The sequence below is a fragment of the Caballeronia glathei genome (genome assembly GCF_000698595.1).
In the GTDB taxonomy this organism is placed as follows: domain Bacteria; phylum Pseudomonadota; class Gammaproteobacteria; order Burkholderiales; family Burkholderiaceae; genus Caballeronia; species Caballeronia glathei.
The window spans coordinates 1-111,538 of sequence record NZ_JFHC01000001.1 but is presented as its reverse complement, the minus strand read 5'-3'; the positions used below and the strand labels follow the sequence as shown (position 1 = coordinate 111,538).

At 65.0% G+C, this 111,538-nt stretch carries 108 protein-coding genes, 1 tRNA gene, 2 pseudogenes and 1 riboswitch (1 of these 112 cut by a window edge); of the genes and pseudogenes, 50 read left to right on the top strand and 61 right to left on the bottom strand.

Annotation, left to right across the window (positions count from 1 at the left end; translation table 11 throughout):
• Positions 1-2,986 carry the 5' portion of a YhdP family phospholipid transporter gene (locus tag BG61_RS00540; RefSeq protein WP_035941101.1) on the bottom strand. Its footprint begins 1,220 nt before the window's first position, so only the first 2,986 of its 4,206 coding nucleotides appear in the window; the start codon lies at positions 2,984-2,986; its stop codon lies off the left edge, out of view.
• Between the two features lie 220 nt (positions 2,987-3,206).
• Here BG61_RS00540 and glnE point away from each other — a divergent pair, with 220 nt between their 5' ends.
• Positions 3,207-6,065, top strand: a complete 2,859-nt coding sequence (glnE, locus tag BG61_RS00535) for a bifunctional [glutamate--ammonia ligase]-adenylyl-L-tyrosine phosphorylase/[glutamate--ammonia-ligase] adenylyltransferase (protein ID WP_075584108.1) — start codon at positions 3,207-3,209, stop codon at positions 6,063-6,065.
• Between the two features lie 347 nt (positions 6,066-6,412).
• Here glnE and recN read toward each other — a convergent pair whose 3' ends face one another.
• The gene (recN, locus tag BG61_RS00530; RefSeq protein ID WP_035941097.1) at positions 6,413-8,068 is read right to left on the bottom strand and encodes a DNA repair protein RecN; all 1,656 of its coding nucleotides are present in this window, start codon (positions 8,066-8,068) and stop codon (positions 6,413-6,415) included.
• A gap of 31 nt (positions 8,069-8,099) precedes the next feature.
• Entirely contained in the window at positions 8,100-9,002 is a 903-nt protein-coding gene (locus BG61_RS00525; protein ID WP_035941095.1) for an NAD kinase, read from the bottom strand.
• Positions 9,003-9,157: 155 nt separating this feature from the next.
• Here BG61_RS00525 and hrcA point away from each other — a divergent pair, with 155 nt between their 5' ends.
• From hrcA to BG61_RS00510, 3 genes are all read left to right on the top strand, one after another.
• Positions 9,158-10,174 carry a heat-inducible transcriptional repressor HrcA gene (gene hrcA, locus BG61_RS00520; RefSeq protein WP_035941094.1) on the top strand — a complete coding sequence of 339 codons (1,017 nt, stop codon included), beginning with the start codon at positions 9,158-9,160 and terminating at the stop codon, positions 10,172-10,174.
• A gap of 195 nt (positions 10,175-10,369) precedes the next feature.
• The gene (gene hemH, locus BG61_RS00515; RefSeq protein ID WP_035941093.1) at positions 10,370-11,437 is read left to right on the top strand and encodes a ferrochelatase; all 1,068 of its coding nucleotides are present in this window, start codon (positions 10,370-10,372) and stop codon (positions 11,435-11,437) included.
• A gap of 25 nt (positions 11,438-11,462) precedes the next feature.
• On the top strand, positions 11,463-11,870 hold the full coding sequence (locus BG61_RS00510) for an RNA-binding S4 domain-containing protein (RefSeq protein ID WP_035941091.1): 408 nt from the start codon (positions 11,463-11,465) through the stop codon (positions 11,868-11,870).
• Here BG61_RS00510 and BG61_RS43155 read toward each other — a convergent pair.
• A complete protein-coding gene (locus tag BG61_RS43155; RefSeq protein ID WP_169743286.1) occupies positions 11,842-12,003 on the bottom strand; it encodes a hypothetical protein in 162 nt (53 codons plus the stop codon). The two genes, BG61_RS00510 and BG61_RS43155, sit on opposite strands and share 29 nt — an antisense overlap.
• A gap of 386 nt (positions 12,004-12,389) precedes the next feature.
• On the opposite strand from BG61_RS43155, the gene grpE reads away from it, so the two are divergent.
• The 5 genes from grpE to pabB all read left to right on the top strand — a co-directional run bounded on the left by grpE (position 12,390) and on the right by pabB (position 18,771).
• Positions 12,390-13,010, top strand: a complete 621-nt coding sequence (gene grpE / locus BG61_RS00505; RefSeq protein WP_035941090.1) for a nucleotide exchange factor GrpE — start codon at positions 12,390-12,392, stop codon at positions 13,008-13,010.
• Between the two features lie 25 nt (positions 13,011-13,035).
• On the top strand, positions 13,036-13,431 hold the full coding sequence (locus BG61_RS00500; RefSeq protein ID WP_035941089.1) for a thioredoxin family protein: 396 nt from the start codon (positions 13,036-13,038) through the stop codon (positions 13,429-13,431).
• Positions 13,432-13,613: 182 nt separating this feature from the next.
• Entirely contained in the window at positions 13,614-15,581 is a 1,968-nt protein-coding gene (gene dnaK, locus BG61_RS00495; RefSeq protein ID WP_035941088.1) for a molecular chaperone DnaK, read from the top strand.
• 258 nt (positions 15,582-15,839) lie between these two features.
• Positions 15,840-16,973: a molecular chaperone DnaJ gene (dnaJ, locus tag BG61_RS00490; protein WP_035941086.1), complete on the top strand. Its 1,134-nt coding sequence runs from the start codon at positions 15,840-15,842 to the stop codon at positions 16,971-16,973.
• 13 nt (positions 16,974-16,986) lie between these two features.
• Complete coding sequence (gene pabB, locus BG61_RS00485) at positions 16,987-18,771, top strand: aminodeoxychorismate synthase component I (RefSeq protein ID WP_035941083.1); 1,785 nt, start codon at positions 16,987-16,989, stop codon at positions 18,769-18,771.
• A gap of 54 nt (positions 18,772-18,825) precedes the next feature.
• On the opposite strand, the gene panB is transcribed toward pabB, so the two are convergent.
• The 7 genes from panB to BG61_RS42665 are packed head-to-tail and all read right to left on the bottom strand — an operon-like array spanning position 18,826 to position 24,292.
• The gene (gene panB, locus BG61_RS00480) at positions 18,826-19,641 is read right to left on the bottom strand and encodes a 3-methyl-2-oxobutanoate hydroxymethyltransferase (protein ID WP_035941081.1); all 816 of its coding nucleotides are present in this window, start codon (positions 19,639-19,641) and stop codon (positions 18,826-18,828) included.
• A gap of 46 nt (positions 19,642-19,687) precedes the next feature.
• Positions 19,688-20,371 (bottom strand): deoxynucleoside kinase, encoded by a 684-nt coding sequence (locus BG61_RS00475; RefSeq protein ID WP_035941078.1) that lies wholly within the window; start codon positions 20,369-20,371, stop codon positions 19,688-19,690.
• Complete coding sequence (folK, locus tag BG61_RS00470) at positions 20,368-20,928, bottom strand: 2-amino-4-hydroxy-6-hydroxymethyldihydropteridine diphosphokinase (RefSeq protein ID WP_035941076.1); 561 nt, start codon at positions 20,926-20,928, stop codon at positions 20,368-20,370. The genes BG61_RS00475 and folK overlap by 4 nt, the downstream gene beginning before the upstream one ends.
• Before the next feature lie 57 nt (positions 20,929-20,985).
• The gene (gene pcnB, locus BG61_RS00465; RefSeq protein ID WP_035941074.1) at positions 20,986-22,587 is read right to left on the bottom strand and encodes a polynucleotide adenylyltransferase PcnB; all 1,602 of its coding nucleotides are present in this window, start codon (positions 22,585-22,587) and stop codon (positions 20,986-20,988) included.
• Complete coding sequence (locus BG61_RS00460) at positions 22,580-23,266, bottom strand: histidinol-phosphatase (protein ID WP_035941071.1); 687 nt, start codon at positions 23,264-23,266, stop codon at positions 22,580-22,582. The genes pcnB and BG61_RS00460 overlap by 8 nt, the downstream gene beginning before the upstream one ends.
• Positions 23,267-23,277: 11 nt before the next feature.
• Positions 23,278-24,093, bottom strand: coding sequence for a DnaA regulatory inactivator Hda (hda, locus tag BG61_RS00455; RefSeq protein ID WP_035941069.1), 816 nt, complete (start codon positions 24,091-24,093; stop codon positions 23,278-23,280).
• Positions 24,094-24,139: 46 nt separating this feature from the next.
• Positions 24,140-24,292, bottom strand: a complete 153-nt coding sequence (locus tag BG61_RS42665) for a hypothetical protein (protein ID WP_161783652.1) — start codon at positions 24,290-24,292, stop codon at positions 24,140-24,142.
• Positions 24,293-24,297: 5 nt separating this feature from the next.
• Here BG61_RS42665 and purM point away from each other — a divergent pair, with 5 nt between their 5' ends.
• A complete protein-coding gene (gene purM / locus BG61_RS00450; RefSeq protein WP_035941065.1) occupies positions 24,298-25,353 on the top strand; it encodes a phosphoribosylformylglycinamidine cyclo-ligase in 1,056 nt (351 codons plus the stop codon).
• A gap of 44 nt (positions 25,354-25,397) precedes the next feature.
• Here the strand turns inward: purM and miaA are convergent, their stop codons facing one another.
• Positions 25,398-26,366, bottom strand: coding sequence for a tRNA (adenosine(37)-N6)-dimethylallyltransferase MiaA (miaA, locus tag BG61_RS00445; RefSeq protein ID WP_035941501.1), 969 nt, complete (start codon positions 26,364-26,366; stop codon positions 25,398-25,400).
• Between the two features lie 31 nt (positions 26,367-26,397).
• Complete coding sequence (gene mutL / locus BG61_RS00440) at positions 26,398-28,377, bottom strand: DNA mismatch repair endonuclease MutL (RefSeq protein ID WP_035941063.1); 1,980 nt, start codon at positions 28,375-28,377, stop codon at positions 26,398-26,400.
• A 198-nt stretch (positions 28,378-28,575) separates the two neighbouring features.
• On the opposite strand from mutL, the gene BG61_RS00435 reads away from it, so the two are divergent.
• A complete protein-coding gene (locus tag BG61_RS00435) occupies positions 28,576-29,238 on the top strand; it encodes a VTT domain-containing protein (protein ID WP_035941061.1) in 663 nt (220 codons plus the stop codon).
• 139 nt (positions 29,239-29,377) lie between these two features.
• Here BG61_RS00435 and BG61_RS00430 read toward each other — a convergent pair whose 3' ends face one another.
• Positions 29,378-29,638: a GlsB/YeaQ/YmgE family stress response membrane protein gene (locus tag BG61_RS00430; RefSeq protein ID WP_129572361.1), complete on the bottom strand. Its 261-nt coding sequence runs from the start codon at positions 29,636-29,638 to the stop codon at positions 29,378-29,380.
• 534 nt (positions 29,639-30,172) lie between these two features.
• On the opposite strand from BG61_RS00430, the gene BG61_RS00425 reads away from it, so the two are divergent.
• The 3 genes from BG61_RS00425 (at position 30,173) to BG61_RS00415 (ending at position 32,182) form a co-directional block, all read left to right on the top strand.
• The gene (locus BG61_RS00425) at positions 30,173-31,078 is read left to right on the top strand and encodes a peptidoglycan DD-metalloendopeptidase family protein (RefSeq protein WP_035941498.1); all 906 of its coding nucleotides are present in this window, start codon (positions 30,173-30,175) and stop codon (positions 31,076-31,078) included.
• Positions 31,079-31,181: 103 nt separating this feature from the next.
• Positions 31,182-31,709 (top strand): outer membrane protein assembly factor BamE domain-containing protein, encoded by a 528-nt coding sequence (gene bamE, locus BG61_RS00420; RefSeq protein ID WP_051672207.1) that lies wholly within the window; start codon positions 31,182-31,184, stop codon positions 31,707-31,709.
• Between the two features lie 14 nt (positions 31,710-31,723).
• A complete protein-coding gene (locus BG61_RS00415; RefSeq protein WP_063740947.1) occupies positions 31,724-32,182 on the top strand; it encodes a hypothetical protein in 459 nt (152 codons plus the stop codon).
• 131 nt (positions 32,183-32,313) lie between these two features.
• Here the strand turns inward: BG61_RS00415 and BG61_RS00410 are convergent.
• The 9 genes from BG61_RS00410 to ydfG form a co-directional block, all read right to left on the bottom strand.
• Positions 32,314-32,389: transfer RNA gene (locus tag BG61_RS00410), tRNA-Lys, on the bottom strand.
• Positions 32,390-32,536: 147 nt separating this feature from the next.
• Positions 32,537-33,286 carry a tol-pal system protein YbgF gene (gene ybgF / locus BG61_RS00405; RefSeq protein WP_035941056.1) on the bottom strand — a complete coding sequence of 250 codons (750 nt, stop codon included), beginning with the start codon at positions 33,284-33,286 and terminating at the stop codon, positions 32,537-32,539.
• Between the two features lie 26 nt (positions 33,287-33,312).
• Positions 33,313-33,825: a peptidoglycan-associated lipoprotein Pal gene (pal, locus tag BG61_RS00400; protein ID WP_035941054.1), complete on the bottom strand. Its 513-nt coding sequence runs from the start codon at positions 33,823-33,825 to the stop codon at positions 33,313-33,315.
• Positions 33,826-33,876: 51 nt separating this feature from the next.
• A complete protein-coding gene (gene tolB, locus BG61_RS00395) occupies positions 33,877-35,169 on the bottom strand; it encodes a Tol-Pal system beta propeller repeat protein TolB (RefSeq protein WP_035941052.1) in 1,293 nt (430 codons plus the stop codon).
• 107 nt (positions 35,170-35,276) lie between these two features.
• Entirely contained in the window at positions 35,277-36,329 is a 1,053-nt protein-coding gene (gene tolA / locus BG61_RS00390; protein ID WP_035941051.1) for a cell envelope integrity protein TolA, read from the bottom strand.
• On the bottom strand, positions 36,326-36,772 hold the full coding sequence (tolR, locus tag BG61_RS00385) for a protein TolR (RefSeq protein ID WP_035941050.1): 447 nt from the start codon (positions 36,770-36,772) through the stop codon (positions 36,326-36,328). The genes tolA and tolR overlap by 4 nt, the downstream gene beginning before the upstream one ends.
• Positions 36,773-36,782: 10 nt before the next feature.
• Entirely contained in the window at positions 36,783-37,460 is a 678-nt protein-coding gene (gene tolQ / locus BG61_RS00380) for a protein TolQ (protein ID WP_035941045.1), read from the bottom strand.
• A 158-nt stretch (positions 37,461-37,618) separates the two neighbouring features.
• The gene (gene ybgC, locus BG61_RS00375) at positions 37,619-38,101 is read right to left on the bottom strand and encodes a tol-pal system-associated acyl-CoA thioesterase (RefSeq protein ID WP_051672206.1); all 483 of its coding nucleotides are present in this window, start codon (positions 38,099-38,101) and stop codon (positions 37,619-37,621) included.
• A gap of 52 nt (positions 38,102-38,153) precedes the next feature.
• Entirely contained in the window at positions 38,154-38,900 is a 747-nt protein-coding gene (ydfG, locus tag BG61_RS00370; protein WP_035941042.1) for a bifunctional NADP-dependent 3-hydroxy acid dehydrogenase/3-hydroxypropionate dehydrogenase YdfG, read from the bottom strand.
• 273 nt (positions 38,901-39,173) lie between these two features.
• A riboswitch (ZMP/ZTP riboswitch) is annotated at positions 39,174-39,272 on the top strand.
• 175 nt (positions 39,273-39,447) lie between these two features.
• On the opposite strand from ydfG, the gene glyA reads away from it, so the two are divergent.
• From glyA to BG61_RS00335, 7 genes are all read left to right on the top strand, one after another.
• Positions 39,448-40,695: a serine hydroxymethyltransferase gene (gene glyA / locus BG61_RS00365; RefSeq protein ID WP_035941040.1), complete on the top strand. Its 1,248-nt coding sequence runs from the start codon at positions 39,448-39,450 to the stop codon at positions 40,693-40,695.
• Between the two features lie 6 nt (positions 40,696-40,701).
• Positions 40,702-41,184, top strand: coding sequence for a transcriptional regulator NrdR (gene nrdR / locus BG61_RS00360; RefSeq protein WP_035941037.1), 483 nt, complete (start codon positions 40,702-40,704; stop codon positions 41,182-41,184).
• Between the two features lie 144 nt (positions 41,185-41,328).
• On the top strand, positions 41,329-41,877 hold the full coding sequence (locus BG61_RS00355) for a GspH/FimT family pseudopilin (RefSeq protein ID WP_035941036.1): 549 nt from the start codon (positions 41,329-41,331) through the stop codon (positions 41,875-41,877).
• Positions 41,874-42,275, top strand: a complete 402-nt coding sequence (locus tag BG61_RS00350) for a type IV pilus modification PilV family protein (protein WP_035941034.1) — start codon at positions 41,874-41,876, stop codon at positions 42,273-42,275. The genes BG61_RS00355 and BG61_RS00350 overlap by 4 nt, the downstream gene beginning before the upstream one ends.
• A complete protein-coding gene (locus tag BG61_RS00345) occupies positions 42,272-43,063 on the top strand; it encodes a PilW family protein (protein WP_035941033.1) in 792 nt (263 codons plus the stop codon). Before BG61_RS00350 ends, BG61_RS00345 begins: the two co-directional genes overlap by 4 nt.
• Positions 43,060-43,563: a pilus assembly PilX family protein gene (locus tag BG61_RS00340; protein ID WP_035941030.1), complete on the top strand. Its 504-nt coding sequence runs from the start codon at positions 43,060-43,062 to the stop codon at positions 43,561-43,563. Before BG61_RS00345 ends, BG61_RS00340 begins: the two co-directional genes overlap by 4 nt.
• Before the next feature lie 11 nt (positions 43,564-43,574).
• Positions 43,575-44,042 (top strand): type IV pilin protein, encoded by a 468-nt coding sequence (locus tag BG61_RS00335; protein ID WP_051672205.1) that lies wholly within the window; start codon positions 43,575-43,577, stop codon positions 44,040-44,042.
• 22 nt (positions 44,043-44,064) lie between these two features.
• Here BG61_RS00335 and BG61_RS00330 read toward each other — a convergent pair whose 3' ends face one another.
• From BG61_RS00330 to BG61_RS00315, 4 genes are all read right to left on the bottom strand, one after another.
• Complete coding sequence (locus tag BG61_RS00330) at positions 44,065-44,562, bottom strand: DUF3318 domain-containing protein (protein WP_035941029.1); 498 nt, start codon at positions 44,560-44,562, stop codon at positions 44,065-44,067.
• 118 nt (positions 44,563-44,680) lie between these two features.
• Positions 44,681-45,061 (bottom strand): phage holin family protein, encoded by a 381-nt coding sequence (locus BG61_RS00325; protein WP_035941028.1) that lies wholly within the window; start codon positions 45,059-45,061, stop codon positions 44,681-44,683.
• Between the two features lie 202 nt (positions 45,062-45,263).
• Entirely contained in the window at positions 45,264-45,566 is a 303-nt protein-coding gene (locus BG61_RS00320) for an ElaB/YgaM/YqjD family protein (RefSeq protein ID WP_035941027.1), read from the bottom strand.
• A gap of 320 nt (positions 45,567-45,886) precedes the next feature.
• Positions 45,887-47,077 (bottom strand): acyl-CoA dehydrogenase, encoded by a 1,191-nt coding sequence (locus tag BG61_RS00315; protein ID WP_035941025.1) that lies wholly within the window; start codon positions 47,075-47,077, stop codon positions 45,887-45,889.
• A 120-nt stretch (positions 47,078-47,197) separates the two neighbouring features.
• Between BG61_RS00315 and BG61_RS00310 the strand changes: the two genes are divergently transcribed.
• Positions 47,198-47,995, top strand: a complete 798-nt coding sequence (locus BG61_RS00310) for an IclR family transcriptional regulator (RefSeq protein ID WP_035941024.1) — start codon at positions 47,198-47,200, stop codon at positions 47,993-47,995.
• A 19-nt stretch (positions 47,996-48,014) separates the two neighbouring features.
• Here BG61_RS00310 and kynA read toward each other — a convergent pair whose 3' ends face one another.
• From kynA to kynB, 3 genes are read right to left on the bottom strand one after another with little or no spacing between them, the layout of a single operon-like run.
• Complete coding sequence (gene kynA, locus BG61_RS00305; protein ID WP_081867951.1) at positions 48,015-48,932, bottom strand: tryptophan 2,3-dioxygenase; 918 nt, start codon at positions 48,930-48,932, stop codon at positions 48,015-48,017.
• Positions 48,933-48,943: 11 nt separating this feature from the next.
• Positions 48,944-50,194 carry a kynureninase gene (gene kynU / locus BG61_RS00300; protein ID WP_035941023.1) on the bottom strand — a complete coding sequence of 417 codons (1,251 nt, stop codon included), beginning with the start codon at positions 50,192-50,194 and terminating at the stop codon, positions 48,944-48,946.
• Between the two features lie 27 nt (positions 50,195-50,221).
• Positions 50,222-50,851 carry an arylformamidase gene (kynB, locus tag BG61_RS00295; protein ID WP_035941022.1) on the bottom strand — a complete coding sequence of 210 codons (630 nt, stop codon included), beginning with the start codon at positions 50,849-50,851 and terminating at the stop codon, positions 50,222-50,224.
• Between the two features lie 135 nt (positions 50,852-50,986).
• On the opposite strand from kynB, the gene BG61_RS00290 reads away from it, so the two are divergent.
• A complete protein-coding gene (locus BG61_RS00290) occupies positions 50,987-51,493 on the top strand; it encodes an Lrp/AsnC family transcriptional regulator (RefSeq protein WP_035941019.1) in 507 nt (168 codons plus the stop codon).
• Between the two features lie 6 nt (positions 51,494-51,499).
• Here BG61_RS00290 and BG61_RS00285 read toward each other — a convergent pair whose 3' ends face one another.
• Positions 51,500-52,012 carry a flavin reductase family protein gene (locus BG61_RS00285; RefSeq protein WP_035941017.1) on the bottom strand — a complete coding sequence of 171 codons (513 nt, stop codon included), beginning with the start codon at positions 52,010-52,012 and terminating at the stop codon, positions 51,500-51,502.
• Between the two features lie 257 nt (positions 52,013-52,269).
• On the opposite strand from BG61_RS00285, the gene msrA reads away from it, so the two are divergent.
• Positions 52,270-52,830, top strand: a complete 561-nt coding sequence (gene msrA / locus BG61_RS00280; RefSeq protein WP_035941015.1) for a peptide-methionine (S)-S-oxide reductase MsrA — start codon at positions 52,270-52,272, stop codon at positions 52,828-52,830.
• A gap of 33 nt (positions 52,831-52,863) precedes the next feature.
• Here msrA and BG61_RS00275 read toward each other — a convergent pair whose 3' ends face one another.
• The 3 genes from BG61_RS00275 to pdxH all read right to left on the bottom strand — a co-directional run bounded on the left by BG61_RS00275 (position 52,864) and on the right by pdxH (position 56,002).
• On the bottom strand, positions 52,864-54,039 hold the full coding sequence (locus tag BG61_RS00275) for a DUF72 domain-containing protein (RefSeq protein ID WP_370818114.1): 1,176 nt from the start codon (positions 54,037-54,039) through the stop codon (positions 52,864-52,866).
• Positions 53,967-55,181: an SAM-dependent methyltransferase gene (locus tag BG61_RS00270; protein WP_035941013.1), complete on the bottom strand. Its 1,215-nt coding sequence runs from the start codon at positions 55,179-55,181 to the stop codon at positions 53,967-53,969. Before BG61_RS00270 ends, BG61_RS00275 begins: the two co-directional genes overlap by 73 nt.
• Positions 55,182-55,360: 179 nt before the next feature.
• A complete protein-coding gene (pdxH, locus tag BG61_RS00265) occupies positions 55,361-56,002 on the bottom strand; it encodes a pyridoxamine 5'-phosphate oxidase (RefSeq protein WP_035941011.1) in 642 nt (213 codons plus the stop codon).
• Between the two features lie 294 nt (positions 56,003-56,296).
• On the opposite strand from pdxH, the gene BG61_RS00260 reads away from it, so the two are divergent.
• Positions 56,297-57,151: a tRNA threonylcarbamoyladenosine dehydratase gene (locus BG61_RS00260; RefSeq protein ID WP_035941009.1), complete on the top strand. Its 855-nt coding sequence runs from the start codon at positions 56,297-56,299 to the stop codon at positions 57,149-57,151.
• A gap of 147 nt (positions 57,152-57,298) precedes the next feature.
• Here the strand turns inward: BG61_RS00260 and trxA are convergent, their stop codons facing one another.
• Both trxA and BG61_RS00250 read right to left on the bottom strand, forming a co-directional pair.
• Positions 57,299-58,147: a thioredoxin gene (gene trxA / locus BG61_RS00255; protein WP_035941007.1), complete on the bottom strand. Its 849-nt coding sequence runs from the start codon at positions 58,145-58,147 to the stop codon at positions 57,299-57,301.
• A gap of 86 nt (positions 58,148-58,233) precedes the next feature.
• On the bottom strand, positions 58,234-59,133 hold the full coding sequence (locus BG61_RS00250; RefSeq protein ID WP_035941005.1) for a pirin family protein: 900 nt from the start codon (positions 59,131-59,133) through the stop codon (positions 58,234-58,236).
• Positions 59,134-59,332: 199 nt separating this feature from the next.
• On the opposite strand from BG61_RS00250, the gene BG61_RS00245 reads away from it, so the two are divergent.
• Positions 59,333-59,593: a hypothetical protein gene (locus tag BG61_RS00245; RefSeq protein WP_035941003.1), complete on the top strand. Its 261-nt coding sequence runs from the start codon at positions 59,333-59,335 to the stop codon at positions 59,591-59,593.
• A 153-nt stretch (positions 59,594-59,746) separates the two neighbouring features.
• A complete protein-coding gene (locus tag BG61_RS00240) occupies positions 59,747-60,628 on the top strand; it encodes an EamA family transporter (RefSeq protein ID WP_035941493.1) in 882 nt (293 codons plus the stop codon).
• Between the two features lie 45 nt (positions 60,629-60,673).
• Here BG61_RS00240 and BG61_RS00235 read toward each other — a convergent pair whose 3' ends face one another.
• Positions 60,674-62,191 (bottom strand): N-acetylmuramoyl-L-alanine amidase, encoded by a 1,518-nt coding sequence (locus BG61_RS00235; RefSeq protein ID WP_035941002.1) that lies wholly within the window; start codon positions 62,189-62,191, stop codon positions 60,674-60,676.
• Positions 62,173-62,727, bottom strand: a complete 555-nt coding sequence (gene tsaE, locus BG61_RS00230) for a tRNA (adenosine(37)-N6)-threonylcarbamoyltransferase complex ATPase subunit type 1 TsaE (RefSeq protein ID WP_035941000.1) — start codon at positions 62,725-62,727, stop codon at positions 62,173-62,175. Before tsaE ends, BG61_RS00235 begins: the two co-directional genes overlap by 19 nt.
• A 96-nt stretch (positions 62,728-62,823) precedes the next feature.
• Between tsaE and queG the strand changes: the two genes are divergently transcribed.
• The 5 genes from queG to plsY all read left to right on the top strand — a co-directional run bounded on the left by queG (position 62,824) and on the right by plsY (position 66,662).
• Complete coding sequence (queG, locus tag BG61_RS00225) at positions 62,824-63,990, top strand: tRNA epoxyqueuosine(34) reductase QueG (protein ID WP_232256458.1); 1,167 nt, start codon at positions 62,824-62,826, stop codon at positions 63,988-63,990.
• A 10-nt stretch (positions 63,991-64,000) separates the two neighbouring features.
• A complete protein-coding gene (locus BG61_RS00220; protein ID WP_035940996.1) occupies positions 64,001-64,471 on the top strand; it encodes a methylated-DNA--[protein]-cysteine S-methyltransferase in 471 nt (156 codons plus the stop codon).
• On the top strand, positions 64,468-65,397 hold the full coding sequence (gene xerD / locus BG61_RS00215; RefSeq protein ID WP_035940994.1) for a site-specific tyrosine recombinase XerD: 930 nt from the start codon (positions 64,468-64,470) through the stop codon (positions 65,395-65,397). The genes BG61_RS00220 and xerD overlap by 4 nt, the downstream gene beginning before the upstream one ends.
• Positions 65,398-65,504: 107 nt before the next feature.
• Positions 65,505-65,996: a Cys-tRNA(Pro) deacylase gene (gene ybaK / locus BG61_RS00210; RefSeq protein WP_035941491.1), complete on the top strand. Its 492-nt coding sequence runs from the start codon at positions 65,505-65,507 to the stop codon at positions 65,994-65,996.
• A gap of 39 nt (positions 65,997-66,035) precedes the next feature.
• On the top strand, positions 66,036-66,662 hold the full coding sequence (gene plsY / locus BG61_RS00205) for a glycerol-3-phosphate 1-O-acyltransferase PlsY (RefSeq protein ID WP_035940993.1): 627 nt from the start codon (positions 66,036-66,038) through the stop codon (positions 66,660-66,662).
• A 49-nt stretch (positions 66,663-66,711) separates the two neighbouring features.
• On the opposite strand, the gene BG61_RS00200 is transcribed toward plsY, so the two are convergent.
• Positions 66,712-67,197 carry a YajQ family cyclic di-GMP-binding protein gene (locus BG61_RS00200; protein WP_035940991.1) on the bottom strand — a complete coding sequence of 162 codons (486 nt, stop codon included), beginning with the start codon at positions 67,195-67,197 and terminating at the stop codon, positions 66,712-66,714.
• Positions 67,198-67,329: 132 nt separating this feature from the next.
• Here BG61_RS00200 and murB point away from each other — a divergent pair, with 132 nt between their 5' ends.
• Complete coding sequence (gene murB / locus BG61_RS00195) at positions 67,330-68,373, top strand: UDP-N-acetylmuramate dehydrogenase (protein WP_035940989.1); 1,044 nt, start codon at positions 67,330-67,332, stop codon at positions 68,371-68,373.
• A gap of 136 nt (positions 68,374-68,509) precedes the next feature.
• Here the strand turns inward: murB and argF are convergent, their stop codons facing one another.
• Positions 68,510-69,439, bottom strand: a complete 930-nt coding sequence (gene argF / locus BG61_RS00190; protein WP_035941489.1) for an ornithine carbamoyltransferase — start codon at positions 69,437-69,439, stop codon at positions 68,510-68,512.
• A 482-nt stretch (positions 69,440-69,921) separates the two neighbouring features.
• Here argF and BG61_RS00185 point away from each other — a divergent pair, with 482 nt between their 5' ends.
• Complete coding sequence (locus BG61_RS00185; RefSeq protein ID WP_035940987.1) at positions 69,922-70,254, top strand: DUF3579 domain-containing protein; 333 nt, start codon at positions 69,922-69,924, stop codon at positions 70,252-70,254.
• Between the two features lie 166 nt (positions 70,255-70,420).
• On the opposite strand, the gene rpsT is transcribed toward BG61_RS00185, so the two are convergent.
• Positions 70,421-70,699, bottom strand: coding sequence for a 30S ribosomal protein S20 (gene rpsT / locus BG61_RS00180; RefSeq protein ID WP_035940985.1), 279 nt, complete (start codon positions 70,697-70,699; stop codon positions 70,421-70,423).
• Positions 70,700-71,120: 421 nt separating this feature from the next.
• On the opposite strand from rpsT, the gene murJ reads away from it, so the two are divergent.
• Both murJ and BG61_RS00170 read left to right on the top strand, forming a co-directional pair.
• A complete protein-coding gene (gene murJ / locus BG61_RS00175; protein WP_035940983.1) occupies positions 71,121-72,671 on the top strand; it encodes a murein biosynthesis integral membrane protein MurJ in 1,551 nt (516 codons plus the stop codon).
• On the top strand, positions 72,671-73,516 hold the full coding sequence (locus BG61_RS00170; protein ID WP_035940982.1) for a SirB1 family protein: 846 nt from the start codon (positions 72,671-72,673) through the stop codon (positions 73,514-73,516). The genes murJ and BG61_RS00170 overlap by 1 nt, the downstream gene beginning before the upstream one ends.
• A gap of 67 nt (positions 73,517-73,583) precedes the next feature.
• Here BG61_RS00170 and BG61_RS00165 read toward each other — a convergent pair whose 3' ends face one another.
• The 5 genes from BG61_RS00165 to lpxK form a co-directional block, all read right to left on the bottom strand.
• Positions 73,584-74,342, bottom strand: coding sequence for a 3-hydroxyacyl-CoA dehydrogenase (locus BG61_RS00165; protein WP_035940979.1), 759 nt, complete (start codon positions 74,340-74,342; stop codon positions 73,584-73,586).
• 223 nt (positions 74,343-74,565) lie between these two features.
• Positions 74,566-75,228, bottom strand: coding sequence for an adenylate kinase (adk, locus tag BG61_RS00160; RefSeq protein WP_035940978.1), 663 nt, complete (start codon positions 75,226-75,228; stop codon positions 74,566-74,568).
• Between the two features lie 337 nt (positions 75,229-75,565).
• Positions 75,566-76,369 (bottom strand): 3-deoxy-manno-octulosonate cytidylyltransferase, encoded by an 804-nt coding sequence (gene kdsB / locus BG61_RS00155; protein ID WP_035940976.1) that lies wholly within the window; start codon positions 76,367-76,369, stop codon positions 75,566-75,568.
• Between the two features lie 86 nt (positions 76,370-76,455).
• A complete protein-coding gene (locus tag BG61_RS00150; RefSeq protein WP_035940973.1) occupies positions 76,456-76,662 on the bottom strand; it encodes a Trm112 family protein in 207 nt (68 codons plus the stop codon).
• On the bottom strand, positions 76,643-77,659 hold the full coding sequence (lpxK, locus tag BG61_RS00145; protein WP_035940971.1) for a tetraacyldisaccharide 4'-kinase: 1,017 nt from the start codon (positions 77,657-77,659) through the stop codon (positions 76,643-76,645). Before lpxK ends, BG61_RS00150 begins: the two co-directional genes overlap by 20 nt.
• Before the next feature lie 452 nt (positions 77,660-78,111).
• On the opposite strand from lpxK, the gene xseA reads away from it, so the two are divergent.
• On the top strand, positions 78,112-79,479 hold the full coding sequence (gene xseA, locus BG61_RS00140) for an exodeoxyribonuclease VII large subunit (RefSeq protein WP_035940970.1): 1,368 nt from the start codon (positions 78,112-78,114) through the stop codon (positions 79,477-79,479).
• A gap of 209 nt (positions 79,480-79,688) precedes the next feature.
• The gene (gene sodB / locus BG61_RS00135; protein WP_035940968.1) at positions 79,689-80,270 is read left to right on the top strand and encodes a superoxide dismutase [Fe]; all 582 of its coding nucleotides are present in this window, start codon (positions 79,689-79,691) and stop codon (positions 80,268-80,270) included.
• 543 nt (positions 80,271-80,813) lie between these two features.
• Here the strand turns inward: sodB and BG61_RS00130 are convergent.
• Complete coding sequence (locus tag BG61_RS00130; RefSeq protein ID WP_035940967.1) at positions 80,814-81,980, bottom strand: alkene reductase; 1,167 nt, start codon at positions 81,978-81,980, stop codon at positions 80,814-80,816.
• A gap of 89 nt (positions 81,981-82,069) precedes the next feature.
• On the opposite strand from BG61_RS00130, the gene BG61_RS00125 reads away from it, so the two are divergent.
• The 3 genes and pseudogenes from BG61_RS00125 to BG61_RS00120 all read left to right on the top strand — a co-directional run bounded on the left by BG61_RS00125 (position 82,070) and on the right by BG61_RS00120 (position 83,877).
• Positions 82,070-82,450: a winged helix-turn-helix transcriptional regulator gene (locus BG61_RS00125; RefSeq protein ID WP_035940966.1), complete on the top strand. Its 381-nt coding sequence runs from the start codon at positions 82,070-82,072 to the stop codon at positions 82,448-82,450.
• Between the two features lie 294 nt (positions 82,451-82,744).
• Positions 82,745-82,870, top strand: a pseudogene (locus BG61_RS43150) (IS6 family transposase); the annotation flags it as partial.
• A gap of 458 nt (positions 82,871-83,328) precedes the next feature.
• Entirely contained in the window at positions 83,329-83,877 is a 549-nt protein-coding gene (locus BG61_RS00120) for an OsmC family protein (RefSeq protein WP_035940964.1), read from the top strand.
• Between the two features lie 186 nt (positions 83,878-84,063).
• Here the strand turns inward: BG61_RS00120 and BG61_RS00115 are convergent, their stop codons facing one another.
• The 4 genes from BG61_RS00115 to argC form a co-directional block, all read right to left on the bottom strand.
• Positions 84,064-84,747, bottom strand: a complete 684-nt coding sequence (locus BG61_RS00115; RefSeq protein ID WP_035940963.1) for an aspartate/glutamate racemase family protein — start codon at positions 84,745-84,747, stop codon at positions 84,064-84,066.
• 406 nt (positions 84,748-85,153) lie between these two features.
• On the bottom strand, positions 85,154-85,687 hold the full coding sequence (locus tag BG61_RS00110; protein ID WP_035940962.1) for a VOC family protein: 534 nt from the start codon (positions 85,685-85,687) through the stop codon (positions 85,154-85,156).
• A 785-nt stretch (positions 85,688-86,472) separates the two neighbouring features.
• Complete coding sequence (locus BG61_RS00100; RefSeq protein ID WP_035940958.1) at positions 86,473-86,781, bottom strand: DUF4148 domain-containing protein; 309 nt, start codon at positions 86,779-86,781, stop codon at positions 86,473-86,475.
• A 552-nt stretch (positions 86,782-87,333) separates the two neighbouring features.
• Positions 87,334-88,263 (bottom strand): N-acetyl-gamma-glutamyl-phosphate reductase, encoded by a 930-nt coding sequence (gene argC, locus BG61_RS00095; RefSeq protein WP_035940957.1) that lies wholly within the window; start codon positions 88,261-88,263, stop codon positions 87,334-87,336.
• 129 nt (positions 88,264-88,392) lie between these two features.
• Here argC and BG61_RS00090 point away from each other — a divergent pair, with 129 nt between their 5' ends.
• The gene (locus tag BG61_RS00090; RefSeq protein ID WP_035940956.1) at positions 88,393-89,277 is read left to right on the top strand and encodes a LysR family transcriptional regulator; all 885 of its coding nucleotides are present in this window, start codon (positions 88,393-88,395) and stop codon (positions 89,275-89,277) included.
• A gap of 264 nt (positions 89,278-89,541) precedes the next feature.
• On the opposite strand, the gene BG61_RS00085 is transcribed toward BG61_RS00090, so the two are convergent.
• Both BG61_RS00085 and BG61_RS39850 read right to left on the bottom strand, forming a co-directional pair.
• Entirely contained in the window at positions 89,542-90,525 is a 984-nt protein-coding gene (locus BG61_RS00085) for a hypothetical protein (protein ID WP_129572359.1), read from the bottom strand.
• A 444-nt stretch (positions 90,526-90,969) separates the two neighbouring features.
• The gene (locus BG61_RS39850; RefSeq protein WP_075584106.1) at positions 90,970-91,665 is read right to left on the bottom strand and encodes a ferredoxin reductase domain-containing protein; all 696 of its coding nucleotides are present in this window, start codon (positions 91,663-91,665) and stop codon (positions 90,970-90,972) included.
• 306 nt (positions 91,666-91,971) lie between these two features.
• Here BG61_RS39850 and BG61_RS44940 point away from each other — a divergent pair.
• A pseudogene (locus tag BG61_RS44940) lies at positions 91,972-92,142 on the top strand (IS5/IS1182 family transposase); the annotation flags it as partial.
• 237 nt (positions 92,143-92,379) lie between these two features.
• Complete coding sequence (locus BG61_RS00075; RefSeq protein WP_035940951.1) at positions 92,380-93,090, top strand: glutathione S-transferase C-terminal domain-containing protein; 711 nt, start codon at positions 92,380-92,382, stop codon at positions 93,088-93,090.
• A gap of 91 nt (positions 93,091-93,181) precedes the next feature.
• Here BG61_RS00075 and BG61_RS00070 read toward each other — a convergent pair whose 3' ends face one another.
• Positions 93,182-94,162 carry an NAD-dependent epimerase/dehydratase family protein gene (locus BG61_RS00070; RefSeq protein ID WP_035940949.1) on the bottom strand — a complete coding sequence of 327 codons (981 nt, stop codon included), beginning with the start codon at positions 94,160-94,162 and terminating at the stop codon, positions 93,182-93,184.
• 19 nt (positions 94,163-94,181) lie between these two features.
• On the bottom strand, positions 94,182-94,634 hold the full coding sequence (locus BG61_RS00065; protein ID WP_442319921.1) for an SMR family transporter: 453 nt from the start codon (positions 94,632-94,634) through the stop codon (positions 94,182-94,184).
• Between the two features lie 1,264 nt (positions 94,635-95,898).
• Here BG61_RS00065 and BG61_RS00060 point away from each other — a divergent pair.
• The 3 genes from BG61_RS00060 to BG61_RS00050 all read left to right on the top strand — a co-directional run bounded on the left by BG61_RS00060 (position 95,899) and on the right by BG61_RS00050 (position 99,060).
• Positions 95,899-96,153, top strand: a complete 255-nt coding sequence (locus BG61_RS00060) for an RNA-binding protein (RefSeq protein WP_035940944.1) — start codon at positions 95,899-95,901, stop codon at positions 96,151-96,153.
• 266 nt (positions 96,154-96,419) lie between these two features.
• Positions 96,420-98,012 carry an aspartate:alanine exchanger family transporter gene (locus tag BG61_RS00055; protein WP_035940942.1) on the top strand — a complete coding sequence of 531 codons (1,593 nt, stop codon included), beginning with the start codon at positions 96,420-96,422 and terminating at the stop codon, positions 98,010-98,012.
• Positions 98,013-98,064: 52 nt separating this feature from the next.
• Entirely contained in the window at positions 98,065-99,060 is a 996-nt protein-coding gene (locus BG61_RS00050; RefSeq protein ID WP_035940940.1) for a 2-hydroxyacid dehydrogenase, read from the top strand.
• A 96-nt stretch (positions 99,061-99,156) separates the two neighbouring features.
• On the opposite strand, the gene BG61_RS00045 is transcribed toward BG61_RS00050, so the two are convergent.
• The gene (locus BG61_RS00045) at positions 99,157-100,260 is read right to left on the bottom strand and encodes a glycosyltransferase family 2 protein (protein WP_051672193.1); all 1,104 of its coding nucleotides are present in this window, start codon (positions 100,258-100,260) and stop codon (positions 99,157-99,159) included.
• 520 nt (positions 100,261-100,780) lie between these two features.
• Here BG61_RS00045 and BG61_RS00040 point away from each other — a divergent pair.
• Together BG61_RS00040 and BG61_RS00035 are read left to right on the top strand one after the other, a co-directional pair.
• Positions 100,781-102,235, top strand: coding sequence for a UbiA family prenyltransferase (locus BG61_RS00040; protein WP_129572358.1), 1,455 nt, complete (start codon positions 100,781-100,783; stop codon positions 102,233-102,235).
• Between the two features lie 150 nt (positions 102,236-102,385).
• Positions 102,386-103,660 (top strand): glycosyltransferase family 87 protein, encoded by a 1,275-nt coding sequence (locus BG61_RS00035; protein WP_035940939.1) that lies wholly within the window; start codon positions 102,386-102,388, stop codon positions 103,658-103,660.
• 145 nt (positions 103,661-103,805) lie between these two features.
• Here the strand turns inward: BG61_RS00035 and BG61_RS00030 are convergent, their stop codons facing one another.
• Both BG61_RS00030 and mdtD read right to left on the bottom strand, forming a co-directional pair.
• Positions 103,806-105,080 (bottom strand): EAL domain-containing protein, encoded by a 1,275-nt coding sequence (locus tag BG61_RS00030; RefSeq protein WP_035940936.1) that lies wholly within the window; start codon positions 105,078-105,080, stop codon positions 103,806-103,808.
• A 290-nt stretch (positions 105,081-105,370) separates the two neighbouring features.
• The gene (mdtD, locus tag BG61_RS00025; protein WP_370818113.1) at positions 105,371-106,759 is read right to left on the bottom strand and encodes a multidrug transporter subunit MdtD; all 1,389 of its coding nucleotides are present in this window, start codon (positions 106,757-106,759) and stop codon (positions 105,371-105,373) included.
• A gap of 175 nt (positions 106,760-106,934) precedes the next feature.
• Between mdtD and BG61_RS00020 the strand changes: the two genes are divergently transcribed.
• Positions 106,935-108,314, top strand: a complete 1,380-nt coding sequence (locus tag BG61_RS00020; RefSeq protein WP_035940931.1) for a CoA transferase — start codon at positions 106,935-106,937, stop codon at positions 108,312-108,314.
• A gap of 34 nt (positions 108,315-108,348) precedes the next feature.
• Here the strand turns inward: BG61_RS00020 and BG61_RS00015 are convergent, their stop codons facing one another.
• The 3 genes from BG61_RS00015 to BG61_RS00005 all read right to left on the bottom strand — a co-directional run.
• Entirely contained in the window at positions 108,349-109,095 is a 747-nt protein-coding gene (locus BG61_RS00015) for a GntR family transcriptional regulator (RefSeq protein ID WP_035940929.1), read from the bottom strand.
• Positions 109,095-110,501, bottom strand: coding sequence for an RNA-guided endonuclease IscB (gene iscB / locus BG61_RS00010; RefSeq protein ID WP_035940928.1), 1,407 nt, complete (start codon positions 110,499-110,501; stop codon positions 109,095-109,097). Before iscB ends, BG61_RS00015 begins: the two co-directional genes overlap by 1 nt.
• Positions 110,502-110,954: 453 nt before the next feature.
• On the bottom strand, positions 110,955-111,538 hold a 584-nt coding region (locus BG61_RS00005), incomplete at its 5' end, for an MFS transporter (protein WP_035940927.1).

The window sequence follows — 111,538 nt, the reverse complement described above, 5'->3', positions numbered from 1 at the left end:
TCAGCCCGGCGATCAGCTTGCGCCATGCGTCGGCGTCGAGTTCGTTCAAATCGACGGCCGCCTCCACGCCCTGCGAAGGAAGATCGGCCGGCTTGTTCACGCCGATCGCGCCGCGCACGACGTTCAGCTGCGTCTTGCCCGCCTGCTGCAGCAGGTAATGCGCCGCCACGGGGCCGAGCGTGAGACGGGCGTCGTGACGCCCGGCGGTGTCGCCCACCACGGGCTCGAAGCTGAAGGCGAACGGCATCGGCGTGCCCTGCGCCTTCGCGAACGGGGCGGGGAAGTCGAGGCCGAGGCCGGTGAGATCCGATTTCGCCTCGATGCGCGGCAGCGCGTTCTTCGCGCCGCTCACGTGCAGTTCATAGGGCGCGGTGCCGCTCACGCGCTTGAGGATCTGCGCCACCTGCGGATTGATGCGGATGTTCATGCCTTGCGCTGCGTCCGCGCCGATGCGGCCGTTGACGTTCACCGCGTAGCTGCCGTCCGGGTTCACGCCGCCATTGCCGCGCACTTCGCCGCCCAGAAAGCGGCCGCTGAGGTTGTCCAGCTTGACGGTCTTTTCCGCGAAGCTCGCCCGCCCGCGCAGGTTCGAGAGCGGGGGCAGGTCGGCGTAGGCGAGCTCGTTGCCGTTGAACGTGAGGGAGCCGTCGTAGTCGACGTGCGGCTTCGGCAGCCGCACGCGCGGAATGCCGAGCTTGAGCGCGAGCGTGGCGTCGCCGCTCGCGCGCACCTTGCGGGCGGCGTGCTTCGAGAGGATGCCGAGCGAGCTGTCGTCGACGTAGCGCAGCATGTCGGAGAGCGGGCCGTGGGCGCGGCCGTCGATCAGGAGCTTCGACTCGCGGTTGCCTGTGTCATCGATGCGCCCGGTCACGTGATCGAGCGCGACGCTGCGGTAGTGCGCGCGGTCGATGTCGAAACGCAGCTTGTTCTGCGCGAGCTGGAACTTGCCGTTGATGCCCTCGAAGCCCGGCCAGATGTTTGGCGTGCCGTTCGCCATCTTGCGCGGCGGAAAGGGCGTCGGGTCGAACTTGCCGCCCGTGAACGGCGCCTCGATGCGGAACACGCCTGCCTCGGGCACCTTCGCGTAGGGGAACCGGGTCAGGTCGCCGTGCACTTCGATCGTGCCGTTGCGCGATATGCCCGCCTGCAGCGCATGGCCGAGATAGATCCGCACGCGCTCGCTCAGGCTCGTCGGCAGGTAGCGCACGAGGCTCGTCACCTTCAGCTCGGCGACTTTCGCCTTCAGGTCGAGCGTGCCGCGCCCGTGGCCCTGGTTCCAGTAGTACGCGGTGACTTCGCCCTTCGCGTCGTCGTTTTTCACGCGCAGCGTTTCCAGATGCACCGTGAACGCCTTGCGCGGTTCGCCGGGCGCGGGGGCGTCGGCAATCGTCCAGCTTGCCCGGCCTTCGAGGGAATCGAAGGTGAGGCGCGGGTTGTCGAAGGCGCCCGGAACCGTGATCGCGGCCTGCTTCGTGTCGATGGTGAGGGTGCCCTGCGACTGGTCGGCGTTGATCCTGCCCCACAGGTTTTCGACGCCCGGAATGCCCACGCGCGGGTGGTTGTTCGCGGTGAGTCCCGGCGGCGGCTCCTGCGCCTGCACGCTGATGCCCTGCAGATCGGCCTTGACCGTGTAGCGCAGAAGCGGCTTCGCCGAGCCTTTGCTGTGCTCCTGCATGACTTCCTGCTCGGTCTTAGGCGGGGCACGCTCGGAGCTGAACGTGTAGTTGGACACGAGCCCGCGCGGATTGAACCTGACGAGATCGATCAGCGCCTTGCGCGGCAGCGGCAGCGCACGGGCGAATTCGGCGAGGATGCCGACATCGACCAGATCGCCCTCCACGCTGAACAGTTGCCCGCGGCCGACCGACGCTTCGCGGTAGCTGCCCGTGAGCGTCCTGAAATCGAGCACGCGGGAAACGGGCGTGCCGTCGTCGAGCGGCGCCTGGCCGAGTTCCGCGTGCAGGTCCGACATGTGCAGCGTGTATTCGCCCTCGCGGCGCTCGAGGCTCCAGCCGAAGTGCGCGCTCGGCAGGTCGAGGCGCGGCTGGGTCGGACGCACGCGCAGCGCGACGTTGACGCCGGTCAGGTCGCCGCTCGCACTCTGCATCTTGCCGCCCGCGAAATTGAGCCAGATGCGGTTGCCGAAGCGGCCGCTGTACATCTCGAACGGGATCTCCACGTAGTGCGCGAGCGTCGGCAGGTCCACCGGACCGGTCGACACGTAGGCGCGCCCGGTCCAGTGCGCGGGCGCCCCGACCGCCGCGAACGGCTGATGCCGGAAGTCGGCGCGAAAATCGAGCGGGCCGTGCAGCACTTCGCCGTCGGCGGGCGCCTGCAGTGCGAGGCGGTGGCGGATGCCGTCGTTGACGACCGCGAGCCGGATGCGCTTCAGCGCGATTTCGGGCACGCCGCGCTCCGCGTCGTGCCAGCGCAGCGTGCCGTCGCGCAGCACGATCAGCTGCTGCTTGAGCAGCCATGTCATGAAGGTGTTGTCGCCGGTGCGCCGCGTCGGCAGCGGCACGCCCGCGACGCTCAGCGACCCGTTCGCCGCCCGCGCGATGATGACGTCGGGCCCGTCGACGACGAGACTCGACAGCGTCGGCGCGAGCCTGAACATCGACTGCCACGAGAGCGTCGCGCTCGCGTGCGGCACGGCGAGGCCGGGGGAGCCGTCGGCGGCGTCGATGCGCAGGTTGTCGATGTCGAGCGACGGCTGCAGTCCCGACCAGCGCGCGGTGAGCCGTCCGATGCGCAACTGCGCGTGGATTTTCGACGAAATGATCTGCTCGATGCGCGGCCGGAAGGCGTCGATCTGTGGCAGAACGATGTAGCGCAGTCCGAGATAGGTGCCCGCCACCACGAAATACAGCACGACGGCGAGGGCGAGGACGATCTTGAAGGCGCGTGAAAGCAAGCGCTCGGCGTTACCGCGGGGCTTGGCTTGTCCAACTTCGGATGGGGTGACGGATTCCTTGGTGTCGGACATGCTGCTGCGGTTCGGCGATATGGTAGTTTTGCGTGTTTGACGTTCAAATGTAACACAGGGCGCTGCGCACAAGACCGCAAACGGTCCTTCGGGTTTAGCCGGAAAGCCAAGCCCACACGGCGTTTGCCGTGTTCCGGCAGGCGTTCGGCGCGCCGGCCTCGCGGCATTTAGCGCGCGAGGTGCCGCGCCGGGTCAAGCGTACGCACTTTCAGTGCCGTACATTAAAAAAGGCACGAAGCAGTTTCAGAAAGACACGAAGCAACCAGCGAGCCCCTCCTTCATGACCGAAGCAACCCTCCTCAGTTCCGCCTACTCCAGCTACGCCGGGCGCGCTTATGCGGCGCGCCCCGAATTGCCCTCGCAGGTCGCGCAATGGGCGCTCGCGCCCGTCACCCGCGCGTGGATCGAGTCGCGCTTCGTCGCGCTGTGCAGCACGTGCGCGACGGGCGGCACGCTCAACGAGCCCGCGCTCAAGGCAGCGCTGCGCCGCCTCAGGACGGAAGTGTTCTGCACCGTGATGGAGCGCGATCTCGCGGGGCGCGCCGACGTGGCCGAGGTGACCGGCGCGATGACCGACCTCGCCGAAGTCACCATCCAGCGGGCGCTCGCGGTGCTCTCGGCGGACCTGGAGACGCTCTTCGGCGAGCCGCGCGGACCGGACGGCGAGCGCCTGACGCTCGGCGTCGTGGGGATGGGCAAGCTCGGCGGGCGGGAGCTCAACGCGTCGTCGGACATCGATCTGATCTTTGTGTACGAGGAAGACGGCGAGACCGCCGGCGGCCAGCGCGCGCCGCTCACCACGCAGGAATTCTTCACGCGGCTCGGGCGCCGGCTGATCGGCGCGATCGCGGAACTCACCGAGGACGGCTATGTGTTTCGCGTCGATATGCGGCTGCGTCCGAACGGCGATTCGGGCCCGCTCGTGTGCAGCCTCGGCATGCTGGAGGAATATTTCTACGTGCAGGGCCGGGAATGGGAGCGCTACGCGTGGATCAAGGGGCGCCTCGTCTCGGAGGGCGGGAGCGATTCGGCGAAGCGTCTCGCGAAGCAACTCGATGCGATCGTCACGCCGTTCGTCTATCGCCGCTATCTCGACTATGGCGTGATCGCGGCGATCCGCTCGCTGCATCTGCAAATCCGGCAGGAGGCGCAGCGCCGCGCCTCGATGCGCCCCGACAAGGCCGACGACATCAAGCTCGGCCGCGGCGGCATCCGCGAGATCGAGTTCAGCGCGCAGGTGTTCCAGCTGATCCGCGGCGGCCAGGCGGCCGAATTCCGCATTCGTCCGACGCTTGCCGTGCTCGCGCGCGCGGCCGCGCACGGGCTGATCGCGCCGCCGGTGCGCGCCGCGCTCTCGGAGGCGTATCTGTTCCTGCGCCAGGTGGAGCACCGGTTGCAATACCGCAACGACGCCCAGACGCACGCGATGCCGGTCGCGCCGGAAGAGCGCGCGCGGCTCGCGAAGTCGCTCGGATTCGCCGACTACGCCGCGCTGATGGCGACGCTCGACGCGCACCGGGAAGCGGCCGAACAGCAGTTCGACGCGATTTTCGCCGACAAGGTGAACGGCCACGGCGGCTGCGGCGTGGCGGAGGATTCGGCGGCGTCGTGGATCTGGAGCAGCGCGCTCGCCGACGACAGCGCCGGGGAAGAGCTCATCGCGCGCCTTGGCGGGCTCGGCTTCACCGACCCCGCGGGCCTGCTCGCGCGCCTGACGAGCGTCTGGAATTCGTCGCGCTACGGCGGCCTGCCCGCGAAAAGCCGCGAGCGCTTCGACATCGTCGCGCAGCGCGCGCTGGAGGCGGCGCAGTCGATCGAGCCGCCCGAGCGCCGCGGCGACACGATCACGCGTCTCTTCGATCTGCTCGAGGCCATCGGCAGGCGCGGCGCCTATCTCGCGCTGCTCACCGAGTACCCGGCGGCGCTCGACCGTGTGCTGTCGGTGCTCGGCGGCTCGCGCTGGGCGGCGGGCTACCTGATCCGTCATCCGCAACTGCTCGACGAACTGCTCGACGACGAAGCGATCGCAAGCCCGTTCGACTGGCCGGAATTCAAGCGCTCGCTGCGCGCGCGGCTCGCCGCAGCCGACGGCGCCGAGCAGCAGATGGATCTGCTGCGGCATGCGCATCAGGCCGAGGTGTTCCGCATCCTGCTGATCGACCTGGCGGGCAGGCTCAGCGTCGAGCACGTGAGCGACCGGCTGTCCGAACTCGCGGACGCCGTGCTCGACGTGACCGTCGAAACCGTCTGGAAGCAGTTTCCGAAGCGGCATCGGGAGGCGCCGCGCTTCGCCGTGATCGCGTACGGAAAGCTCGGCGGAAAGGAACTCGGGTATGCGTCGGACCTCGATCTGATCTTTCTGCACGACGATCCCGACGACGCCGCCTCCGACATCTACGCGATGTTCGCGCGGCGCCTCATCACCTGGCTCACCTCGGCGACCGGCGCGGGCACGCTGTTCGACGTCGATCTGCGGTTGCGTCCGAACGGCGAGTCGGGCCTGCTCGTGACGAGCCTCGACTCGTTTCGCGGCTACCAGATCCGCGAAGGCGATGCGGCGAATACGGCGTGGGTCTGGGAGCACCAGGCGCTGTCGCGGGCGCGCTACTGCGCGGGCGACGCCGCGATCGGCGAACAGTTCGAGGCGATTCGTGCCGAAGTGCTGGTCATGCCGCGCGAACCGGGGCCGCTCGCGCGCGAGATCGTGGCGATGCGCGAGCGCGTCGAAGCCGGGCATCCGAACCGCACGCCGCTCTTCGACCTGAAGCACGACCGCGGCGGCATGGTCGATATCGAGTTCATCGTGCAGTTCTGGGTGCTGCTGCATTCGCGCGAGCACAGCGAGTTCATTCGCAACGCGGGGAACATTTCGCTCTTGCGCATCGCGTCGCAGTGCGGGCTGATCTCGGCCGGGGACGCGGAGACGGTCGGCGCGGCGTACCGGGTGTACCGGAAGCTGCAGCACAAGCTGAGGCTCGACGGGATGGAGAAGGCGCGCGTCGAGCCGGAGCAGGTGGAGGCGGAGCGGAGCGTGGTCACGGCGCTGTGGGAGCGCGTGTTCGGCGGGGTGGGCGAATAGGCTCGCTGCGGTTCTCCGCGGTTCGTAGTGGTTCCCCGCAGGTCGCGCGCCCAAGCCACTGCTTCATGTGCGCACGGCGCGCCGACGTTGGCCTGGGCGCGGCGGCCGCGCCCGGGCCATTCCGGGGCTCGGTCATGGCAAGCGCCACGTCTGCGCTTCGTGCGCGCGGTGCGCCGTCAATGGCTCGAGCGCCCGCGTCATCGGGGCTCCGTCACGGGCAAGCGCCGCATCTCACGGAAAGGAAAAAGCCCGGCGCTTAACTGCGTCCCAAAGGTTGGATGGGCGTCCAACTTTGCGGGACCCGTTCAGCGCGGGCTTTTCTTCGTCCTGCGTGAGCATCGGGCGCCTCACGCCGCCAGCATTTCCTTCGCGTGCTTTCTCGTCGTGGCGGTGATTTCGAGCCCGCCGAGCATGCGCGCGACCTCCTCGATGCGCTTCGCCTTGTCGAGCGGCGTGACGGTGCTGACCGTGCCGCCGCCCGAATCGCCCGACTTCGCCACCTGAAAATGCTGATCGCCGCGCGCGGCGACTTGCGGCAAGTGCGTGACGCAAAGCACCTGCCGGTCGCGCCCGAGCTGGTGCAGAAGCCGCCCGACGACCTCCGCGACACCGCCGCCGATGCCCGTGTCCACTTCGTCGAAGATCAGCGTGGGGGTGGGGCTCGCGGTGCTCGCGATGACGGCGAGCGCGAGGCTGATGCGCGCCAGTTCGCCGCCCGAGGCGACCTTGGCGAGCGGCCGCAGCGCGACGCCCGCATGGCCCGCGACGCGGAATTCGATCTGTTCGAGCCCGCTCGCGCCGCCTTCGGCCAGCGGCACGAGCGCGACTTCGAAGCTGCCGCCCGCCATCGACAATTCCTGCATGCCCGTGGTGACTGCCGCGCCGAGCGCCTTCGCGGCCTTGGCGCGCGCCTTCGAAAGCACCTTCGCCTCCGCCAGATAGGCGTTCTTCGTCTTGTCGACGGCGGCGCGCAGCGCGTCCAGATCGGCTGCGGCATCGAGTTGCGCAAGCTGCCGGCGGCGCGCCTCGTGTTCCTCCGGGAGCGCCTCGGGCTGCAGGCGGAACTTGCGCGCGGTCGAATGGAGCTGGTCCATGCGCCGTTCGACCTGCGCGAGCCGGTCCGGGTCGAGGTCCAGCCGCTGCGCGTAGTGCGTGAGCGAATACGACGCTTCCTGCAACTGGATCTCGGCCGGTTCCAGCGACGCGAGCACGTCGGAGAGCGCCGGATCGATGTCGGCGAGGCCGCGCAGCTTCGAAATGATCGCGGAAAGCTGCGTGATCATCGCCTCGTCGGATTCGGACAGCGCGGCGAGCGCGCCCTGCACGCCGTCGATGAGGCTTGCCGAATGCGAGAGCCGGTGGTGCTCCGCGCTCACTTCCTCCCACTCGCCCGCCTGCGGCGCGAGCTTGTCGAATTCGCTCAGTTGCCACGCGAGCCGCTCGCGCTCCAGTTGCAGCTCGCGGTCGCGGCCTTGCGCCGTTTCGGCGGCCTGCGCCGCGTCGCGCCACACGCGCCAGGCGCGCGCAACCGACGCCGCAGTCTCGGTGAGGCCGGCGTGCGTGTCGAAGAGATCGCGCTGGGCGTCCGGGCGCATCAGCAACTGATGCGCGTGCTGGCCGTGAATGTCGACGAGCATTTCGCCGACTTCCCGCAGTTGCGCGAGCGTCGCGGGCGTGCCGTTGATGAACGCGCGCGAGCGTCCGCCCGAATCGATCACCCGGCGCAGCATCACCGTGTCCGCATCGCCCGCGGCGAGCGCGTGCTCGTCCAGCCAGCGGGTGAGCGCGTCGTGCGTCGCGAATTCGGCCGTGATGTCGGCGCGCGCTTCTCCCGTGCGCACGGCGCTCGCGTCGCCGCGCGCGCCGAGCGCGAGGGCGAGGGCATCGATGAGAATCGACTTGCCCGCGCCGGTTTCACCCGAAAAAACGGTAAAGCCACTGTCGAACTCAAGGTCGAGCGCGGCGACGATGACGAAGTCGCGAATCGAAAGATGACGGAGCATGGATGGGACGCGTGGATGGAATGAGGACGCTTCAGCTGTTCGGGTCGTCTTCCGTCGACGGGTGCTCGTTCCAGTGCAGCTTCTTTCGCAGCGTGGCGAAATGGCTGTAGCCGACCGGATGCAGCACTGGCACGGTATGGCGCGAGCGCCGCACCTCGATGGTGTCGTTCAGCTCGACGGCGGTGAACGACTGCATGTCGAAGTTCACGTTGACGTCGCGCCCGCCGATGATCTGGATGTCCACTTTCGAGTCGTCCGGCAGCACGATCGGCCGGTTCGACAGCGAATGCGGCGCGATCGGCACGAGCACGAACCCCTGCAATTGCGGATGGAGAATGGGCCCAGACGCCGACAGCGCGTAGGCGGTCGAGCCGGTCGGCGTCGCGACGATCAGCCCGTCCGAGCGCTGGTTGTACATGAAATGCCCGTCCACCGAGACGCGCAGCTCCGCCATGCCCGAAAAGCCGCTGCGGTTGACCACGACGTCGTTGAACGCGAGCGCGTGATAGATCGGCTTGCCGTCGCGCATGATGCGCGCCTCGAGCAGGCTGCGCTCCTCGCGCTCGAAGCATCCGGCGAGCATCTGCGGGACGAGCACCGGCATGTCCGCGAGCGAAATGTCCGTGATGAAGCCGAGCCGCCCGTGGTTCACGCCGATGAGCGGCGTCTTGTACGGCGCGAGCTGGCGGCCGAGGCCGAGCATCGTGCCGTCGCCGCCGAGCACCACGGCGACGTCCGCGCGCGCTCCGATCTCGGCCGTGGAGAGCGCCGGATAGCCCGTCACGCCGACGTCCTTCGCGGTCGCAGCTTCGAAGACGACTTCGAAGCCCTGCTTCGCGATCAACGCGGCGAGCGAACTCAGCGGCTCCTCGATGCCGGGCGTATGCGTGCGCCCCACGAGCGCGACGGTATTGAATTGGCTGCCAATTTCCATGCCGGCATTACACCATAGGTAAAGGTCGAAAAGAACCGTGGGTGAACCCGGCGCGCGAGAACGCGCCGGGCACGGAGATTGTTTCCCGATAAAATGGGGCGCATCCTGAGTTCAGGCGCGCGCCGTTACCCGACACGTTGAGCTAAAATTTCCCCATGCTAGACCCACGTGCACAAACCCTCCTGAAAACGTTGATCGAACGGTATATCGCCGAGGGTCAGCCAGTGGGGTCGCGCACGCTGTCGCGTTACTCCGGTCTCGAACTGAGCCCCGCCACGATCCGCAACGTGATGTCGGACCTGGAAGAGCTCGGGCTCGTCGCGAGTCCGCATACGTCGGCGGGGCGGGTCCCGACGCCGCGCGGCTACCGCGTCTTCGTCGACACGATGCTCACTGTAGAAGCGCCCGAAGACGAGGCGATGACCACCGTGGTCAAGACGCGGCTGCAGGGCGAGGAGCCGCAGAAGATCGTCGCGGCGGCGGCGAGCGTGCTCTCGAACCTGTCGTCGTTCGCCGGCGTGGTCCTTACGCCGCGGCGCAGCCACATGTTCAAGCAGATCGAGTTCATGCGTCTGTCCGACAAGCGCATCCTGCTCATCATCGTCACGCCGGAAGGCGACGTCCAGAACCGTATCATGGCCACGCAGCGCGACTATTCCCCGTCGCAGCTCACGGAGGCGTCGAACTACATCAACGCGCATTTCGCCGGTCTTTCCTTCGACGAGGTGCGCCGCCGCCTGCGCGAGGAAATCGACCAGTTGCGCGGCGACATGACCACGCTGATGCACGCGGCCGTCACCGCCAGCACCGACGACACCGATCCCGGCGACACCCTGCTCATTTCCGGGGAGCGCAATCTGCTGGAAGTGGCGGATCTTTCTTCCGACATGGCGCGGCTGCGCAAGCTTTTCGACGTTTTCGACCAAAAGACGAGCCTCCTGCAACTGCTCGACGTGTCGAGCCACGCGCAAGGCGTGCAGATTTTCATCGGCGGCGAGTCGAATCTCGTGCCGATCGAGGAAATGAGCGTTGTGACGGCGCCGTACGAAGTGAACGGCAAGATCGTCGGCACGCTCGGCGTGATCGGGCCGACGCGCATGGCCTACAACCGCGTGATTCCGATCGTCGACATCACCGCGCGGCTGCTTTCCATCTCGCTCAGCCACCAGTAGCGCTCAAAACCGCGCCGCGCGAGTCACCGGTGTACGGCCTGCATCGGCCATACGTGGCCATACGCGGCGCTTCACGGACATCTTGCGCGCGCTTTCGCCTCGCCGCCACCTGGCCGAACGGCCGATGATGTGCCGCGAGGCTCGCCGCTATAATGGCCTTCACTCCACGACGACCCGTCCGGGCCGGCCACTGCCATGCGTTTCGATCTCGAGTTGCCTTCGCAGCCTTCCGCCTCGCATCGCGTGGCGGTGCTGCTGATCAACCTCGGCACGCCCGACGCGCCGACGCCGCGGGCCGTTCGCAAGTATCTCGCGCAGTTCCTGTCCGACCCGCGCGTCGTCGAGATTCCCGCATTCGTGTGGCAAATCATCCTGCGGCTCGCCATCCTGCCGTTTCGCGGCCGCGCGTCGGCGAAGAAGTACGCGCAGGTCTGGATGCCCGAAGGCTCGCCCTTGCGGGTCTACACGGAGCGGCAGGTCGAGCAGTTGCGGCGCTTGTTCGCGGCGAACGACTATCAGGTGATCGTCGACTACGCGATGCGCTACGGCACGCCGGGCATCCCGGCCATGCTGAACCAGCTGAAGCTGGAGGGCGCCGAGCGCGTGCTGCTCGTGCCGATGTACCCGCAATATTCGTCGTCGACCACCGCGACCGCCTTCGACGACGCGTTCGGCGCGCTCAGGCGCGTGCGCAACCAGCCGGAAATCCGCACGATCCGCCACTACGCCGATCATCCGGCGTATATCGGCGCGCTCGCCGCGCAGGTGCGCGAATACTGGCATCACCACGGGCATCCCGATTTCGCGGCCGGCGACAAGCTCGTGCTGAGCTTTCATGGCGTGCCCAAGCGCACGATGGATCTCGGCGACCCCTATCACGACCAGTGCCAGCAGACCGGTTCGCTCCTCGCGGCGGCGCTCGGGCTCACGCCGGTGGAATGCCGGGTGACGTTCCAGTCGCGTTTCGGCCGCGCGGAATGGCTGCAGCCGTACACCGCGCCGACGCTCGCGGAGCTGGGCGCGGGCGGCGTGAAGCGTGTCGACGTGTTCTGTCCGGGTTTCACGGCCGACTGCCTCGAGACGATCGAGGAAATCGGCATCGAAGTGCGCGACGACTTCCTGCGCGCGGGCGGCAAGCACTTTCACCGCATTCCCTGCCTGAATGCCTCGCCGGCGTGGATCAAGGCGCTCGGCGAGATCGTCGCGCAGCATCTGCAGGGCTGGCCCGTGCAGACGGCGCAGCCGCTTACCGCCGTGGCCTGAACACCGGCATGCAACTCCACATCCGATGAACTACAAGATTTCGACTGACCCCGGCGCGCGCCTTCGCGTCGACAAATGGCTCTGGGCGGCGCGCTTCTTCAAGACCCGTTCGCTCGCAAGCGACGCCGTGGAGAAGGGCCGCGTGCGCATCGGCGGGGCGAACGTGAAGCCGTCGAAGGACGTGCGCGTAGGTGATATCGTCGAGATCGACGTCGAGCAGCTTGTCTGGCAGGTGGAAGTGCTGGGCATCTGCGACGTGCGCGGACCGGCGACGGTCGCGCAGACGCTCTACGTGGAGACGCAGGAAGGACGCGAGAAACGGCTGGCGGAAACGGAGCGGCGCAAGACGTACCGCGAACCCGCGGCCGGCCTGCAGGGCCGCCCGACCAAGCGCGACCGCCGCACTATCGACAAACTTTCAGGTTCGGACTGAAGAAATGTTCCATGGTGGCGTGGATGCCGCCATATTCCGTGTTGTTCTCGGTCACGGCGCCGGACATGCAGATGGTCGTGGTGCCCGCAACGAGTACCAGAGCGACCACCGCGATAGCAAAGGTCAGTTTCATGGTACCCCCCTGGATACGGGCGAAACGGGCAAGCGCTGGAGCGGGCTGAAAGCTTTCGTAGAATTAGGGGTTAACCTGTACTCACGGGAGCTTGATCGAAGTGTAGGCGACCAAGTCGATCGGCTCAATCTCAATCTGCACGCAACCGGTAAATCGTTGTAACGGCGCGTTTCGGCGGCTTTCGAAATGTCGGAAAAATCGCGTGCAAGCCCTTGAAAACGTTCGGCGTAGCCCTAAATAGGCGGCTAGTAGGAAAACGCCTCCCGCACCATGCGCCCCGCAGTCGTGTTGCAGTTGTATTTTTGCAACGCGGGCAAGCCGGGTAACATCGGCATCGTCGGGCGGTTTTCGCATCCGATTTCACACTCAGCAAGACATTCAGCGACATGGAAAACACGCAAGAGAATTCAGCGAGCCAGAACCCCACGCCCGCCGACGATAAAGCGCGCCAGGCCGCCGACGCCGGCAACCTCAACGCCGGCAATTCGAACGCGGCGCAGCAGCCGGCTGAAGCGGCAGACGCGTCGGCAGCGCCGGCAACCGCGGACGCGAACGAAGCCGAGGCTGCGCTTGCGGAAGCGCAGGCGAAGATCGCGGCGCTCCAGGAAGAGTTCCTGCGCGCCAAGGCCGAGACCGAGAACGTCCGCCGCCGCGCTCAGGAAGACGTGTCGAAGGCGCACAAGTTCGCAATCGAAAATTTCGCGGAAAACCTGCTGCCGGTGCTCGACAGCCTCGAGGCGGCGCTTGCCGACTCCTCGACCGATCTCGCCAAGGTGCGCGAGGGCGTCGAACTCACGCTGCGCCAGTTGACCGGCGCGCTCGAGAAGGGCCGCGTGGTGCCGGTGAACCCGGTCGGCGAGAAGTTCGATCCGCATCGCCACCAGGCCATTTCGATGGTGCCGGCCGAGCAGGAGGCGAATACGGTCGTCGCCGTGCTGCAAAAGGGCTACGTGATCGCCGACCGCGTGCTGCGCCCGGCGCTCGTCACGGTCGCGGCACCGAAATAACGCGCGCAGCCATCGAGTCGCGAACATGGCGAATATCCCGGTCGACGCCACCGCGTTTTCCGTTTTTGGCATGCAGGAGCTCGACGCCGGGAATTTCGACGCCGGGCTCGCCGCCGCCGGGGACGAACTCGCGGTCGTGTTCTTCTGGGGCGTGGACTGCTTCAACTGCGAAATCGCCAAAAAGGCGATGCTCCAGAAGCCCGACGAAATCCGTGCGCTGGGCATGAAGTGGTTTCACAGCAATGTGTATGAACATCGCGAACTGGGGCGCCGCTTCATGCTGCACGGCGTGCCGACGTGGTTCTTCTTCTACCGCGGCAAGCGCCTCGGGCGGGCGACGGGCTGGCACGGGCTCGGGCAGTTCGAGGCCGCGGTGGCGGCGGCGCGCGAAAAGATCCGCGCGCTCGACGCAAAAGCGTGATTCGCTCCCCGCCCGGGGCGAAAAAAACAAAGACCGCATCGCATTCAGGGTCTTGAAAACGATGCGAACGCACTTATGTTGCGTACAGGTATGAATTTTGGGCGTCCGACCGCTCGAACCGGCTGAAAAAGCCGCGCTTCGAAAGCCGGGCCCGCTGCGATCAAAGTCAGGAGATTACAAAAATGGGCAAAATCATCGGTATCGACCTCGGCACGACCAATTCGTGCGTGGCGATCATGGAAGGCAACCAGGTCCGGGTCATCGAGAATTCGGAAGGCGCGCGCACGACGCCGTCGATCATCGCTTATGTCGACGAAAACGAAATTCTCGTCGGCGCCCCGGCCAAGCGCCAGTCGGTCACGAATCCGCGCAACACGCTGTATGCGGTCAAGCGCCTGATCGGCCGCCGCTTCGAAGAAAAGGAAGTGCAGAAGGACATCGGCCTGATGCCCTACAAGATCGTCAAGGCCGACAACGGCGACGCCTGGGTGGAAGCGCACGGCCAGAAGCTCGCGCCGCCGCAGATTTCTGCCGAAGTGCTGCGCAAGATGAAGAAGACCGCTGAAGACTATCTCGGCGAGCCGGTCACGGAAGCCGTGATCACGGTTCCCGCGTACTTCAACGACAGCCAGCGCCAGGCAACCAAGGACGCGGGCCGCATCGCCGGCCTGGAAGTCAAGCGCATCATCAACGAGCCGACGGCGGCCGCGCTCGCGTTCGGTCTCGACAAGGCCGAAAAGGGCGACCGCAAGATCGCGGTGTATGACCTGGGCGGCGGCACGTTCGACGTCTCGATCATCGAAATCGCGGACGTGGACGGCGAAAAGCAGTTCGAAGTGCTCTCGACGAACGGCGACACGTTCCTCGGCGGCGAGGACTTCGACCAGCGCATCATCGACTACATCATTGCCGAGTTCAAGAAGGAACAGGGCGTCGATCTGTCGAAGGACGTGCTCGCGCTGCAGCGCCTGAAGGAAGCGGCGGAAAAGGCGAAGATCGAGCTGTCGTCGACCGCGCAGACCGACATCAACCTGCCGTACATCACGGCCGACGCGTCGGGTCCGAAGCACTTGAACCTGAAATTTACGCGTGCGAAGCTCGAAGCGCTCGTCGAAGAACTGATCGAGCGCACGATCGAACCGTGCCGCATTGCCATCAAGGATGCGGGCGTGAAGGTCGGTGAAATCGACGACGTGATTCTCGTCGGCGGCATGACGCGTATGCCGAAGGTGCAGGAGAAGGTGAAGGAATTCTTCGGCAAGGAACCGCGCCGTGACGTGAACCCGGACGAAGCCGTGGCCGTGGGCGCGGCGATTCAGGGCCAGGTTCTGTCGGGCGACCGCAAGGACGTGCTGCTGCTCGACGTGACGCCTTTGTCGCTCGGCATCGAGACGCTCGGCGGCGTGATGACGAAGATGATCAACAAGAACACGACGATCCCGACGAAGCACGCGCAAGTGTATTCGACGGCCGACGACAACCAGGGCGCCGTGACGATCAAGGTGTTCCAGGGCGAGCGCGAAATGGCGGCGGGCAACAAGCTGCTCGGCGAGTTCAACCTGGAAGGCATTCCGCCGGCACCGCGCGGCACGCCGCAGATCGAAGTGACCTTCGACATCGATGCGAACGGCATTCTGCACGTCGGCGCGAAGGACAAGGCGACGGGCAAGGAAAACAAGATCACCATCAAGGCGAACTCGGGCCTGTCGGATGCCGAGATCGACAAGATGGTGAAGGACGCCGAAGCCAACGCGGAAGAGGATCACAAGCTCCGCGAACTGGCCGACTCGCGCAACCAGGGCGACGCGCTCGTTCACAGCACGAAGAAAGCGGTGGCCGAGTACGGCGACAAGGTCGACGCGGCCGAGAAGGAGAAGATCGAAGCCGCGCTGAAGGACCTCGAGGACACGCTGAAGAGCGGTTCGAGCGACAAGGCTGCGATCGACGCGAAGATCGAGACGCTTGCCACCGCTTCGCAGAAGCTCGGCGAGAAGATGTACGCCGACATGCAGGCAGCGCAGGGCGCGGCGGCGGGTGCCGCGGCCGGTGCGGCCGGCGGCGGTGCGGGTGCTTCGTCGGCGGCGGGCGGTGCGAGCCAGCAGCAGGACGACGTGGTCGACGCGGAGTTCAAGGAAGTGAAGAAGGACTGAGTCGTTGAGCCGCACGAGCGATTCGTCGCCACGGCCGGATCCGGCTTCGCGTGAGGATGCGCGAAGCCGGTCGATCGAGACGAAGCAGGAATGAAGAACGCGCCTGGCGAGCCAAACGGCTCCCCGGGCACGTTGTTTTTTTAGAGGGCGCCTGGCTGCATCCAGTCAAGCGGGGCGTCGAAGGTTACACACGAGTCGCGAGACTCAAAGCATCTGAGAGGGAGCCGCCCGCGCGTGGCGCGGCGGCATCGAACCGATATGGCGAAACGGGATTACTACGAGGTTCTGGGCGTCGCGAAGAACGCAAGCGACGACGAGATCAAGAAGGCGTATCGCAAGCTCGCGATGAAGTACCACCCCGACCGCAATCCGGACAACAAGAATGCGGAAGAGCATTTCAAGGAGGGGAAGGAAGCCTACGAAATGCTCTCGGATTCGCAAAAGCGCGCGGCCTACGACCAGTACGGCCACGCGGGCGTCGATCCGAACATGGGCGGTGCGGGCGCGCAGGGCTTCGGCGGTTTCGCGGACGCATTCGGGGACATTTTCGGCGACATTTTCGGCCAGACCGCGGGTGGTGCCGGCCGCGGGCGCGCCGGTCCGCAGGTGTATCGCGGAGCCGACCTGCGCTACAGCATGGAAATCACGCTCGAACAGGCGGCACACGGCTACGACACGCAGATCCGCGTGCCGAGCTGGGTGAACTGCGACGTCTGCCACGGCTCGGGCGCGAAGCCCGGTACCAAGCCGGAAACCTGCCCGACCTGTCATGGCAATGGCACGGTGCGCATGTCTCAGGGATTTTTCAGCATCCAGCAAACGTGCCCGAAGTGCCACGGCACCGGCAGCTACATCCCCGAGCCCTGCGCGCACTGCCACGGCGCGGGCAAGGTGAAGGAAACGAAGACGCTGGAAGTGAAGATTCCGGCCGGTATCGACGACGGCATGCGCATCCGCTCCGCCGGCAACGGCGAGCCGGGCATCAACGGCGGTCCGAGCGGCGATCTGTATGTCGAGATTCACATCAAGCAGCACTCGGTGTTCGAGCGCGACGGCGACGACCTGCATTGCCAGATGCCGATCCAGTTCACCACCGCCGCCCTCGGCGGCGAGATCGAGGTGCCGACGCTCGCGGGCCGCGCCAGCTTCACGGTGCCGGAAGGCACGCAGTCGGGCAAGACATTCCGTCTGCGGGGCAAGGGCATCAAGGGCTTGCGCTCGAGCATCGCGGGCGATCTGTACGTGCACGTGCAGGTGGAAACGCCCGTCAAGCTCACCGACCAGCAGCGCGACCTGCTCAAGCAGTTCGAGAAATCGCTCGTCGAAGGAGGCTCGCGTCACAGCCCGCAAAGCAAGAGCTGGTTCGATCGGGTGAAGAGCTTCTTTGACTGATACGGTCCATGCAATGACGGCCGATCCACGCAGCGCGGTGTTCGCGCTGCTCGACGATTGCGAGTCGACCGCCGCAAGGCGGTCGACTCGCTTGTACACAGGGTTCGCGCACGAGCGGTCCTGCACCGACGGCGCGGCGCTCGCCACGGTGTGCGCGCAGGTCGAAGACGATTTGCGGGGCGGTCTGCACGCGGTCGTCGTCGCGGATTACGAGTTCGGCCGCAATCTCCAGTTGGCGCAGCCCGGCGATGCCGCGCTGCGCTTTTTGTTGTTCCGCGATTGCGCACCGCTCTCGCGCGACGAGGCCGATGCGTGGCTCGCGTCGCAGGATGGCGGCGCGGCGACGCCGTCGGCGGCGGGTGTCGCCGGTATGGAGGCGAGCGTCACGCGCGGCGAGTTCGACGCCGCGATCGCCGCCGTGCACGAAGCGCTGCGCGCGGGCGACACGTACCAGGTCAACTACACGTACCGGCTCGCTTTCGACGTGTTCGGCACGCCGCTCGCGCTTTACCGGCGGCTGCGGGCACGGCAGCCGGTGCGCTACGGCGCGTTCATCGCGCTGCCGGAGGGCCGCGCGGTGCTGTCGTGTTCGCCGGAGCTTTTCATCGAGAAGGCCGGCGACCTCCTGCGCGCGAGGCCGATGAAAGGCACGGCCCCGCGCGACACCGACCCGCAGGCGCTGCACGACGATCCGAAGAACCGCGCCGAAAACGTGATGATCGTCGACTTGCTGCGCAACGACATGTCGCGCGTGGCGGCCACCGGCTCGGTGCGCGTGCCCGCGCTCTTCTCGGTCGAGCCGTATGCGTCGGTGTGGCAGATGACCTCGACGGTCGAAGCGCGCGTTCGGCCCGGCACTTCGTTCGCGGACATCCTGCGCGCGCTGTTCCCGTGCGGCTCGATCACCGGTGCGCCGAAATACAGGACGATGCAGTTGATCGATGCAATCGAAAGCACGCCGCGCGGCATCTATACGGGCGCGATCGGCTGGCTGAACCGAAACGCCGACTTCTGCCTTTCGGTCGCGATCCGCACGCTGGTCGTGGGCGACGGACGGGGCACGATGGGCATTGGCGCGGGAATCGTGCTCGACAGCGTCGCCGCCGACGAATACGCGGAGTGTCTCTTGAAAGCACGTTTTCTCACGGGTGCCGATCCCGGTTTCGAGCTGTTCGAAACCGCCTACGCCACGCGCGACGCGGGCGTTCGCCACTTCGGGCGCCATCTCGCGCGGCTCGCGGGCAGCGCGCGCTATCTCGGTTTTTCGCTCGACGAGTTGCAATTGAAGGCGCTCGTCGGCGAACGCTGCATGAGCTTCGATGCAGGCAAGCCGTACCGGCTGCGGATTGCGCTCGACAAGGCCGGGCAGATCACGCTTTCGAGCGCGCCGCTCGCGCCCCTCGCCGCCGATACCGTCGATGTGCTGCTCGCGCCCGATTACGGCTTCGCTCCGCAGGCGTCGGGCGATCCGCTGCTGCGCCACAAGACGACCCGCCGCGAGGACTTCGATCGCGCGTGGCGTGAAGCCGAGGCCCAGGGCGCGTTCGACATGCTGTTCTTCAACGAGCGTGCGGAGTTGACGGAGGGCGGGCGATCGACGGTCTTCGTGAAGCTCGACGGCCGCTGGTGGACGCCGCCGATCGAGGCAGGCGTGCTGCCGGGCGTGATGCGTGGCGTGCTGATCGATGAGCTGGGCGCGGCCGAGCGCACGATCACGCGGGAAGAACTGGAGCGCGCCGAAGCGCTGATGGTGAGCAACGCGCTGCGCGGCGGAGTCGGCGCGCGATTGCGGACATAGGGCGAGCGGCGGCCGCCGAAAGAGGCGCAGTGCGGCGCCTCTTTCGGAAAGCACTCAGAACGTATGTTCCGGACCGGGGAAGCTGCTGTCTTTCACCGCGCGCACGTAGGCCTCGACGGCGGCGAAGATCGTCGGCTGGCCGTGCATGAAATCCTTCACGAAGCGGGGCCGCTTGCCGGGAAAGATCCCGAGCATGTCGTGCAGCACCAGCACCTGTCCCGAACAGTCTATACCCGCGCCGATGCCGATCGTCGGAATGGCGACCTGCTCGGTCACTTCGCGCGCGAGCAGCGTCGGCACGGCTTCGATCACGAGCATCTGGGCGCCGGCGTCCTGCAGGGCGAGCGCGTCGCGGCGCATCTGAGAGGCGGCCGCGTCGGTCTTGCCCTGCACCTTGAAGCCGCCGAACGCATGGACCGACTGCGGCGTGAGGCCAACGTGCCCGCACACCGGAATCGATCGCTCGACGAGAAAGCGCACCGTGTCGGCGAGCCACTCGCCGCCTTCGATCTTCACCATCTGCGCGCCCGCGCGCATCAGCTGCACGGCGTTCGCGTACGCGTCCTCGCGCGAGCCGACCGTGCCGAACGGCATGTCGGCGACGATCAGCGCACCCTTGTTGCCGCGCGCGACCGAGGCCGTGTGATACGCGATGTCGGCGAGGGTGACGGGCAGCGTCGTGCTGTGTCCCTGCAACACGTTGCCGAGCGAGTCGCCGATCAGCATCACGTCGACGCCCGCGCGGTCGAGCAGCGCCGAGAAGCTCGCGTCGTAGCACGTCAGCATCACGATTTTCTCGCCCGCCTCGCGCATCGCCTGGAGCTTCGGGACGGTGATCGCATTGCGGCCGGTTTCCTGCAAGTACGCCATGATCGTTCCAGAGAGTGAGCGCGTCAGACCGAAAGCCCGAGCGGGCTCAGAGAGACGTGCCTTTGACAAAGAATTCCTTGCGTCCGCGCATCGTCTCGATGCGCTCGATCAGGAGCGCCAGATCCGCATCCGAATCGAGCGGATTCAGATGCTCGGCGTTCACCGTGAGCACCGGTGTCGCGTCGTAGTGATAGAAGAACTCGTTATAAGCGTCGCACAGCGCGCGCAGATAGGCATCGGGAATCTGCAGTTCCATCGGCAGTGCACGCTTCTGGATGCGCGCGAACAGCACTTCCGGACTCGCCTGCAGATACACGACGAGATCGGGTGCGGGCGCGCTCGTATCGATGCGCGACGCGATCTCGCGATACAGCTGGAACTCGTCGTCGGGCAGCGTGAGACGCGCGAACAGTTCGCTTTTCTGCGTGATGAAATCGGCCATCAGCGGCGCCTGGCCGCCGAGCGCATCGGCGACTTCGCGCGTCTGCCTGACACGCTGCAGCGCGAAGCTCAATTGCGTCTGCAGCGCGTAGCGCGTGGTGTCGCGATAGAAGCGCTCGAGAAACGGATTGTCCTGCGGACGCTCGAAGAGCGTGCGCATCGACCAGCGTTCGGCGAGCAGCGTGGCGAGCGTCGTCTTGCCGACGCCAATCGGACCCTCGATCGCGATATAGCGATGCGGCGGGCGCAGATGCGGTGCGGTGACGGTAAGAGGGAAAGCGGCGCTCATCGGCAGTTGTTCTTGGTGGATGCGGCGAGAACGTCGCCGCCGTTCGCTGCGCGTTGCGCGCCCTGCATCGGACACTGGCAGGTCGCGACCTTTTCGATGCGCTGCTCGTGCACGGCGGCGAGGAAGGCATCGGCGCGGCCCAGTTGCGGGATGATCACTTCGCCATCGAGCTCGACGAGCGGCACGAGCGCGAACGCGCGCTCGGTCAGGCGCGGATGGGGCACGATGAGATCGGCTTCGTCGATGCTGGAATCGCCGAAGAGCAGGATATCGAGATCGAGCGTGCGCGGCGCGTTGCGATACGGCCGCTCGCGCCCGAACTGTTCCTCGACCGTATGGCAGAGCCGCAGCAGTTGCCGCGCGGGCATCGTGGTCTCGATCTTGACGACGCAATTGAAATAGTCGTCGCCACCGGCGTCGATCGGCGCGGTGCGATAGAGGCTCGATTTCGCGAGCACCGTGATCGTGCGTTGCTGAGCAAGACACACGACCGCGTCTTTCAGGGTCTGACGCGCATCTCCGAGATTCGCGCCGAGGCCCAGATAAGCTACCGTCATGGCATAAATCCTACGACTGTCGTTCGGCGGCGGCTGCCTCGCAACGAAAGTCTGTCGTCAATCGTTGCCGTGGCTGCCGTGGTCATTGGGACTCAGGTCACGCACTTCGCGCGTGTCGCTGCCTTCCCGTTCCTCGGCGCTCTCGCCGCCCTCCATTGCGTCACCCGTCCTGCGGCCTTTGGCATTGCTGCGTCGCCGTCGTTTCTTGGGCGACCGGTCACGCCCGCCCAGCGCGAGCAGTGCTTCGCGCGCGGCGGCGTCCCCGTCGATGAAATCCGTCCACCACTGTCCGATCGCGGGATCCAGTTCGCCTGATTCGCAGCGCAACAGGAGGAAATCATAACCCGCTCTAAACCTTTGGTGTTCCAGCAGCTTCAGCGCGCTTCGTCCCGAACGCTTTTCCAGCCGGTGCTGCAGACCCCAGATCTCGCGCATGTCCGACGAGTAGCGCTTGTGGATCGCGAGCTTCTCGGTCTGCATGTCGAGCACGTCGTCCATCGCGCGATGCAGCGCGGGCACCGGATACTCGCCCGCGGCCGTGAATTGCTGCCAGCGCGTCTGCATGTCGTGCCACAGCAGCGTGGCGAACAGGAAGCCCGGCGACACCGGCTTGCCGGCGCGCACGCGCTCGTCGGTATTGGTGAGCGCGAGCGTCACGAACTTCTCGCCATGCGGCTGCTCGAGCACGACGTCGAGCAGCGGCAGCACGCCGTGATGCAGCCCTTCCGCGCGCAGCCGCGTGAGGCAGGCGAGCGCGTGGCCCGAGAGCAGCAGCTTCAGCATCTCGTCGAAGAGGCGCGCCGCCGGCACGTTGTTCATCAGATCCGCGAGTTCGCGGATCGGCGCGCGCGTCGACTCCTCGATCTCGAAACCGAGCTTTGCCGCGAAGCGCACGACGCGCAGCATGCGCACCGGGTCCTCGCGATAACGCGTCGCCGGATCGCCGATCATGCGCAGGAGACGCGCGCGAATGTCGGCCATTCCGTCGTGGTAGTCCAGCACGGTCTGCGTTGCCGGATCGTAGTACATCGCGTTGATCGTGAAATCGCGGCGCGTGGCGTCCTCGTGCTGCTCGCCCCACACATTGTCGCGCAGCACGCGCCCGCTTGCATCGACCGCATGGGTGCGCGCGTCCAGCTCGCCGCGCTTCAGGCGCCGCGGCGGTTCGGCGGGCGGCGCGTCGGCGGGAATGTCGACGAGCGCGCGGAACGTCGAGGTCTCGATGATGTCCTGGCCGAACTGCACGTGCACGATCTGGAAGCGCCGCCCGATGATGCGTGCGCGGCGAAAGAGCTTCTGCACCTGGTCGGGTGTGGCGTCGGTGGCGACGTCGAAGTCCTTCGGCGCGACGCCGAGCAGCAGGTCGCGCACCGCGCCGCCGACGATGAACGCGCGATGGCCGGCTTCCTGCAGCGCGTCGGTGACGCGCACCGCGTTCTTCGAGATCAGCGAAGGGTCGATGCCGTGAATGTCGGACGACAGGATGACCGGCACGTTCGGGTCGCGCTTCACCGCGACGGGCGTTTTCTTGCGCGTGCTCTTGCGGGCGGCGGGCGCGGTTGCGGCTTCGGTGGGATGAGAGGCAGCGTCGGTTGACGCGCCGGTTTCGGATTCGGCGCTATCCTGCCCGAACAGCTTGCGGATGAGTTTTTTAATCACGTGTATTGAAGAGGTCCAGGATGCGCCAGCCTTTTGCCTGCGCGTGGGCGCGCAGCGTGTCGTCGGGATTGGTCGCGATCGGGTCGGTGACTTTTTCGAGCAGCGGAATGTCGTTGTGCGAGTCGCTGTAGAAATAGCTGTGCCTGAAGTCGGAGAGCTTCTTGTCGAGCGACGCGAGCCATGCCTCGACGCGCACGATCTTGCCTTCCCGATAGCTCGGCGTGCCGGTCGGGCGGCCGGTGAAGGCGCCTTGCGGATGGTTGTCGATGGTTTCGACTTCGCACGCGATCAGCGCGTCGATGCCGAACGCTTCGGCGATCGGCGCGGTGATGAACGCGTTGGTGGCAGTGACGAGGCAGCACAGGTCGCCGTTGTCCTGATGCTCGCGCACGAGGGTCACGGCGGCGGGCACGATGCGCGGGTTGATCACTTCGTGCATGAATTGCGCGTGCCAGTCGGCGAGCTGGTCGCGCGAGTATTTCGCGAGCGGCTTGAGCATCGCGTGCAGGTACGCGTCGATGTCGAGCACGCCCGCCTTGTAGTCGGCGTAGAAGGCGTCGTTCTGACGCGCGAAGCTTTCCGCATCGACGATGCCGAGCTTCACCATGAAGCGGCCCCATTCGTGGTCGCTGTCCGTCGGAATGAGCGTGTGATCGAGATCAAAAAGAGCGAGGTTCATGGGAGCGCATTTTACTTGAAGCGGGTCGGAGCCGTTTCCGGCGGTGCGGGGGGTGCGTCCGGGCCGGGCGGATCGAAGAGCGGGCCGGCCGGTTCTCCGCTGCCGGCGGGGCCGACGAGCGCGAGTCCGGGCGGCTGCGCGCCACCGGTGCTCGCGAGCATCCGGCGCAGGAGCGGCAGCGTCACCGCGCGCTTCTGTTCGAGCGAAAAGCGGTCGAGCTCGTCGAAAAGCGCCATCAGGCTCGGCATGTCACGGCGAAAATGCGTGAGCAGGTAGGCGGGCACGTCGTCGGCGAGCGCGATGCCGCGTTCGCGCGCCGCGTTCCTGAGCACCGCCACCTTGGCCTCGTCGCTCAGCGCGACGAGATGGAACACCAGCCCCCAGCCGAGCCGCGTGCGCAGATCCTCGCGCACCGAAAGCCCCATCGGCGCGGCGCTGCCGGTTGCGACGAGCGCGCTCGTCGGATGGGCGCGCACTTCGTTGAAGAGGTTGAAAAGGGCGATCTGCTGCGCGCCCGAGAGGCCGTCGCAGTCGTCGACGGCGTAAAGCGTCACGCGCGGATCGAAGCTGAACGCGGTGAGCGCGCTTTGCGGGCTCAGGAAGCGCGCGCGCCCGGTCGCCTCATGCACGATGGCCTGCAGCAGATGGCTGCGGCCGCTGCCCGGCTCGCCCCAGACGTAGAACGTGCGGTCCGCGACCGGACCGGCCGCGAGCGCGCCGTCGAGCTCGCGCAGGCGCGTCACGAGTTCGTGGTTGCCGGCGGCGAAGAAATTGTCGAAGGTGGCAGGCGGGGGCGTGCCGAGATCGAGCGTCAATTGGCGTTGCACGGGCAGTCGGTTCCGTCGGGGCGTATCTTTAAAAGCATGGTGCTGGTCATGGCGCGGCATGGCTCGCGCCGGGCACGGCGCGCACGGTCTGCTCCGCGCGAATCCTGAAAAAGATTCGCGCGGGCCGGGCGGAGCGCGTGAATTCCAGCCGGGCGGCCGGCATCGGGTAAAATCGTATTTTACCGACCTTCTCGCTCATCCCCCATGAATCAGCCGAAAACCGCCCCTGACGCCCAAGGTTTGTCGTATCGCGACGCGGGCGTGGACATCGACGCAGGCGACGCGCTCGTCGACCGGATCAAGCCCTTTGCCAAGAAAACGATGCGCGAAGGCGTGCTGGGCGGCATCGGCGGTTTCGGCGCGCTGTTTGAAGTGCCGAAGAAATACAAGGAGCCGGTGCTCGTGTCGGGCACGGACGGCGTCGGCACGAAGCTGCGCCTCGCGTTCCAGCTGAACAAGCACGACACGGTGGGCCAGGATCTCGTCGCGATGAGCGTGAACGACATTCTCGTGCAGGGCGCCGAGCCGCTCTTCTTCCTCGATTATTTCGCGTGCGGCAAGCTGGATGTCGACACGGCCGCGACCGTCGTGGCGGGCATCGCGAAGGGCTGCGAGCTATCGGGCTGCGCGCTGATCGGCGGCGAGACCGCCGAAATGCCGGGCATGTACCCGGACGGCGAGTACGACCTGGCGGGTTTCGCGGTCGGCGCGGTGGAAAAGAGGAAGATCATCGACGGCAGCACGATCAAGGCGGGCGATGTGGTGCTCGGCCTTGCATCGAGCGGAATTCACTCGAATGGCTATTCGCTCGTGCGCAAGATCATCGAGCGCGCGCAGCCGGACCTCGCCGCCGATTTCGACGGCCGGTCGCTCGCCGACGCGCTGATGGCGCCGACGCACATCTACGTGAAGCCGCTCCTTTCGCTGATGCAGAGCGTGACCGTGAAGGGCATGGCGCACATCACGGGCGGCGGGCTGGTGGAAAACATCCCGCGCGTGCTGCGCGAAGGGCTGACCGCCGAGCTCGATCACCGTGCGTGGCCGCTGCCGCCGCTTTTCTCGTGGCTGCAGAAGCATGGCGGCGTCGCGGATGCGGAAATGCATCGCGTGTTCAATTGCGGGATCGGCATGGCGGTGATCGTCGCGGCCGAAGACGTGGAAGCGGCGACGGGCCTCCTGTCGGCGGCGGGCGAGCAGGTCTGGAAGATCGGCACGGTGCGCGAAAGCCGGGAAGGCGAGGCGCAGACGGTCGTGGTCTGACGCTGCCGCGCTCATGAACAAGCCGCTCGGATGAGCGGCTTTTTTTATTGGCTGACGCGCTCGATGGCGTGCGCCGCCTGATCCACGGCATCCTGCGCGCAACAATCGACGACGATCCGCTCCGGCATCGCGCGCAGCCACGTCAGCTGGCGCTTGCACAGCTGGCGCGTGGCGAAGACGCCCTTGTCGCGCATCGTGGCGTAGTCCGTCGCGCCGTCGAGATACTCCCACGCCTGCCGGTAGCCGACGCAGCGCATCGACGGCATGTCGAGACTCAGGTCGCCGCGCGCGCGCAGGCGCTTCACTTCATCGATGAAACCGGCCGCGAGCATCGCGTCGAAGCGCGCGGCGATCCGCGCGTGCAATACGCCGCGGTCGGACGGCTCGAGCGCGATCGGCACGAAGCGGTAGGCCGCCGCCTCGTCCTGCGCGCGCGGCGCGGCGAGCAGCGCCGACATCGGCTCGCCGGTCAGCGTGAACACTTCGAGCGCGCGCTGGATGCGCTGCGAGTCGTTCGGCGCGAGGCGCGCGGCGGTGCGCGGATCGACGGCCGCGAGCCGCGCGTGCAGCGCGGGCCAGCCGTCGCGGGCGGCGTCGGAATCGAGCGCCGCGCGCACTTCCTGATTCGCGGCGGGCAGATCGTTCAGGCCCTCGGTCAGGGCCTTGAAATACAGCATCGTGCCGCCGACGAGCAGCGGCACGTTGCCCCGCGCATCGATTTCACCGACGAGCCGCAGCGCGTCGGCGCGGAAATCGGCGGCGGAATAGGTGTCGGCGGGGTCGATGATGTCGATCAGGTGATGCGGCGCGAGCGCGCGTTCGCTGGCGGACGGCTTCGCGGTGCCGATATCCATGCCGCGATACACCAGCGCCGAATCGACGCTCACGATTTCGACCGGCCGGCGCGCGGCAAAGGCGAGCGCGGCGGCGGTCTTGCCCGACGCCGTCGGCCCGAGCAGGCACGCGACCGGGCGGGCGCGGCGGGGCGCCGCCGGTGCTTGCGAAGCGCTCATCGTCGTGCTCGTTGCCGCGTTCATCGCGTGCTCATTGCCCGCGCAAGAAGAGGCGGTCGAGGTCGCCGAGCGTCAGCTGATACCACGTCGGGCGGCCGTGATTGCACTGATCGGCGCGCTCGGTGGCTTCCATCTGGCGCAACAGCGCATTCATCTCGTCGACCGTGAGGCGGCGGTTCGCGCGCACCGCGTGATGGCAGGCGAGCGTGCCGAGCAGTTCGTGCTGGCGCTCGGTCAGCACGCGCGAACCGCCGTAGGCGTGAAGATCGGCGAGCACCGCGCGCGCGAGCGACTGCAGGTCGGCGTCCTTGAGCAGCGCCGGGACTGCGCGGATCGCGATCGAAGTCGGCGACAGTACAGCCAGGTCGAAGCCGAGCGCATCGAGCGTCGCGCGCTCCTCCTCGACGACGCCGATTTCCACGGGCTCCGCCGTCATCGAAACGGGGATCAGGAGCGGCTGCACGCCGATCGCGCGATCGGCGAGCGCCGTCTTGAACTGCTCGTAGAGGATGCGTTCGTGGGCGGCGTGCATGTCGACGATCACGAGTCCCTGCGCGTTCTGCGCGAGCACGTAGATGCCGTGGATCTGGCCGAGCGCGAAACCGAGCGGCTGTTCGTCGGCGTGGAGCGCTGCGGCGTGATGCGGGTTTGGCGCGCGAATTGCCTCCGGCGCGCTGTCCGACGCCCACGAGACGGCTGGCTGCGCGAGCGCGCCGGCGTCCTTGCGCCCGAAGAGCGCGTCATAGAGCGCGAGCGGCTGGGCGACGGGCAGCGTGCCCTGCGTCATGCGCGATTGCCGCAGCCAGGCGGTGCCGTTTTCGCTTTTCGCGTGGCCGTCCGGCGCGCCGGCGCCCATTGCCGTGCCCATCGCCGCGCTGATTCCCGCGCCTGCGAGCGGCTTCGCGCTGAACGACGCGGGCCCGGTCGGCTGCAATTGCGCCGCGTGGCCGCCCGCCGTCGTTTCCGGCGACGCCCCCGCATGGCGTGCCAACGCCCGCTGCACGGCATGGAACACGAACTGGTGAATCGAGCGTGAATCGCGGAACCGCACCTCGATCTTCGACGGATGCACGTTCACGTCCACCGCCTCGGGCGGCAGGTCGAGAAAGAGCACATACGACGGATAGCGGTTGCCGTGCAGCACGTCCTCGTAGGCGGCGCGAACGGCGTGCGTCAGGAGCTTGTCGCGCACGAAGCGTCCGTTCACGAAGAAATACTGCTGGTCGGCGCGGCCGCGGCTCGCCGTCGGCAGGCCCGCGCAGCCGTACACGGCAAGCGGCCCGGCGCGTTCGTCGAGCGGTAGGTGGGCCGTATCGAACACCTCGCCGAGAATCTTGGCGACCCGCGCCTGCGGATCGCTCGCGTTCCAGTGCTCGACGGCACGGCCGTTGTGAAGCACCGAAATCGCGACATCCGGACGCGCCAGCGCGACGCGCCGGATCACTTCGAGGCAGTGCCCGAGCTCCGTCTGCTCGCTCTTCAGGAATTTCCGGCGCGCCGGTGTGTTGAAGTAAAGCTCGCGCACTTCCATGGTCGTGCCGACCGTGCCGGCCGCCGGCGACATCGCGCCCGTCTGGGCGTCGATGCGCGTCGCGTGCGGGCATTCGTCCGTGCGGCTCGTGATGAAGAGCTCGGCCACCGACGCGATCGACGCCAGCGCCTCGCCGCGGAATCCGAGCGTCGCGACCGCTTCGAGCTCCGCGAGCGAGCGGATCTTGCTCGTGGCGTGGCGCAGCAGCGCGAGCGGCAGTTCGGCGGGCGGCATGCCGCAGCCGTCGTCGGCGATCACGATGCGTTTCACGCCGCCTTCGTCGAGCGTGATGCGCAGGCTGGTTGCGCCGGCGTCGAGCGCGTTCTCGAGCAGTTCCTTCACGACGGACGCCGGGCGTTCCACCACTTCGCCCGCCGCGATCTGGCTGATGAGCTGATCGGGGAGCGGCTGGATCGTGCGCGAACGGCGCGGCGCGCCGGTGGTCGAATCGACGGCGGGGGTTTCGGTGGGATCGGGCATGCCGAAATTATAACGACTCGCCAGCGACTCGCACCGGAGCGCCCCTCACTGCTTTTTTCGCTCTTTGTGCCGGATTCGTGCCTGGATTCGTGCGATCGAATACGTGCGGTCTGATTTTTTGGTCATGGACATTCGGTATCATGACGCGACTGTTTTCGACGCCCGCCGCAGCGTCATATTCTTTTCCGAGGAACGCTTTTGGACACGCTTCTGCAATTTCTGGGTCTCATCATCCACATCGACAAGTCGCTCGGGTTCTTCATTGCGAATTACGGCGGCTGGGTCTACGCGGTGCTGTTCCTGATCGTGTTCTGCGAAACGGGCCTCGTCGTCTTTCCGTTCCTTCCCGGCGATTCGCTGCTGTTCATTGGCGGCGCGTTCGCGGCGACCGGATCGATGCACCTCGGCGTGCTGATCGTGCTGCTGCTCGTGGCGGCGATCGGCGGGAACACGGTCAATTACTGGATCGGCCGCGCGGTCGGCCCGAAGGTGTTCCACTCCAATATTCCGATTCTCGAGCGCTTCCTCGACCGCGAGGCGCTCAAGAAGACGCACGATTTCTACGAGAAGCACGGCGGCAAGACGATCGTCATCGCCCGCTTCGTGCCGGTCGTGCGCACGTTCGCGCCGTTCGTGGCGGGTGCATCCGCGATGGATGCTGCGCGCTTTCAGTTCTTCAACGTGCTCGGCGCGCTGATCTGGGTGCTGCTGCTCGTGCTGCTCGGCTACTTCTTCGGCAATATTCCGTTCATCCGCCAGTATCTGAACGTGATCGTGCTGGTCGGCATCGGCGCGGCGATCATTCCCGTCGCGATCGGCGCGCTCTGGAAAATGACGCGGCGAGGCTCTTCGAAAGCCTGAGCGTGCCGGTTCGAAAGGTGAAAACGAGGCCGCCGGTTGGCGGCCTCGTCGTTGCTGAGTTGCTGAGTTGCTGAAAGTGCAGGGTTTCGGCCAGAAGACGCGACTGCGGCCGTGAAAGCCACAGGCGGCAAGATCAGTCCTAGCCGCGGCGAATCAGCCGGAGCACCAGGAGCAGCACGACTGCGCCGATCACCGCGGTGATCACCGAGCCGATCCAGCCGCCGCCGAGCGAGATGCCGAGCACGCCGAAGAGCCAGCCGCCGATCACCGCGCCGACGATGCCCACCAGCACGTCGACCAGCAGGCCGAAGCCGCCGCCCTTGACGAGCAGGCCCGCGAGCCAGCCGGCCACGGCGCCGATGATCAGCCACGCGACGATCCCGTGTTGCACGAATTCCATGCCTTAACCTCCGTAATTGAGAAATGCAGGATGCAGCCGCATCGAGCGCGCTGAATGTAGCCGATGAAGGCGGCGCGCGGACCGCCTAAAAAGTCAACGATTGTCACGAAACGACCCGGCCGGCTGACCGGCCAGACAGGCGGCTGAGCCCGGCGGCGCGCGGATGGACTATTCGGACAAGCGCAGATGCGCGGCGCAAATGCGCTGTGATAGCGTGAAAGGTTAGAACGCCAAACCGTCGAAGAAATATCGCGCGGCAATCGTGGACGTTCGCTAAATGTTTTATGCTCGCAAAGGTGTGCAATCGTGAAGGTGAAAGTGGAAGGGCTTGAGTGGCGTCGGGTGCGGCTCGCGGTCGTGGCGGTAAGTCTCGCGGCGTTATTGTCGGGATGCGGGATTTTTGGCTGCGGGGGCAGCGCGACGAACGGCGGAGCGTTCGGGGGCTGCGCGGCGGGAACCCGGTTTTGATCGCGGGCGGGGTCCGCCCGGACCGTTGGAATAACAAACAGGCAGGGAATCGGAAGTATGGCGGTGATGCGTTCAAAACTATTCAAATTGACGGCGTGGGCCGTCGTCGTCGGAACGGGGTTGACGGGGTGTTCCACGGCGCTCGTGCCGGCGCCGATCGTCGAGCGGTCGGTAGGCGGCAGCGCGCCGCCGGCCGTTCAGGCACCGGCTGACAATCCGTCACCGGTGGCTGCGGTGCCCGCGGCGGGGCTTGCCCCGCTGCCGCCCGCGGGGCCGGGGTTCTACCGGGTCAGGCCGGGCGACACGCTCTACGGCATTGCGCGTGCGCAAAAGCAGAAGCCCGCCGACCTCGTCAAATGGAACAATCTGCCGGAAAGCAAGCAGGTCAACATCGGACAACTGCTGCGCGTGGCGCCGCCGGATGCAGCATCGGCAACGGCCGCCCCCGCCGACGACTGGAGCAAGTCGGCTGCGGCAAAGTCCGCTCAGCCGCCGCTGATCGGCGTGGCGCAAGGTGCTCCCGCTGCATCGGCTGCATCGGCGCAGAACGGAGGCACGGAGCCCGCGGGCGCCAGCCCATCGACGGTGGCGAGCGGCAAGGGCTTTTCGCTCGCCTGGCCGACGCAAGGCGAAGTCGTGACGAAATTCGGCGTGAGCGGCAGCAAGGGGATCGATATTGCGGGCAAGGAGGGCACACCCGTGAAGGCCGCGGCGCCGGGCAAGGTGGTGTACGCGGGAAGCGGGCTGCGGGCTTACGGCCAGATGATCATCGTCAAGCACGGCGGCGACTACCTGACCGCGTACGCGCACAACAGCAAGCTGCTCGTGCGCGAAGGCGACACGGTGAAGCAGGGCGCGACGATCGCGGATATGGGCACGGGCCCGGGTGGCAAGCCGCTGCTGCATTTCGAGGTGCGCAAGTCCGGTCAGGCAGTCGATCCGTTGCCGTTGTTGAGCAAGGCAGGCGGGTAAGCCGGCGGACAAGCGAAGCGCGGCGGCCGGTGCTTCGCAGCGCAGCGCGCGTTCAACCAGACGTTAGAGGAGGCCGCACGTGAAGAAAATCACGCTCGCCGCGATGTGCGCGGCGCTGCTGCTTACCGCCTGCGACAACCAGCAGGCCGCGGATGCGATGAACAAACTCAAGTCGTTTTTCAACTCGGTGAAGCCGGACAACCTGTTGCTGAAAAATCTGACGCCCGGCGTGACGACCGAAGCCCAGATTCGCGACCAGATGGGCGAACCCGAGACCGAGCGCACCTTTACTGACGGCTCGAAGCGCCTCGAGTATCCGCGCGGACCGGCGGGCACGAATACGTATATGGTCGATCTCGACCCGAACGGCCGGTTCGTCGCGGTGACCCAGGTGCTGACTGCTGAGAACATCGCGAAGGTGAGGCCGGGCATGTCGCAGGACGAAGTGCGGCGGCTCCTCGGCAAGCCGACGACCATCGCCGAGTATCCGCTGAAGAAGGAGCGCGTCTGGAGCTGGCACTGGCTCGAGGACGGCGTGAATCGCGATGCGATGTTCAACGCCCATTTCGGCCCGAGCGGGCTCGTCGTGACGACGTCGCGATCCGAGGCGGAGGGCGGCGGCCGTCATTGAACGGCGTCAGATCGATGGATTACAACAAGTTCAGAGAGAGACAGCGCGCGCATCGCGCCCTTGCGGAGCGGGCCGCACAATTTCGCGAGGCGGCGGCGAAGCGTCCCCGCGCCGAAGGGGAATCGCACTGGGACTGCGGGCGTGGGCATGAATGGGACGACGCCGTCAGCGCGGCCCAGAACGTGCGCTGCATGAACTGCGCGGCGCAGCGTCGCGAGATGCGCACCAGCCGCCTGCACGCGCTGGCGCATGCGCGCGGAGGGAAGATGCTGTTGGCCGGCCATGTCGAGGCGGCTACGCCGTTGCGCTGGCAATGCGCGTTCGGGCATGTATGGGAGGCGCGAGCGGAGGCTATCGAGCGCGAGTGGTGTGCGGAATGCGTGCGGGCAGGGGTCTATGATCTGGACGATCCCTTGCGATGCGACGAGGCCATGTCAGCGGAGGGCGATGGGTTTCGTTCGAAGGGGCGTTGAGGCCAGATTTTTATTCTCGATTCGCAACCGGCGGTTCGCACGCATTTGCACACGGTTTGCAGACAGCACACGGACCACGCACAGCACGTAAACGGAAAAGGGCCCAGCCGAAGCTGAGCCCTTTTTGTCTTTGGTAGGCCGTACGGGATTCGAACCTGTGACCAACGGATTAAAAGTCCGCTGCTCTACCAGCTGAGCTAACGACCCAAAGAGGGAAAATTATAGTCAGCCGGGGAGGGGGTTGTCAACCCGGACATAGGCAAAAAACACCCCGGCAGCACACAAGAAAAAGCCCGCAGCGCAAAGGTCTGCGGGCTTTTTCAATGAGAGGCGCGAAAGCTCGAAAACCTCCGCTTACTTCACCTGCGACATCTTGCTCTGTGCCGACTGCGCGACTTCGGTACCGGCGTACTCCGAGATGATCTGTTCCAGCGTCTTCTTCGCAGCCGCTTTCTGGCCCTGCTCGATCTGGTTGTTCGCGATAGCGAGCAGTGCTTCGGGTGCTCGCGGATGCGTCGGATAGGTTTTCACCAGATTCTGCCAGATTGCAGTCGATCCCTTGTAGTCGCGCTGCGCGTACAGCGCATTGCCGAGCCAATACTGCGCGGTCGGCTGGTACGGGCTCTGCGGGTATTTCGCCACGAACGCCTTGAACGACGCCGCGGCACTCTTGAAGTCGCCGTTACGGAACTGCGTCGACGCAGCGTTGAACGCTTCCGTCTCGCCCGGCTGCACAGCGCCCTGCACGCCATCGACTGTCTGCTGCTGCGGTTCGAACTTCTTCACCCGAGCATCGAGATCGGCGTAGTAGTCCTTCTGCTGCTTTTGCAGCGTAGCGAGCTGATTGGACATGTCCTCGTTCTGGCCTCGAAGCGTCGCGACCTGCTGGTTCAGCTGGTCGATGCGATTCGATTGATCGAGGATCGTGCGCTGGGCTGCGGACAGCTGGTTCGCCAGGCTGTCCGTTTTCGTGCGCAGGTCGAGCACGGCCTTGCGTGCTTCGTTGTCGTCGAAGACGCCCGCATGCGCGGGCGCGCCGACGAAGGCCGATCCGACGACACACGCGGCTGCGACGGCTCGCAGCGAGGGGAAGCGATACAACATAGGGCGACTCACCCGTACTGGTTACGTTACTGTTGATAGACGAGGTCGGCGCGGCGGTTCTGTGCCCACGCGGCTTCGTCGTGACCCGTCGCCACCGGCTTTTCCTTGCCGAGGCTCACGGCTTCCATCTGCGTATCGGCGACGCCCATCAGCGACATCGCGCGACGCACGGCTTCAGCACGCTTCTGGCCGAGCGCCAGGTTGTACTCGCTCGTGCCGCGCTCGTCGGTGTTGCCCTGGATCAGGACACGGCGCTCAGGGTGGCCCTTCAGATACGTCGAGTGCTGCTGCAGGAGCGGCTGGTAGTCGTCCTTTACAGCATAGCTGTCGAAATCGAAATAGATGCTGCGCTTCGCCAGCGGGCTGTTCGGATCGTTCAGCGGATCGACGTTGACCTGCTTCACGTCCGTCGGATTCGGTTGCGTACCAATCGCGCCCTTGTTTGCATTCGCGCCTTCATCGAGCTTCACGCCCGAGTGACATGCGGCCAGCGCGCCGACCATCGCGACTGCAAAGCCGATACGAAGTTTCGACATCATGGTTACTCTCCTTGTGTTATTGCGTAACGAATCCATGAGGATTGCATCAGGTTATTGCATGAACGGACCCCAGGACGGCTCGCGAACGATGCCGCCCTGCACGGACAAGACTTGCCGCGTACGACCGTCGGTCGAAACGGCTGCCAACACGCCACGCCCGTTCACCTGGGTGGCGTAGAGGATGTACTGACCATTCGCCGCGAAGCTGGGCGATTCGTCATGCGTCGTGTCGGTCAGTCCCGTCGCGGTACCGGACCCGAGGTCCTGCAGGTACAGCTTGAAGCCGCCGCCAGTGCGCGAAATGTACGCAAGCTGCTTGCCGTCCGGGCTCACGCGCGGGCTTGTATTGTAGTTGCCCGTGAAGGTTACACGCTGTGCCGCGCCGGCGCTTTCGCCGTTCGCGGACATCTTGTAGATCTGGGGCTGGCCGCCGCGGTCGCTCGTGAAATAGATCGAATTGCCATCAGGAGAGTAGGCCGGCTCCGTATCGATGGAGCTGCCCTGGGTGAGACGGCGCAAACCGCTACCGTCGGCGTTGACTTCGAAAATCTGGGTGTTGCCCGTACGCGACAGCGCGACCGCGAGCTTGCGGCCGTCCGGCGACCACGCCGGCGCGCTGTTGTTGCCCTTTTGATTCGACACGACGACGCGCTTGCCCGTCGGCAGATCGTGAATGTACACGACCGGCTTCTTCTTCTCGAACGAGACGTACGCGACTTTCGTGCCGTCAGGCGACCACGCCGGCGAGATGATCGGCTCCGGGCTGGACAGCGCGATGCGCGCGTCCTGGCCGTCGGAATCGGAAATCTGCAACTGATAGCGGTTGCCCGTCTGGATGACGTAGGAGAGGCGCGTGGCGAACACGCCGCGGGAGCCGAGAAGCTTCGCGTAAATGTAGTCGGCCACCTTGTGCGCGCTCATGCGCAGGCCGCTTTCGGGACTGACGAGCGACAGGCCGCCGAGGCTCTGCTGCTTGACCGTGTCGTAGAGGCGGAAGCGCACTTCGTACTGGCCGTTCGCGAGCCGTGTCACGCTGCCGGACACGAACGCGTCAGCGCCCTTTGCCTTCCAGCTGCCGAGATCGACGGAATCGGTCTCCGAGACCGGCGTGCTGCCCGCTTCGATGTTCGTGAACTTGCCGCTGCGTGCCAGATCCTGGCGGACGATGGCGCTGACCTGCTGCGGCGAATTCGCCTCGTTCGCGAAATTGGCGGTGGCGATCGGAAACTGGGTCGAACCGACGCCGGTCACGAGTACGTTCAACTGCGCATTCGCAGCGGTGCCGGCGGCGATCAGGCACGACGCCACCAGTGTTCTCAGGCCAAGCTTCGTCATCAAACTCATGCTGTATAGGTTCCCAAAAGCAATTTTTAACTATCCGAGACTGCAGAACAGACCGGCGGCTGCACGATTCGTTCCCGCTCGGGCGCGTCCCTTCGATCGGCCCTCCATCAGCCTCCGGCCGGGCGCAGCGTGATCGTGAAGGCCGCGGGCGCCTGACCGTTGATGTCGACCGGCATCGGGTCCGAGCGCTGGACGGCGCGCAGCGCCGCCTGGTCCCACTGCTCGTTGCCGCTCGACTGCCGGATCGTCGCCGACAGCAGCGTGCCCGTCGGCGCACAGCGTACCGCGACCACCGTCTCCAGCCCGGCCGTTTCACCGGCCCACACGATGTTCGGCCGCACGCGCCGCTGCACCTTCTCCGCGTATCCCGCCGACGTCGCATTTCCGCCCGCGCCCTTGCCCGTGCCGCCCTTCGCGAGCCCTTCGCCGCTCTCGCTCGTGCCGCCGCCTGCCTGCCCCTGCAACTGCGCGAGGCGCGCGCGGCGTTCCTGATCGAGCTTGGCTTTCGCCGCGGCATCGGCCTTGGTCTTTTCCTTCGCCTTTGCGTCGGCGTCGGCTTTGGCCTTCGCCTGGGCGTCGGCTTTTTCCTTGGCTTCCTTCTGTTCCTTCAACTGCTCGGCCTTCTCGGCTTCCTTTTCCTGCTGCGCCTTCAGTTGCTGCTGCTGCTTCTGCTGATCGACCTGCTTCTGCTTGTCGGCCTGCTTCTGCTTTTCCTGCGCCGCCTTCTGCGCGGCGAGGGCGGCCGCCTGCTGCGCGGCGAGCTGCTGCTGGCGCTTTTCCTCGGCCTGCTGCTGTGCTTCCTGCTGCTGGCGGCGCTGCTCCGCGAGCTGCGCCTCGCGGGCCGCCGCTTCCTGCTGCTTGCGCTTCTTTTCCTGCAGCGCGATGTCGGCCTCTTCGTCCTTCGCGGGCGGCGGCGCGGGCTGCACCTTGACCGGCGCGGGCGGCGGCGGAGCGGGGCGGGGCGTCGGCGTGCTGAGGTCGGGAATCTCCGTCCACAATTCGGCTTCGGATCCGGCCGGCGTGTTGTTCTGCCAGTTGATGCCGTGATACAGCAGCCAGCCGAGCAGCAGATGCATCAGCGCGGCGAGCGCGAACGCTTTCCACGTGCCGCGCTCGCGCGGCGGTCGAATGGGTCGGGCGCGGTTCTGCCGGTTGCTCATTGCGATTTGACTAGCAATCCGACGCGTTTGACGCCGCGCGCTTTCATGTCGGACATCACGTTCATTACGACTTCATACTTCACGGTCTTGTCGGCTGCGATCACGACGGGCTGGTCCGGATGGGACTCCTGCCGGTTGAGCACGAACGTGTTGAGCTGTTCCTTCGTCATGTTCTGCTGCTGCGCCGCGCCGCCGTCTTCCTTATAGCGCACGTTCATGCTGCCGTCAGCCTTGATGTTGACGACGAGCGGCGGGGTCTGCTCCTGCGGCTGCGCGTTGCCGACGGTCGGCAGGTTGATGATCGACGGCGAGACGAGCGGCGCCGTCACCATGAAGATGACGAGCAGCACGAGCATCACGTCGATATACGGCACGACGTTGATGTCGGACATCGCGCGGCGCGAGCTGCCGCGCATGCTGGAACGGGTGGGGCCTCCGGCCATCGCGGACTCCTTAGTGCGCCTGACGCTGCAGGATGTTCGAGAACTCTTCGATGAAGGTCTCGAAGCGGATCGCCAGGCGGTCGATGTCGTGCGCGTAGCGGTTGTACGCGACGACGGCCGGAATGGCGGCGAAAAGACCGATGGCGGTCGCGACCAGCGCCTCGGCGATGCCGGGCGCCACGTTCGCGAGCGTCGCCTGCTGCACGTTGGCCAGGCCGCGGAACGAGTTCATGATCCCCCAGACCGTGCCGAACAGGCCGATGTACGGGCTCACCGAGCCGACGGACGCGAGAAACGCGAGATTCGCTTCGAGGACGTCCATTTCGCGCTGGAAGGCGGCGCGCATCGCGCGGCGCGAGCCGTCGAGGATCGCGCCCGGGTCGGTGATGCGGCGCTCCTTGCCTTTCAGGAATTCGCGCATGCCGGATTCGAAGATGCGCTCGAGCGCGCCGATGGTGTGACGGTTATTGGCCGCGCTCTGGTACAGCGCCTGGAGATCGCCGCCCGACCAGAAATCGCGCTCGAAACGCTCGGTTTGAGCGCGGGCGCGCCGGATGGCGAACCACTTGCGGAATATGAACGTCCACGAGAGCAGAGACAGTATCAGGAGCAGCGCCATGACGGCCTGGGCCAGCAGGCTCGCATGAATGACGAGAGAAACGATCGACAGGTCTTGTGTAGTGTTCATAAAGGTCCGCTGTAACGTCCCGGAAGGGGCGTCCGGTCAGGGCGTGTCAGGCTTTCGTCAAGCAATGGAAAGTCTCGGCCGCTGCCGGCTCATGCTCGGTGCTGCTTGCGCACCGCAGTCTTAGTGCTGTTCAGATCGATACGAGTTCATTGGCTGTTTCAAACGGTGTTCACGCGCGCGCCGCCGTCCGATGCGCCCGCCGGCGACGGGCCGCGCTTCAGTCCGGCGAGAACCGCAGCGGGAATGCCGGTGAGACGGATCGACGCGTGATCGACCGATGCCACCCGGATGTCGCCGGCCGCGAGCAGCACGCCGTCGCGCCACGCCTCCTGGTGAAAATCGACCGATGCGCGGCCGAGCCGCTCGATCCGGCTGACGATCCGGACCATGTCGTCGAGCCGCGCGGGCGCCGAGTAATCGACTGCCGTGCGCTTGACGACGAACACCACGCCGTCCGACTCGATGAGCTTCTGCTGATCGATGCCGCAGGCGCGCAGCCATTCGGTGCGCGCCCGTTCGAAAAACTTCAGGTAGTTCGCGTAGAAGACGATGCCGCCGGCGTCGGTGTCCTCGTAGTACACGCGGATCGGCCACTCGAAAATCAACGGGTCGTTCGCCGGCTGAGGCTCGCTGCTGGACATATTCATCCGCTTATTTTACCGGAACCCGCGCACGGGTCGCCAAATCCGCCCATCAGCCGCGATGAATCTGCAACGGTGCGAAGGTCTGCGCGATCGGCATGATTTCGATTGCATTGACGTTCACGTGCGCCGGGCGCGTGGCGATCCAGTAGATCGCGTCGGCGATGTCCTGCGGCATCAGCGGCTGCATGTCCTTGTACACATTGGCCGCTTTCTGGTCGTCGCCCTTGAAGCGCACGCTGGAGAATTCGGTGCCGCCGCACAGGCCCGGCTCGATGTCGGTCACGCGCAGCGCGGTGCCCGCCAGGTCCGAGCGCAGGTTCAGACTGAATTGCCGCACGAAGGCCTTGGTCGCGCCGTAGACGTTGCCGCCCGCGTACGGATAGGTGCCCGCGACCGAGCCCAGGTTGAACACGTGGCCGCGATTGCGCTCGACCATGCCGGGCAAGAGCGCGTGCGTCACCGCGACGAGGCCCGTGCAGTTCGTGTCGATCATGTCCTTCCAGTCGTCGAGATTCGCGCGCTGGGCGGGTTCGAGGCCGAGCGCGAGGCCGGCGTTGTTGACGAGCACGTCGATTTGCGAGAACGCCTCCGGCAGCGAGGCGATTGCGGATGCGATGGCGCGCTCGTCGCGGACATCGAGTTCGAGCGGCAGGAGCGCGTCGCCGAGTTCGTTCGACAGGGCTTGCAGCCGGTCCTTGCGGCGGGCCGTGGCGATCACGCGATGGCCGCCCTTTACGAAGGTGCGGGCGATGGCGGCGCCGAAGCCGGCGGACGCGCCAGTGACGAATACGATCATGAGCGGATTCCGGTGTTGGGTGAGGGAAAGAATGCCGGCCCGGCGCGCGGGCGCGCCGGGCAACGGCGCACAGCGTACTTCCAATGGTGCGGCGCGGCAAGCCGCGGGAACGGCGGCGGGCTGGGGCCGATTGTGCACGAACGATCGATTTCGGGCGGTCACGGCGGCCGGTCCGGGGCCGCGGGCGGCCCGTGCCCGGCGCCGGCGGGCGGGGCGCCGGCGCGCGATTGCCTGCATTGCCTATTCGGACGGCCGCCATTAAACTACAACGCTCAAACTCCGCGTGACTGGCGATAGAATCTTCGGATTCAAGGTGGAACGACCCACCGGGAAGCGCGGAGCATCGTTTTGCCGTTCGCCTGGGCAGCTGAGATCCGCGCGCCGTCGCTGCGTTGCCGGTGGCTGTCCGTCTCGCGTGACCGGAGTCTTCCTTCCGCCACGCCAGGACCTCTCCCGCACCCTGCGCCACGTGCCGCCACGTCATGTGATGCAGCCATGCCCGCGCACGCGCGATCCGGTCAACCTGTTGAGATCTAACGGAAAACGTATGTTTGACAAAGCCAGCAGCACCATCGCGAACGTCGATCCCGAACTGTTCAAGGCAATCGAGCAGGAAAACCGCCGCCAGGAAGATCACATCGAGTTGATCGCGTCGGAAAATTACACGAGCCCGGCCGTCATGGCCGCGCAGGGCTCGCAACTCACCAACAAGTACGCGGAAGGCTATCCCGGCAAGCGGTATTACGGCGGGTGCGAATACGTCGACATCGTCGAGCAGCTCGCCATCGACCGCGTGAAGCAGCTCTTCGGCGCCGAGGCCGCGAACGTGCAGCCGAACTCCGGCTCGCAGGCCAACCAGGGCGTGTTCTTCGCGATGCTCAAGCCCGGCGACACGATCATGGGCATGAGCCTCGCCGAAGGCGGCCACCTGACGCACGGCTCGCCCGTGAACATGTCGGGTAAATGGTTCAACGTCGTGAGCTACGGCCTGAACGAAGCCGAAGACATCGACTACGGCCGCACCGAGGAGCTCGCCAAGGAACACAAGCCTAAGCTGATCGTCGCGGGCGCGTCGGCGTTTGCGCTGAAGATCGACTTCGAGCGGCTGTCGCAGATCGCGAAGAGCGTCGGCGCGTATTTCATGGTCGACATGGCGCACTACGCGGGTCTCATCGCCGCGGGCGTCTATCCGAACCCGGTGCCGCACGCCGACTTCGTCACGACCACGACGCACAAGAGCCTGCGCGGCCCGCGCGGCGGCGTCATCCTGATGAAGGCCGAGTTCGAGAAACCGATCAATTCCGCGATCTTCCCGGGCATCCAGGGCGGCCCGCTGATGCATGTGATCGCTGCCAAGGCGGTTGCGTTCAAGGAAGCGCTGTCGCCGGAATTCAAGGAATACCAGCAGCGCGTCGTGGACAACGCGCGCGTGCTGGCTGAAACGCTCGTCAAGCGCGGCCTGCGCATCGTGTCGGGGCGCACCGAAAGCCACGTGATGCTCGTCGACCTGCGGGCGAAGAAGATCACCGGCAAGGCTGCGGAAGCCGCGCTCGGCTCCGCGCACATCACGGTCAACAAGAACGCGATCCCGCACGACCCGGAAAAGCCGTTCGTCACGAGCGGCGTGCGCCTCGGCTCGCCCGCCATGACCACGCGCGGTTTCGGTGTGAAGGAAGCGGAAATCGTCGGCAACCTGATCGCCGATGTGCTGGACAACCCGGAAGACCAGGCGAACCTCGAGCGCGTGCGCACGAAGGTCGCCGAGCTGACCAGGCAGTTCCCGGTCTACGGCTGAGCGACGATGCGCTGCCCTTTCTGCCGGCACGACGACACGCAGGTGGTCGACTCGCGCGTGTCCGAGGACGGCGCGGCGATCCGGCGGCGGCGCCGCTGCCCGGCCTGCGACAAGCGTTTCACGACGTACGAGCGGGTCGAGCTGGCGTTGCCGTCGGTCGTCAAGAAAGATGGCAGTCGCACCGAATTCGATCGCGCGAAGATCGTCGCGAGCATGCAACTGGCGCTGAGAAAGCGTCCGGTGGCGGCGGACGCGATCGACGCTGCGGTGGCGCGAATCGAATACCAGCTGCTCGGCAGCGGCGAGCGCGAGGTTCGCAGCGAGCGGCTCGGCGAACTGGTGATGAACGAGCTTCGCCAACTGGACACGATCGCCTACGTGCGTTTCGCGTCCGTCTACAAGCGCTTCGAAGACGTGTCCGAATTCGAAGACGTACTCGACGAATTCCGGCGCGCCGCGCCAAAGAAACCGAGTTCCCGCAAGCGCTGAGCGTTTGCTCATTTCCCCTCCTGTGCGTGTTGGCTTCGACAGTCTGTCGGGGTTTTTGCGCGTCCGGCAGTCGGCCATTCGGCCGATGGCGGCGGCCGTCCTTTCTCACTAGATTGAGCGCTGGTTTCACTCGATCGATGAGGGATGCAGATGACGCGCCGATTTTCCCCTGGCTTCACGCTTGTCGAGCTGTCCGTCGTGCTTGCCGTCATGGCGATCGTCGCGACGTTCGCGACGCCGTCGTTCGTCGCGTGGCATCTGCGCGATCAGGTCGACGCCCGCGCCCGAGCGCTGATGTCGACGCTCGTTCTCGCGCGCTCGGAGGCCGTGAAACGCGGCGTGCGCGTGACGCTGTGCCGGATCGACGCGTCGCGCCGGTGCCTCGCGCCGGGTAAGTCCTGCGAGGGCGGCACGGCGGACTGGTCGTGTGGCTGGGCCCTATTCGTCGAGCGCGAGGGCGCTCCGATGCTGTTGCGCGCGCAGCCGCCCGCGCCTTCGATCGCCATCGCGGGCGCCACGACCGACCTGTCATTCACGCCGCCGGCGGGGCAGGTGATCGGCGGCTTTCGCAGCTTCGATTTCAGCGCGCGCAACAGCAGGCTCGCGGCGTCCGCGCATTCGAACCGGTGCATCCGGCTTGCCGCCGGGGGACGCCCGCGCCTGACGGCGGGCGCCTGCGGAGCGGGCGCATGAATGCGAACGCAAGCCACCGGGCGGGCGAGCGCGGCGATTCGCTGCTCGAAGTGATGATCGCGCTGTCGCTGACCGCCATTACCGCGCTCGGCCTGATCGCCGCGCAGACCTGGCTCGCGCGTAGCGAGCGCGCGCTGCTCGCCCGCGAGCGCGCGGCGCTAGTCGCGGATTCCGTGGCGGAAGCGATCCGGCGCGACGCGGATCGCGCGCCGGCCGTATCGCAGTGGCGCGCGCGAGCCGCGTCGATGCTGCCCGAAGGCGAAGTCGACGTGCTCGATCGGGCCGACGGCGTGCGCGTCGCGGTCGTGAGCTGGCACGCGGCCGACGGCGCCGATCGATGCGCCGAACCGCCGGTGCGGGCCAATTCGGCCTGCATCGCCGTGGCGTTCGCACGATGAGCGCGCGGATTGCCGCCGCGCGCGGCCACACGCTCCTCGAACTCACGATTTCGATGGCGCTCGCGATGCTCGTCGTCGTCGCGGCGCTTTCGCTCTATCGCGGGCAGCGCGCGTCGCATGAGCGTTCCGCCGACATCGTGCGCATGCACGACGCCGCTACCGCCGCGCTCGATCTCGTCGGCCAGCAGTTGCAAATGGCCGCGTTCGCGCCGCCGGGCGACGACGCCGGCCCGGCGCTCTTCGGCTGCTCGCAAGGGCGCGTGAGCGGCGCGGACGCGTCACCGGCCTGCGAATCGCTTGCGAGCCGCTCGGACGGCGTGCTCGTCCGCTACGCGGCGGACGCCGTCTCCACGTGGCCGTCGGCCTCGGGCGCGCCGACCGACTGTCTCGGACAGGCCACCGGCCCTTACGTCGTCAACGGGTTCTACGCGAAGGCGAGTGCGTCCACCGGCGAGCCCGAGCTGTACTGCGAAGGCGCCGGCAAGCAGGCGCAGCCGGTCGTGGAAGGCGTCGAGCGGCTGCGCATCGGCTTTTGGCTGAAGGACGCGGCCACCGCCGTCGATGCGGCGTCGATCGGGCGTGATCACTGGCCTTCGGTCGTCGCGGCCGATATCTGCGTGCTCGTGCGCGGCGAGGTGCACGTCACATCGCCGCGGGCGAATTTCGTCGATTGCGACGGCCTGCCTGCAGTCGCGGCGGATGCGCGGGCGCGCCAGGCGTTCTGGCGGCGCGTGGCGATACGAAATGCGCACACCTTCGACGATCCCGGCGACGGGAGGGCACGGTGAAACCAGGTGCGAAGTCGCGCGGCACGGTCCTGCCGATCGTGCTGCTGCTCTCCTCGATGATGCTCGTCACGGCCGGCGCGTGGCTCGAATCGGCGATCGTCGTGACCCGCACGGCCGCGAGCCTGGGCGAGCGCATTCAGGCGTTTCACGGCGCGGACAGCGCGCTCATCCGCTGCAGCCGGATCGCGATCGATTCCGCCCAGCCCGGCGAACGCGTGTCGACGGACGAGCCGGGCCGATGGCGCCTCAAGGCCTCCTTCGAGGGACCGGGCGCGGCCGCCATCACGCCTTTCGCCGTCTGGCCGAACGCCGCCCGGCCGCCGCAATGTCTGATCGAAGCGTGGTCCCGGTCCGCGCAAGGCGATGCACGCGCGTACCTGCTGACGGCGCGCGGCTTCGGCTCGACGCCCGGTGCCGAGGCGTGGCTGCAGATGCAAGTGGAAATCACGGGGATCGCCGTCACGCGCCGCTGGCGGCGCGTCGTCGCGCGACCGTTTTGAAGGGGATGGCCATGACTGGATGGGGTACGCGCAAGAAGGGCTTCGTGCACGGCTTCACGCTGCTCGAATTGATGATCGCGCTCGGCGTCGCGGCGATCATCGCGACGTTCGCGATTCCCGCCTATCGCTCGCATGCGGCGAAGGCGCATCGGATGGAAGCGGCTGCGGCGCTGTATCGCGCGGCGCAGTTCGTCGAGTCTGCGCGGATTGGCGAGACGGCGGGAGGCGGCGCACCGGCGGCGCTGCCGTCGGGCGTCGACCAGGCGCCGGGCAGCGGCACGGCCGTCTATCGGCTGCGTCTTCGGGCGGAATCCGCGACGAACGGCGGCTATGCGATCGAAGCCGAGCCCGTGTCGCAAGGTGCGATGCAGGACGACGCGTGCGGCATATTCATCATCGATGCGACCGGGACGCGCGCAAACCGCGCCGGCGCCGAACTCGGGGCAAGCGAGGCGGCCGCCTGCTGGAGCAGCCGATGAAGCGCAGCTACCGATGAAGCGCTCAGAAAACGGTCGGATCGACGGCGTCCGACGACGTTTCGGTAGATGTCGCCTTCATCTGTTTCCAGACGCGATAGGCTTCCCAGGCGAGCAGCCCGAGACCGCCCCATTTGAGCACCGGCTTGGTGCTGCGCAGGAGCTTCGTGCGTACCGGTTTTGTGAGGATGAGGGAAGCAAGCGAACTCAGTACCGGATACTGCTTGAGCAGGCCGGTGAGGTTGCCGCCGCCGAGCAGTCCGCTCAACATGCCGCCAATGCCGCTGCCAGCCGCCGCGCGTTTGCCCCAGCCCTTGCCCGAGCGGCCGGGCACGAGAAACTTGAGAACGCTGAAATTCTTGACGGAGTGACGCAGATCGGCGCTCGCCTGCGCGAGTTCCATGCGCTCGACGTCCGCACGCGCGATCAGCAGTTCCTTCCTCAGGGCGCGCATGTGCGGCGTGCTGAGCTTGTGGGCCTGCGTTCGCTTCTGTGCCTTGAAGGTGTCGTCGTTTTGGCTCATGGTCGGGCGACTCGTTGGATGTCGGCGGTGGTGAGGGAAGGGCGGCTTCCCGGCGCAGTTTCCCGGCTCGGCCCTCGGCCCTTACCCGGGAAACTCGGCGAAACGTGCAGGGAAATGCTTAGCGAAACGTATTGCGATCCTTGCGAAACTCGGAGAGCGTCTCGTCGAACATGTTCGGCGCATCGCGCAGGCCGCTGCGCGCGCGCAATCCGCAAAAGGCCGCGACCAGCGCATAGGCGACGGTAATTCCCGCGAGCGACTGCCAGCGGTACGTATCCCAGAAAAATATGGCGATCAGAACCGTCAGCGTGATGAGCGCCATCATCGACAGCATCATGGCCGCGAGACCCAGGAACAGCACCGCGATCAGGCGGTCCTTCTCTTCCTGCAACTCGATGCCGATCAGCTCCAGCCGCGTCTCGAAGATCGAGAAGGCGGAGCTCAGGATTCGGCGCAACGGTCCGGGGGGCGATTGCTGCGATTGCCGTTCAGTCGTCATGGCTTGGGCTCGGGAGCGCGTTGGTGGCGTTGGGTGGCGGTGGCGCTGCATGGTTCCAGCCGGTCCGAGAGCGGAGCCGGCCGGCGTGAACGATTCGGACGGCGAGCGCGTCACGCGCTCGCCGTCCGGAGCCGTTGGCAGCAACTGGTGACAACAGCGTCTGATAACGGCTCCAGCAATCAGCGGGCCACTGCGGGCCTTGTCAGCGGCGGTTGATCAGCAAGCCGATCAGCACGCCGACGCCCGCCGCGATGCCGATCGACGCCCACGGATGTTCGTGCACGTAGTCGTCGGTTGCGCGCGCTGCTTTCTTGCCCCTTTCCACGACCACCACCTGTGCGTCCGCGGCTTTTTCCTTCGCTTGCTTCAACCGGGTCAGAGCGGTCTCGCGCAGCTCGGATGCACGCTCGCCGGTGGCGCTGGCGGCCTGCTTCAGCAGGTCTTCCGCATCGGAGAGAACGGTTTTGATATCCGACATGAATCGCTCCTTGTTGATTTCTGACATTGATGACTCCAATCGGTAAGGCTACGCGAATCGTAACCAAAGATGCGGTCGCTGACGAGCGCCCATGGACGCCTTCGAAAGGCTCGGTGCGCACGTTTTGTTCCCGCTGCGTCGCCGGTGTGGGGGTTCCGGCGTGCACACGTTGAGAATGGAGACGATCTGGCCCGTAAAAGTTTCAGGTGCGTGTCCGAAAAATTACAACCGGGACGCGGGAATGATCGGAGCACGAGCGCCGCCGCTCACCGGCGCGCAAACCTGCCGCCCAAAGAAAAAGCCAACGCAAACAACGCGTTGGCTTTTTCGAGAGGACGCCGAGACGGTCAGAAAAACGCCTGAATACCGGTCTGCGCGCGGCCCAGAATCAGCGCATGAATGTCGTGCGTGCCTTCGTACGTATTCACCACTTCCAGATTCACCAGATGCCGTGCGACGCCGAATTCGTCGGAAATGCCGTTGCCGCCCAGCATGTCGCGGGCGAGCCGGGCGATATCGAGCGCCTTGCCGCACGAATTGCGCTTCATGATCGAGGTGATCTCGACGGCCGCCGTACCTTCGTCCTTCATGCGGCCGAGCCTCAGCACGCCCTGCAGGCCGAGCGTGATTTCGGTCTGCATGTCGGCGAGTTTCTTCTGAACCAGCTGGTTGGCGGCGAGCGGCCGGCCGAACTGCTTGCGATCGAGCGTGTACTGGCGAGCCGTGTGCCAGCACGCCTCGGCCGCGCCGAGCGCGCCCCACGCGATGCCGTAGCGCGCCGAGTTGAGGCACGTGAACGGGCCTTTCAGGCCGCGCACGTTCGGCATCAGGTTGTCTTCGGGCACGAACACTTCGTCCATCACGATTTCGCCGGTGATCGACGCACGCAAGCCGACCTTGCCGTGAATCGCGGGCGCCGACAGCCCCTTCCAGCCCTTCTCCAGAATGAAGCCGCGGATGTCGTCGCGGCCATCCTCTTCGAGCTTCGCCCAGACGACGAACACGTCCGCGATCGGCGAATTCGAGATCCACATCTTCGATCCCGACAGCGAATAGCCGCCGTTCACCTTCTTCGCGCGCGTGGTCATGCTGGCCGGGTCGGAGCCGGCGTTCGGCTCGGTCAGGCCGAAGCAGCCGATCCATTCGCCCGTCGCGAGCTTTGGCAGATATTTTTCCTTCTGCGCGTCGGTGCCGAAGGCGTTGATCGGCACCATCACGAGCGACGACTGCACCGACATCATCGAGCGGTATCCCGAATCCACCCGCTCCACCTCGCGCGCGATCAGGCCGTAGCTCACGTAGTTGAGACCGGGTCCGCCGTACTGCTCGGGGATCGTCGGGCCGAGCAGCCCGAGTTCGCCCATTTCGCGGAAGATCGCCGGATCGGTCTTTTCCTCGCGGAAGGCGGCGAGCACGCGCGGCGCGAGCTTGTCCTGCGCGTAAGCGCGGGCAGCGTCGCGGATCATGCGTTCTTCGTCGGTCAACTGCTGGTCGAGCAGCAGCGGATCTTCCCAGTTGAATCGGGCGGCGTCGGCCATGTGCTTTCTCCTGATTTCATCGACAAGCGCCGCTTTCCAGACGATCGGCGCAACTCTGCTTGACTTCAGTTCCGCTATGCAGAACAATGTTTTGCAAATCAACGTGGAGTGTAGCACTCGATGTCGACGACTTCCATCCGTAATTTCGCATCGTCGGAGGGGCTCGACGAGCGCAAGTTCGTCGTCGCGCTGGCGCGCGGGCTGGAGCTTTTGCGCGCGTTCCGGCCGGGCGAGGTTCTGCTCGGCAACCGCGATTTCGTCGAGCGCACCGGCCTGCCGAAGGCGACGGTCAACCGCCTCGCCTACACGCTCACCACGCTCGGCTACCTGCGCTTCGACGAAGCCGCGGGCAAGTACGCGCTCGATACCGGCGTGCTGTCGCTCGGATTCGCGCTGCTGGCGGGTGCCGACACGCTGGAGCTTGCGCGGCCGCACATGCGCGAACTCGCGCGCGAGATCGGGGCGGCGGTGTCGCTCGGCTGCCGCGACGGGTTCGACATGATCTATCTGGAAACCATCCGCAGCGAGACGGCGCTGACGCTCGGCCTCGCGCCCGGATCGCGCCTGTCGATGCTGACGAGTTCGATGGGCCGCGCGTACCTCGCGGTTCAGGAGCCGGCGGCGCGCGCAGCGCTCCTGGCGGAACTGGCGAAATTGGCCGAAGCGGCCGGAGAAGACGCCCCCGCGCTGGTGAGGGCGGCCGGGGAGGCGGTGAAGGATTTTGCCCGCGACGGCTGCTGCTATTCGTTTCGCGACTGGCACGACGACGTCAACGCGATCGCCGCGCCGTTCCGGGATGTCCGCAACGGGCGGTGGCTCGTGCTGAGCAGCAGCGGGCCGGCGTCGTCGATGGGGGAGGATTTCTTTCGTCAGGTGATCGGGCCGAAGCTGAGGGCGCTGGCGGCGCGGCTCGCGTAGCGCGCGCCGCGCCTGTTGCTCACAGCACCGTGCGCACGTGCCAAAGCTCGGGGAAGAGCACGACATCGAGCATCTTGCGCAGATACGGCGCGCCGTTCGTCCCGCCGGTTCCCTGCTTGAAGCCGATGATCCGCTCGACGGTCGTCACATGGCGAAACCGCCACTGACGAAATGCGTCTTCCAGATCGACGAGTTCCTCCGCCATCTCGTAAAGCTCCCAGTGCTTCGACGGCTCGCGATACACCGTGAGCCACGCCGCCTCCACCGAGGGATCGTGCTCCGTCGGCTGCGTCCAGTCGCGGTTCAGGCGCGCGGGCGCGATCGGAAAGCCGCGCTTCGCCAGCAGGCGGATCACCTCGTCGTAGAACGAGGGCGCTTCGAGTGTCGCCTGCACTTCGGCGAGAATCGCCGGCCGGTGTGCGTAAGGCTTGAGCATCTGCTCGTTCTTGTTGCCGAGCACGAATTCGATCTGCCGGTACTGATGCGACTGGAAGCCCGACGATGCCCCCAGATAGGGGCGCATTGCCGTGTATTCGGACGGCGTCATCGTCGAGAGGACGTTCCACGCCTGCACCAGCTGCTCGAAAATCCGTGACACCCGCGCGAGCATCTTGAACGCGGGCTGCAGGTCGTCGCGATGCACGGCCGCGAGCGCCGCGCGCAGTTCGTAGAGGGCGAGCTTCATCCAGAGTTCGCTTGTCTGATGCTGGACGATGAAGAGCATCTCGTTGTGGTCGGGCGAAAGCGGATGCTGCGCCGACAGGATCGAGTCGAGCGACAAATAATCGCCGTAGCTCATCGATTCCGAGAAATCGAGCTGTGCGTCGTGCCAGCCTTCCTTGCCCTGCTCGGCAGGGGGCTTGTTCCCGCTTTCGTCCTTGGGCGATCCTGCGGTGGCTGCGTACCCCATCGGGCAGCCGGAAGTGGTTCTTGTCATGTCGTTGTCTCTCAGGTTACGGCACCGCGCTCGGCGAATTCGGGCGCACGCCACGCTTCGCTTTCCAGCACGTCGCGCAGGATTTCCACGGCGTCCCACACATCGGCGAAACGCGTATAGAGCGGTGTGAAGCCGAAGCGCAGCACGTGCGGCTCGCGATAATCGCCGATCACGCCGCGCGCGATCAGCGCCTGCATCACTTCGTAGCCGTTCGGATGGGCGAAACTCGCCTGCGAGCCGCGCTGCGCGTGCTCGCGCGGCGTCACGAGCTGCAGCGGGAACTTGCCGCAGCGCGTTTCAACGAGCTTGATGAAAAGGTCGGAGAGCGCGAGCGACTTGCGCCTGAGCGCCGCCATGTCGGTTTGCAGGAAAACGTCGAGCCCGCATTCGACGAGCGCCATCGAAACGACCGGCTGCGTGCCGCACAGGAATCGCCCGATGCCTTCGTCCGGCTGGTAGGCCGGGTTCATGTCGAAGGGCTTCTTGTGTCCCCACCAGCCGGAAAGCGGCTGCGAAAACGCGTTCTGATGGCGCTTCGGCACCCAGACGAACGCTGGCGAGCCGGGGCCGCCGTTCAGATACTTGTACGTGCAGCCGACCGCGTAGTCCGCGCCGACGCCGTTCAGGTCGACCGGCACAGCGCCCGCCGAATGCGCCAGATCCCAGACGGCGAGCGCGCCCGCGCGGTGGATCAGGTCGGTCACGGCTGCCATGTCGTGCATGTAGCCCGTGCGGTAGTTCACGTGCGTGATCATCGCGACGGCGGTGTTTGCGTCGATCGCGATGGCGAGTTCGGTCGGATCGTCGACGAGGTGCAGCTCGTAGCCGCGATCGAGCTGCTCGATCAGACCCTGCGCGATGTACAGGTCGGTCGGAAAATTCGAGCGCTCGGAGACGATCACGCGGCGTTGCGGGTCGCGCGCGTTCGCCATGCGCAGCGCTGCCGACAGGATCTTGAAAAGATTGGTCGATATGGTGTCGGTGACGACGACTTCGTCCTCGCCCGCGCCGACGAGCGGCGCGAGCTTGTTGCCGAGGCGCTTGGGCAACGCGAACCAACCCGCCGTGTTCCAGCTGCGGATGAGGCCCTCGCCCCATTCGCCGCCGATCACGGCCGCGGCACGCGCCGCGGCGGCTTTGGGCGGCACGCCGAGGGAGTTGCCGTCGAGGTAGATCACGCCGGGCGCGAGCGCGAACTGGTCGCGCAGCGAGCGAAGCGGGTCCTCGCGGTCGAGCGCCAGAGCATCGTCACGATGATTCATCGAAATGTCCGGTTAAGTAGAGAAAAATCAGGAAAGAGGGCGCAATACGGCGCGCACGGGACTGGCGTCGAGCGTCGCGAGCCTGAGCGGCAGCGCGATCAGCTCGTAGTCGCCGGGCGCGATCGCGTCGAGCACGAGTCCTTCGAGAATCGCCATGCGATGCGCGCGGATGCGCTGGTGGGCGTCCATCGTCTTCGATTCCTGCGGGTCGAGCGACGGCGTGTCGATGCCGATCAGCCGCACGCCGCTTTTTGCGAGCAGATCGACAGTTTCCGGCGCCACAGCGCAGAAATGGGGGTCCCATGCATCGAGCGGCGCGCGCGAATAGGTGCGCAGCAGCACGCGCGGCGGGGCGTCGGCGAGATGTCGGGCCACGTGCCCGGGCGTCACGGCCGGAGCCGCGCCGATGCAATCGATCACGCGGCACCGGCCCAGATAGGTGTCGAGCGCCACTTCGCCGATCGGCGCGCCTTCGGCGTCGTAATGCAGCGGGGCGTCGGCGTGCGCGCCGGTATGCGGCGAAAGCGTGATGCGCGCGACGTTCACGGGCGAACCCGCCTCCATGCGCCAGATCCGCTCGATGCCAACGGGCGTGTCGCCGGGCCAGACGGGCGTTTCGGGGTGGACGGGCGGGGAAATGTCCCAGAGAGTGGTCATCGGCGACGCCTAGCAGAGTGCGTGGATATGCGTCAAATCATAGTCGCGACAGCCTGAAAAGTGATTGCGAAATAACCACCCAAAACACCGCGTCTTAGAACATAATTCGATGAAACGGGCCAGGGAGACTAAAAAATGACTGGGTTCACGCTCGATGCAACGGATTGCCGTATTTTGGCGGTACTGCAGGAAGACGGAAGGATCAGCAACCTGGATCTGGCGGAGCGCATTTCGCTGTCGCCTTCGGCTTGTCTGCGCCGGATGCGGCTGCTGGAAGAAGAGGGTGTGATCGCGCGCTATCGCGCGTGTCTCGACCGGGAGCGGCTCGGCATCGAACTGGAGGCGTTCGTGCACGTTTCCATGCGAAACGACCAGGAAAACTGGCACGAAACGTTCGCGGCGGCGGTGCGGGAGTGGCCGGAGGTGGTGGGCGCGTTCGTCGTGACGGGCGACACGCATTACGTGCTGCGGGTGCTCGCGCACAACCTGAAGCACTATTCGGACTTCATCCTGAGCAAGCTGTACAAGGCGCCGGGTGTGATCGACATCCGCTCGAACATCGTTCTTCAGACAATGAAGGACGAAGCCGGCGTGCCCGTCGCGCTGATCGAGCAGCCGTCGCCCCGCGGACCGGCGGCGTAGGCGGGCTTACCCGATCGACAGCAGCGTGTGGAAATCCCCCGCCTGGAAGACGAGCGGGGAAATCCTCGTTGCGTCCTCGTGCACCCCGCAGCGCTCCACTTCGCCCACGAAAATCACGTGGTCGCCTTCCTCGTAGCGGCTGCGGTTGTGGCATTCGAACCACGCGAGCGCGCCGTTCAGCACCGGCATGCCGGTGTCGCCCTCCGCGTGCGAGACGCCGGCGAAGCGGTCGCCCTTCACGGTCGCGAAACGCTTGCAGAGCTCGATCTGCGACGCGGCGAGCACATTCACCACGTAGTGGCTGTTCGACTGGAACACCGGCATCGACGCCGATTTGGTCGCGAGGCTCCACAGCACGAGCGGCGGATCGAGCGAGACGGAATTGAACGAACTCGCGGTGATGCCGATCAGCTGGCCGGACGGAGCGCGCGTCGTGATGACGGTCACGCCCGTGGCGAACTGGCTCAGTGCGCCGCGAAAAGCCACGTGGTCGAAATTCGGGGTCTTGGCGCGTTTCATCGGGCTAGTGTTTCGTGTGCAACCGGCCGCGCGTCGCGCATGAGTCGGAAGGACTGTGCTGAAGTCATTTATAAGATGAGCGAATTGCCTCGATTCTAGCGGAATCGCGCCGGACGCGGCCGGCGAAGCCCGCGATACAGGCGGGGCTTTTCAAAAAACAGTAAGCTCGCCGGGTTGACGGACAGTGTGAGCGCACCCACCTGCGGAGTCCGTGTGCAATCCACCGGGAATCATCCGGAAACCGACAAGGAGCGAGCATGACGCAGCAGACCCAACAGCCCGGGCGCGAGACCGCGACGCTGGGCGGCGGCTGTTTCTGGTGCACCGAGGCCGTGTTTCTGGGTGTCGAAGGCGTGCTGTCGGTGGAATCGGGCTATGCCGGCGGCGAGGTGGCGCATCCGTCCTACGAGCAGGTCTGCGACGGCGACACCGGCCACGCGGAAGTGGTCAGGGTGGAATTCGATCCTTCGGTGATCGGCTATCGCGAGATTCTGGAGATTTTCTTCGCCACGCACGATCCGACGCAGCTCAACCGCCAGGGCAACGATGTCGGCACGCAGTACCGGTCGGCCGTGTTCACGCATTCGGACGAACAGCGCGCGATCGCGCTCGACGTGCTCGACCAGCTTCAGCGCGACGGCATCTACGACGGCAGGATCGTCACCGAAGTGACGTCGCTCAACCGCGACTACTATCCAGCCGAGGGGTATCACCAGAACTATTTCGCGCAGCATCCGGACCAGGGCTACTGCGCGTTCGTGGTGGCGCCGAAGGTGGCGAAGTTCCGCCAGAAGTTCGCGCACCGGCTCAAGCGCTGAGGTTCCGGCAGCGAGCGGCGCTGGCGCCGTCCTTCATTCGCCGCGTTCCTGCGCGCACGCGAGCGCGATCTCGCGCGCCAGTTCGAAGCACGTGAGCGGGGCGGAGCCTTCCGCCTTGTTGTTCACTGCGATCACCACCGGCTGGCCCGCGAAGACGTAGCGCGCCGCGAGTTCCGCGAGCGCCCGGCGCGTGTCGGGGTCTTCGTCGACGAGCTTGTCGAACGGTTCGTACTTCGCCTTCGCCTGTTCGTAGCGGAAGCCGCTGTGCAGGCTCCAGCGCACGACGAGCGGCCCCGCCGCGTTCTCATCCAGCAGCGCGAGCGCTTTCGCCTGCCGCCATGTTTCGGGCATGCGCGCATGGATGCCGACGCAATAGCGCACCTTCGCGTCGCGCAGCGCGCGAATGAAGCGCGGCGTGAGCATCGTCGCGTCCCTCAGTTCGACCGCGTAGCACGCGTCGCCCTCGAGCGGCGGCAGCGCATTCAGGAATGTCGCGAGGCGGTCGATGAAAAGCGCAGGTTCGACGATCATCGCATCGGGCAGCGGCGAAAACTGGAACACGAGCGCGCCGGCCTTCGCGCCGAGCCCGCCGATGCATGGCCGCACGAACTCGTCGATGGCGATCTGCGCGTTCAGGAACGCCGGGTTCTCGCCAGCGGGCGCGCCGCGCTCGCCGCGCAGCACGGCGTCGGTGACGGACGCGGGCGCCTTCACGATAAAGCGGAAGTGATCGGGGACCTGCTGGGCGTAGCGTGCGTATTCGGCGATCGAAAGCGGCGCGTAGAACGACCGGTCGATCGACACGCTGCGCAGGAGCGGATGCGCGCCGTAGGCGGCAAGGCCGTCGCGGGAGAGTTTCGCGCTGGAGTAGTCGTCGCCGTAGACGATGTCGCGCCAGCCGGGAAACGACCACGTCGACGTGCCGAGGTGCACGGCTGCGGGCAGCTTCGCGGCGAGCGCGTCGAGTTCGGGGGTGGCGGGCGCGGGCAGCACGCCGCGCGGCTTGCGCGGCGCCGGTTTCGCCGTTACGGACTTCGGCGGCGCGCCAACCGGCGGCGCGCCAATAGGCGGCGGCGCGCCGAACAGATCGACCTGCCCGGCGTCCTCGCCGGCGCCGGGCGCGTCAGCCGCCCCGCTCAGAGCGCCTTCTCGTACATGTAGCGGCGCGACCACGGCAGGGTCTGCGCGCTGCGTCCCGCCTTGCGGCAGACGATCTGGTAGATCGACACGTCGTCGTTTTCGAACGCGTACGCACAGCCCGCGAGATACACGCGCCAGATGCGGAATTTTTCGTCGTCGACGAGCTTCTTCGCCTCGTCGGCCTTCGCTTCGAAGTTCTCGGCCCAGATGTCGAGCGTGCGCGCGTAGTGGCGGCGCAGGCTCTCGATGTCCACGGCTTCCAGCCCGCCGCGCTGCAGCGACTCGAGCGCGAGGCCGATATGCGGCAGCTCGCCGTCGGGGAACACGTAACGGTCGATGAACTCGCCGCCGCCGAGCGCCGTTTCGCCGCTGTCGGAATCGGTCGACGTGATGCCGTGATTCATCGCGATGCCGTCGTCGGCGAGCAGATCGCGGACCTTGCTGAAATACTCGGGCAGGTTCTTGCGGCCGACGTGCTCGAACATGCCGACGCTCGTGATGCGGTCGAACTGGCCTTTCACGTCGCGGTAATCCTGCAGACGGATCTCGATGCGATCCTCGAGTCCGGCCTCCTTCACGCGCTGCGTGGCAAGGTCGAACTGATTCTGCGACAGCGTCACGCCCACGCACTTCGCGCCGAACTTCTGCGCCGCGCGGATCACGAGCGCGCCCCAGCCGCAGCCGATGTCGAGCAGCCGCTGGCCGGGCTGCAGCTGGATTTTCGTGAGGATGTGGTCGATCTTCTTCAACTGCGCCGTATCGATGTCTTCGTCGCCGTTCTCGAAGTAGGCGCACGAATAGACCATGTTCTTGTCCAGCCAGAGCCGGTAGAACTCGTTCGAGACGTCGTAGTGATACTGGATGGCCTTCCTGTCCGACGACTTCGTATGAGTGAAGTAGCGTCGCACACGGGCGAGCTTGCTCGCGCTGGTGACGGTGCTTTTCGCGAGCGTGTAGCTGATGTTGATGATGTCCGACAGCTTGCCCTCGATGTCTATCTTGCCCTTCACATAGGCTTCACCGAGGTTGTCGAGACTGGGTTCGAGCAGATAGGGCAGGGCCGTCGCGCTCTTCACGTGCAGCGTGACCTGCGGTGCGGCAAAGATGCCGAAGTCGTGCTGCTGACCATCCCACAACACCAGACGCGCCGGAATGTTTGCCCGATTCCGAACGTCCTGCACCCACTGCGTCAGCTTCTTCTCCCAGAACATGCTTGTTTCTCCGCGCTTAGATGAAATTAAGGGAAGGCTCGCATCTCCAAGTTCGTCCTGCGGTACTGCGTGTCAACGCTTCGCGCTCGCCATAGGCGTCACTCGCCCCGGGCAAAGGCATGCCGCCCCGGGCCGATGAGCCGTTCTGGTCCGCGCAAAAAGCGGCGGCGAGTGCGTCGTTACGGCGCGAGCCGGACGATGCGCCACTCGCCGCCCGCGTCTTCGCGCGTGTACACGATGCGGTCGTGCAGCCGTGAAGGCCGGCCTTGCCAGAATTCGATGGTGTCGGGAACCAGCCGGTAGCCGCCCCAGTGCGGCGGGCGCGGCGGGTTGTCGCCGTATTGCGCGATCAGTTCGCGCTCGCGGGCTTCGAGCACCGCGCGGCTTTCCAGCACCTGGCTTTGCTCCGACGCCCACGCGCCGATGCGCGATTCGAGCGGCCGCGACGCGTAGTAGGCGTCGCTTTCATCGGCGCTCGTCGTGACGACGGAGCCCTCGATGCGCACCTGGCGCTCGAGTTCAATCCAGTAGAACAGCAGGCTCGCGGCCGGATTGCCTGCGAGTTCGCGACCCTTGCGGCTTTCGTAGTTCGTGAAGAACACGAAGCCTCGTTCGTCGACGCCCTTGATCAGAACGATGCGCGCCGAGGGGCGGCCCCGTTCGTCGACCGTCGCAAGCGTCATTGCATTCGGTTCGGGCAGTTTTGCATCGAGCGCTTGCGCAAACCACGTCTGAAACTGGCGAACCGGATCGGGGTCGACATCGGCTTGATCGAGCGATCCGAGGGAATAGCTTCTACGAAGGTTGGCAAGTGTCGTCATTTTTATGCAAACGCTACAGTCGCGCCAGTATAGCCAAGCTCTGCATTTCGTGCGCCGACGCAATACAACGAATCAAGCGCAGTTCGTGTGCCTGCGTGCCGCGTGTTATCCCGCTGTAAGCCTTACTTGTTCTGTTAAGGCAGAATACGCAATTCAGCGAAATCTTGCAGACAATGCTGTCCATCGTCGCGATTGGTCAACACCGATCAACGCCGATCGACAGGCTGCGACCGATTGCGGCCTGCCCTCGATTGCGTTCGTACGACGCGTGAACAGCCTGCTCCCCGACCCGACATGACCGCCACATCCAGTAATGATTTTAACCCCGCCCAAAGCGCGCCGGAGCATGAAGCCGCCGATCGCGCACGACGCTTCGGAGGCATCGCGCGCCTGTACGGCGCGCCCGCGCTCGCGGCGTTCGAGCGGGCGCACGTTGCGGTGATCGGCATCGGCGGGGTCGGCTCGTGGGCCGCGGAGGCGCTCGCGCGCAGCGCGGTCGGGCATATCACGCTGATCGATCTCGACAACGTCGCGGAAAGCAACACCAACCGCCAGATCCACGCGCTCGACGGCAACTACGGCAAGGCCAAGGTCGGCGCGATGGCGGAGCGCATCCGCCTGATCGATCCCGCGTGCGACGTGCGCGAGATCGAGGATTTCGTCGAGCCCGGCAACTTCGAGGCCGTGCTCGGCGGCGGGTTCGATTTCGTCATCGACGCAATCGACAGCGTGCGCACCAAGACGGCGCTGATCGCGTGGTGCGTGGAGCGCCGCCAGGCGCTCATCACGGTGGGCGGCGCGGGCGGGCAGCTCGACCCGACGCGCATTCGCATCGACGATCTCGCGCAGACCATCCAGGACCCGCTGCTCTCGAAGGTGCGCGGCCAGTTGCGCAAGATGCACGGCTTTCCGCGCGGGCCGAAGTCGAAGTTCAGGGTGAGCGCGGTCTATTCCGACGAGCCGCTGATCTACCCGGAGGCGCCCGCCTGCGACATCGAAGAGGCCGCCGAGCACCTGGAAACGGCACCGGGCCATACGGGACCGGTGGGACTGAATTGCGCGGGATTCGGCTCGAGCGTGTGCGTGACGGCGAGTTTCGGATTCGCCGCCGCCGCGTACGTGCTGCGCGATCTGGCAAAGCGCGCGTGAAACGCGTTTGAAGGCGTTTGAATGCGTTTGAACGCGCTTGACATGAATCAAATAAAAAACGGCCGGCTATTCGACCTATTCGAGAGCCGGCCGTTTTGCTTCAAAACGCCTGATTAATATATTTGAAAGCTTTTCACTGAGCGCGCATTAATTGATCGCCGCGCTCAATTTACGCCGCCATTGCGAAACGAGTTCCGGCTGATGCTGGGCGAGTTCGAATACCGACAGCATCGTCTTGCGGCCGACGTCGTCCATGAAGGCGCGGTCCCGCACGACGATCGCGAGCAGGTGTTCGAGCGCGCCCGCGTAGTCGCGTCCCGCGATCAGGCGGTTGGCGAGCGCGAAACGCGCTTCCAGATCGTCGGGATGGGCGTTCACGGCGTCGATCAGCGCGTCGGCGGGGGGCAGGTCGGCGGCGGCGTCGGCGGCGTCGAGCTCCGTTTTCAGCGCGTTGTAGCGTGCGTCGATGCCTTGAGTCGTCTTCGGCGACAGCAGCTTTTCCTCCTCGCGCGCCTCGTCGATGCGGTTCTGCGCGAGCAGCCACCCGATCAGGTCGAGCCGTGCGTCGTCGTAGCCCGGGTCGAGCGCGAGCGCGGTCTTGATGAGGTCGATGGCGCCGTCCTTGTCGCCTGCCTCCCACGCGAGGTGCGCGGCGCGGCGCTCGGCTTCGGCGCCGTCCGGCACCAGCTTGTCGAGGAACGCGCGAATCTGGCCTTCCGGCAGCACGCCGATGAACTGGTCGACGGCGCGGCCGTCCGCGAACGCGATCACGTGCGGAATGCTGCGCACCTGAAAGTGCTGCGCGAGTTCCTGATTCTCGTCGACGTTCACTTTCACCAGCTTCCACTTGCCGGCGCCTTCGGCCTCCAGCCGCTCGAGCATCGGCCCGAGCGTCTTGCACGGGCCGCACCACGGCGCCCAGAAGTCGACGAGCACCGGCGCGAGCGTCGAAGCCTCGATCACATCGTTTTCAAAAGTGGCGAGTGTCGTATCCATGAATGTTCTCCTGTTGCGCTTTGCTTTCCTGCCAGATGGGGGCGAGTGCGCATATCTCAATAACGCGTCCGGCTTACGCGTGCGGCTTAAGCGTCCGGCGCCTTGTCCTCGCGGCGCGGCGGCGGCAACGGAATGAATTCCGTCTCGCCGGGCACGTGGCCCATGCGCTGTTCGCTCCACGCGAGCTTCGCGGCGTCGATCTTCTCGCGCGAGCTCGACACGAAATTCCATTCGATGAAGCGCTTGCCGTCGAGCGGTGCCCCGCCGAGCAGCATCGCGATCGCGCCGTTCGTGCTCTCCAGCGTCGCCGCGACGCCCGGCGTCAGCACGGCCATCTGGCACTCGGGCAGCGGCGTGCCGTCGATGGCGAGATCGCCTTGCAGCAGATACACGCCGCGTTCCTGGTGCTCGGCGTCGAGCGTGATCTCGCCGCCCGCGGCGAATTGCGCGGCGACATAGAGCGTCGGCGAGAAGGTGCGGGTGGGCGCCGTCGCGCCGAACGCGCTGCCGGCGATCACGCGCAGCGTCACGCCGTCGATTTCCAGTTGCGGCAGCGTCGCGGCCGGATGGTGCTCGAACGACGGCTCGGTGTCCTCGTCGGCGATCGGCAGCGCGACCCACGTCTGGATGCCGTGCATCGACTGGCCGGCGGCGCGCTCCTCGTCGGGGGCGCGCTCCGAATGGACGATGCCGCGTCCCGCCGTCATCCAGTTGACGTCGCCGGGAACGATTTTCTGCACGGAGCCCACGCTGTCGCGATGCATGATCGCGCCGTCGAACAGATAGGTGACCGTGGCAAGGCCGATGTGCGGGTGCGGACGCACGTCGAGGCCGGCGCCGGGCACAAGCGTTGCGGGTCCGATGTGGTCGAAGAAGATGAAAGGCCCGATGGTCCGCACGGCGAGCGCAGGCAGCACGCGCCGCACCGTGAGGCCGCCGATATCGTGTTGATGGGGCTTCAGAAACGCATGGATCGTCGAAGACATGGGGCACCGGAGTGAGCGTATCGGAATTGCTGATTCTACTGGCCGATGCCGGTGGGCGCAGCCTTTCGCCCGCGCTCGTCCGCTCTCGTCGGCTTTCGCCCGCGACCGGGACTCGCCGGATCAGCGCGGTTACACAGGCAACCGCGCTTTTTTGCAGCATGCGTGCATGCTTTTGCGCAACCTTGATAGGAGTCTGAAAATGAGCAGGAACAAGCTGTTGATCGCGCTGACCGCCGGTATTTTCGCCGCCACCGGGGCGCTCGCCCAGACGTCGTCGGGCAATTCGTCGAACGCCACGGCGACGCCGACCGCCTCGCCGATGCAGGACGGCGCGTCGGGCACGATGGCGCCGTCGAAGTCCCACAAATCGACGCAACATAGCGGCAGCAAGGGCAAGAAGACGCCGGACGAAACCACGAAGAGCGGCGCGGCCGGCACCCAGGAAGGACAGAGCAAGTAGCCGTGATCGAAGCCGTCGGGGTCAGCCTGCGTCCGCTCGCGAGCGGACGCAGGCTTTTTGTCGGCGCCGCGCGAGCGCAGGCTTGATCGGGCCGCTTGCAGATCCGTCCGCTAAACTGCGCGTTTCGACAAGAAAATGGACGCGGAGACGGCGATGTCGCCCAAGGATTTGCTGCTCGCTTCAGTGGTCATTCTCGCCTGGGGCGTGAATTTCGTCGTGATCAAGGTGGGGCTGCACGGCGTCCCGCCGATGCTGCTCGGTGCGCTGCGCTTCGCGCTTGCCGCGTTCCCGGCGGTGTTCTTCGTCAAGCGCCCGAAGGTGCCGCTGCGGTGGCTTCTCGCCTACGGGCTCACGATCTCACTCGGCCAGTTCGCGTTCCTGTTCTACGGAATGTATGTCGGGATGCCTGCGGGTCTCGCGTCGCTCGTGTTGCAGGCGCAGGCATTTTTTACGCTGATCTTCGCCGCGATGTTCCTCGGCGAGCGGATCCGCCCGGCCAGCCTGGCCGGGCTCGCGATCGCCGCATGCGGCCTCGCGCTGATCGGCATGCAGGGCGGCCACGCGATGACCTTCGCCGGCTTCATGTTCACGCTCGCCGCCGCCGCGATGTGGGCGCTCGGCAATGTCGTGACGAAGCGCATGGGGCCGGTCGATCTCGTGTCGCTCGTCGTGTGGGGGAGCCTCATTCCGCCACTGCCGTTTCTCGGACTGTCGCTGGTGTTCGAGGGGCCCGCGCGCATCGAGGCGAGTCTCGCGTCGATTCCGATGCTGTCCGTCTTTGCGATCGCCTATCTGGCGTTCGTCGCGACGCTCGTCGGCTACAGCCTCTGGGGCAAGCTGCTCGCGCGCTATCCGGCAAGCCAGGTCGCGCCGTTCTCGCTGCTGGTGCCGGTCATCGGACTGGTGTCGGCGGCGCTGCTTCTGGGCGAAGGCCTCACGCCGATGCAGATCGCAGGCGCCGCGCTCGTGATGGCCGGGCTCATGGTGAACGTGTTCGGCGGATGGATCGTCGCGCGGCTCGCCGCCGCGCGCTGAGGTTTACCAGGCACCGCCACGGCCCCTGAAAGCCGCAAAAAACGCTTACGTCATCCGGCTCTTCGCGAGCGGCGGATTCGCGGCGAAATACCGCTTGATGCCTTTCATGATCGCGTTGGCCATCTTGTCGCGATAGGCGTCGTCCTTCAGGCGCGACTCCTCTTCGGGGTTGCTGATGAACGCCGTTTCCACGAGGATCGACGGGATGTCCGGTGCCTTCAGCACGGCGAAGCCGGCCTGTTCCACCGACCCCTTGTGCAGCTTGTTGATGCCGCCGATCTCGTTCAGGACGAAGTTTCCGTAGCGCATCGAATCGCGGATCTGCGCGGTCGTGGACATGTCGAAGAGCGCGCGGTTCACGCTCACGTCCTGCGTCTTCACGTTGATCCCGCCGATCGAATCCGACTCGTTTTCCTTGTTCGCGAGCCAGCGCGCCGCCGCGCTCGACGCGCCGTGATCCGACAGCGCGAATACCGATGAGCCGCGCGCGTCGGGCGTGGTGAACGCGTCGGCGTGGATCGACACGAACAGATCCGCGCCGACGCGCCGCGCCTTCTGCACACGCACGTTGAGCGGCACGAAGAAGTCGGCGTCGCGGGTCATCATCGCGCGCATGTTCGGCTGCGCGTCGATCTTCGCGCGCAGCTTCTTCGCGATGTCGAGCGCAACGTGCTTCTCGTAGGTGCCGGCGCCGCCGATCGCTCCTGGGTCCTCGCCGCCATGGCCCGGATCGATCGCGACGGTGAGCAGGCGCGTGGTGCCGGCCTTGCCCTGCTTGGGGGCGGAGAACGCGTAGTTGTCGCTGTCGTCGTCGTCTTTCTTGGCGATGGGCGGCGCGAGCGGCACCACGGGCCTCGCGGGCTTTGACGCCGGCGCGGCAGGCGCGGGAGCACGCGGCAGGTCGTTGTTGTCGGCGTACTTCTGGAAGAACTCGTCGGTGTTGTCCTGCGCGAGCGGCGCGGGGGGCGTGGCCGGGCCGCTCAGGGTGGCGGGCGGCGGCTTCGGATTCGGGTTCGACTGGTCGAACGCCTCCTGCTTGCGCTCGCTCTGCGCGAGCAGTTCCATGAGCGGGTCGGGCGCGACGGCCGGATACAGGTCGAACACGAGCCGGTACTTGTAGCTGCCGATCGGCGTGAGCGTGAACACCTGCGGCTTCACCGACCCCTTCAGGTCGAACACCATGCGCACGACGTGCGGCTGATATTGCCCGATGCGCACGGCCTGGATCTGCGGGTCGTTCGGCGTGATCTTCGAGACCAGGTCCTTCAGTTCCTGATCGAGATCGAGCCCGTTCAGGTCCACGACGAGCCGGTCCGGCCCCTGCAGCAATTGCTGGTTCGCCTGCAGCGGCTGGTCCGACTCGATCGTCACGCGCGTGTAGTCACGCGCGGGCCACACGCGCACGCCGAGCACCGAGCTCGCGTGAGCGAGGCGCGGGGCGACGAGCGCGAGCGCGATCGTCGATACGCCCGCGCGCAGCACCTGCCGGCGCCGCCAGCTGTGCGAGGCGGTGGCGGACGATTCGATCGAATGGAACGGCTTGATCAACATCTTTCGAGACATGTCTTTCCTGTTTCGCTATACGCCCGCGCAATCAGAACGCGGCCTTCTCCCTCGATATCGAGCGCGAACACGAGATCGGGCACGCCGAGCAGCTCCCCTGCCTGCTGCGGCCATTCGACAAGACATACCGCCCCGCGGTCGAAATATTCGCGAAAGCCGGCATCCGCCCATTCGGCGGGATCGGCGAAGCGGTACAGGTCGAAGTGATACACGTCGAGCGGGCCCGAAGACGTCTCGAGCGAATAGGGCTCGACGAGCGTGTAAGTCGGGCTGCGCACGCGCCCCTCGTGGCCGAGCGCGCGTAGCGTCGCGCGCACGAGCGTGGTCTTTCCCGCGCCGAGGTCGCCCGTCAACTGGACCTGCAAGCCGGTGAAACGTTCGTTATTTGCCGGATTCGACAATGCGCGCACGGCGTCGAGCGCGCGCGCGAAGCGTTTCCCGAAGGCGAGCGTCGCGGCTTCGTCCGGCAGCTCGAAGCGGCGCTCGAGCCGGGCGGCGGGAAGAGGATGCGTCGATCGTGCTTGGGCTGCGGGCATTGCTCGTAAAATGTCGTGATGAACCGATTGCCGGAACACTCCGTTGAAATCACGACCGCGTCCGGGAACGCCGCCGCGGACACACGCGCCTTCGACATGCTCGACGAAGCCGCGCTGGCGGAGCTCGCGCAGCGCATCAGGACGTGGGGGCGCGAGCTGGGGTTCGGTGCTGTCGGCATCAGCGACGCCGACCTGACGGATGCCGAGAAGGGCCTTGCCTCATGGCTCGAAGCAGGCTATCACGGCGAAATGGATTATATGGCGAAACACGGCATGAAACGCGCAAGGCCGGCCGAGCTTGTGGCCGGCACGCGACGCGTCATCACGGCCCGCATCGCCTATTTGCCCGCTGCCACGCTCGCGAGCACGGGCGATGCAGGCGTCATGACAGGTGACGGTCAGCGCAACGACTGGCGCGCGGTCGAATGGTCGCGGCTCGCCGATCCGTCGGCGGCGGTGGTGTCGATCTACGCCCGCGGACGCGACTATCACAAGGTCATGCGCAACCGGCTGCAGCAGCTTGCCGAGCGCATCGAAGGCGAGATCGGGCGCTTCGGCCATCGCGCGTTCACCGACTCCGCGCCGGTGCTCGAAGTCGAACTCGCGCAGAAGGCGGGCGTGGGCTGGCGCGGAAAGCACACGCTCCTGCTGCAACGCGACGCGGGCTCGCTGTTTTTTCTCGGCGAAATCTACGTCGACATCCCGCTGCCCGCCGACGCCGTGACCCGTCCCGCGAGCGCTCCCGAGCACGAGGGCGCCCACTGCGGCCAGTGCACGCGATGCATCGACGCGTGTCCGACCGGCGCGATCGTCGCGCCGTACCGCGTGGATGCGCGGCGCTGCATTTCCTACCTGACGATCGAGCTTGCGGGCAGCATCCCCGAAGACTTGCGGCCGCTGATCGGCAATCGCGTGTATGGTTGCGACGACTGCCAGCTGGTCTGTCCGTGGAACAAGTTCGCGCAGGCCGCGCCGGTCGCCGACTTCGACGTGCGCCACGGGCTCGATCGCGCGACGCTCGTCGACCTGTTCGGCTGGAGCGCCGCCGACTTCGATGTCAGGATGCAGGGCAGCGCGATCCGGCGCATCGGACACGAGCGGTGGCTGCGCAATATTGCCGTCGCGATGGGCAACGCGCTGCGCGCCGAACTCGGCGGCGAGGCGCGCGCGGCGATCGTCGATGCGCTTCTCGCACGTGCCGACGATCCTTCGGCGCTCGTGCGCGAACATGTCGAATGGGCGCTGCGCCAAAGGGACGCTTGAAGGAGACACCATGTACAACGCCGTGATCGAGGCACCCTTCGGCAAGGTCGGCATCCGCGCGGACGCCGCGGCCGTGCGCGAAATCGTCTACCTGCCGGCGTCGGCCGCGAACGTCGAACCGGATACGCCGCTCGCGCGCGAGGCCGCCGAACAGATCCGGCGTTATTTCGACGAAGCCTCGATGCATTTCGATCTGCCGCTCGCGCTTGGCGGAAGCGTGTTTCAGCGCCGCGTGTGGCAGGCGATCGGCGAAATCGCGCCGGGGCAGGTGTGGACCTACGGACGGCTGGCGAGCACGATCGGCAGCGTGCCGCGTGCGGTCGGCCAGGCGTGCGGCTCGAATCCGCTGCCGATCGTGATTCCCTGTCATCGCGTGGTCGCGGCGAGCGGCCTCGGCGGGTTCGCGCACCACGCGGGCGACAACTTTTTCACCGATGTGAAGCGCTGGCTTCTGGCGCACGAGGGCGTATCGATCGCATGAGCACCGAACTCTCAGAAGAAACGCTGACGCCCGCCTTCATCGCGAGCAGCGCGTCGATCGATCTCTTTTGCGACGCCCTGTGGCTCGAGCACGGCCTCGCCAAGAACACGCTCGAAGCGTACCGGCGCGACCTGAAGCTCTTCGCCGAATGGCTCGCGAAGACGCGCGCCGGATCGATCGACTCGGTCACCGAAGCCGACCTGAACAGCTACATGGCGGCGCGCCGCAACGACAAGGCGGCCTCGGCGAACCGGCGGCTTTCCGTGTTCCGGCGCTACTACGCGTGGGCGCTGCGCGAGCACCGTGTGGCCGCCGACCCGACGCTCAGGCTGCGCGCGGCAAAGCAGCCGCCGCGCTTTCCATCGACGCTCAACGAGGCGCAGGTCGAAGCGCTCCTCGACGCGCCCGACATCGAAACGCCGCTCGGCCTGCGCGACCGGACGATGCTCGAGCTGATGTACGCGAGCGGCCTGCGCGTCACCGAACTCGTGACTCTGAAGACGGTGGAGATCAGCCTGAACGACGCCGTCGTGCGCGTGATGGGCAAGGGCTCGAAGGAGCGGCTGATTCCGTTCGGCGAAGTGGCGCACGGCTGGGTCGAGCGGTATCTGCGCGAATCGCGCCCGGCGCTGCTCGGCGCCCGCGCCGCCGACGCGCTCTTCGTCACCGGGCGCGGCGAGGGCATGACGCGCCAGCAGTTCTGGAACATCATCAAGCGTCACGCGCTGACGGGCGGCGTGCACGCGCCGCTCTCGCCGCACACGCTGCGCCACGCGTTCGCCACGCATCTGCTCAATCACGGCGCCGACCTGCGCGTGGTGCAGATGCTGCTCGGCCACTCCGACATCTCGACCACGCAGATCTACACGCACGTCGCGCGCGAACGGCTCAGAACGCTTCATCAGCGCCATCATCCGCGCGGGTGAATCACTCGCGAGACGCGTTTCGAACGATCGTGCCACCCCGGGCGGCGCCGCGCAATTCGGCCGTCCGGCCAATGGTGGACGCGCTTTGCCGCCGCTACAATGCGCTCATGTCAAAAGCGAAACACGTTTCCGAAACGCCCGCGACGCAGTTTTTGCGGCGCAACAAGGTCGAGTTCGGCGAGCATCCCTATGAGTACGTCGAGCATGGCGGCACCGAGGAATCGGCGCGTCAGCTCGGCGTGGACGAACATCGCGTGATCAAGACGCTCGTGATGGAGGACGAACGCGCAAAGCCGCTCATCGTCCTGATGCACGGCGACCGCACGGTCTCGACGAAGAACCTCGCGCGGCAGACGGGCGCCAAGCGCATCGAGCCGTGCAAGCCGGAAGTGGCGAACCGGCATTCCGGATTTCTTGTCGGCGGCACGTCGCCTTTCGGCACGAAAAAGCCGATGCCGGTGTATGTCGAGGCGAGCATCCTCGATCTCGACATGATCTATCTGAACGGCGGAAGGCGCGGCTATCTGGTGAGCATCCGGCCGTCGGTGCTCACGGAATTGCTGCAAGCGAAGCCCGTGCAGTGCGCGAGCGTCGATTAAAATGCGCGCCACACCCGCCATGTTGAATGAGCTGAACACATGAACAATCTGATCGTTGCCGTCGCCGCTTACCTGATCGGCTCGATTTCGTTTGCCGTCGTCGTGAGCGCGGCGATGGGGCTCGCCGATCCGCGCTCGTACGGCTCGGGCAATCCGGGCGCGACCAACGTGCTGCGTACCGGCAACAAGCTCGCGGCCATCCTGACGCTTCTCGGCGACGCATTCAAGGGCTGGCTCGCCGTGTGGCTCGTCGTGCATTTCGGCGCGCGTTTCGGCCTCGACTCCACCGCCATCGCGCTCGCGGCGATCGCCGTGTTTCTCGGCCACCTGTATCCGGTCTTCTTCAGGTTTCAGGGCGGCAAGGGCGTCGCGACAGCGGCGGGCGTGCTGCTTGCAATCCATCCGGCGCTCGGACTTGCGACCCTGCTGACCTGGCTCATCATCGCGTTCTTCTTCCGCTATTCGTCGCTCGCGGCGCTCGTCGCGGCCGTGTTCGCCCCGTTGTTCCAGGTGTTCCTGTTCGGGCCGAGCAGGATTTCGCTCGCGGTCGTCGCCATGAGCGCGCTCCTGATCTGGCGGCACCGCGGCAACATTTCGAAGCTGATGAGCGGGCAGGAGAGCCGCATCGGCGAAAAGAAGAAGGGCGCGGCGCAAGCGGCGAAGTGAAACGAAAAAGCCGCCCGGGGGCGGCTTTTTCCATGCACGCGGCGGCGCTTCAGTCGCGGAAATTGTTGAAGTCGAGCGGCGTATCGGTCACGTCCTTCTTCAGCATCGCGATCGTGCTTTGCAGATCGTCGCGCTTCGTGCCCGCCACGCGCACCGCGTCGCCCTGGATGCTCGCCTGCACCTTGATCTTGCTGTCCTTCACGAGCTTGACGATCTTCTTCGCGAGATCGCCGGTCACGCCCTTCTTGATCGTCACGACCTGCTTCACCTTGTCGCCGCCGATCTTCTCGATCTTGCCGTACTCGAGAAAGCGCACGTCGACGTTGCGTTTCGCCATTTTCGAGAGCAGCACGTCCTTCACCTGGCTGAGCTTGAAGTCGTCGTCGGCGTAGAGCGTCAGTTCGCGCTCCTTCTGCTCGACGCGCGCATCGGAACCCTTGAAGTCGAAGCGCGTGGAGATTTCCTTGTTCGACTGCTCGATCGAGTTCTTCACCTCGATCATGTTTGCTTCGCTGACGACGTCAAACGATGGCATGTGTATTCCCCTTCGTTGAGGCGGGCGCGGGAGGCCGCGCCCGCGCACTCGCTATAATCACGGACCGATCGTCATTCTACCGACGCCCTCCCGATTTGCCCAAGGGCGCGCCTTTTCCTCACGCGGTTTTTCATGTCCCAGCTTCAGTCGCCCATGCCCGAACTCATCGCCGATTGCTCGCTGCGCGCGCACAACACCTTCGGCTTCGACGTGCGCGCCCGCTATGCGCTCACGCTGACAAGCGAAGCGCAGGTCGCGGCGCTCGCGCAGGATGCGCGGATCGCGAACCTGCCGCAGCTCGTGCTCGGCGGTGGCAGCAACGTCGTGCTGACGCGTGATTTCGACGGCGTCGCGCTGCTCGTCGGACTGACGGGGCGGCGGGTGATTGGCGAAGTGAGCGAAGGCGGCGGCGCGTGGCTCGTCGAGGCGGGCGCGGGCGAGAACTGGCACGACTTCGTCGCGTGGACCCTGGCGCAAGGCATGCCCGGCCTGGAGAACCTGGCGCTGATTCCGGGCACGGTCGGCGCGGCGCCGATTCAGAACATCGGCGCATACGGGCTGGAAATGGGCGAACGGTTCGAGCGCCTGCGGGCGATCGAACTCGCCACCGGCGAGGCGGCCGAGTTCGATCGCGACGCATGTGCGTTCGGTTATCGCGACAGCTTTTTCAAGCGGGCCGGGCGCGGGCGCTTCCTGATCACGTCGGTTGTATTCCGCCTGCCGAAAGCGTGGACGCCGCGCGCCGACTACGCGGATGTCGCCCGTGCGCTCGAAGGCACCGGGCGATGCGACGCGCAGGCGATTTTCGACGCGGTCGTCGCCGTGCGGCGCGCGAAGCTGCCCGACTGGAAGGAGCTCGGCAACGCGGGCAGTTTCTTCAAGAACCCGGTGGTGAGCGCGGCGGCCTTCGACGCGCTGCGCTCGCGCGAGCCGGACGTGGTGTCGTACCGGCAGCCGGACGGGAATATCAAGCTCGCCGCGGGCTGGCTGATCGACCGCTGCGGCTGGAAGGGGCGCGCGATCGGCGGGGCGGCGGTGCACGATCGTCAGGCGCTCGTGCTGGTGAACCGGGGCGGTGCGACGGGCGCGCAGGTGCTCGAACTCGCGGATGCGATCAGGCGCGACGTCCAGGCGCGCTTCGGCGTCGAACTGGAGGCCGAGCCGGTTTGTCTCTGACCGTGCCCTTTTCTGTGTCGCTCAACAAATAAACCCGCCATTGGCGGGTTTATTTGTTAAGGCGGGAGCGTGGCGATCAGGCGCGCAGCCCCCATGGATCGCCGACGCACGAACGCTCGCCGAACCGTCGCGACCGTCAGTGATTGAGCTTGCCGAGCAGCAAATACTCCATCAGCGCCTTTTGAACGTGAAGACGGTTTTCCGCCTCGTCCCAGACGACACTCTGCGGCCCGTCGATCACGTCCGCGCTTACTTCCTCGCCGCGATGCGCGGGCAGGCAGTGCATGAAAAGCGCATCGGGATGGGCGCGCGCCATCATTTCGGCGTCGACGCACCAGTCGGCGAAGGCCTTCTTGCGCGCTTCGTTCTCGGCTTCGAAACCCATGCTGGTCCAGACGTCGGTGGTGACGAGGTCGGCGCCGTCGCAGGCTTCGTTGGGATCGGCGAATTCCTGATAGAACGGCGCGCTCTGCTCCGACACCAGCGCGCGGTCGAGCTTGTAGCCCGGCGGCGTGGACAGGCGCAGCTTGAAGTCTAGAATCTGCGCCGCTTCGATCCACGTGTAGAGCATGTTGTTGGCGTCGCCGACCCACGAGACTGTCTTGCCGTGAATCGGCCCGCGATGCTCGTAGTACGTGAAGATGTCGGCGAGCACCTGGCAAGGGTGGTACTCGTTGGTCAGGCCGTTGATCACCGGCACGCGCGAATTCTCCGCGAAGCGCTGGATGATCTCCTGTCCGAACGTGCGGATCATGATGATGTCGACCATGCGGGACACGACCTGCGCCGCGTCCTCGATCGGCTCGCCGCGCCCGAGCTGCGTGTCGCGCGTGCTGAGAAACACCGCGTGGCCGCCGAGCTGGAAGATGCCGGCTTCGAAGGATAGCCGCGTGCGCGTCGAGTTCTTCTCGAAGATCATCGCGAGCGTGCGGTCGTGCAGCGGATGATACGTTTCGTAGTTCTTGAACTTGCGTTTCAGGATGCGCGCACGTTCGAGCACGTAGTCGTAATCGTCGCGCGAGAAATCCTTGAATTGCAGGTAATGGCGAATTTTCTTGGAGGTCATGAAACGCATACGGCGGCTTCGACCCGGCTCGGAACGAGCCGGACGGCGCCGCCGTCGTTGGTGGTATCGCGTTTGAGCATAAAGGATTTTGCCGCGTTTGACGAGTTGGCCAAAAGGCGCGCGGCACGCCCGGGAAGCGCGACCGCAGTGCTTCCAGGGCTTTGTGTGCAGTGCGGAAAGAGGGGGGCTGCTGTATAATTGCCAAGATTTTTTTCGACACATCCGCAACATTCAGCAGCTTTCAACGCGTGTTCGCGGCGTCATGTCTGACCCGCCCGATCACCCGATCGCATGCATGCCGGCCCGCTTCCGAAGCCGGCGCCATGCCGGTTGCGTGATGCTAGCCAGGCAAACAGGAACCGCGGAATGCCCGCAATGTTCATATCCGCGGGCGCTGATCGCTGCATCGGCTGGCGCGGCTCCCGCGTCGTGCATGTGCGTTCGCCGGAGTTCTCAGCCGGCCGTCAAACAGGTATTCCTACATGGCCGAAGCAACCCCAACCGAGTACTTCATTCAAGGCGTCACCAAGAACGGAAAGACCTTTCGGCCGAGTGACTGGTCGGAGCGTCTCTGCGGGGTGATGTCGGCGTTCGGTCCGGGAGCCAGGGGGCCGAACGCGCGCCTGCAATATTCGCTGTACGTCCGCCCGACGATACTCGGCAACGTCAAGACGGTGATCCTCGACGCGCGCCTGCGCGACATCGAACCGATGGCATTCGACTTCGTGATGAACTTCGCGAAGGACAACGAGTTGCTGGTCACGGAGGCGTGCGAGTTGCCGCCGCATCACGGCACGCAGGTCAAGCAGGGCTGAGACCCGCCGCCGCGCGAGCCGACGGCAGCGCGAGCCGGCTTCAGCACAAAACAAAAAAGCCCGCGAAAGCGGGCATTTTTGACACTGCGGCAGCAGAAACAGGAAACCGATGCCGACCGCGCTCCGGTCCGCCGAAGCGGACGCGCCGGACGGCAGCGAGCCGGAATTACTGTGCTGCGGGGGCCTGCAGGCCCTTGATGGCTGCAACCAGGCGGCTCTTGTGGCGAGCGGCCTTGTTCTTGTGAACGATTTTCTTGTCGGCGATGATGTCGATCGTCTTGACCGACGTCTTGAACAGTTCGGCAGCCTTGGCCTGGTCGCCGGCATCGATTGCCTTGCGAACTGCCTTGATGGCCGTGCGGAACTTCGAGCGCAGCGCCGAGTTGTGCGAGTTGGCTTTGGCGGCCTGGCGGGCGCGCTTGCGAGCTTGTGCGGAATTTGCCATGACGGTTCCTTATCCTGTTCCTGCTGTTTACTTGTTTCAGCGAGTGTTCATCCCTCCCGCTACTGCACTGGCCAACAACCAGACGAAGCCAGACGAGGGTGTTCCTACGCGCTGCATTTGATCCGAACCCCCGGGAACGATTGCCTGGGAGCGCAAAAATCGTCGAAAAAAGACGTGAAGCTGCCTTTGTGGAGCTTCGAAACCGGCGATTATAGCAACGAAATAAGAGATATGACAAGCGCGGATTGGGGTTCCCGCTGAGTAAGGCCGTGCAACCCGTGTTTCGCGGCGGGGCGTCCAATCGGGGCGTCAAATCGGGCGTCAAATCGGGCGGCCCACGCGCGGCCCGCTGGCGGCGAAACGCTCGCCGGTAAGCGCGGAATCTGAGCGGTTCATGCGCCGCCCGTATAATAAGCGCCCCATGAATCTATTCCGAGCCCTCCTGACGGTCAGCGGCTTCACGCTGCTGTCCCGCGTGACCGGCCTGATCCGCGAAACGCTGATCGCGCGAGCCTTCGGCGCAAGCCAGTACACCGACGCCTTCTACGTCGCCTTCCGGATTCCGAACCTGCTGAGGCGGCTGTCCGCGGAAGGCGCGTTCGCACAGGCCTTCGTGCCGATCCTCGCCGAATTCAAGAACACCGAGGGCCACGACCCGACCAAAGCCCTCGTCGATGCGATGTCGACCGTGCTCGCCTGGGCGCTCGCCGCGTTGTCCGTGGCGGGCGTGGCGGGCGCGTCGTGGGTGGTGTTCGCGGTGGCGTCGGGACTCAAGCACGACGGCCAGGCCTACGGCCTCGCGGTGCACATGACACAGATCATGTTCCCGTACATCATCTTCATTTCGCTCACGACGCTCGCCTCCGGCGTGCTCAACACGTACAAGCAGTTTTCGCTGCCCGCGTTCGCGCCGGTGCTGCTGAACGTGGCTTTCATCGCCGCGGCCGTGTTCGTCGCGCCGCACATGAAGGTGCCGGTCTACGCCCTCGCGTACGCGGTGATCGTCGGCGGGGTCCTGCAGTTTCTCGTCCAGTTGCCGGGACTGAAGAAGATCGACATGGTGCCGCGCATCGGGCTGCATTTCTTTCGCGCGCTGAAGCACCCCGGCGTGAAACGCGTGCTCGTGAAGATGGTCCCGGCGACGTTCGCCGTGTCCGTCGGCCAGTTGAGCCTCATCATTAATACGAACATTGCATCGCAGATCGGGCAGGGCGCCGTTTCCTGGATCAACTACGCCGACCGCCTGATGGAATTCCCGACCGCGCTGCTCGGCGCCGCGCTCGGCACGATCCTGCTGCCGAGCCTCTCGAAGGCGCACGTCGACGCCAATCCGGTCGAATATTCCGCGCTGCTCGACTGGGGCCTGCGCATCACGTTCCTGCTCGCCGCGCCGAGCGCCGTCGCGCTCTTTTTCTTTGCGGAGCCGCTTACCGCCACGCTGTTCCATTACGGCAAGTTCGATGCGAATTCCGTCGTGATGGTCGGCCGCGCGCTCGCGGCGTACGGCATCGGGCTCGTCGGGTTGATCCTGATCAAGATTCTCGCGCCCGGCTTCTATGCGAAGCAGGACATCAGAACGCCGGTGAAGATCGCGATCGGCGTGCTGATCATGACGCAGGTAAGCAATTACATCTTCGTGCCGATCTTCTCCCACGCCGGCCTCACCCTGTCGATCGGCCTCGGGGCGCTCGCCAATGCGATGCTGCTTTTCATCGGCCTCAGAAAGCGCGGCATCTACGAACCGTCGCCGGGATGGACGCGCTTTTTCGTGCAGCTGGTCGGCGCGTGTCTCGTGCTTGCGGGCATGATGCATTGGGTCTCGATCAATTTCGACTGGATCGGCATGCGCGCCACGCCGTTCGCGCGCATCGCGCTGCTCGGGGCAAGCCTGGTTCTGTTCGCCGCGCTATATTTCGGTATGCTCTCCGCGATGGGCTTCAAATACGCGTATTTCCGAAGGCGAACGCTTTGATGACGACGACGCGCATCCTCGAATATTTCGGTTCGCTCGTGGCGGAAGACGAAAGTCTGCCGCTGACCGAGGCGGCCTTGTCGCTCGCCCAGGACGCTTATCCCGATCTCGACCTGCAGGGCGTACTCGCGGAGATCGACGAGCTTGTCGTGCGCGTGCGCCGCCGCATGCCCGACGACGCGGATGTGAAGCAGAAGGTCGGCGTGCTGAACCGCTATTTCTTCCGCGAACTCGGCTTCACGAGCAATCTCAACGATTACTACGACCCGGACAACAGCCACCTGAACGTGGTGCTCAAGCGGCGCCGGGGCATTCCGATTTCGCTCGCTGTCGTGTATCTCGAAATGGCCGAGCAGCTCGGCATTCCGGTGCGCGGCGTGTCGTTTCCGGGACATTTCCTGTTGCGCGTCTCGACGCCCGACGGCGACGTGATGCTCGATCCGACCACCGGCCATCTGCTTTCCGAGTCGCAAATGGTGGAGATGCTGGAGCCGTACGTGCAGCGTGTCGGGGAATCGATCGGGAGCGCGTTGCGCATGCTCCTGCAGCCCGCGACGCGCCGCGAAATCGTCGCGCGGATGCTGCGCAACCTGAAGAGCGTCTATCTGCAGACGGAACGCTGGCAGCGGCTGCTCGCGGTCCAGCAGCGGCTCGTGATCCTGCTGCCGGAGAGCATCGAGGAAGTGCGCGACCGCGGCTTTGCGTATGCGCGGCTCGACTATCTGCGGCCCGCGCTGGAGGATTTGCAGCACTACCTCGAGGACCGGCCCGACGCCGAAGACGCGACGGTCGTCGAAACGGAACTGCATGATTTGCGGCAGCGTACGCAGCACAACGGCGATTGACGCGGCGGAGCACTGAAAACGAAAACGGCGGCCCTTCAAAGGCCGCCGCTTTTTTCGAGCGCGTGCGTTACTTCGGCTGCATGCGGATCGCGCCGTCCAGACGAATGACTTCGCCGTTGAGCATCGGGTTGTCGAAGATCTGCTTGACGAGCATCGCGAACTCCACCGGCTTGCCGAGCCGCGAGGGAAACGGCACCATCGCGCCGAGCGCGTCCTGCACTTCCTGCGGCATGCCGAGCAGCATCGGCGTTTCGAAGATGCCGGGTGCGATGGTCATCACGCGGATCGCGCTGCGCGACAGGTCGCGGGCAATCGGCAGCGTCATTCCCGCGACGCCGCTCTTCGACGCGGCGTAGGCCGCCTGGCCGATCTGGCCGTCGAAGGCCGCCACCGACGCCGTGCTCACAATCACGCCGCGCTCGCCCGCCGCGTTCGGCTGGTTCTTCGACATGGCCGTCGCCGCGAGCCGGATCATGTTGAACGTGCCGATGAGATTGACGGCGATCGTCTTCGAGAAGAGGTCGAGCGGGTGAGGGCCGTCACGGCCGACGGTCTTCGACGCGGGCGCCACGCCCGCGCAGTTGACGAGCCCGCGCAGGCTGCCGAGCTGCGTCGCGGCTTCGACGGCGCGCTTGCCGTCGTCTTCCTGGCTCACGTCGCATTTCACGAAGACGCCGCCTAGCTCCTTCGCGAGCGTCTCGCCCGCCGCTTCGTTCATGTCGGCAAGCACGACCTTGCCGCCGTGTTCCGCCACGAGGCGCGCCGTCGCGGCTCCCAGTCCCGATGCGCCGCCCGTGATCAGAAAGACGTTGCCTTGAATCTCCATGTCCGCTCCTTCGCTGTTTCTCTCGTATCGCGCCCTGTCGTCCTGGTTGCCGCGGGCGCGTTCATGTTCGGTTTGCCGCAACGATTGTAGCGGCTGGACGGGCCGCGATCGCGAGAGCGCCGGGATGGCGCCGCAACGCTTCGCAGCAACGCTTCGACGCAACAAAAAACCCGCTCACGTGGAGCGGGTTTGTCGTCGATGCAGGCCGGTCTTGCGGCCCGGCTTACTTCAGCGCCTCGAACACGCGCGCACGGATGTCGTCGACGGAACCGAGCCCCGAGATCTTGCGGTAGGCCGGCGCCTTCAGGCTGCTCGCGTCGCCGTGCTGCGCCCAGTTGTTGTAGTACTCGATGAGCGGCTTGGTCTGCGCGACATACACGTCGAGCCGCTTCTTCACGGTCTCTTCCTTGTCGTCGTCGCGCTGGATCAGCGGCTCGCCGGTGACGTCGTCCTGCATGTCGTTCTTCGGCGGATTGAACTTGACGTGATACGTGCGGCCCGACGGCGCATGCACGCGGCGGCCGCTCATGCGAAGGATGATTTCGTCGAACGGAACGTCGATTTCGAGCACGTAGTCGATCGCGACGCCCGCGTCCTTCATCGCTTCCGCCTGCGGCAGGGTGCGCGGGAAACCGTCGAACAGATAGCCGTTCGCGCAGTCCGGCTGCTGCAGGCGTTCCTTCACGAGGTTGATGATGAGCGTGTCCGGCACGAGTTCGCCGGCATCCATGAAGCCCTTCGCCTGAACGCCGAGCGGCGAGCCCGCCTTCACCGCCGCGCGCAGCATGTCGCCCGTCGAGATCTGCGGAATGCCGAACTTCTCCTTGATGAAGTTTGCCTGGGTGCCCTTGCCCGCGCCGGGCGCGCCCAACAGGATCAAACGCATGGTGGTATCTCCGAATCGTATTGAAATCGCTGCGTCGCGAGGCTTAGGTGGCATCCGGTGATGCGCTGCTCGTGCGGCGTCGGAAAGATGGCGATGCGGCCGGTCGGAGAGACGGCGCGGCACCAGTCGACAGCGGCGCAACGTTGAGCGTGGCGCTGACCGGATGGCTCGCGCAATCGCTTGATTATGCCATGGCTTGTTGGGGCCGCGGCCGCTAAAAGCGGCCGGGATGCCCGCTATGGCGGGGCCGGGCGGGGTTAACACGACTTGCGCGGAGGTTCAAGTTGGCGCTTCGGCCGCGCGGATGTGTTCAGGTGAACGCGGGCCGTACGGTGCGTCAGTGCGCGTCGCCAAAGAGCGCGCGAACGCGTGCGAGATCGGCTGGCGTATCGACGCCCGGCGGCGGTGCGTCGGCTGTCACGAGCACCGCGATGCGCTCGCCGTGCCACATCGCGCGCAGCTGTTCGAGCGCTTCGGCCTGCTCGATCGGCGCCTGGGCGAGCGTCGGATAGACGCGCAGGAACTTCGCGCGGTAAGCATACAGCCCGATGTGGCGCAGCACGTTCGGCGGCACGTCCGGCAGCGCGGCGAGCGCGCCGACGTCGGGCCAGTGCGGCTGCCATGCATCGCGCGACCACGGAATCGGCGCGCGCGAGAAGTACAGCGCGACGCTTTGCGCGTCGAGCGCGACCTTCACGACGTTCGGGCTGAACACGTCGGCGGGATCGTGGATCGGATGCGCGGCCGTGGCGATCGCGCACGACGGATGCGCCGCCAGATGCGCCGCGACATCGCGCACCAGTTGCGGGTCGATCAGCGGCTCGTCGCCCTGCACGTTGACGACGATCGTGTCGTCGCTCCAGCCGAAGTGCGTCGCCACTTCCGCCAGGCGATCGGTGCCGGTCGGATGATCGGCGCGGGTGAGCAGCACCTCGATGCCGTGCGCCTTCGCGACGTCGGCGACACGCTGCGAATCGGTTGCGACCAGCACCTGCTGCGCGCCCGACTGCTGCGCCCGTTCCGCGACGCGCACGACCATCGGCTTGCCGCCGATATCGGCGAGCGGCTTATCGGGCAGCCGCGTGGAGGCGAGGCGCGCCGGAATGACGGCGATGAAGGGCGGCGTGGAAGGAGCGGTCATGGAGCAACTGGCGGGAGCGGGACTATTCGGAGTGATTGCGCCGGACCCGGGATGCGCCGGCGCGGTTCGGGAGGCGTCGGCCGCCCTCAGTTGCCGCCGACCGGCTTGAGCGGCTCGACCGGCGTGCCTTCGACGGTCTGGCGCGCTTCGTCGGGGAGCATCACGGGAATGCCGTCGCGGATCGGATAGGCGAGCTTGTCGGCGCTGCAGATGAGCTCCTGCGCCGCGCGGTCGTAAGTGAGCGGGCCCTTGCAGATCGGGCAGACGAGGATTTCAAGCAGGCGTGCGTCCACGGAGTTTCTCCACAACTAGAGCGATGAGGCGGGGCTTCAGCACGGCTTCGACTGGGACGACCCAGATGCGCGCGTCGCGCCAGGCCCCAAATTTTACTGCATCCTTCTCGGTAATCAGGATGGCGTCGGCGTCGATGCCGGCAAACGGATTCTCGCGATACGAGTAGTGATCGGGAAAGGCGCGCGTCGCGGGCGTGATGCCCGCCGCGCGCAGCGTCGCGAAGAAGCGCTCGGGCGAGCCGATACCCGCCGCGGCCGCGACTTTTTCGCCCGCGAACTGCGCAAGCGGCCGGCGCACGGCAGGGTTGTCGAGCAGCCACGCGTCGCCGGGCTGCAGATCGAGCGCGAACGTGTTCGGCCACGGCGGCAGCGTGCGTTCGTAGGGGCTGTTGACGAGCGTCGCGTCGCGCCGGCGCGACATCGGCTCGCGCAGCGGACCCGCCGGAAGAAGAAAGCCGTTGCCGCCCAGGCGGTCGTCGAAGACGACGAGTTCGAACGCCCGCGCGAGACGGTAGTGCTGAAGACCGTCGTCGCTCACGATCACGTCGACGGACGGATTCGCCTTCAGCAGCGAGCGCGCCGCCTCCACCCGGTCCGGGCACACGAACACCGGCGCATGGGTGCGGCGCGCGATGAGCAGCGGCTCGTCGCCGACGTGCTCCGGCAGGCTCGACGCCTTCACGCTCGTCGGCTGCGCCACCTTCGCGCCGTAGCCGCGCGAGACCACGCCCGGCTGGAAGCCGGCGCCGCGCAGCGCCTCGACGAGCGCGATGACGGTCGGCGTCTTGCCCGTTCCGCCCACCGTCACGTTGCCGACCACGACCACCGGCACGCCAACCTCGACCGGTTTCATCCACCCGAGCGCGAAGAGGGCGCGCCGTGCCGCCGCGACCGCGCCGAACACGCAGGCGAACGGCGTCAGCGCCCACGCCACGTAGCCGCGCTTGCGCCATTCGCGTGCGAGGAAGTTCTCGATCGGCGGCTTGAAATCAGACATGGACCGCCTTGGCGCCAGGATTGGCGGCGAGGCGCGACGGGGTTGGCATCAACGCGATTCTCCGGAAAACGTGCTCGACCGGGCGGGGCTTGCCGTCCGGTCCTCGAACCCGGCACTCTAGCGCGCCGCCGCTCCGGGCGCCAGTCGCGCGGCCCGCCGACGCGCATGCAGCGGGCCTCGCGCGGCCTGTGGATAACTCTGTGAAGAACTTGTCGCACGAATGCCGAAAATCCGCGCCGGGAAAGAGTTGCATCGGCGATGAGAACGGTTTCGATAAAAATCGTATTTAAAATCAATGCACTAGGACGATCGCACGGCCTTTCCCGGGCGATCGGGCGCGCGCGTCGGTAAGTCCTTCTGTGTGGACACTTGGTACACTTCCAGTCCTTTTCAGCGCTCGATCGACCTGACGGCATATCGTCCGAACGGTCGATTCGGAATCACTGGCCGCCATGAATCCCGATCCCCTGTCGCCGCAAGGCGGCGACGCCGTCGTCCCCGTTTCCGTGCTGAACCGCGCGATCGGCACGCTGCTGGAACGCTCGTTTCCGCTCGTGTGGGTGTCGGGCGAAGTCTCGAATTTCACGCGGGCCGCGAGCGGCCACTGGTACTTCTCGATCAAGGACCAGCATGCGCAGATGCGCTGCGTGATGTTCCGCGGCCGCGCGCAGTACGCGGAGTTCACGCCGCGTGAAGGCGACAAGATCGAAGTGCGCGCGCTCGTCACGATGTACGAGCCGCGCGGCGAACTGCAACTGAACGTGGAAGCGGTGCGCCGCACGGGGCAGGGGCGTCTCTTCGAGGCGTTCCTGCGGTTGAAGGCGCAGCTCGAAGGCGAAGGACTTTTCGCCGCCGAGCGAAAGCGCGCGTTGCCCGCGCATCCGCGCGCGATCGGGATCGTCACGTCGCTGCAGGCCGCCGCGCTGCGCGATGTGCTCACGACGCTCGCCCGGCGGGCGCCGCACGTGCCGGTCATCGTCTATCCCGCGCCGGTGCAGGGCGCGGGGGCGGGCGCGAAACTCGCCGCGATGGTCGAGGCCGCGAACGCGCGGCGCGAAGCGGATGTGCTGATCGTGTGCCGGGGCGGCGGGTCGATCGAGGATCTGTGGGCTTTCAACGAGGAAGTGCTCGCGCGGGCGATCGCCGGGAGCGCGCTGCCGGTGGTGAGCGGCGTGGGCCACGAGACCGACTTCACCATCGCCGATTTCGCCGCCGACGTCCGCGCGCCCACGCCCACGGCCGCCGCCGAGCTCGTCAGTCCGCAGCGCGTCCTGCTTCTTCGCGAGCTCGATCAGCGTCACGCGACGCTCGCGCGCGCCTTCGGCCGGATGATGGAGCGCCGCGCCCAGGAGCTCGACTGGCTCGCGCGGCGGCTGGTGAGCCCGGCGGAGCGGCTCGAGCGGCAGCGCGTGCATCTGCGGCAGCTCGCGACGCGCCTCGCGTCCGCGGGCGCCCGGCCGGTGCGCGACGCGCGCGCGCGATTCGCGCTCGTGCAGTTGCGCTGGCAGCGCTGGCGTCCGGACCTCGATGCCGGGCGCGAGCATCTGATGCGCGTCGCAGAGCGGTTGAGGGCGTCGCAGGCAAGGTTCCACGAGCGTGCGGCGGCGCGGGTGTCGGAGTTATCGGCGCGCTTGCAGGTGCTGAGTCCGCAGCGCACACTGGAACGCGGCTACGCTGCGCTCATCGATACGCAGACGGGCCGCGCGGTACGCACGCCGGATGCGCTGAAGCCCAAGCGCCCGCTCACGGTGCATCTGGCCGAAGGCTCCGCCGACGTGATGCTCGCCGACGTGCAGCCGCGCCTCTCCGACGAGTTCTGACAGAGGAATCGCTCATCGGGCGCCGCGTATTTTTGACGGCAGGAATCGCGTGCCGCCGAGCATTTTTTACGCCGTGCCTGACATCCTGCAAGCGATCCTGCTCATAAAGGGCATGCGGTTTGCGGGGTTATCCCAACTCGCCTACAATCCATTGCTCCACTGCCTCACTCCTCAGATCCCCACAATCAACATAGAAGGAAGCACGCATCATGGAACATACGCTCCCGCCGCTGCCGTTCGACAAGAACGCGCTCGCTCCGCACATGTCGGAAGAAACGCTTGAGTACCACTATGGCAAGCACCACCAGACCTATGTGACGAACCTGAACAAGTTGATTCCGGGCACCGAATTCGAGAACCTGTCGCTCGAAGAGATCGTGAAGAAGTCGTCGGGCGGTGTGTTCAACAACTCAGCGCAAATCTGGAATCACACGTTCTTCTGGAACAGCCTGTCGCCGAACGGCGGCGGCGCGCCGTCGGGTGCGCTCGGCGATGCGATCAACGCCAAGTGGGGCTCCTACGACAAGTTCAAGGAAGAATTCACGAAGGTCGCGGTCGGGACGTTCGGTTCCGGCTGGGCATGGCTCGTGAAGAAGGCGGACGGCACGCTCGACATCGTGTCGACGAGCAACGCCGCCACGCCGCTCACCACGGATTCGAAGGCGCTTCTCACGCTCGACGTGTGGGAACACGCGTATTACATCGACTATCGCAACGCGCGTCCGAAGTTCATCGAGGCTTACTGGAATATCGTGAACTGGCAATTCGCCGCGAAGAATTTCGGCGCGTGAGGTTCAGTGCAGCGTGACAGGTTAGTTTGGAAAGTGCGATAAAGACTGGAAAATCCAAACCAGGCGCTGCAATAAAATCTGGAAACAGTAGTGAATACGAAAGCCCTCCGATGTGAGGGCTTTCGGCCTTCCGGCGTCCTCGCAGGGAAGAGACTGCGCTTTGGCGCTAGACATCGGTTCACGCATTTCGCGGCGGCGATATCCGTTGCGATCTTGGCGGGCTGATGACGATCTGGGCGGCGGGTTCAAGCGGACCCTCGCAATCTCCGCAAAGTCGACATGACATCATGTCGTCGCCGAGACGCACCGTGCGCGGCGACCGGGGCAGGGCGTCCGCTCTCCATTCTTCAAGCGGTGCTTCGATTGTCGATTACTGGTGCCGTGCATTCGGACGCCCACGGGCATAGATGAACGCGTAACAAAAAAGCGTTATCGCCATGTCCCATCGGCTCGCGTCAGGGTGATCGAACATCAGCCACGAATAGAGCGCCAGCACTGCTGCCCTTGCCTCAACGATTCCGAACCGAACCTCGACCCGGCTGGTCAGCCTGCGCTCCGCGCAGTGCTAGCGTCAGCGTCCGCATAGGCAGCGAAGTCTGTGAAACCCACCTCGCCGCGCCGGGTGTAATAAGTGGACCGGTCCGCTTCGACTAATGGCCAGCGGTGCCTGAGACGCTCGACAAGGTCCGGGTTGCCAATGTATGGCCTCCCCATGGCAATCAGGTCCACTAACCCGGTGTCAAGCGCAGCCTGAGCCTTCTCGCGGTTCGTGAAGCCGCCGCACCAGATGATTGCGCCGGGAAACACCGCCCGAACCTTGGCGAGCACAGCGTGGTCGATGTGGAGTTCCTTGAACTCGGCGCTTTCCATGTTTCCCGGAGGCAACAACTGGTAAAGCAAATGAATATATGCGACTCCGCGGCGGCCCAATTGCTCGCAAACGTACAGCAACGTTTCCTCGGCAAGAGGGTCCGCCGGTATCGAGTTGTACTCGCCGAAAGGAGACAGGCGGACGCCAACGCGCCCCGGACCCAGTTCGCGTACCGCTGCGTCGACGACCTCCATCAGGAAACGCGTCCGATCTTCCACGCTCCCACCACCGTAGCGATCAGTGCGGGTGTTGTGCACAGAGTTCGTGAACTGCTCGAACAGATAGCCGTTGGCTGCGTGGAGTTCGACACCATCAAAGCCGACCTGCCGCGCGTTGGCGAAGGCTTGCGCAAAGGTTCCGACCAAAGCCGACACTTCATCCGTGCCGAGGCGCCTCGGCGTGCCTGCACGCATATAGCGCAGCTTGCCATCCTCGCCGTGGGCGAACACATCGGAATTCGCAGCCTTTTGCTCAGTCACCCCCCAAGGAGCCTTGCCATTTGGCATGAGTGACGGATGTGCCATCCTGCCGACGTGCCAGAGTTGCACGAATATCGTACCGCCGTTACGGTGAACTTCATTGGTCACCAACCGCCAGCCCTGCAGCTGGTTTTCGTTGTATATGCCAGGTGTCCAAGCGTAGCCTTTGCTGGACGGCGCCACGTCGGTAGCTTCGGTCACGATCAGGCCAGCACCGGCTCGCTGCCCGTAATACATCGCCATCAGTTCATTGGGGACGTCACCCTCGGACGTCCGCGTACGAGTCATCGACGGCATTACAATCCGATTACTCAGTGGGACGGTGGCACCAAGCAGTTGAGGTTCGAACAGGTCTAACATGGAGCTTCCTTCGATTGAAATTTACCTGTCTGTAAGCTTATTCGCCGACAGGCCTTTCAATCCACACACGCTTTGGTCAGGAGTTGGCGATGAAGGTCATTAATAAACTGCCGGGCTTGCCGATCGAGCGCGCGCTAGCCGTCGTTTCGGGACGCTGGAAGGCGGTCATTCTTCATGTGCTGCTGGATGGCCCGCAACGCACGTGCGAGCTGGAGAAGCGCATTGCCGGCATCTCGCAGAAGGTGCTGATTGAGCAGCTGCGAGCGCTAGAGGAACATGGAATGGTGGGCCGGCAGCCCAGCGCCGAGGATAGTCAGGGGATCGAATACTTGCTCACCCCGCTCGGCGAAAGCCTGCGGCCCATCCTGGATTCCCTGATCGAATGGGGAGCGCATCATGCTAGGGAACTCGATGAGGTCCACAGGCTTCTGCCATGTGATGCTGTCGTTCGAGACCGCGCGATCCAATAGGTCAGTAGAATCAGTGGGCGCTAATGAGTCACGAAGCGATGTAATTCCGATGGACACGCTACGCAAATGCGGCAGGCGACGGCCGGTATAAGCGGCGGGCCCGTCCCCTGCCTCGACCGGTCGCATCGGACGCGCTGCCTTGGCGCCGGACATGCTGCTGCGACTGCCGTCTGAAAGACGCGCATTGTCCCTCGAACATCATCTCGCGCAAGCGACCATCGAAGCTTTTTCAGGCGCGTGCTGCGCCCGAACCCGGTACCGCGCAAGATCGTCACGATCAGTTGCGCATCTACACGGCAGCACTTCGCTCTCAAGCGCCATCTGCCGCGCGCTTCACGCTATCGCAAACAGCTTGCTGACCGGTTCGTTACATGGCGCGAATTCACCAAGCTCACTCTAAATCCGTCCTTCGCTTGCTGATCGGTCATCACGCGTGCGGTCATGCCGCTTCATTCGCACCGGGCTGACAAAGCTGTTGCGGGTCATCCAGCAGCACACAAGCATGGCCGTCTTACAGCGTCCTGAAAGGACAGGTAGCGCTCGCTCGACTGGCAAGCGCGATAGTCATCTTGATGATCGTCATTTGCTACTGACCAAACGGTGTGTAGAGGCGGAGGGTACCGAAAAGTAATATTGCCGATCGTACCTGACGGAAGGAAGCCATATGGTGGACCTGTTTGAAGCTCAAGTACTGGGCTGCTGTCGATGACCGCCGCTTTGGAGGCACACCGGGATCGGCATATTGGCGGGAAGTTGCGCACTCTCGCGGGGATTCATCGCTATGAAAGTGTTCCTGCAACCAGTTCAGGGAATGCCTTGGCAAACTCGAGGAAACTCTCTTGCGCGTAGTTTCTTCGATTAACGGAATAGGACAGAACATGAATCTGAATGGAATCGACGTCGCAGCGCTCAAATGTCTTGTCGAAGAAGTGAGGGACAACGCCGAAAAAGGTACAGCGGCCTTTAAGGTTAAGACTGAATGGAAGGGGCAGACCAGGACGGTGTCGACCGTGTCGGCATACGAGCTCAACGGCACAAAGGTCAGCCGTGACTTCGAAATCCCTGCTGACGAACCGACTGAACTGCTAGGCAGCAATACTGCGGCTAACCCGCAAGAGCTTCTGATGGCGGCGCTCAACGCCTGCATGTCGGTGGGCTACGCTGCAAATGCGGCGGCGATGGGCATCAAGCTCGACTCGCTCGAAATCGAGACGGAGGGCAAGCTTGATCTCCGTGGGTTCCTCGGTCTCGATCCGGCAATCAAGCCCGGTTATGAAGCCGTCAACTACACGGTTCGCATCAAGTCGAATGCCCCGCGTGAGATGGTGGAAGAGTTGCATCAGTTGATCATGAAGACTTCACCGAACTTCTCGAACTTTGCGACGAGCATCCGCATGGTTCCGCACCTTGTGGTCGAAGGCGCGTAAAGCGCCTTTCCTCTCGAGTTTTTCGCCGGAAGAAGTGGTACGTCTGAAGCACGCCACGTGCGCGTGTCAATTGAGTAGCTTATTACCGGCTGGTGCATAACGCTCTTCTGTTGACTGAGTCAGGGTTGCCGCGGGCAAGGGCTTTAGACGGGTTCAAATCACCCAATCATGGGTGATCCCTTTTGCCTATCGAGGCGACTCCAGGTCCATCGCGACGCGGGCGATTGCGTCCGCGTGGATGATCGCGCTGTCGACCGTCGGGTAGCCCGGATTCTCGCCGCCAAATGCGAGCGACAGGTCCGTGCCTCCAAGGACAATCACCTCCGCTCCCTTATCCCGGCACAGCTTTCGACCTGTCTCGTGCAAATAGTCGCGCTGCTCCGATGTCGCGGATCCCGCAACAGCTATAGCGACGTAGCAAGCATGGACACGGTCGATTTCATCGGGATCGACAGTCACGACCTCGGCCGAAGATACGCCATAGAGACGAGACTCCATTACGGCCCGCGCTCCAAGAACGCCAACTCGAGACAAACCTCTCCCGGCGAAATAGGCGTCCAGAACGGGAATGGCGTTGATGAGCGGCAGGCTGGATATGGCTGCCAGATCCTTAATGCAGAAGTGCCCACCCATGGATGTAACAGCCACAGCTTCACAGCCTCCTGCGCGCAACTGATCGATGTAGCTCGCGAAGATGGCCGCTTGCTCGGCAGCGCGACCTGCTTCCAGATTCGCGATCAACTCAGTGGCATCGCCATGAACGATAGTCAGGGAAAGCCGTCGCTTTGCGTCAGCGTGGAGGCGTACGAGCCTTCGATAATAGACTTCGGTCGCCGCGGGTCCGATGCCGCCGATCAATCCAATGTGCATTGCATGTACCCTTTGAGTGCTTGTTGAGAGACGATTTGACTGAGCCCGGCTGGCCGCAGACTTCCAGTATCCAACCGATAAGGGTCGCCTTAAGGTCAGGCCGTGGACTTCAGGAGTGGCCTATGCGCGCCGAGGGGTGGCGTGACGCTGCCAACCCAGCCCGCCCCAGCTGTCATGGCCTAACTTGCAAAGCCGTGTTTTCAGCCACGTCATCGCATGGAAGGCCCGACGGGCGACCTGCAATATGGGCACGATTCTCCCTATGAAACACGTAAGCTCGGCGCGCCGCGGACTACCTGCGTGGCGCGTGTTGCCGAGTCTGCTTCGCATGTTGCGCTCCGCCTGATCAGTTTGACTTGGGCCGAATCTGCGTGCGAAGCAGCCGTTGATCCACCTCGACCGCTGTTCAGTTGCGCGCGCCTGGCGTCGGCGATTCGACCTTGGTACGTTGCCACCCCTCGAGTATTCCGTGGGCTTCGAGCAAGCGACGCTCAATGCTCTTCTCGTCTCTTTTCACTCTGGCCGTCAACTCGATGACGTAACCATTAGGATCGCGCAGGTAGATCGACTGGATAACCCCATGATCCGACGGGCCGCGCACTTCGACGCCAGCGGCGACCGCTTTCTCCTTGTAGTTCGTCAGGGTTGGTACGTCGGGGATTTCCAGCGCGATGTGCAGGTCGAAATCTGACTTGGGCTCGAAGATACCCTCGTGCTCGTCGCCCATGACTTCGAAAAACGCGAGAAAGGAGTGGTCGGCCATTTCGTAGAAGGTATGTAATGCCTTGATTGGACGGCCGGTCTTGGTCGCACTGAGTTCCACCGCACTCGCCAGTCGCAGTCCGAGCAGATCCTCATAGAATCGCCGCGTTTCTTCTGAATCCCTGCATCGGTAAGCGTTGTGATGCAAACCCTTGATATCGGGTGAATAGTCAGTCATATGTGCTCTGATGTAAGAGAAGGCTGTGCCGGCGAAATCGCCGCTCTCGGGGAATGAGCGCGGTGTTGCGTGAGCGATCGCCCTCGCTGCACGAAGCAGGCGATCACTGGGTTGCCACACGATGTTTGACACAAATGTCATAATTAACCGGAAACGTAGATTACTTGGACACATGTGTCAATATTAAGTCTTCATCGGTTCCTCGTTCATTCAGATGTCCGGCCAGCACCTGGCGGGACGGTCCACCTGTGCGACACCACGAACAGTTGGATGATATTTATCGAAATAACGTCCAGGACCGGTCAAATATTCCAAATGGATATTGCGACCGGACTGGAGACCCGCATGCTCCGGCCCAGCGGCACCGTCCAGATGTCACCCGCTCTCTCCCCAGGCCGTTTTGCGAGATACGACCTGACCGTGCGCGAAACTCATTGGTGTTTCCACCCGAACGCGGTTAGCAACCATCAAGAAGGTGTATCGGTATGCGCCGCCCCCGGCGCGCAGTTCGGGTGAGGCACGTAAGCTGTATGAAGGTGTTACCGCGGCGGCGGTTTGTGTGATCGCTGATATCTGAAGGATCAGATTCAGGTTCCGGCTCAGCGATCGCGCACGAGCGAGTCGCCGTTGTGCTTAGAGAACGTTCGCTCCCGTCGCGGCGACATGAATGACTGGAGCTGGTCGGCCAGAGACGTTTGCACAGCACGCGTCGGCATCTCGCACACCGGTGATCGGGCAAAGGTCAATTGCAAACAAGGCGGTGAGCCGGCGCGGCGTTGTGCGCCTCAATTGGGTGGTGCCAACTGGCAATCCGCCCGATACCAACGATCGACCTGACGCTGCGCCGCCCGCAGATCATCCGGATAGTACGGATCGTTGAACCTTGATGGGTCGTACCCCGCCTTTCTCAGCGCCGCCAGTTCACTCCGGTTGCGCTCGGGCGTGATGGGCTCATTGCTCCTGAGAGCGGCGAGATCGCGGCATTGGGTTGCGCTCAGATGCGGCGCGCCTTCCGGCATGCCACCTGCGGCGCAGCCCGCGAGCGAGAACGTCAATGCGGAAACCAGGGGCCAGACCTTCGACGAGTTCTCCATGTCACGTCTCCCTTTAGTGAAGCAACTCAGTATGACCAATGACACCAGCGCCGGGATAGCGACTCGTGCAGAAGCCAGTCGTGCGGCTTCGTCCGGCCGTCCTTACCGGCTGGATCCCTGACGTTCCAGACTGGTCCTCTATTCTGGATTGCCAGACCTGTGTGCGCCATATTTCCCCCGCGCGATCGTAGGGACGCGTCTCGCGCGCGCGAAATACCGTCCGTCATCGCGCCGGGCGTGTTCCCTGGAGGCCCGTCGCGGCATCACTGAACGAAGGCGTCTTGCGCGTCGGCGGTCTGCCGCGGGGAGCAAGTTCCGAGTTGAGTGAACCAAACGCCGATTCAAAGTTAGATGGTTTGTGAGTTTGCTGTTCTTCGAACGCGTTGGCTGCAAAAGCCACAGATCGTCGCCGCGCGAAATCCTCGACCCTGCGCACGCGACGATCGGTGACCGGCTCGGTTCGGCCAGTATGAGACATTCCACGACCACGACCAGATGGCAACAATCGTTGGCGTATGGGTGCGGCCGAACGTTAGCTCAAGCCATCGGCCACTATTGCTGCGTGAGCATCAGGTTCAGGTTCTGAACCGCAGCACCGGATGCGCCTTTGCCAAGATTATCGAAAACCGCGGACAGCAGGACGTGCCCGTGTTCCGTGTTAGGAAATACGCTTAAGCACATGTCGTTCGTACCGTTCAGCACTTGCGGATCCAGGTGCTTCAAGACGCGCGATTCGTGCAGCGGCAAGACACGTACGTGGGCCGCTTCGGCATAGTGGCGTGCGAGGCATGCGTGTAACGTGGCGCCATCCACGTCGGGTGCCATCAGCCGCAACTCCAGGGGCACCGTCAGCACGATGCCCTGGCGGAACGCACCGTACGCAGGGACGAAGATGGGACGCTGCGCGAGCCCGGCGTGATGCTGGATCTCCGGGGTGTGCTTGTGCGCGAGTTCCAGACCATATACCTGGTATGAAGGCGCGTTGACGGCACTCTGTCCCTCGTGTTCCTCCACGCCGGCACGCCCGCGTCCGGAGTAGCCGGACACCGCATGAATGCTGATAGGGTAGTTGCCTGGTATGAGCCCAGCCTGCAACAGCGGACGCAGCAAGCCAATTGCACCGGTCGGATAGCAGCCGGGATTGCTGACCCGACGTGCGTTCGCAATGCGCTCACCCTGTCCCGGCGTCATTTCCGGAAAGCCGTATGTCCAGTCCGGCTGTGTGCGGTGGGCGGAACTTGCGTCGATTACTCTGACGGCAGGATTAACAATGGCGCCCACTGCCTCGCGCGCGGCGGCATCAGGCAAACAGAGGATGGCGATGTCGCAGGCGTTGATGGCTTCTGCTCGACGCCGCGGATCTTTGCGTTCCGCATCGGCAAGCGTGAACAGTCTAAGGTCGGTCCGGTCGCGCAGCCGTTCGTGGATTTGCAACCCGGTGGTGCCTTGGTCGCCGTCGATGAAAACAACGGGAGAGCTCATGCGTGGAATACTCCGGTGGGCGTGCGTTGTAACAAGTAGAACGAGCCCCTATGTTCCATGCAGCGCTAGAATAGAGAAAGTTGAATTTCATAACGTGAATATTCAGTTTTTCTGAATCTGGACGCCGACATGCGAGAGATCAGCCTGGACCGCTTGCGCACTCTGGTCGCCATTACCGACCGTGGTTCATTTGCCGATGCGGCGCGTGCATTACATCTGGCGCCGCCAACGGTCAGCCTCCACATCGCTGAACTCGAAGACCGCATTGGGGCTCCGCTCCTGTCACGGAAGCGCGGACATGTAAGGCCGTCGGCGATAGGAGAGGTGCTGGTGGAGCGCGCGCGTCGACTGCTGGCCGATGCGGAGCAGGCGTTAGACGATATTCAACGCCAGGTGCAGGGGCTCGAAGGGCGCGCGCGGCTTGGTGCGTCGACAGGTGCGATCGCGCACCTGTTGCCGCAAGCGCTTGAGGTGCTGCGCCAGCACCATCCCGGTATCGACATTCAGGTTGCAGTACTCACGTCGCATGAAACGCTGTCCCGACTGGCGGATGGAACGCTGGATGTTGGGCTGGTCGCGCTGCCTCAGCCCCCGGTGGCTGGACTCGTGATAAAGCCTTGGCGCCGCGACCCCGTGATGGCCTTTGTGCCGGCGCATTGGCGGTGTCCGGCCCGCGTCACGCCTGCCTGGCTCGCCGCTCAGCCTCTCATTCTCAATGACGCGACCACGCGTCTCTCGCGTCTGACTGCGGATTGGTTCGCGACCGGGGGGCAGCATCCTGCGCCGCGCATTCAGCTCAACTACAACGACGCGATCAAGAGTCTGGTAGCGGCAGGTTACGGCGCAGCGCTGCTGCCCCATGAGGCCACTACGCCATTACCCGACAGGCGCATTGTCATGCGACCGCTGCGCCCGGCGTTGTGGCGTCGGCTCGGCATTGCACATCGTGCGGGGTACGTTGAGCGTTCCACGCACCACGTACTTGATGTGTTGTGGGATCTGCGATTGGCGTAGGAGTTGCCGTTTGCGGCTTCGGTTCGTTCTCGCTGGGACAGTAGCCTTATTGCACGCCATGACGAACGAATGGCCGGCTCGTAGAAGTTCGACCGACCGAATCGGGTCGATGACGTGGACGACCTTGCGCTTCCCGCCGCACAGCGGCACAAACTCAGTCGGGCCCGAGGGCGGTCTCGCAACCTTTTTTCCTCCGGCCCCGACAACCTGACAATGCCCCGATCGCACAGGGTGGGGAATTTTGCTTCGACAGTTACGCGTAAATTATGGCCGTCGTTGACACACGTCGAGCACCTTGTCGCGGATGGCGCGCCAGATGCGCGGCACGACGCGCAGTCCCGCGGTCATGCCGGGATCGTAGTAATGCACGATCAACGTACGGCGTTCGCCTTGCTCGACATGAAGGTTCGCATGCCGCGTGACGAAGCCGTTGAACGCATAGATGTTGCCCGGCAGGCACGCGATCCGATCGCAGTGTTGCCGCGAGAGATCGCGCCAGGTCTGCGCGCGACGCACCGCGAGCGGCAGGCGGCGCAGCGCGATCAGCCAGGCCTTGGCCATCAGGTTGGTCGCCGCCGACAGCAAGTAGCGTGGCTGGCGGTAGACGATCAGATCGCCGTTTTCCTCGGCGTCGTGCGCCGACTGTAGCGGAATCAGCAGCGTGAGGATATGCGAGTCGTAATGCCGCAGATGGCTCTGAGCGGGCAGTGTCCGGTTTATGCAACGCAATACGCAAAGCGGTTCGCCATCGATCATCAGCCCATTCTGTGCGGCCCAGCGTCGCGAGATGCTACAGGCCCGCTGTTCGACGCGCCGGAACTCACCGTGCTGCCGGAGTAGTTCGACGACGCGCGCAGTCGTCTGCGTCGCACGCCGGCCGTCGGCTGGTTGCCAGGTGTCGCGCGTCTCGTCGATGGTCGCATTGATCTGTTCGAGCAGAGTGAGCGGCACCACGCCCTCGAACAGGCGGATGCCAGGCGGCACGATATCGGTGTCCTCCTCAAGCATCGCTGGATCCTTCACGACCGGCGATCCTGCAACGCGCGGCAGGTCCGAACGAAAGCCGTTGCGCGGCCGGGTCCCGATGCGAACTGCGTGCGGCGGACGTACAGATACGCACGCGTTGCTGGCGGATCCGGTTCGCAGATGGCGCGGGCGGCCGGACGGGTATCGGGTTTCGGTAGAGAGAGGCGAGCGATGAACGAAGCAAAATCTGTCGGCAACCGGTCGGGGAAGTGTCAGTGCCACCTTAAATCATGTGACCGCCGCCGAATGGGACAAGATATTTCCACAATCCGCCACGTCGCACCGCATGTCGTTCTGTAACGACATTTCAAAAGCCGGACCGCCAGAACGGCAAGGGCGATGAGGGACGCGTCCAGACCTTCGGCGCCGGCATTCGCCACTGTCTCGGCTACCGGCTTGCGCCAATCGAGTTCGATTAACGCTGCGCCTGCTGCTCGAACGCCCGCCGGAACTGCGGCAGACCAATCCGGACAAGCTGAGCTGGAATCAGCGGGGTAACGATCCAGGGGTGATGGAACTGCTAAGGGGCGTTCTATCGAACGGCGATGCCGGTTACCTTGTCTCGCTTTAGTAACTCTGTTCAAAAGCCGTTAGTTTAGGCAGCACCACCCCAAGATAATCGCAATGTACGGTGCCATGCCGGCGCAGCGGGTTGAGCGTAATCATCTAGCTCAGGGATTCCCCGCCGCCAAGGACAATGTCGTGAACGTTGGCTGAATAGACCCACTCGCGCGCTTGGCGATGCACTAAATCAACAAATGGCGAGGGCCCGCTGCAATAGATTTGCGAGTTCGCTTGAGTGGGACTTAGTGCGTGGGAAACGATCTGCGAAATCTGTCCGGTGGTTTGACCAAAATAGTGATGGACGCGACCCTGGCCTCGGAGCTTGTCCAGTTCGTCCCGATAGAGTGCGCGTTCGGGCGACCGGGCGAAGTTATGCAACTCGAAGCTTTGGCTGGCCGCTGCGAGTCGTTTCGCGATTCCTGCAATCGTTGCAACTCCGACATCCGTGGCAAACAGAATCGATCGCGCTCGATCCTCGACGGGAACAGCATCGCTTCTCGGCGTACTCACGAATACCTCTTTGCCGTGATTCAACGGGAAATCGGGAGACGCTGCGTCGGCGTCGTCATCTCCTTCCTGTCTCACTACGAGGACATAGGCATCGGGCCGGGAGGAAAAGGAACATAGCGCATAAGATTTCGCCCCGTAGTTGGCGCGGTCCGGAACAAGATCGACGTAAGCGCCATCATCAAAGGGCGGAAGCCGGGACCGGAATTTCGTCTGAAGTTCGACGGCATGGAAGCCCCGAGCAAGTTGCCATTTTCGAGTCACGATAACTGCAGTCAGGTTGTCGTACATGTCTGCTCCAAGAGGACGTCCGCCACATCCGCAAGGCGTGTCGGTGTATGGATTGCATGGATGGGTCCGATCAGAAAACGGTTGGCAGGACCATGGAATCGAGGGTAGAGCGCGTGGGAACGTTCAGCAAGATGCCGTAGTTGAATGCCGGTCATGTGACGTCGCCCATACGCGTGCTGGCGCTTGAGGCAAACACCGTTCGATCGCCAGACGATGCGCAAGTTTTGGCCGTGGGCCGGTGCGCAGAGGAGGACATTCAATTGGCGGTGCCAACCGGAACGCTGCGTTCAGGTGGCGACCGGGCCGGTCGAGCATCTGTTTGAAACACTCAAGTTCTGGATGTGTTCCGCGCACTTCCTGACGTAAACGCTTCCGCGTATGCGAACCGAGATGAGCGTTCGCGTATTGGCGTGCAACCTGAAGCGAGCAATGAGTATCCTGGGTACGCAGTCGTTGATTGATGCGATGAGAGCGTAAAAGCGCGCACCCTGTTGCCATATAAAAGGAAGGGGCGAAGTTGCTCTCGTCGATCGCGTGCGCCCGGTGACTCGCCGATATGCTACGGCCGGCCGCGTCGGGAAGCAGTCGGCAAGATGCGGACGGTCGATACCTTCGGTCTCCGGCAGGCAGACAGCACATAGCGTCCACAACAAATTTCGGGTATTTTTTGCTCAAGCGTTTGTGCTTGTTCCCGTGGCGCAAAAGGAGTGCTTCATGCTGACGCTTTATTCCTATCCGGACCTCTTCGGCGTCGCCGATAACAATCCGTTTGGTCTGAAGGTATTCGCGTTCATGCGGTTGTGCGGGCTCGACTTCGAGCATCGTCACGTCCTCGACACAAGCCTTGCGCCGCGGGGGCAACTGCCGTATCTCGTCGACGGCGGCGATACGATCGGCGACAGCGACAGCGTCGTCGCTCATTTGACGCGTCGGTACGATCTGCGCATCGACCGCGCGCTTTCGCCGGGACAATTGAATCTCGACTTCATGGTGCGGCGAACGCTCGACGACCTGTACTGGACAATGAGCTTTTCACGCTGGCGCGATGAACGCTTCTGGCCGTCGTTTCGCGACGCCGTTCTCGCCGCGCACGCCGACGTGCGCGCGAGCGATCTTGAAGCCGCGCGTGAATACAACCGGTTGCGGTATCACTATCAGGGCATCGGCCGCTATCAGCCGGAGCAGATCTATGCAAGGGGTATCGACGATCTGCGCGTCGTGGCGGATCTGCTCGGCGAGACCGGTTATGTTTTTGGCCCCGACCCAGCCACCGTCGACGCAGCGATCTATGGCTTCGTCGCCAATATCTACTTCTACGAAATCGACACGCCGTTGAAGCAGTACGTGCTCTCGCGCCCGGCGCTCGTGCGCCATTGCGAGGCCATTCATCGGCGGATCGGCACGCCTGTGAGGGTATCCTCTTGAGGTGCTCAACCGGCTGCCCGGGCAGAACGGTCCGTCAAGGGAGAATGTCCAACGGACGCGATTCTACCGTCTCAGTCCATTGATCATCGCCCTATGCGTTATGACCGTGCTTATCGCGATCCGAACGCTTCTGCTCCACATCGCCGGAAATATGCAGCGCCGCGCTTCGATTGATATGCGCCGCGATGTCGCGCGCAATTCGGGCGTTCACAAATTCAGGCCTCCAGCCGAGCGCCAGAGACTCGTCGATGGAAAGCACGTGCGGGAGTTCCAGCATGAGCACCTGCTCTCGAGCGAGCAACCGATAGCCCGACAGCCACGCAAGGCATTTCACCGGAAAGAGGGGGATGGAAATCTTTCGCGTGCGCCGGATGCCCAGTTCGTCCTTGATCTCGTCTATCCATTGCCTGATCGACAGAGGCTCAGGCGCTGCGGCGTTAAAGAAGCCGCTGGCACGGACCTCGGCGACCCGGCAAATCAGGCTGGCCACGTCGGCGACATGCACCATATGGATCTTGTGCTCGCCCCGGCCCGGAAACACGACAATGCCGAGCTTCGTCATCATTTTTACGAAGCCACGGAACAAGCCTTCGCGCCCTTCGCCACCAATAATGCACGGCACGATCGTGGCGGCTCCCGGCATGGCTTTCACAAATGCCTGCGCAGCCATCTTCGAACTGCTGTAGATGCCTTCTCCGCCCATCGGGCTCATGACGTCATATTTTTCCTGGCCCGTTTGCCGATACATCATGCTGGTACCGACATGAATGAAATGAGCAGGCGCGCGCTGGTATCGCTCGCAAAGATTCCTGGCAGCCAAAACATTGTTTCGCTCGAAGTACGATCTCCGAAAGAAAAATGGAAGATCCTTCGATACGTATTGAACCGCCGCGCAGTTCACCACGACGTCAAAGTCCGGTAACGAGGATACGAACGCCGGATCGGAGAGGTCTCCATGAAAATCGACACGTCCAGTCTTATCAGTCGTCTTCACCTCGTAAGCACGCGAGCTGAACTGCCTGACGCACTCTCTTCCAAGAAAACCCGACGCACCGGTTATCAGGACTCGCATAGCGTCTCCGCGTTTTGCGTCAGGATCTCGCAACGAGATAGACCCCGACGATGATGATTGCGATACCAGCCATTCTCTGTACGGAAATATATTCTCCGAACAGATACCAGGCGGCTATTGCATTGACTACGTATCCAATCGACAGCATTGGATACGCCATGCTCACGGGTACCTTGGACAACGCGACAATCCAGATTCCGACGCTCAGCGCGTAGCACGCGAGACCGGCCAGGATATGCGGCTCCATCCCTACCCGGAAGGTGGTCGAAAGCACGGCGTTCCCGCGGAAATCGAGCGTTCCGAGTGCGTTGGTGCCGGCCTTCAACCATAGCTGGGCCATCGCGTTCAGCAGAACGCCGCTTACGATGAGTGCGAAGCTCAAGATGCTCATTGACTCTCCAGAACGAACCCAGCGAAATTGGCGGGAGACGATCAAGCGTGCGGCGAGAGAAACGGCGCAATGGAATCGCATGCCGGGCAACCCAAAGCTCGAGCCATATCGGGTCGGCGCTGTTCTTGGGGATCGACATTCGCAGCCGGATGCACGCATCCTTCGTGCATTGAAGTGGCGCGCGATACGAGCAGGACGATCATTCGTTCATCTCGCGCAGCTACAGGCCGAGAGCCAGGCTAAATTCGGCACGCGATGAGCCATCTGACATGCCGGCGCGACAAAGCCTCCTTCGAGCACGACCTTCGCCATTGCAGCGGTCCGCGACTGGCCAGGATCGACGGGAGTGATGCGTGCGGCAGGAGGAATGCTTGTATCGGGGGAAGCCTATCGATGCGCACACGGTTCTACTGTGCGTTAGCCCGCATAGCGCCGGGCGTGCCGAACATGGAGCGTTTCATGACCTTGGCATCCGCTGGAATGCGGCACGACCTGCACAGCGCGCGAATCAAACCTGAAATCAACGGCTCCAGGCATCCGCCGAGCGGTGCTGCCGGGCCGCTACGCTCGGCTGCCCGAATGGGCAGCCATGAGACTGGACAGCGCGTCCGGTGCGGTGTCGTCCGGTCGATGCCGCAAACCGGTGCATGTACGAAGCGATCACTTAAATTTGCGAGCGAACGATCGGTTGCCTAGTATTAAAAGCCGCGAGCGGACAGAATATAAACATGCCCGTCGCTAGCAGCCTCGAAGCGACGGGCATACGAGTCAACGCACCCGGAGATCGTGACCATGGACGCAGCGGCTCAGCTTGCTTATAGGCCAGACATCGGCGTGAGCATTGCCGGGGTTTTGCCGAAGCGCGTGGAGACGACGCGGGAGCAGCCTGCCGCGCGCCGCAAGTGCGTCACATGCTTCAAGTGCTTCAGGCAAGCGGGAAGGCGCGGACACGCCGGACCATCCGTGACGATCGCGGCATCCGTGAGTGCGGCAAGCCGACGCGCGGGCTCGCCTGATGCCGCACTGTGCCCGATGCGCGTCGCGCACCTGCGGTGGCAGCGCGGGAATGAACCGTCAGCAACGCCGCCCGGAACCTCGAGCGCGTCCTCATCTCGAACGCAACACCCTCCCGATGGGCGCTCTTTCGATTGTCAGGCTGCCCGTGCGCTGCTGCGTATCAGGAACAAGATCAGGATCAGGATCAGGTTGCCCGACGAACTGGCCAAAGGCTTTACCCGCACCCTTCGCGTCCCGCCTCGCGAGGAGACTGCGGGGCGACACCGTCTGCATCGACGGTCCCATTTGCGTCGTGGCGTAGCGGTTACGGACAACAGGAGTAAGGATCATGGCCCGCCTCTATCTTGGCAACCTCGAGCCCGGCACTTCGGACGACGAGGTCCGGGAGTTTCTGCAGAAATACGGGTTCCCGGCGTTCGATTCCATCGAACATGAGCCCGGCGTCGGCACGCGTCCGGGAGTGGTCTTGACGTTCGACGGCGTCGACCCCATGGTGCTCGGCAGTCTGCAGCAGCGCATCCACAACATGTATTGGAAGAACCGGAAACTCAACGCGCTGATCCTGAAAGACGATTTCGCCTGATCCGGAGGCGCACGTTTGCCTGTCGCAGTCTGGTGCGAGCCGCCCATCAACCGGCGAGACGCGAGGAGTGCGTTCCCAGGAGCGCGGCAACCGGCGCGCGGGGTCGCGGTATCGAACAACATTCGCTGGCCCGGGTCTCGCCTGACTGAGCGCGAGGCGCGCGGCCACGTCATGCAGACACGGCAGCGGGATCGGCCTCCGATGCGGGCGGGGTCGAGATCGTCCCCGCGCCGTCAGCAACGGTCATCCAGAAAAATGGGGGCGTTATGGATGCAATCAGGGCGTTGCTCGAAAGCCAGCCGCTGTTCACGCTGTTTCTGACCGTCGCGCTGGGTTACGTCGTCGGCGAGATCAGCATCAAGGGGGTGTCGCTGGGATCGGGCGCGGTCCTCTTCGTCGGACTGGCCATCGGAGGATTTGCGCCCAAGGCCGCGCCGCCAGCCCTTCTCGGCACGCTTGGCCTGCTGCTGTTTCTTTATGGCATCGGCATCCAGTACGGCGCCCAGTTCTTCAAGGGCCTGACGAGTGCGGACGGAATCCGCGCCAATGCAGCCGCTGCTTTTGGGGTGGTGGGCTCCGGGTGCGTGTCCCTCGCGCTGGTGCCGCTGTTCGGCGTCAAACTCGACGAATCGCTCGGCATGTTCGCGGGTTCAGGCACCAGCACGGCGACCTTGCAGGCGATCATCGCGGCAATGAAAAGCGACGGCGCCGCCGTCGGCTACAGCGTGGCCTATCCCTTCGGTGTGGCAGGCCCCATCCTGATCATTTACATCCTGAGTGCCCTGCTCAAGGCGAAGATCGAGCGGCCGCCGGAAAAGCTCATCGAAACCGCTGAAATTGCCGTGAGAAACCCCGCGCTCAATGGCCTCAGGCTGGCGGATCTGAGGGCGAAACTGCCGGCCGGGGTGGTGATCGCCGCCGTGCGTCGCGAACACCGCAACCAGTTGCCCTCGGAGGACCTTACTCTGCAGACCGACGACGTCCTGCTCACCACTGCCATGGACCCGGCGGTGCTTCAGGATGTCGCGGCCCTCTGCGGCGAGATGCACCCGGGCCGGATGACCAAGCACCGGGAGGACCTCGACTATGCGCGGGTCTTTGCGTCGAGCCGCGCCGTGGTCGGGCATCCGCTGGGAGACCTCCGCTTTCCGGAGGGGGTCGTCTGCTCGATCGCCCATGTGCGCAGAGGCGATGCCGACATCATGCCGAGTCCCGACCTGATCCTCGAGTTCGGCGACCGCGTCGGCCTGCTTGTGAATCGCGCGCACGTCAAGGCGATCCGCAAGTTCTTCGGCGACTCCATCAAGGGCACGGCCGAGTTGAGCTTCATCTCCATCGGCGCGGGCGCGGCCGCCGGACTCCTGGTCGGCATGATCCCGCTGCCGATTCCAGGCATCGGCAAGCTGACGCTCGGGCTGGCCGCGCTGCTGCTCGTCGCGCTCTATCTCGGCAAGACTCGCCGCTTCGGACCATTCGTCTGGACGATGCCTCTTTCGGCCAATCTGGTCCTGCGCAATTTCGGCCTGACCATCTTTCTCGCGCAGGTGGGCATCGCCTCCGGGCCGAAGTTCTTTGCGACCGTCGGCGCGACCGGCGTGTCGTTCCTGCTCTACGGAGTGGTCATTCTCGTCGCGCTGGTCGTGATCACCGCGATCTTCTGTTTGTGGGTGTTCAAACTGCCATTCGACATGACGGTAGGCGTTCTCAGTGGCGCAACGGGGAATCCGGCCATCCTGGCCTTTGCGAATCGCGTGGCGCCGACGGAGCGGCCGGACCTCGGCTACGCCATGATTTTTCCTTCCATGACCATCGTGAAAATCCTGTTCGCGCAGATTGCCGTTGCCTTGGCTGGCGGATAGCCGACCGGCTTTTTCCGAGAGGACAGTCCTCCATCCACACGGGAGAGATGTGATGAAAGTTGCCGTATTCAGCGCCAAGCCCTACGACCGGGAGTTCCTCGATAAAGCCAACGCGGTCGAGGGTCACCATCTCAAGTACTTCGACGACCCGCTGGACCTGGAAACGGTCGACATTGCCGCGGGCCATGACGCCGTCTGCATTTTCGTGAACGACACGGCCGATGCTCAGGTGCTCGACGCGCTCAAGCGCGGCGGAACGAGCCTTGTCGCGCTGCGCTGCACCGGGTTCAACAACGTGGACCTGAAGGCCGCCGAACGTCTCGGCATCAAGGTCGTCCGGGTCGTCGACTATTCGCCCAACTCCGTCGCCGAGCACGCCGTCGCGTTGCTGCTCGCGATCAACCGCCGCATTCACCGCGCCTACAACCGCACCCGGGATTCCAATTTCGCCCTCGATGGCCTGATGGGTTTCGATCTCTATGGCAAGACGGTCGCCGTGGTCGGCACGGGCAAGATCGGCCGCGTGTTCGCGCGGATCATGCTCGGCTTCGGATGCAACGTCATCGGCTTCGACAAGTTCCCGTCGCCGGAATTCGAGGCGTTGGGCGCGCGCTATGCGCTGCCCGATGAAATAGGCACCAGCGCGGACATCATCTCGCTGCATTGCCCGCTCACACCGGATACGTATCACATCGTCAATGCGGACAGCCTGTCGCGCGCCAAGCGCGGCGCGTTGCTGGTCAATACGAGCCGTGGCGGGCTGGTCGACACCGAGGCGGTGATCGAGGCGCTCAAGAGCGGCCAGCTCGGGGGCCTGGCGCTCGACGTCTACGAGCAGGAAGCCGATGTGTTCTTTCGCGATCTCTCGGGCACCATCATCGCGGACGACGTGCTTCAGCGACTGGTCTCGTTTCCGAACGTCATCGTGACGGGCCATCAGGCATTCCTCACGCGCGAAGCCGTGACGACGATATGTCAGACGACCCTGCAAAGCGTCACGGAGTTCGAAACCGGAAAACCTCTGTCGAACGAAATCGCGAGTTCCTAGCGGGCGGCGCGCCGCCTTGCGCGACGGTTGATCTGCCCTCGGCGGCGCTTCTGCTCGTGGCCGCCGCCGGACGGGCGCCGCCATTGGCGCACGTCTTTAATCTGTCTTGCTGTTCGGTTCTGCCGCCGTGTCGGAACCGGGCAACCGGTATCGGTCCATCGCCGGTCCTGCTTCCCCATGACGATGCCGATAGCGCCGGACTGCCTTGCGCACCGGCTGCGTCGCGAGATAGGCGGCACGGTTCATGTACACGCCAAGACGAAAGCGTCCCAACCGCTCGACTCTCGGGCGCACCGGACCGGGTAGCCGCACGCGCGTGCGCCGGTAGTTGGTCGCCATGTGATCGAGCAGTGACAGCACGGCGCCGAATGGCGCACCCTCCACCCGGGCCGCTACCCGGCATGTCCGGCGAAAGAGGTTGCGGAACACGGTCATCCAGAATTCATCGTGCTCGCCGCCCTTGCAGCGCGTAAGAATCTCGTCACCGGTGATGGCCAGATCGCGGACATCCTGCACGCTCGACGCCTGCGCGAACCTGCCGCCCCGGCGCCGATAACCGACAAGCCCCTTGCGCAGGCCATAGACGCTCAGCGCGCGCGCATAGACGGATGGCACGACCGCCTCTTCCTCATGGTGGCGCGCGCCTGCCGGAAACGGGTCCGGTTGAAAGAGCGCCGTCTTGTAAGTGCGTGCCCATGCGAAGGCATGAGAGCGTTGCGCGAAATTCATGAGCGCTGCGTCGTCCACCGCATGCCCGCCTGCACGCGCTTCCCGCACCAGTTTGATGCGTTCCAGGACCTGGCCGGCGTCGCTGATCATCGCGACGTCGTATTCGATAACGTCCCACTTCTGGTCGGTGAGCAATGGCACGATCACGTCGGAAAAGTCCGGCATGTGGATGTCGTGGCCGTCGAGAAAGGTCACGTACGGCGTCTTCACGACGGACAGTCCCACCTTGCACCCTTCGCCGAAGCCCCGGTTCGACGCACGCAGCAGACGAATGTGTTCGCCACGGTCGCGCTCGGCGACCGCGCTCGCTGCGGCATACGTCGAGTCGGTCGAGCCCTGGTCGATGACGGCGATGTCGATCGAATCGATCCATCGCTGCGAAAGCACCGAATTCAGCGATTCTTCGATGCAGCTTTCGACGTTGTAGGCAGGAATGACGACCGTGAGCAGCCGGACCTGCGAACCATTCATGGCTGTACGCATCTTGGCACGTGAAATGTGAGGTGGAGACGAACCTGCGCTTCCCGATGCGGGGGGCAAGCAGACATCGAGCAGGTCCCGTGTCAGTGCTTTCGCCGACGACACGAACATCGCGGCACGTTACGTGATGCAATTTATGCCATCTATGCGCTACGGAACGGTGTCGGTCACGCGCGCATGTGCTGCGGTCGAGCGGGTCAAACAAGGTGACGCAGTGCGATATGTCTAGCACACCTTCGTTCATGCCGACGCATCGTGTGGTGCATTGACTACGATTCTGTCCGTGCCGCGCGAGCGAATCAGACAGGTTCGCAGCGCACTCGCTCCTGCACATTCCTGCGTGCGCTCGCGCACCTCGTCAAATACCGGTTTGTGCCCGATACAACAGACAATAGACGGCGCATGACTGCTTCGGAGGTACGGCGGCGAACGTGTCCTAACGCACAGATGGAACGTGTCGAACGACTAAGCTCTGACCAATACCCCGGCGCAAACGTTCTCCGTGCCGGCAATGACAAGCATCCAAATCTTGCCTGAGGTGATCGTGCCGGGAATGAACGTGCCCCTCTGTGTCGACCTCGATGGAACGCTGACGCGAACCGACGTGCTGGTCGAGTCATTCCTCGTGCTCGTCAAGAAGAACCCGGTCTATCTACTGCTGTGCATCGGCTGGCTGCTGCACGGCAAGGCTAACCTGAAGGAACAGATCGCGCAGCGCGTTTCGCTCGACGTATCGCTGCTCCCGTATAACGCACGCTTTGTCGATTTCCTGCGCGAGCAGCGTTCAACGGGACGCGACCTCTATCTCTGCACTGCGTCGAATCAGCGGTTCGCCGAGCAGGTCGCCACCTATTTTGGCTTCTTCAAGGGCGTCCTGGCAAGCGACGAAGCGCGCAATCTCTCGGGCAACACCAAGGCAGGTGCGCTTTCAGCCGAGTTCGGGGTACATGGCTTCGACTATTGCGGCGACGCGCTCGCCGACGTGCCGGTGTGGAAGGAGTCGAGGCACGCGATCGTCGTCGGCAACCGGCACATCGCCGCAGCGGCGGAGAAGGTAAACAAGACGATCGTCTTCTTCGAGCAGAAGCGATCGCTCGTGCGCCTGACGATCAGGGAAATGCGGGTGTACCAGTGGGTCAAGAACCTGCTCATCTTCGTGCCGTTGCTCGCCTCGCATCGCTTCACCGAGCGCGACACGGTGATCGCCGAGGTGATCGCATTCTTCGCCTTCAGCTTCTGCGCTTCGGCGGTGTATCTGCTCAACGACATGCTGGACCTCGACGCGGACCGCCGCCATACGAGCAAGCGCAACCGGCCCTTTGCATCGGGTCAGTTGTCGCTCGTCTGGGGCATGGTGCTGACGCTCATGCTGCTTGCCGCCGCCGCCGGACTCGCCGTGCTGTCCGCACCGGAGTTCCGGCTGGTGCTGGCCGGCTACTTCGCCGTGACGATCGCCTATTCGTTCATCCTCAAGCGCATGATGCTCGTGGACGTGTTCACACTGGCCGCACTCTATGCGACACGCGTTCTCGCCGGCGGCGCCGCGGGCAACATTCCGCTTTCGGACTGGCTCATCATGTTCTCGGTGATGATCTTCCTGAGTCTCGCGATGGTGAAACGCTATACGGAACTCGATGCGTTGCTGCGCGACGGGAAGGTATCGGCCACGGGACGCGGCTACGTCACCCAGGATCTGGGGATTCTGCGTTCGTTCGGCACCGCGTCGGGCTATGTCGCCGTCCTGGTGCTGGCGCTTTACCTGAATTCCACCGACGTGCGCGCGCTCTATCCGCATCCGCGGGCGCTATGGGTGCTCTTCGGCCTGTTGATGTACTGGATCAGCAGGATGTGGATGCTCGCCTTCCGCGGGCAGATGCACGACGATCCGATCGTATTCGCGATCAGGAACCGCCACAGCCTGATCGTCATCAGCCTGTGTGTCGCCACCGTGGTCGCGGCGAGCTGACCCCGTGTCGACTTCGTTCATTCAATAGCGCGTTGCCGGGTTGAGCGGCACGTGCAGTGCGCTGGCCCGCATCTACGCTCCCCGCTCCATCGACGGCCTGAGCGCGTGGCGTACCGCATTCTTCATTCAACTGCGCAAACGGGAGGAGCCATGCTGAATTCACGGGCCTTACGCACGAAGCCGGCATCGACGATAACCGCCGTCGCAGCATTGCTCATCGTGATCGCCGCGGGCCTGATCGCGGCGCGTCTGATGAATATGTCCACCGGGTTTCGCGCCAATCCCGTCGAAGCGTTCAGCGACTTCAATTTCTACTATTACGCGTTCACCGTCGTGCTGCACCAGCCGCACGATGCGGCGCTTCTCTACGATCACGACGCGCTCGTCGCCTTCCTCCAGACGATGGACGCGAGGCACAAGGGCTTCGATATCCTCTACGGATATCCGCCGCAGTTCGCGCTGTTCTTTTCATGGCTCGGGCTGCTGACGCTGCTCGACGCCAAGATCGCGTGGACGCTCATGTCGATCGTGCTGTGCGCGATCGGCGTGATTCTCGTCGCGAAGACCGCGTATCGCGGGGACGAACGCGGCGCGACCCTGCTGCTGGTCGCCATCGCGCTGCTGAATCGGCCGATCGTGGAGAACGTGTTCTGGGGCCAGTCGAACGAACTGCTGTTTTTCCTGCTCGCCGCGACCTTGTTCCTGATGGAGCGCGGCAAGCGCTACTGGGCAGGCCTCTTCCTCGCCTTGGCCATCGTACTGAAAGTGACGCCGCTTGCCGTCGCGGGCCTGCTGCTGTTGCGCCGTGAATGGCGCACGGTGGCCGCCACGTTCGCCTGGTCGGTGGCTTTCACGCTCGTCACCGCGGTGTACCTGGGCTTTCGTGTCGTGTGGCACTACTTCATCTCGGACATGCCGCGCCTGAACGCCCAGAATCTCTCGATGGGCGGCCTGCCCGGCAACAACTCGGTGAGAGGCGTGTTGCAGACGATATCGGGCGGCATGGGCATGCCGGCGTCGAATGCCACGCTGACGACGGTCGGGCTGCTGGTCGCGCTGGCCGTGTGCCTGCTCAGTGCATATCTCGTGTTCCGGCGCCATGCGGACAGGCGGATCGACTACGCGCTCGCCTGCATGACGATGCTGGTGGCGTCCCCGATGCTCGAGCCGGTCCATATGATGGTCACGCTGATTCCGCTGATGATTCTGTTCGGGACAGCGTTCGAACAGCACGGTCAGCAGGGCTCGGCGATCGCGCCGAGAATGGAAATGCTGCTTGGCACGCTCGCGGTCGTGCTGCTGGTCTTCTCGGTGCGATTTGTTTCGTACAACGCCGCTGCACTGATCGTCTACGGTCTCTGCGTGGCCCGGTACTTCCCGCCGTCGGCGATGCGTCGACAAGCTCGGGCCCGGCGGTTTTCCTGAGCGCGTGCCGCGATCGGGAGAATGTGCGGCTCGGCAGCGCACGCCGATCTGATGCGCCATGCGAGAGATCGCGGGGAATGTCCCTGCCGTGTGTCCAGAAACAAAAAAGCCTCCCGGTCAGAAGGAGGCTTTTTTGTCTGGCGTGTCAACGTCGTCGATTTGCCGCATCCCAGTTGATATCGACGCACAGCACGTGCAGCCCGCGCGGCGTCTGCGCGGCAACCGACGCCGTCACGCACAGATGCGCCTCGTTGATCGACAGATACGGCGCCGTCAGATGCACGCGCCCCGGCGCGCGCAGCGCCTCGATGAAGTACGGCCGGCGCTCCCAGCTCGCGCCTTCCGAATGCAAGAGCGGGCTGAAGCGCTTCGCCCGCTGCGACGTGCGCACGACCGGCACGACGTTGTCGCCGATCTGGCGGCCCGCGTGGTCGAGCAGGAAGCAGCGCGCCGTGTCGTGAAGCTGCAGCAGGTCGCGCGTGGCGTCGGTGAGCGATTCGCCGTCGACCAGCCTCGCCGCCGCGTTTTCGAGCCCGCTCACGTAGGGCGCGAGGCGCGCGGCCTGGCCCCGCTCGCGGGCCGCCACGCGCTCGCGCGACGCCGCCGAGAGCGCGTCCATCACGCCCGCTGCCGCCTGCGGCTTGACTGCCTCGACGCTCGGCCCCGCGAAATAGGCGCCCTGCACGAAATCGACGTTGCATTCGAGCGCGATCAGCGCGTCGCGCTCGGTGGCGAGCCCGCCCATCAGCACGAGCTGCCCGGATTCGTGCAGCAGCGACACCAGCCCCGGCAGCACGCGCTCGATGTGCGAATGCTCGCTCGCCTGCTGGAGGATGCAGCGGTCGAGCGTGACGATGTCGGGCCGCAGATGCCACACGCGGTCGATGTTCGAATGCTTGACGCCGAAGCCGTCGAGCGCGATCAGAAAGCCCGACTTGCGCAGCGAATCGACGATCTCGGCGAAACGCGTCGTTTCGCCGCCCGCCTGCTCGGGCACTTCCAGCACCACGCGCTGCGGCGGCAAGCCGATTTCCTTGAGCGCCGCGAGCAGCGCGTCGCCGTAGCTGGTATCCATCAGCGCGGCGGGGTGCAGGCTCAGGAAAAGCCACTCGTCGTGGCTGTCGAAGGCGTAGAAGTTGCCCAGATGCAGCGACTCGGCGAGCCGCCCGAGTTCGAGCAGGTCGCCGCGACGTGCCGCCTGCGTGAACACTTCGTGCGACGGAACGTGGCGATCGGCGTCGTCGCGGGCCCGCAGCGACGCGTGATAGCCGATCGCGCGCCGGTGCGACACCGAAAATACCGGCTGGAACACGCTGAACACGGTGTATTCGCCATACAGGACGGTGCGCCGCGAGCCGTCGTCGTCGGCGACGGGGCGCGGCGGCTGGAAGCGGGGAGGGTCGAGATCAACCATGCTCATGGTAGGGGCAGGAGGTCGGTGCTTTCGCGGATTGACGTAACCACTCAGTTTACAGGATAGGCGCCAGAACGTCCGAGCAAGAACCATGCGCATGCAACTGCTGGCCGGATTCCGGACCATTTCGCGCTGATTCGTGTGTTGATTCGCAGGCTGACGGGATTTTCACGCAGCACCGCCCGCAACGCGCGCCGGCGGGTGCGTCGCGACGCGGTGCCGGACGCACCGTTGCAGTGCGGCGCGCACGCTCGGGTGGCGACAGCACGCCGGGCCGGCGGCATCGCCCGTTGGCGTCAGTTCGATTCCGACGGGTCCGCCTTGCGTGTCGCCGCCGCCCGGATTTCCGGCGCGAGCTGCCCGAAGATCCACGCGGAAGCGGCGGTGATGACGCCGACGCAGAGAAACGTCGCGTGGAACGCGGGCAGCGAGTTCGATTCGGTGACGCGCGGCAGGAGGCCGGTGAACGTCGCGAGGATCGCGCCCGCGATCGTCACGCCGAGGCTCATCGACAGCATCTGCACGAGCGAAAAGAGGCTGTTGCCGCTGCTCGCGCCGCCGGTGCCGAGATCCTTCAGCGTGAGCGTGTTCATCGCGGTGAACTGCATCGAGTTGACGCTGCCGAAGAACGCGAGCTGCACGAGGCGCAGCCACAGCGGCTGGTCCGCGCTCGTCAGCGAGAAGCTCGCCATCGTCGCTCCGACGAGCACGGTGTTCACGATCAGCACGCGCCGGTAGCCGTAGCTTCCGATGAGTCGCGTCACGAGGCGCTTGGACAGCATGCCCGCCGCGGCGACCGGCAGCATCATCATGCCCGCCTGGAACGCCGAATAGCCGAGGCTCACCTGCAGCAGCAGCGGAATCAGATAAGGCATCGCACCGCTGCCGATGCGCGCGAACAGGTTGCCGAGCAGGCCCACGCTGAACGTATGGATCTTGAAGAGATCGAGCGGGAAGAGGGGCTTGGCGGCGCGCGTCGCGTGCAGTCCGTACGCGACGAGGCATCCGAAGCTCAGCACGAGCAGCACGAGCACGATGGCGTGCTCGAGGCCGAGGTCGGCGAGGCCGTCGAGCGAGATGGTGAGCGACACCATGCCAACCGCGAGCAGCAGGTAGCCGGCGAGGTCGAACGGCGGCGTGGCCGGATTGCGGCTGTCCGGCATGTACAGCTTCGTCGCGATGCAGCCGACGATCCCCACCGGCACGTTGATCAGGAAAATCCAGTGCCACGACGCGATCTGCACGAGCCAGCCGCCGAGCGTCGGCCCGATCAGGGGTCCGATCAGCCCCGGAATGGCGACGAACGCGAGCGCCGAAAGATAGCGCTCCGCCGGGAACACGCGCAGCACGGCGAGGCGCCCGACCGGCAGCAGCATCGCGCCGCCCACGCCCTGCACGACGCGGTAGGTCACGAGCTGCATGAGCGTCTGCGCGTTCGCGCAAAGCAGCGAGCCGATCGCGAACACGAGAATCGCGCTGAAAAACACGCGCTTCGTGCCGAGCTTGTCGGCGAGCCAGCCGGATACCGGAATCATCATCGCCATCGTGAGCGAATAGGCGATCACGACGCCCTGCATGCGCAGCGGCGGCTCGCCGAGGCTTTTCGCCATCGCTGGGAGCGCGGTGTTGACGATCGTCGAGTCGAGCGTCTGCATGAAAAAGCCCGTGGCGACGAGCCACAGCATGATGGTGAGCGCCCGGTCGGATGGCGTGGCGGCGGCGCTCGGGCGGATGGCTTCTGACATGGGGCTCCGGTGTGGTCGGAAATCGCGCCCCGATTCTACGGTGATTCGGGATTGCCCCGCTGCGCGCCCCGCCCGTAGACTGACGAATCCGAAGAACGAGAAAAAGCCCGCAGACATGACTCCGCTCGAACAGCTCTGGCACGCGGCGGCGTGCGATGCCGCCGCTCTTGCTTCGCTCACGGTGACGGGCGGCGATCCGCAATTGCCGTCGGTGTATCGCATGGCGGCGCTCGCGACAGCGGCGATCGGCGCGTCGGCGCTCGCCGCCGCCGAGTGTTTTCGGGAGCGCACCGGGCGCGCGCAGCAGGTCGAGCTGGACGCGCGGCGCGCGTGCGTCGCGTTTCGCAGCGAGCGTTACCTGCGTATCGACGACGGCGCGGCGCCCGAGCTGCGCGACCCGCTGATGGGCTTCTACGAAACGCGCGACGGCCGCTGGATCCAGCTTCACACGAACTTCGCGCACCATCGCGAGGGCGTCGTGCGCGTACTCGGCTGCGCGAACGACCATGCTGCGGTCACGCAGGCGATCCGCGCCCGGGACGGCGCCGCGCTCGATCAGGCGCTCGCCGACGCGGGCCTGTGCGCCGCGCTCATCCGCTCGCCCGACCAGTGGGCCGCGCTGCCGCAGGCGCGCGCGGTGGCGGGGCTGCCGCTCATCGAGAACATCCGCATCGGCGACGCGCCGCCGCGGCCGATCGGCGATGCGCGCGCCGAGCGCCCGCTCGCGGGCGTGCGCGTGCTCGATCTGAGCCGGATCATCGCGGGGCCGGTCGCGGGGCGCACGCTCGCGCAGCACGGCGCCGACGTCCTGCTGATCAACGGCCCGCATCTGCCGAACATCGCGCCGCTCGTCATCGACAACGGCCGCGGCAAGCGTTCCGCCACGCTCGATCTGCGCGAGGCGGGCGGGCGCGAGTCGCTGCGCGCGCTATTGGGCGAGGCGGATGTTTTCCTGCAGTCGTACCGGCCGCAGTCGCTGGCGGCGCGCGGCTTCGGGCCGGAGGACGCGGCGCGGGCGCGTCCCGGAATCGTCTACGCGACGGTCTCGGCCTACGGCCACGAGGGGCCATGGGCGGCGCGGCGCGGCTTCGACAGCCTCGTGCAGTCGGCAAGCGGCATCGCGTGGACGGAGGCGCGCGCCGCGGGCGAGACGAAACCGCGCCACCTGCCGTGCCAGGCGCTCGACCACGCGACCGGCTATCTCGCCGCGTTCGGCGCGATGGTCGCGCTGCAGCGGCGCGCGAAGGAGGGCGGGAGCTGGCTCGTGCGGGTGTCGCTGGCGCAGACGGGGCACTGGCTGAAATCGCTCGGCACGCAGGAGGACGGCCAGCGCGCGCCCGACCCGGCGATCGACGACGTGCGCGACGCCTTGCAGACAATGGAGTCGCCATTCGGCAGGCTCACCTGCACGCAGCCCGCCGAGCGCATGACGGCGACGCCGCCGCACTGGTCGCGGCCGCCCGTGCCGATCGGCACCGACCAGCCGGGCTGGTAGCGCGAAGGGGTAAAGGCAAAGCTGTGAAGGTGCGCTACTTGCGCAGTTCCGCGACGAAATCGTAGTAATCGTTGCGGCAGTAGGTATCGGTGAGTTCGATCGCGCGCTGGTCGGCGGTATAGCCCACGCGCGTGATCAGAAGCAGCGCGTCGTGCGTCGCGATGCCCATCTGCTGCGCGATTTCCTCGTTCGCGTTCACCGCGCGGAAATGCTGGAGCGCGCGCACGATCGACAGGCCGCGCTGGTCGAGAAAGCTGTAGAGCGAATCACCGACCGCCATCGGATCGGGGATCAGCGAGGCGGGGAAGGTCGAATTCTCGACGGCCATCACGATGCCGTCCGCAAGGCGCAGGCGCCGCAGCCGCGCGACCGCCGCCGCCGGCGAAAGCCCGAGCTGGATCACTTCGTCGCGGTTGGCGGGCTCGACCACGCGTGAAATCCACTTCGAGCTCGGCGTGAAGCCGCGCCGCCGCAGCATTTCGCTGAAACTCGACAGGCGCGAGAGCGGGTCCTCGTAACGCGGCGTAATGAAGCTGCCCGCGCCCTGCGTACGCCGGATGAGCCCCTGTTCGACGAGCAGCGCGATCGCCTTTCTCGACGTGATGCGCGACACGCCAAGCGCCTCCGACAGCACGCGTTCCGACGGCAGCGCCTCGCCCGGGTTCCAGCGGTTCTCGTGGATCGCGTGAGCGAGCTTGCGGGCAAGTTGCAGATAGAGCGGGGTGTCGCTGTCCGGGTCCGGGCGCAGGTCGCGCCAGCGGTCTTCCGATGTCGAGTTCATCAGATTGCGCGAGATACCCCGCCATTCATGGCGGGGAGGGATAGCGCGGACCGCGAAGCGGTCCCTGCTCCCGCGATTCTTCCTGAGGTGGCTATCCTTGAATACGCGTAGCCGTCGCTACGCTGAACGAGCCGGCAATAACGGTGCGCAATGCCCTGCACCGCGCCGCCGGCGCCCTGAATGTTGAAACTTCCTGAGGCCCGCACCGCCACGCGGCCACTATAGCTACCGGCCTTCTTTCCGGCGGGCACCGAAGCACGCACCAGGTCGCCGGTCTGAAACCCGAAGTGCTGCTTCTCACGGGTCAGATAGCCGCGCGGAAAGCCGAATCTGTTCAGGCGGGTACGCTGGTAGCTGCCACGCCCGGTGCACTTCGCCTGTGCGGTCGGTTTCTGCCAGGCGGTGACGAACGAGATTTCACCGACGCACACTGCATCGAGCGCATGCGTCTTCGGCAGGCCGAGCGTCATCCGATTGAACTTCGTTCGTCCGCCCGAAGCGAGTTCCACCGGCAATCCGGTGGCTTTGAGTACGTTCGACAGCACCCAGCGTGTCGCGTTGACTGCCGCCGCATCTTTCAGCGGACGCTTCGCTCGCGCCAGGATCCGCGCCAGTCGCCTCGAGTCTTTCGCAAGGAACACTTCGACTGGCGAGGCGCCTTTGGCGCGGTTGCAGGCACCACAGGCCAGCGTCAGGTTGCTGACACGGTTTGAACCGCCGCGGGCTTTCGCATGGATGTGCTCGATCTGCAGCGGCGTGCCGGCGGTGTCGCAGTAGGCGCACTGACGTCCCCACTTCTCGAGCAGATATTCCCGCGCCTCGTAGCCCGCCAGCGTGCCCTGCTGGTAGTCGATGCCTCGGATTTCGGGGTTTTCGAGCGCCTGCATGTCAAAACGCACCAGCTCGCTCGAAAGTGCCGTCACGGGTGCCCAGCGCTGTATGCGCCGTACCCATGCGAGGGTAGAGTCGATCCGATGCTGCAACGACGGCGCCAGCCAGCCCGCCGGACGGGAGCGGTTCAAGAAACGCGGCGCCCGGTAACGCAGGTTGCCACGTCGGCGCCGACGCATGGCGCGCCGCGCGGTTAGTGTCTCGCTAATTTGCCGTCCGCGATGAACCAACTCGAACAGGTTGAGTACTGCCGCGCCACGCTGGATTTCTCCCGTCGCGGGCACGATGATTTCGGTGTCGCGTACCAGCGCCATTCCGGTGATCCTGCTGCCCGGGTCGAGCTTGAGACGAAGAGCCTGGCTCGCGCAGGACTCGACGTGGCGGTCGATGAGCCGGATAACGAAAGGCACGACACGATGCACGCGTGCGCGGCCGCGCGCGAGCAAAAGCTTCGCGCGCTTCTCGCTGCAAGGCATCAATGGCCTGCCTCGCCTGTCCAGCACAAAAACCGACATCGCGGCCCCTCTGAAACTCTCCCGGAATCCGTCCGGTGCGGTTGCCCTTACGGGCCTTGTGACGGGAACCTTGCGGCTCCGCTCCCCTCGACCATGTTGTGCAGCAGCTTCGGCTTGACGCCTCGTCGCAGCCCGTTTCGTGCCTACCCGGGGCGTGTCTGCTGCTGCGACTTCCAGAGCGCCGGACTGAGGAAGCATCCAGCGGTGGGTCTTGTACTTCTGCACAACGTAGCGGACTGGCTACCGCTTGGTCTGGTCAAACTCGAGCCCGCGAGTGATCCCGCAAGCTCCGGCCCTCAGGCCGGGGTGTTTGACAAAGCGGACGCAAGGGGGCCAAGCGGCGATTCTAAGACAAACGGGTGACGCGGGCGGCACGGATTGCAAGGTAAAAGCAAGGCCGGACCACAAAAGACGCTCGCCGGGGCGAGCGTCCCTGGGGAATTCGCGCGGAGCTCAGACCGTCGCCGGGCCGCCCACGCCGCGTCCCGTGCGCATGTAGAGCACGACCGACAGCCCCACGGCGAGCGCCGCCGCGACCGCCGCGAAGAGGAACACCGAGCCGTAGCCGAACTCGCCCGCGACATAGCCGGCGAGCGGCCCGGTCAGGCCGAGCGACAGGTCGAGAAACACCGAATACGCCGAGAGTGCCGCGCCCCGGCTCGCGGGCGGCACGAGCCCGACCGCCTCGACGCCGAGCGCCGGAAACACCAGCGCGAAGCCGAAGCCCGTGAGCGCGGCGCCCGCGAGCGCGAACGCCGGATCGGGCGCGAGCCAGAGCAGGAGGAGGCCCGCGCATTCGAACGCGAACGACACGATCGCCACGCGAAAGCCGCCGTAGGTCTTGATCGTGTTGGCGAAGAGCAGCCGCGCGCCGACGAAGAGCGTGCCGAACACCGTGAGCGAAAGCGCCGCGTTCGGCCAGTGGTGCGCCGCGTAGAAAAGCGTGATGAAGGTGGCGATCGACCCGAAGCCCGCCGAGCCGAGCGCGAGCCCGAGGCCGTGCGGCAGCACGCGGAAGAACACGCTGCGGTACGACA

Bases quoted from the DNA above. Each gene is read 5' to 3' on its own strand.
- kynB (WP_035941022.1), bottom strand. From the start codon at position 50,851: ATGACCACTCTCTGGGACATTTCCCCGCCCGTCCACCCCGAAACGCCC.
- BG61_RS00525 (WP_035941095.1), bottom strand. From the start codon at position 9,002: ATGGAAATTGGCAGCCAATTCAATACCGTCGCGCTCGTGGGGCGCACG.
- BG61_RS00055 (WP_035940942.1), top strand. From the start codon at position 96,420: ATGGATGCAATCAGGGCGTTGCTCGAAAGCCAGCCGCTGTTCACGCTG.
- BG61_RS00240 (WP_035941493.1), top strand. From the start codon at position 59,747: ATGTCGCCCAAGGATTTGCTGCTCGCTTCAGTGGTCATTCTCGCCTGG.
- dnaK (WP_035941088.1), top strand. From the start codon at position 13,614: ATGGGCAAAATCATCGGTATCGACCTCGGCACGACCAATTCGTGCGTG.
- BG61_RS00460 (WP_035941071.1), bottom strand. From the start codon at position 23,266: ATGAACCTCGCTCTTTTTGATCTCGATCACACGCTCATTCCGACGGAC.
- adk (WP_035940978.1), bottom strand. From the start codon at position 75,228: ATGCGTTTGATCCTGTTGGGCGCGCCCGGCGCGGGCAAGGGCACCCAG.
- iscB (WP_035940928.1), bottom strand. From the start codon at position 110,501: ATGTCGGTTTTTGTGCTGGACAGGCGAGGCAGGCCATTGATGCCTTGC.
- BG61_RS00510 (WP_035941091.1), top strand. From the start codon at position 11,463: ATGAACTACAAGATTTCGACTGACCCCGGCGCGCGCCTTCGCGTCGAC.
- bamE (WP_051672207.1), top strand. From the start codon at position 31,182: ATGTGCGCGGCGCTGCTGCTTACCGCCTGCGACAACCAGCAGGCCGCG.
- BG61_RS00110 (WP_035940962.1), bottom strand. From the start codon at position 85,687: ATGACTGACTATTCACCCGATATCAAGGGTTTGCATCACAACGCTTAC.
- hrcA (WP_035941094.1), top strand. From the start codon at position 9,158: ATGCTAGACCCACGTGCACAAACCCTCCTGAAAACGTTGATCGAACGG.
- argC (WP_035940957.1), bottom strand. From the start codon at position 88,263: ATGAGCTCTCCCGTTGTTTTCATCGACGGCGACCAAGGCACCACCGGG.
- BG61_RS00345 (WP_035941033.1), top strand. From the start codon at position 42,272: ATGAGCGCGCGGATTGCCGCCGCGCGCGGCCACACGCTCCTCGAACTC.
- BG61_RS00430 (WP_129572361.1), bottom strand. From the start codon at position 29,638: ATGGAATTCGTGCAACACGGGATCGTCGCGTGGCTGATCATCGGCGCC.
- mdtD (WP_370818113.1), bottom strand. From the start codon at position 106,759: ATGCTGTGGCTCGTCGCCACGGGCTTTTTCATGCAGACGCTCGACTCG.
- BG61_RS00015 (WP_035940929.1), bottom strand. From the start codon at position 109,095: ATGAACTCGACATCGGAAGACCGCTGGCGCGACCTGCGCCCGGACCCG.
- BG61_RS00290 (WP_035941019.1), top strand. From the start codon at position 50,987: ATGACTGGGTTCACGCTCGATGCAACGGATTGCCGTATTTTGGCGGTA.
- BG61_RS00185 (WP_035940987.1), top strand. From the start codon at position 69,922: ATGGCCGAAGCAACCCCAACCGAGTACTTCATTCAAGGCGTCACCAAG.
- BG61_RS00020 (WP_035940931.1), top strand. From the start codon at position 106,935: ATGACTCCGCTCGAACAGCTCTGGCACGCGGCGGCGTGCGATGCCGCC.
- BG61_RS39850 (WP_075584106.1), bottom strand. From the start codon at position 91,665: ATGTACGACAACCTGACTGCAGTTATCGTGACTCGAAAATGGCAACTT.
- mutL (WP_035941063.1), bottom strand. From the start codon at position 28,377: ATGCCCGATCCCACCGAAACCCCCGCCGTCGATTCGACCACCGGCGCG.
- hemH (WP_035941093.1), top strand. From the start codon at position 10,370: ATGCGTTTCGATCTCGAGTTGCCTTCGCAGCCTTCCGCCTCGCATCGC.
- BG61_RS00170 (WP_035940982.1), top strand. From the start codon at position 72,671: ATGACGACGACGCGCATCCTCGAATATTTCGGTTCGCTCGTGGCGGAA.
- BG61_RS00040 (WP_129572358.1), top strand. From the start codon at position 100,781: ATGACAAGCATCCAAATCTTGCCTGAGGTGATCGTGCCGGGAATGAAC.
- trxA (WP_035941007.1), bottom strand. From the start codon at position 58,147: ATGGATACGACACTCGCCACTTTTGAAAACGATGTGATCGAGGCTTCG.
- tolA (WP_035941051.1), bottom strand. From the start codon at position 36,329: ATGAGCAACCGGCAGAACCGCGCCCGACCCATTCGACCGCCGCGCGAG.
- BG61_RS00415 (WP_063740947.1), top strand. From the start codon at position 31,724: ATGGATTACAACAAGTTCAGAGAGAGACAGCGCGCGCATCGCGCCCTT.
- BG61_RS00270 (WP_035941013.1), bottom strand. From the start codon at position 55,181: ATGTTCTGGGAGAAGAAGCTGACGCAGTGGGTGCAGGACGTTCGGAAT.
- kdsB (WP_035940976.1), bottom strand. From the start codon at position 76,369: ATGACCGCTCCTTCCACGCCGCCCTTCATCGCCGTCATTCCGGCGCGC.
- BG61_RS00075 (WP_035940951.1), top strand. From the start codon at position 92,380: ATGCTGACGCTTTATTCCTATCCGGACCTCTTCGGCGTCGCCGATAAC.
- BG61_RS00165 (WP_035940979.1), bottom strand. From the start codon at position 74,342: ATGGAGATTCAAGGCAACGTCTTTCTGATCACGGGCGGCGCATCGGGA.
- tolR (WP_035941050.1), bottom strand. From the start codon at position 36,772: ATGGCCGGAGGCCCCACCCGTTCCAGCATGCGCGGCAGCTCGCGCCGC.
- ybgF (WP_035941056.1), bottom strand. From the start codon at position 33,286: ATGTTGTATCGCTTCCCCTCGCTGCGAGCCGTCGCAGCCGCGTGTGTC.
- BG61_RS00330 (WP_035941029.1), bottom strand. From the start codon at position 44,562: ATGAGCCAAAACGACGACACCTTCAAGGCACAGAAGCGAACGCAGGCC.
- BG61_RS00250 (WP_035941005.1), bottom strand. From the start codon at position 59,133: ATGTCTTCGACGATCCATGCGTTTCTGAAGCCCCATCAACACGATATC.
- BG61_RS00310 (WP_035941024.1), top strand. From the start codon at position 47,198: ATGTCGACGACTTCCATCCGTAATTTCGCATCGTCGGAGGGGCTCGAC.
- BG61_RS00045 (WP_051672193.1), bottom strand. From the start codon at position 100,260: ATGAATGGTTCGCAGGTCCGGCTGCTCACGGTCGTCATTCCTGCCTAC.
- BG61_RS00030 (WP_035940936.1), bottom strand. From the start codon at position 105,080: ATGAGCATGGTTGATCTCGACCCTCCCCGCTTCCAGCCGCCGCGCCCC.
- kynA (WP_081867951.1), bottom strand. From the start codon at position 48,932: ATGACAAGAACCACTTCCGGCTGCCCGATGGGGTACGCAGCCACCGCA.
- panB (WP_035941081.1), bottom strand. From the start codon at position 19,641: ATGGCGTACTTGCAGGAAACCGGCCGCAATGCGATCACCGTCCCGAAG.
- rpsT (WP_035940985.1), bottom strand. From the start codon at position 70,699: ATGGCAAATTCCGCACAAGCTCGCAAGCGCGCCCGCCAGGCCGCCAAA.
- BG61_RS00245 (WP_035941003.1), top strand. From the start codon at position 59,333: ATGAGCAGGAACAAGCTGTTGATCGCGCTGACCGCCGGTATTTTCGCC.
- ybaK (WP_035941491.1), top strand. From the start codon at position 65,505: ATGTCAAAAGCGAAACACGTTTCCGAAACGCCCGCGACGCAGTTTTTG.
- BG61_RS00070 (WP_035940949.1), bottom strand. From the start codon at position 94,162: ATGCGAGTCCTGATAACCGGTGCGTCGGGTTTTCTTGGAAGAGAGTGC.
- dnaJ (WP_035941086.1), top strand. From the start codon at position 15,840: ATGGCGAAACGGGATTACTACGAGGTTCTGGGCGTCGCGAAGAACGCA.
- BG61_RS00120 (WP_035940964.1), top strand. From the start codon at position 83,329: ATGAATCTGAATGGAATCGACGTCGCAGCGCTCAAATGTCTTGTCGAA.
- BG61_RS00130 (WP_035940967.1), bottom strand. From the start codon at position 81,980: ATGTTAGACCTGTTCGAACCTCAACTGCTTGGTGCCACCGTCCCACTG.
- BG61_RS00320 (WP_035941027.1), bottom strand. From the start codon at position 45,566: ATGTCAGAAATCAACAAGGAGCGATTCATGTCGGATATCAAAACCGTT.
- tolB (WP_035941052.1), bottom strand. From the start codon at position 35,169: ATGAGTTTGATGACGAAGCTTGGCCTGAGAACACTGGTGGCGTCGTGC.
- BG61_RS00200 (WP_035940991.1), bottom strand. From the start codon at position 67,197: ATGCCATCGTTTGACGTCGTCAGCGAAGCAAACATGATCGAGGTGAAG.
- BG61_RS00355 (WP_035941036.1), top strand. From the start codon at position 41,329: ATGCAGATGACGCGCCGATTTTCCCCTGGCTTCACGCTTGTCGAGCTG.
- tsaE (WP_035941000.1), bottom strand. From the start codon at position 62,727: ATGCCCGCAGCCCAAGCACGATCGACGCATCCTCTTCCCGCCGCCCGG.
- BG61_RS00100 (WP_035940958.1), bottom strand. From the start codon at position 86,781: ATGGAGAACTCGTCGAAGGTCTGGCCCCTGGTTTCCGCATTGACGTTC.
- lpxK (WP_035940971.1), bottom strand. From the start codon at position 77,659: ATGTCTGATTTCAAGCCGCCGATCGAGAACTTCCTCGCACGCGAATGG.
- queG (WP_232256458.1), top strand. From the start codon at position 62,824: ATGCTCGACGAAGCCGCGCTGGCGGAGCTCGCGCAGCGCATCAGGACG.
- BG61_RS00060 (WP_035940944.1), top strand. From the start codon at position 95,899: ATGGCCCGCCTCTATCTTGGCAACCTCGAGCCCGGCACTTCGGACGAC.
- BG61_RS00065 (WP_442319921.1), bottom strand. From the start codon at position 94,634: ATGCGATTCCATTGCGCCGTTTCTCTCGCCGCACGCTTGATCGTCTCC.
- BG61_RS00050 (WP_035940940.1), top strand. From the start codon at position 98,065: ATGAAAGTTGCCGTATTCAGCGCCAAGCCCTACGACCGGGAGTTCCTC.
- murJ (WP_035940983.1), top strand. From the start codon at position 71,121: ATGAATCTATTCCGAGCCCTCCTGACGGTCAGCGGCTTCACGCTGCTG.
- ydfG (WP_035941042.1), bottom strand. From the start codon at position 38,900: ATGATCGTATTCGTCACTGGCGCGTCCGCCGGCTTCGGCGCCGCCATC.
- BG61_RS00285 (WP_035941017.1), bottom strand. From the start codon at position 52,012: ATGAAACGCGCCAAGACCCCGAATTTCGACCACGTGGCTTTTCGCGGC.
- recN (WP_035941097.1), bottom strand. From the start codon at position 8,068: ATGCTCCGTCATCTTTCGATTCGCGACTTCGTCATCGTCGCCGCGCTC.
- BG61_RS00090 (WP_035940956.1), top strand. From the start codon at position 88,393: ATGCGAGAGATCAGCCTGGACCGCTTGCGCACTCTGGTCGCCATTACC.
- BG61_RS00325 (WP_035941028.1), bottom strand. From the start codon at position 45,061: ATGACGACTGAACGGCAATCGCAGCAATCGCCCCCCGGACCGTTGCGC.
- murB (WP_035940989.1), top strand. From the start codon at position 67,330: ATGTCCCAGCTTCAGTCGCCCATGCCCGAACTCATCGCCGATTGCTCG.
- BG61_RS00220 (WP_035940996.1), top strand. From the start codon at position 64,001: ATGTACAACGCCGTGATCGAGGCACCCTTCGGCAAGGTCGGCATCCGC.
- BG61_RS00235 (WP_035941002.1), bottom strand. From the start codon at position 62,191: ATGTCTCGAAAGATGTTGATCAAGCCGTTCCATTCGATCGAATCGTCC.
- nrdR (WP_035941037.1), top strand. From the start codon at position 40,702: ATGCGCTGCCCTTTCTGCCGGCACGACGACACGCAGGTGGTCGACTCG.
- kynU (WP_035941023.1), bottom strand. From the start codon at position 50,194: ATGAATCATCGTGACGATGCTCTGGCGCTCGACCGCGAGGACCCGCTT.
- BG61_RS00035 (WP_035940939.1), top strand. From the start codon at position 102,386: ATGCTGAATTCACGGGCCTTACGCACGAAGCCGGCATCGACGATAACC.
- BG61_RS00125 (WP_035940966.1), top strand. From the start codon at position 82,070: ATGAAGGTCATTAATAAACTGCCGGGCTTGCCGATCGAGCGCGCGCTA.
- BG61_RS00335 (WP_051672205.1), top strand. From the start codon at position 43,575: ATGACTGGATGGGGTACGCGCAAGAAGGGCTTCGTGCACGGCTTCACG.
- grpE (WP_035941090.1), top strand. From the start codon at position 12,390: ATGGAAAACACGCAAGAGAATTCAGCGAGCCAGAACCCCACGCCCGCC.
- BG61_RS43155 (WP_169743286.1), bottom strand. From the start codon at position 12,003: ATGAAACTGACCTTTGCTATCGCGGTGGTCGCTCTGGTACTCGTTGCG.
- tolQ (WP_035941045.1), bottom strand. From the start codon at position 37,460: ATGAACACTACACAAGACCTGTCGATCGTTTCTCTCGTCATTCATGCG.
- BG61_RS00475 (WP_035941078.1), bottom strand. From the start codon at position 20,371: ATGAGCGCCGCTTTCCCTCTTACCGTCACCGCACCGCATCTGCGCCCG.
- miaA (WP_035941501.1), bottom strand. From the start codon at position 26,366: ATGAGCGCTTCGCAAGCACCGGCGGCGCCCCGCCGCGCCCGCCCGGTC.
- folK (WP_035941076.1), bottom strand. From the start codon at position 20,928: ATGACGGTAGCTTATCTGGGCCTCGGCGCGAATCTCGGAGATGCGCGT.
- glyA (WP_035941040.1), top strand. From the start codon at position 39,448: ATGTTTGACAAAGCCAGCAGCACCATCGCGAACGTCGATCCCGAACTG.
- pal (WP_035941054.1), bottom strand. From the start codon at position 33,825: ATGATGTCGAAACTTCGTATCGGCTTTGCAGTCGCGATGGTCGGCGCG.
- xerD (WP_035940994.1), top strand. From the start codon at position 64,468: ATGAGCACCGAACTCTCAGAAGAAACGCTGACGCCCGCCTTCATCGCG.
- sodB (WP_035940968.1), top strand. From the start codon at position 79,689: ATGGAACATACGCTCCCGCCGCTGCCGTTCGACAAGAACGCGCTCGCT.
- purM (WP_035941065.1), top strand. From the start codon at position 24,298: ATGAATCAGCCGAAAACCGCCCCTGACGCCCAAGGTTTGTCGTATCGC.
- BG61_RS00260 (WP_035941009.1), top strand. From the start codon at position 56,297: ATGACCGCCACATCCAGTAATGATTTTAACCCCGCCCAAAGCGCGCCG.
- BG61_RS00350 (WP_035941034.1), top strand. From the start codon at position 41,874: ATGAATGCGAACGCAAGCCACCGGGCGGGCGAGCGCGGCGATTCGCTG.
- pabB (WP_035941083.1), top strand. From the start codon at position 16,987: ATGACGGCCGATCCACGCAGCGCGGTGTTCGCGCTGCTCGACGATTGC.
- BG61_RS00500 (WP_035941089.1), top strand. From the start codon at position 13,036: ATGGCGAATATCCCGGTCGACGCCACCGCGTTTTCCGTTTTTGGCATG.
- ybgC (WP_051672206.1), bottom strand. From the start codon at position 38,101: ATGTCCAGCAGCGAGCCTCAGCCGGCGAACGACCCGTTGATTTTCGAG.
- BG61_RS00425 (WP_035941498.1), top strand. From the start codon at position 30,173: ATGCGTTCAAAACTATTCAAATTGACGGCGTGGGCCGTCGTCGTCGGA.
- pdxH (WP_035941011.1), bottom strand. From the start codon at position 56,002: ATGACGACACTTGCCAACCTTCGTAGAAGCTATTCCCTCGGATCGCTC.
- argF (WP_035941489.1), bottom strand. From the start codon at position 69,439: ATGACCTCCAAGAAAATTCGCCATTACCTGCAATTCAAGGATTTCTCG.
- msrA (WP_035941015.1), top strand. From the start codon at position 52,270: ATGACGCAGCAGACCCAACAGCCCGGGCGCGAGACCGCGACGCTGGGC.
- BG61_RS00115 (WP_035940963.1), bottom strand. From the start codon at position 84,747: ATGCACATTGGATTGATCGGCGGCATCGGACCCGCGGCGACCGAAGTC.
- BG61_RS42665 (WP_161783652.1), bottom strand. From the start codon at position 24,292: ATGAGCGAGAAGGTCGGTAAAATACGATTTTACCCGATGCCGGCCGCC.
- xseA (WP_035940970.1), top strand. From the start codon at position 78,112: ATGAATCCCGATCCCCTGTCGCCGCAAGGCGGCGACGCCGTCGTCCCC.
- BG61_RS00315 (WP_035941025.1), bottom strand. From the start codon at position 47,077: ATGGCCGACGCCGCCCGATTCAACTGGGAAGATCCGCTGCTGCTCGAC.
- plsY (WP_035940993.1), top strand. From the start codon at position 66,036: ATGAACAATCTGATCGTTGCCGTCGCCGCTTACCTGATCGGCTCGATT.